This window comes from Pseudomonas shirazensis (genome assembly GCF_050496565.1).
GTDB classification, from domain to species: Bacteria; Pseudomonadota; Gammaproteobacteria; order Pseudomonadales; family Pseudomonadaceae; genus Aquipseudomonas; species Aquipseudomonas shirazensis_A.
Window position 1 is genome coordinate 1 of record NZ_JBNWAE010000003.1, and the last position, 106128, is coordinate 106128.

Genomic DNA, 106128 nt, shown 5'->3' on the forward strand with positions numbered 1-106128 from the left:
GCTTTACCGTACTGGCGACCTGGCGCGGCATCTGGCCGATGGCAACATCGAATACCTGGGCCGTAACGACGACCAGGTCAAAATCCACGGCTTGCGCATCGAACTGGGCGAAATTCAGGCCTGCCTGACGCGGATAGAGGGCGTTAAGGAGGTTGTGGTGATCGCTCATGAGCAGCAGTTGCTCGCTTACTACACGGGCGAGTCGTTCCCGCTGGAGGAGCTGCGCTCGGCATTGCTCGGGCGCCTGCCGTCCTTCATGGTGCCGGCGTTGTTCGTCCACCTGCAGGCACTGCCCCTGAGCCCGAACGGCAAGCTCGACCGCAAGGCTTTGCCATTACCCGATTCCGAGACCCTACACAACCGCGTGTACCAAGCACCTGAAGGTGAAACCGAAACCCTGCTGGCCGCGATCTGGTCCGAGTTGCTGGGCGTGGAGCGAGTAGGGCGGCACGATAACTTCTTCGAGCTCGGCGGCCATTCCCTGGCGGCAATACGGCTGGTCGACAAGATGATCAAGGCGGGCCTGCAGGTGGCTATCAACGATGTCTTCCAGCACCCCAGCGTGGCGTTGCTGGCGGCCACACTCGGCAACCCTGACGCGGCGCACCGCGGTGTGATCCGGGTGCGTGCAGGGGGCAGCCAGAGGCCGCTGTTTCTGGTTCACGAATTTACCGGGCTGGATTTCTACTTCCCAGTGCTGGGCCAGCACCTGCCCGGTGATTTCGCCCTCTATGGGCTGCCCGGCATCCCGGCCGATCAACCGCAGCCACAGACCCTCGAGTGCCTGGCCCGCTATCAGATCGAGCAGATGCGCAGGGTACAGCCTCAGGGGCCTTATCGCCTCGCAGGCTGGTCGTTCGGTGGCGTATTGGCCTTCGAGATGGCTAATCAATTGCTGGGTGTGGACGAGGAGGTCGAATTCCTCGGTTTGATCGATACCTATGTGCCGCGCCTGGCCGACCAGGGCAAGGCGCGCTGGGAGGGGCCACGTGCACTTGAGCGCCAGTTGCTGTTGAACTGCAGCACGTTCTGGCGCACGCAAGGCCCGGCAGGCGCCGATAAGCTGGCACGCTTGCAGCAACTGGAAACCGGTCAGGCCGATTTTGCCACGCTGCTCGTCAGCTGCCGCGAGTACCAGTTGCTCTATGGGCTGTGGGCGAGCATGAGCGACGCGGAACTGCTGCACTACTTCAGCCGTGAACTTGCGCACGGCCATGCGCTGGCGCATTACCGCCCTTCACCGTTGAGCTTGCCGGTGCACCTGCTGCGCGCCGATCAGGGCAGTGACAGCGATTCGACACTGGGCTGGGGCGAGACGCTGCCGTCCCAGGCCCTGGTCATCCTGAGCGTGCCGGGGGACCACCGCAGCATGATGCAGGCACCCCACGTGGCCGCGCTCGGTCAGGCGCTTGGCCAGCTACTGGGTGCTGTGGCTGGCACGAGCAAAACCAAGGCCGCGGCTTATCAGCCATTGGTGGCGATCCAGAACGGTCAGCAGGGGCATGCACCGTTGTTCTGCGTGCCGGGAGCTGGCGACAGCGTCACCAGCTTCATTGGCCTGGCCGAGGCCCTGGGCCCGGACTGGCCGCTGTATGGCCTGCAGGCGCGGGGGCTGGACGGCTGTTCGGTGCCGCACACTTCGGTAGAGGCCGCTGCCGATTGCCATGTGCAGGCCATCGAGGCGCTGTATCCGCAAGGGCCGCTGAACTTGGTCGGCCATTCGTTTGGCGGCTGGGTGGCGCATGCCATGGCTGCCAGGTTCGAGGCCAAGGGCCGGCAGGTGCGTTCGTTGACACTGATCGACAGCGAAGCGCCGGGTGAGGGCGGCACCTGCGGCCGGCCCTACACTCTGGGCGAAGCGCTGCAGCGGCTGATCGATGCGTTGCAGCTGTCCACTGGCAAAGCCCTGGGTATTGACCCCGTCGCCTTTGCCGCGGCCAGCGATGACCAGCAGTTGAGCCAGCTGCACGCGGCCATGGTGCGGGTCGGACTGCTGCCGGCGCGGTCGCAGCCAGGGGCACTGGACGGCACCGTACGGACCTTCGCCACGGCATTGCGCACGGCCTACCGGCCAACGTTGACCTACCACGGGCCGGTCGGCCTGGTACTGGTGGATGACCCAGGCCTGGATGCCTTGGACAATGCTCGCGAGCATGCCGCCATGCAGGCCGGTTGGCAGCAACTGATGCCCAGACTTGCGCTGTGGCGGGGGCCTGGTGACCACTTCAGCATCCTCAAGGTGCCAGATGTATTCAGCCTGGCGGCTTGGTGGCACGACGGGCAGGCGCTGCACCACGGCAAGGTTACTGGTTAAACATGGGCCTTCCCGGCCCCACTGGGGCCGGGTGATGCGAAACCCGAGAAATAGTGAGTGTTCATGGAAAAGTCCAGATTGCGCAAATCCAGCCTCGGCATCGCCGCAGCCCTGGTCGCCGGCATCATGTTGTATGCCGTCCAGGCCCCGGCCAAGCCGCCGCAGTACATTACCGCCACGGTCGAACGTGGCGACATCGAGAACGCCGTGTTGGCCACTGGCACGTTGCAGGGCGTCAAGCAGGTAGATGTAGGTGCCCAGGTGTCGGGCCAGTTGCGCTCGTTGAAGGTCAAGCTGGGTGACAAGGTCAGCGAGGGCCAGTGGCTGGCCGAAATCGACCCGTTGGTGCTGCGCAATACCTTGCGCCAGGCTGAGGTCGACGAGGATAAGTTGCAGGCAGAGCGCCGCTCGAGCCTGGCCCAGCTCAAGCAGTCCAGGCGGGTCTATGAGCGCTATCGTGAACTGCAGACCGACGAGTCGGTGTCGCGCCAAGACTTCGAGAACGCCGAGTCGGAGTACGAAGTGCAGCAGGCCGCCGTGCGTTCGCTCGATGCACAGATCCAGAGTGCCCGGGTCGAAATCGACACGGCCAAGGTCAATCTGGGCTACACCCGTATCAATGCACCGATCAACGGCCATGTGGTGGGCATCGTCACGCAAGAAGGGCAGACCGTGATCGCCAACCAGTTGGCGCCAGTGCTGCTCAAGCTGGCCGACCTCGACACCATGACCGTAAAGGCCCAGGTGTCGGAGGCCGATGTGATCCACATCAGCCCCGGCCAACCGGTGTACTTCACCATCCTCGGTGAAGACAAGCGTTACCACGCCAAGCTGCGCGGCACGGAACCTGCCCCGCAGAACTACGCGCAAAGCACCGACAACAGCGATGGCAGTGCCTCGAAGCCCAATGGCGCGGTGTTCTACAACGCGCTGTTCGAGGTAGCGAACCCCGAGCATCGCCTGCGCATCTCGATGACCGCCCAAGTGCACATCGTGCTCGACACGGCCGAAGGCGTGCTCACTGTACCAGTGGCAGCCCTGGGCGCGCGCAATGGCGACGGCAGCTTCCCGGTGCGAGTGCTCGATGCCAATGGCTTTGCCCACCTGCGCAACGTGCAGGCAGGGATCAACAACAACGTCAAAGTGCAGATCAAGGATGGCTTGGCCGAAGGTGATCGGGTGGTGATCGGCGAACCGGTGACCGGCGAAGCAGGGGCGTGAGCATGAATATGAATGTCGAGCTGAGTGCGCACAGGGCCGTTGCCTGCAGCAACGGCGAGCCGTTGTTGCGTCTGCAGGGTGTCAGCCGCAGTTTTCTCGCCGGCGACCGCGAGTTCCTGGCGCTGAAAGGTATCGACCTGCAGATCCACAGTGGCGAGCTGGTGGCGATCATCGGCGCCTCTGGTTCCGGCAAGTCGACCCTGATGAATATCCTCGGCTGCCTGGACAACGCCAGCAGCGGCAGCTACGAGGTCGGCGGGCAAGAGACGCGCAGGCTGGATGACGATGCCCTGGCGGCGCTGCGCCGCGACCATTTTGGCTTCATCTTCCAGCGCTACCACCTGCTGCCGCACCTGGATGCCCTGCACAACGTCGAGATTCCTGCAGTTTATGCCGGCACCCCACAGGGGCAGCGTCACGACCGGGCACGCGAGCTGCTCACGCGCCTCGGCCTTGCCGGGCATCTGCAGCACCGTCCCAGCCAGTTGTCCGGCGGCCAGCAGCAGCGGGTGAGTATCTGCCGGGCGCTGATGAACGGTGGCCAGGTGATCCTTGCCGATGAGCCGACCGGTGCGCTGGACACCGCCAGTGGCAAAGAGGTGATGAACATCCTGCTGGAACTGCATGCAGCCGGGCACACGGTGATCCTGGTGACTCACGACCCCAAGGTGGCTGCGCATGCCGAACGGGTCATCGAGGTCAGCGATGGGCAGATCGTCAGCGACCGGCGCACGGGCAGCACCGCAGCCATGCCCACCGCGGTAGCCGAGCCGGCAGCGGCCGCGGCGCCTGCACGGCGCCTGGTCGCCAGCCTGGGGATGTTTCGCGAGGCCTTCAAGATGGCCTGGATCGCTTTGATCTCGCACCGCATGCGTACCTTGTTGACCATGCTCGGGATCGTCATCGGCATTACCTCAGTGGTGTCCATCTCGGCCATTGGTGAAGGGGCCAAGGGCTACGTGCTCAAGGACATCCAGGCGATTGGCAGCAACACCATCGATATCTATTCGGGCAGCAACTTCGGCGACAGCAGGGCCAATTCCATCCAAACCCTGGTGCCTGACGACGTCACGGCGCTCAACGCACTTTATTACGTCGACAACGCCACCCCGGTGATTGGCCAGAGCACCTTGGTGCGCTACCGCAACCTGGATGTCGACGTGCAGCTCAATGGCGTCAGCGAACACTATTTCCAGGTGCGCAATATCCCTCTGGCCGCCGGTATCGTGTTCAGTGCCGAGGACGCTCGGCGCCAGGCCCAGGTGGTGGTGATCGATCACAACACCCGCAAGCGCCTGTTCGGCCCCACCGTTGACCCGCTGGGGCAGGTGATTCTGGTGGGTAACCTGCCGTGCACGGTGATCGGCGTCACCGTCGATAACAAAAACCTGTTTGTCGCCAGTAACCAGCTGAATATCTGGGTGCCTTACGAGACGGCTGCTGGCCGCGTGCTGGGCCAACGCCACCTGGACAGTATCAGCGTGCGCATCAAGGACGGTGTGCCGAGCAAGCGGGTCGAGGAGGAGGTGACCAAGCTGATGCTGCAACGCCATGGCACCAAGGACTTTTTCACCAACAACCTCGACAGCATCATGCAGACCGTGCAAAAGACCAGCCGCTCGCTGACCCTGCTGCTGTCGCTGATCGCGGTGATCTCGCTGGTGGTGGGCGGCATCGGGGTGATGAATATCATGCTGGTCTCGGTGACCGAGCGCACCCGCGAGATCGGCATTCGCATGGCGGTGGGGGCACGGCAATCGGACATACGTCAGCAGTTTCTGGTGGAGGCGGTGATGGTCTGCCTGTTTGGCGGGCTGGTAGGCATCGGCTTTTCGTACGGGATTGGCTACCTGTTCGAGTTGTTCGTCAAACAGTGGGAGATGGTGTTCTCACCGGCATCGATCGTGATGGCATTTGCCTGTTCGACGTTGATTGGGGTGGTGTTCGGGTTCGTGCCGGCGCGCAATGCGGCCCGGCTTGACCCGATCGAGGCATTGGCGCGGGATTGAGGTGTAAGCGACATCCCTTTCAAGATGTTCTGAAATTGCACTGGTCTTGAGCTCGCTGGGGCTGCGCAGCGGCCCCGGCAGTCTCAAGCCAGATACAAATTCAGAAAATGCAGAGACCTTGAAAGGGATGGGTGTATGCGAGGGCAAGATCACACTGCCGTATACATCCAGCGCATCAAAGAATGCCGACCGCTGATGCCCAGCTTGATCGCTGCGCGGCGTAAATAGCTTTCGACCGTATTCACCTTCAACCCGAGCCGCTCGGCCTGCTCTGGTGCGGTATGCCCGGCCAGCAGGCCAAGGCACACGTGGCGTTCCCGTTGGGACAGGTTCAGCCCCGTTTGCGCCAGGCGGTCGAGAAAGCGTTGCTCGAGGCTTTCCTGGGTAGCGCGCTCGGGTGCGGGTTGCAGGGCATCGATGTGCTTTTCCAGCATCGGCAGCAGCAGGGGCGAGATGTCGTCCAGGCGGTTGCGTTCAAAGGCCGAGAAACCGTAGGTGGAGTCAGCGCGCAGCACATTGATTTCGTAGCGTGCGTCGCCTTTGCGGCGAATCAGGTGCTGGCGTGAAGGGTCGCTGAAGGCCCTGTCGGGCTGCTCGTACGGGGAAAACACTGTTTCGTTGATCACGGGCGCGTTGGGGTCCGGGTCGGACGGGGCCACGGGCAGCAGGCGTATGTGCGTGGCATCGATGGTCAGGTGGGCCTGGATCAGGTCATGCAGCATGCGCGGGAACTGACGGCTGCCGGTGCTGGCAATGACTTTGCCGATTTGTGGATAGAGCAGGTGCGAATTCATCGTGTCGTCCATGAGGTCCGGTGGTTCGATTTCCCGTCTGGCTGTTGGCCCGCATCCTGGGCTGCATTCGGGAGGTGATGGCTATCCTAGTACAACGATTGAATGACGGTTAGATGAAGTAGCAATAGTGGCATAATAATGGCCTCTATGGCAGGCGACTGCTGTGGCCGGGTATGAGATGCTGTCCCCCATCCTCTTCAAGAAGCCTGCCCCCAGCTCTGTGATCAAGCGGGCAGCACCCCGTCAATCACGTCAAGCGCCTCGTAAACCACCCATCCCCCCTCGCTTGCCTCGCCTTTGTTATCGATCACATAAGCGCCTGCCTTGAAGTAAAAAGGGTACTTGCTCCACTTCGAATTCACCGGCGCGCTGGTGCTGAGCTCGTCGAGCGTCACGGTCAGCTGGCTGCGTTCGTCGACCTGGATGCGGTAGTCGAACACTTGGCTCAGCGGCATCTGCTTCTTGAGCAGCGTGCGGGTGACGCCGAGCGGCACATCGCGGATCTCGATGCGCACATACCCATTCCACCAAATCACCATCAGGAAGGGATTGAGCGCATTGACTGCGTGGATCTGGCCGATGATGACCTTGCCGCTGGAAGGCGCCTGCTCGACCCGCACCCGACCGGCCATGGAGTGCCTGGCGCTGCCCGGTAGCCAGTTGAAAGACACGGCGGTGCCTGGCAGCGTTTGTCGTCCCTCGGTGCGTGGGTTCTTTGAACTGCCGCTGGTGCCAGCCTGGACCGAGCACCAGTAGTTGGTGTGGCCGTTCTGGTCGACCCAGAGCAGGTCGCTGGGCAGTTCGGCTGGGTAAAGATAAACCCTGCCGTTTGCGGTGATGTTGCCGAATGCGTGCATGGTGATCTCCTTGTTTAGGATAGGAACCAGGCCGCGTCGTGGGCATGGGATGGCCTGGGTGCGTCGAGGTGGACACGTCTGGTTGGGCAGAGCGTAATGGCTACCGAGGTCGGCCATAACTTGTGTTATTAGTTGATGATAATACAAGTTTTCTTGACGTCAATAACTCAAGTTATAATTCCCGTCATGGAAACCCGCTGCGTGCGGGCCCCCTGCGTGCCAAAGCTTCTCAATGCTTGAGAACTGGGCGCGGCGAAATACGAGTGGGCGAAAAAAAGCCCAGCTCGATGGCTGGGCTTTGGCAGGGTAAGCGCTTAAAGCTTGATCATGGCGCGCACTACCACACCGATAATGCGACAGCCCTCCATGCACTGCTCTACTGGGTATGCAGGATTGAGGGGCTTCAAGAAGCGGCGGCCGCCATCCTCTACCAGCTTCTTGAAGGTGGCCTCGTTGCTGTCGGAAAGTTTGGCGATGACCAGCTTTCCGGAAATCGCTTCAGCCTCCGGGTCTACCAGAATAAGCATGCCTTCCGTGATGCTGGTGCCAACGGGGGAGGTCATTGAGTCACCTTTGACTTCAAGCCAGAAGGCAGTGCCCTTGGAGTCGTAATCGGACATTTCATACCTGTCCGAGTAGCCAGGCGGGAAGGGTTCTACCGCTTCGGCCCAGGCGCCTGCCGCAACCCAGCTGATCACCGGATATTGGTATGACTCCGGCAGAACGTGCGTCGACTGTACATTGCTCCTTGCTGGAGGAGCTTCTTTCCCCGAGCCCAGCCACTCCGCGGTTACGCCGAGCGCCCTGGCGATCTCCAGCAACTTCTTCGACGTCGCGTTTCGTCCGCTCTCCAAGTGCTGAATAGTGACTTGGCTCACCCCTGATCTTTCTGCGAGCTGCTGCTGGCTCAAGCCAAGGGTTGTGCGGCGTTGATGGATTCGGTCTTTGAGCATTTCGGGACTTTAGTCATGTCGCCAAGGGAAACACGCGTTATGAGCCTTCAAATAACATATGTCAACATTTGCTATAGCTTGTGTTATCAGTGGGGCGGGACTCATTGGGCTACGCCGACATGCCGCACACGGACGATCAGCGATCTTGGTGAGTGCGATTTCCAGGCGGAAAGGCATAGCGACGTGCTGCCAGTGCTATCACAAAAGCGAGCACTGCGAGGATGGCCACAGCGGGCGGCAGCATTGACGGGCCACTCTGCGTTAGGAGTGCTCCGCCAACAGCTCCGCCGGCTGCGATCGCCAGGTTCCACGCAGTGGTCACCATGGCCTGGGCCAGGTCGACGCCATCGCCGGCGGCATCAGCTGAGGCGGTCTGCATCATGGCGCCGGCGCCACCAAAACCCAGTCCCCAGACAACCGCGCCCACATAGACCGCAATGCTCTGCTCGCCAGCGACACTCAGGAGTACAGCGGTCAATGCGAACGAACCGATTGCAGCGAGCACCATCGAGCGCAGCATCTGGTCGACCAGACGTCCGACTACCCATATGCCCACCAGCGAACTGACGCCGAACGCCAGCAGGACAAGATCGACCCGCGATTGCGACGCCGTGGAGAATGGCGCGATGTAGGTGTAGAGAATGTTGTGGGCGGTCATCCAGGCCAGGATGACAAGCAGGATCGGCACGATGCCCTTGGTCCTGATGACGGCAGCGAGAGAAAGCCGGTTGTCGCCGCTTCGGCCTGGAGCGTCGGGGACTTTCACCATGATCCAGCCGATCAACAGGGCAGCGAGTGCCGATAGGATCAGAAACGATCCGCGCCACCCTACCAGGCTCCCGAGGAACGTCCCCAGCGGAACACCCAGCGACAGCGCCAGAGGCACACCAACCATCGCGACCGCCATCGCCGCGCCAGTCTGCTCGGGGCGGACGATGCTGCGCGCATAGCCCGCCAATATTCCCCACGCCAACCCTGCTGCGCAGCCTGCTATGAACCGCGCGGTCAGCACGACGGCGATAGATTCAGCCGTCGCGGTCAACGTGTTGCCGATCACGAAGCAGATGATCGTTGTCAGCAGCACAGGCCTGCGGCGCATGCCTTGGGTCAGGCTCGTGAGTGGGATTGCCGCCAGCAGCGAGCCCAGAGCGTAGACAGCCACAAGTTGCCCGGCCATGGCCTCAGAAATCTGTAGGCCAGCGGCGATGCTGGGCAACAAACCGGCGGGCAGTGTCTCGGTTACGATGCACAGGAAGCCGGCGGCCGCCAGGCCAGCCAGCGCTGCGATGGGTAGTCCGGAGCTCGTGGCAGAAGCCTGATTGGACAGGCTGTGTGAGTGTGAGTGCTGCATGATTTTCCTTGCGATTGGCGTAGTGGCTGCCGTGTGGAGCGCTAGCTGACGGCGTGGATATTTACGTTAATAGCCACTATAGTATTCACAAATCTCAAAGTAAACGGTTTATGTAATGGTCATTAACGTAAATAAGCGATCTCGCGGTCGACCTCGCCAATTTGGGCTTGAGGACGCCATCCAGGTGGGTCAGCATCTGTTCCACGAGCGTGGTTATGAGAACGTCAGCATCGCCTCGCTGACCGAGGCGATCGGCATCACTGCACCGAGCTTCTATACGGCCTTTGGCAGCAAAAGCGCGTTTTTCAACGATGCTTTGCGCCATTATTCCGCGACGGTGGTGCCACTCGATGCTCTGCTGATCCCGGGCACATCACCGCAGATCGCACTGCTGAACATGCTCAAAGCTGCCGCGCACGCTTACGCAGAGCACCCGCAACGCCGAGGTTGTTTCATCCTTGAACATGCGAAGGCCGGAGCGACCGAGGCGGGGACTGCTGCCAAGCAGATCGCAGATGAAAACCGGGCAAGAGTGATGGCGTTTCTCGAAGGATCTGGCATCCCGGCTGCCAGCCAGGTTGCGGATTATGTGTCCGTCACCATGCTTGGCCTTTCAGCCGCAGCGAAGGAGGGGTGGGAGGAAAAAAGGCTGATTGCAATAGTGGAAACCGCAGCGGTAGGGCTTGGGCAATTGATAGCGAGCGCCCAGGCCGCATCCGAGGGGTCATCTTGACGCTTGCTATGCGTCAAAACGCAGTTCTCTGTAGGAGCGGCCTTGTGTCGCGAAAGGGCTGCGAAGCGGCCCCACATTTTCAGCTTCGCCGCCGATACCGCCGGGCCAGCTGCGCTGGCCTTTCGCGACACAAGGCCGCTCCTACAGGGACCGCGCCCTCTCTGGATTTGCTGGCAGGTATCAAACTCAGGAGGATTGCGTGCCGCTTGCAAGGGCGGCCCGACTTCCCGCTGACTCAATGATTTGGTTGTCGCACTAGGGGAGAGCCGCCGAGCCTGTGATAATGGCCGTAACCACAAAGGCCATCTCATGCTGATCATCTCCAACACCGTGCAGCTGCCGGACACTGACATCGAACTGACCTACATCCGCGCGCAGGGCGCGGGTGGGCAGAACGTCAACAAGGTATCCAGCGCCGTGCACCTGCGCTTCGATATCCGCGCCTCGTCGCTGCCCGAGTTTTACAAGGAGCGGCTGCTGGCGCTGCGTGACAGCCGCATCACCGGCGACGGCGTGCTGATCATCAAGGGCCAGCAGTACCGCACTCAGGAGCAGAACCGTACCGACGCTCTGGCGCGGCTCGCCGAGTTGATCATCGCTGCCGGCAAGACCGAAAAGAAGCGCCGCCCCACCAAGCCGACTCTGGGCTCGAAGACCCGCCGCCTCGAAGGTAAAGCCAAGCGCAGCACGATCAAATCGGGCCGGGGCAAGGTGGACTTCTAGAGCTGGTGGCGGGACATAGCTGACGACTCCCAGTGCGCAACGCACATCAATCGTCTGCTTGCTCAATCAGCCAATCGATCAGCGCCCTGAGCCGTCTGGGCATGCGTTCATGAGCCGGGTGAACCAGGTAGTAACCGTAATTGGACACCGCCCTGAACTCACCAAAAGGCAATACCAACTCGCCATCCTGCACGCGCTTGCGCACCAGTTGCTCGCGGCCTATGGCGACGCCGGCATGGTTGATCGCGGCCAGGGTGCTGAGGTCGGAGCGGTCGAAGGTCATGAAGCGCTTTGGCAGTTCGCTGCTGCTGCCGACGGCAGCCAGCCATAGTCGCCATTCTGCATCGAAGGCAATGTTGTCCCACGCGGCCACATCGTGCAGCAGCATGCACTGCGCCAGCCGCTCCGGGTGCCCGATCAAGCCATGGGCCTCGGCGTATTGCGGGCTGCACATCGGCGCAATACGTTCGGGCATCAGGCGCAGGCTTTGCAGGCCGGGATGCACACCGTTGGAGTAGCACAGCACCAGGTCGATGCGGCGGGTGCGGTAGTCGATCGGTTCGTTGCCGACCCGCACATCCAGTTGAATGCCTGGGTAGCGTGCGCTGAAATCAGCCAGCCTCGGCACCAGCCAGCATTGCGCGACGGAGGGCCTTGCGTAGAAGCACAGCTGGCCTCCGATCTGGGTGCCTGCGCGCTCTTGCACGGCTTCGGACAGGGTGTCCATGGTCTGCTGCATGACCTTGAAGATGCGCTCGCCGTCATCGGTCAGGTCGACTTTTCTGGGCAGTCGATGGAACAACTTGAGCGACAGGTCTTGTTCCAGGCGCGCTATGCGGTGGCTGACCGCGCTGGCGGTCAGGCACAGCTCGTCGGCGGCGCGGGCAAAGCTGAGGTAGCGGGCGGCGACCAGAAAAGTGTGCAGGTTGGACAGGTGGGCGCCACTGAGCTTGGGCGCTTTGGTCAGGCCAAGTGCTGCCATGCGGGTATCCCTCTTCCAGTCAACCGCCAGCGATCAACGCTGGGTTGTCGTCTGCAACGCGCGCCCCTTGTCCAGATACGCTGCGTACTCCTCTGCGGGCACCATGCTGCCGCCGGTGCCCCAGATCAAGTGCGTGGCATTGGCCAGCTGCGCCGCAGTCATGCCGATGCGCTGTAAATACTGCGCGTCCTCGAGCACCCGGACAATCCCAGGCGCGCCGGCCAGGGCCGAAGGTTCGAGTTTGACGCCTTCCAGCTCATGGGCGAGGTACATCAGGCGGTAAAGCTCTTCGTCGGTGACGGTATAGTAACCATCGATCAGGCGCTGCATCGCTCGCCCGACGAACCCGGAGGGGCGGCCCACCGCGAGGCCATCAGCGGCGGTGATGTTGTCGATGCCAAAGTCCTGCACGCTGACCTGATCGTGCAGCCCGGTGTATACCCCCAGGAGCATGCACGGCGAGTGGGTGGGTTCGGCAAACAGGCAATGCACGGCATCGCCAAACACCAGCTTCAAACCAAACGCCACGCCGCCGGGGCCGCCACCCACACCGCAGGGCAGGGACACGAACAGCGGATGTTCGGCGTCCACCCGCACCTGCGCCAATTTGAATTGTTGCGCCAGACGCTCGGCGGCCACGGCGTAGCCGAGGAACAGATGCGGCGAATTTTCATCGTCGATGAAGTAGCACGCCGGATCGTCTTGCGCTTGTTGGCGACCGTTTTCTACGGCAACGCTGTAGTCGGATTGGTACTCGACCACGGTCACGCCGCTGGCGCGCAGTTTGTCCTTCTTCCATTGGCGTGCATCCGACGACATATGCACCGTCGCCTGGAAACCCAGCTTGGCGCTCATGATACCGATGGACAAACCCAGGTTGCCGGTGGAGCCTACGGCTATTTTGTGCTGGCCGAAAAACGCCAGTGCTGCGTCGCTGGCCAGCGCTTCGTAGTTGTCGTCAAGCTTGATCAAACCGGCCTGCAGGGCCAGGTCTTCGGCGTGCATGAGCACTTCGTGAATGCCGCCACGGGCCTTGATCGAGCCGGAGATGGGCAAGTCACTGTCTTTTTTCAGCCACAGCGCGCCGCTGTCGGGGAGGGCTGCCTCGCTCAACAGCGCGTGCTGCAACGCCTTCAGCGGCTGGATTGCGGACTCGATGATTCCGCCCGCTGCTGCGGTTTCAGGGAACACCTTGGCGATATAGGGCGCAAAGCGGCGCAGGCGCTCGCTGGCTTCTTTGACGTCGTCCAGGCTCAGGCCGACATCTCCCAGGGCCACCGAAGCCTGGGCGATAGCGGGATTGAACCAGCTGACCGGCTCGAGCGCGACCAGTTGCTTGATCACCGGATGGCTTGCATACCAGGCGTCGAGGGTTTTGCCTTGAATCATGGGAACTGCCTTTGGAGTAGGGGTCATCACACAAACCGTGAAAGAAGCAGAGTAAAGACCAGGGCCGCCACTGAGGCGAGCACGGTGGCGCCGGTGAATTTCTTGAGGGCTTCAGCGAGGGAGATACCCAGGTATTCTTTTACTACCCAGAATGCCGAGTCCGTCACGTGGGTCCAGCCGATGGCGCCGGCGCCGATGGCAATTACCAGGATCTCGGGACTGTACTGAGGATTCTGCCCGAGGATCGGCAGGACCATGCCGGCAGTGCTGATCATGGCGACGGTGGCCGAGCCGACGGCGAAGTGCATCAGGCCGGCGATCAACCACGCCAGGATGATCGGATTGATGTTGGACTGCCCTAGGACGTCCGCCAGGGCTTTACCGATGTCGCTGCCGACCAGCATGTCGTTGAACGCACCGCCGGCACCGATCACCAGCAAGATGCCGGCCAGCGGCGGGAAACAGCGCTGGGTCAGGTCAAGCAGGTCGCCCATGCCCACGCCTCGGCGCAAGCCAAGCGACCAGTAGGCGAAGCAAATCGACAAGGCCAGCGCGATCAGCGGGTTGCCGACAAAGGAAACCCACTCAAACGCGATCGAGCCTTTGCTCAATAATGGCTTGGCCAAGGTTTTACCGACCATCAGCGCCAGCGGCAGCAGCACCGTGATCATCGCAATGGCAAAGCTCGGTGCCTGGTGATCGTCGAGCACGGCTTCGCTGCGGTCGGCCAGAAATTGCGCCTGGCCAGCGGGTGCCTGGCGAGTGCAGGCCAGCTTGACCCACAGCGGCCCGGCAATCACCGCCGTCGGCAAACCGACGATCAGGCCGTACAGAATCACCTTGCCGATGTCCGCATTGAGCATGCCGGTAACGGCGGTGGCCGCAGGGTGTGGCGGCAGGATGCAGTGGACCACCATCAGCGACGTGGCCAGCGGTACGCCCAGGTACAACAGGTTGATCCCGGTCTGCCGGGCAACCACATAGATCAGCGGGATCAGCAGTACAAACCCGACCTCGAAGAACACCGGAATCCCGGCAATAAAGCCCACCAGCATCATCGCCCACGCGGCGTTCTGCTCACCCAACAAGCGCAACAGCGTGGTCGCGATACGTTTGGCTCCACCGGACTCCTCCAGCAGCTTGCCGAGAATACTGCCCAGGCCGATGATGCCAGCGAGGAAACCGAGCGTGCTGCCCATGCCTTTTTCAAAGGCCGAGACGATTGCAGTTGGAGTCATTCCGGTGCCGATACCCACGAGCAAACTGGCAGCGATCAGTGCCAGGAAGGGATGGATACGGCATTTACCGATCAGCACGACGATCAGCAGGATCGATGTGGCGAGGATCAATAGGGAGAAAGTAGGGGACATGGGTGGGCCTGCTCCATCGCAGTTATTGTTAGTTGTTTGCGATGGATTAGATTTCAGGCCGGTGGCAGCGACAAACGATGAATCGTCAGGCGCTAGCTGAACGCACTTCACCTATGTGCAGAATCATTTGACGGACTCGGCCCCTGCCGACAGCAGCCTGTCGGGGGCCAAGTCGAAGTTCACGCGTAGTGATTGGCCTCAATCGCCTGTGCCTTCTTCCAGCTCTCAAGGGCTTTAAGATTCAGCAGGTATTTCTTGATGTTCGGGTATTCACCCTTGCGGTCAAAGCGCTGAATGATCTCGGCCACAAAGTACATCATGAAGTCAGCACCGCTCAATTTGCCGCCCACCAAGTAGTCTTTGTTCTCCAGCTGGTCATTCAGATACGCGAAGATCTTCTTGCCCTCGGCCTGGGCATAGCTCGGCAGAAAAACCAGCTCGGCCGTCTCGCGCTGAATGAACACCTGAAGCAACGGCGGCAGCATGGCGGAGCTTTCAGAAAAGTGCAGCCATTGCAGGTACTCGACGTACTCATCGCTGTCTCTCGCGGGTGCCAGGTGCGGGGCGTAACGTTCGATCAGTATCTCGGTAATCGCACCTGATTCCGCAACCACCTTGCCGTTGAGCTCGATCACCGGCGACTTGCCCAGTGGATGGATGGCCTTCAGCGACTCGGGGGCGAAATGGGTCGCTCGATCTCGGGTATAAAACTCCGTTTTGTAAGGCACGCCCATCTCTTCCAGCAGCCAGAGCGTTCGAATGGAGCGCGATTCGTTCAAGTGATGCAGGGTGATCATGGTGTTGTTCCTTCAGTTGGGGAAGGTCAGCGGGGATGCCGATGTAGACCAGGGCGAGGATTCAGAGTGCGGTCTGGACACATCCGCTGAGACTGATGCAAGCCCCTTTTGGCCACGAGCACGCCGCCTGGCGTGGGTTGCAAGATCACCGAACTTTTCCCCCCGCCCAGGAATCCAACCGCAATGGCTGGATGTGGGCGCGCTTTGCTGACCCTGCCGCCACCGTGGGTCGCAACCATCTGCAGACCCCAGCGCACCTTCGCAGAGGACTCCGCAGTGCCGACCAGTGGAATTAGAGTAGACAATCGATTCACTGCTGAAGTCATGGGCCATCCGAAGGACATTTTCTTCGCCGCCGTCGAAAGCACGCGCATGCCCATGATCGTCACGGACCCCAACCAGCCGGACAATCCCATCATCTTCGCCAACCAGGCCTTCCAGGAGATGACCGGCTATGGCGAAGATGAGCTGATTGGCCACAACTGTCGGTTTCTGCAGGGTAAGGACACCGACCCAGAGGTAATCGCTGCGATTCGCCAGGCTGTCGCGCAGCGCTATGACTTCTCCACCGAGGTACTGAATTACCGTAAAGACGGCAGTTCGTTCTGGAACGCGCTGTTCATCTCGCCGATCTACAACGACAGCGGTGAGCTCAAATACTTCTTTGCTTCGCAGTTGGACGTCAGCCGGCGTCGAGATGTGGAAGATGCCTTGCGCCAGTCTCAGAAGATGGAAGCACTGGGGCAGCTGACCGGCGGCATCGCGCACGATTTCAACAATCTGCTGCAGGTCATCGGTGGTTATGTCTCGTTGGCCAGGTCGGCTGCCGAGAAGGAGCAGCCTGACCTGGCCAGGATCGTCAGGGGCCTGACTCATGCCACCCAAGCGGTGGAAAAGGCCAATACCTTGACCAAGCAATTGCTGGCGTTCTCACGCAAGCAGTCGCTGCAGGGCCGGGTGATCAATATCAATCAGATCGTCACTGACGCGCAGGTGTTGATCAACCAGACGTTGGGCGATGGTGTCTCTGTATCGCTCAGCCTGGATGACGAATTGCACAACTGCCGTATCGATCCGGCTCAGGCGCAGATCGCCTTGCTCAACGTCATCATCAATGCGCGCGACGCCATGGCTGGAGATGAGCGCCAGGCACTCAATATTGAAACCAAGAACGTCATCGTGACCGAAGATGCGCGAGCGTCCTATGAAGGGCTGCATGCGGGGCATTATGTCTGCGTCTCGGTGACCGACAATGGTGAGGGCATGCCCGAGGCCGTGCGCGGTCGAGCGATGGACCCGTTCTTTACCACCAAGGACGAGGGCAAGGGCACCGGCCTTGGGCTGTCGATGGTGTATGGCTTTGCCAAACAGTCCGGTGGCGCAGTCAAGATCTACTCGGAAGAGGGCGTAGGGACTACCGTGCGCTTTTACTTCCCGGCCGATGCCAGCGAGCTGCACCCCTTGGAGCGCGCGAGCTTGCTCAAGTCCAAAACCGGTGATGAGCGCATCCTGATCGTGGAAGACCGCGCCGATGTCGCCGAGCTGGCTCAGGTGATCCTCGAAGAGCAGGGCTATGAAACGCATGTGGCCAATGACGCCAAGGATGCGTTGATGATTCTCGAGAAGGGGCTGCACTTCGACCTGCTGTTCACTGACCTGATCATGCCGGGCGGCATCAATGGCGTGACTCTGGCGCGCAAGGTGCAGTTGCAGCATCCGTCGATGAAGGTGCTGCTGACCACTGGCTATGCGGAGAGCTCGATCGAGCGAACCGACATCGGTGGGTCTGAATTCGAGGTGATTTCCAAGCCTTACTTGCCGCAGGAACTTGGCCGCAAGGTGAGGATGGTGCTGGATGCACCGGGCGGCGTGTAACCGTGTCCCGGCAGCGCTGACTTACACGGATGCGCTGTATTTGACGGCTGCCGCTGCCCGCGATGGCACGTTGAGGGTTCGTAGCAATCCGGATACATGGATGCGCACGGTAAACGGGGAAATATCCAGGGCCTTGGCGATTTCCTTGTTGGTCTTGCCCTGAGCGATCAGCCGCAACACTTCCTGCTGGCGCGTCGTCAGGGTGTTGGTGTCCAGAGGTAATAACCCTGAGGGTGCGAACTTGACCAGCACCTCGCCTTCGCGGATGGCGAGCAGTGCCTGGCCGATCTCCTCGGGCGCGATGTTCTTGCCGATGAAGCCATCGGCTCCCATCGCCATCACCTGTTCGATCAACAGCGGGTCATCGACCATCGATACCACGATCAAGGTGGTACGCCGCAGCTGCTTGCGCAGGTCACCCAACTGGCTGATGCAGGTCAGGCCGGGAAAGCGCAGATCGAGGATCAGGGTGTCGACCTCTGAGCCGCTTTCGAGCATGTTCAGCACCGTGTCGAGATCGCCGGCCTGTTCTACCTGAGCCTCGGGCAGCAGGCGTTGCACCGTGCGCAGCATCCCCTCGCGAAACATGGGGTGATCGTCGGCAATGATGATACGGCATGTCATGGAATGCCCCTCCCTGGGGTCAGGTCTTGCGCTTGCGTGGTACTTTAACACTCTGCTCAGGGCCTGCCTGCCCGGCGTGCCAGCAAGACGATGACCGTACAAGGACGTTGCCCGTGAAGTTCATGAAAGACGCTGAACTGGATCAAGCCAACCTGCGTATTGTGGTAGCCCTTTGCGCCATGGTGTATATCGGTGTGCTGGGCTTCTTGCCAGGGCAGTCGGTAGCGCACTACGTGCCGGTGATGCTCTACATCGTGGTGTTCCTGCTGGCCTCGATCGTGCTTCGTCAGGTCATCGTCCGCTGGCCCGGGCATTACCCGGCGCGGCGGGTTTTCGGGATGATTCACGACTACACCGGCACCTCGTTCGGCCTGGTGATCGGCGGCGAGGCGGCGTTGCCGCTGTATGCGGTGATGGTCTGGGTCAACCTGGGCAACGGCATGCGCTATGGTTCGCGCTATCTGGCGATTGCCACAGTCCTTGGCTTGCTGGCGCTGCTGGTGGTGTACGGGCTGAATCCGTTGTGGCAGGCGCAGCCGTTCATGATGCTGATGCTGATGATCACCAGTACGGTGATCCCGGTCTACGCCCACCTGCTGCTGGAACGCACGCGCAAGGCATCCGAAGAGGCCATCGCCGCCAACCTGGAAAAGTCGCGCTTCCTGGCCCAGGCCAGCCATGATCTGCGCCAACCGATTCACTCCATCGGCCTGTTCACCGCCTGCCTGCGTCAGGCACGCCTGGGCGATGAGGAGCGGCGGCTGGTGGACAACATCGACCGGTCGCTGCTTAACGTCTCGCAATTGTTCCGTTCCATTCTCGATCTTTACACCTTGGACAACGGCCGCTTGCTGCCCAAGTACCAGGAAGTTCACCTGGGCGAGTTGCTCGCCGAGTTGCTCCGCCAGAATGCCGAAGCCGCCCGTTGGGCCGGGGTCGAATTGCGCCTGCGGCCATGCAAACACTGGGTGCGGGTCGACCCGGCACTGTTGGCGACCATGGTGCAGAACGTGCTCTCCAACTGCTTCAAGTACGGCCGCCAGCGGCCGGTACTGGTCGGCGTGCGCCGGCGCGGCGGCGGGCTGGTGGTGGAGATCCACGACCAGGGGCAGGGGATTGCCGAGGAGCATCTGTCTCGGGTGTTCGAGGAGTTCTACCGCGTTCGCCAGCTGCGCGACAAAGACGTTGAAGGGGTCGGCCTGGGCTTGTCTATCGTCAAGCGCCTGGGGCTGTTGATGGGCATGGACGTGACGCTGCGCTCGCGGCTGGGTCGTGGTACTTCGGTCAGCCTCAGCGGCTTGCCGCTGGCGACCGCCCCTGAGCAACACGTAGTGCGCGACGATCCACGTCAGGCGGGGCTGTTGACCGGTTTGAAAGTTTGCCTGGTGGAAGATGACCACAACGTGCTGCTCGCCACCCAGGCATTGCTGGAGCGCTGGGGCTGCAAGGTGCAGGCGGAATCGAGTGGGCATGATCTGGTCAGCAATTGCGACATCATCGTCGCCGACTATGACCTGGGCAACCACGCCACCGGTATCGAATGCATCGATCACCTGCGCGCGCAGCGCGGCGTGGCGGTGCCAGCGCTGATTCTGACGGGGCATGATGTGGAGCGGATCCAGGCAGCCCTGCAAGATCGGCAGATCGCCATTTTGTCCAAGCCAGTGCGCCCCGCTGAACTACGGGGCGCTCTGCGTGAGCTCAGTCAGGGGCCGCTTACTGGTTGAACGGGGTCAAGCCATTACCGCGGGCGCCCTTGGGTTGGCAGTAGGCGGCAGGTTTCATCATGCCGAAGCTGGCCACGGCAAACATTCCGCCGCTGGCACCGCTGGGTACGGAGCAGTTGTAGTCACCGGAGGCAGTGCTGGCGATGTAGTAGGTGGTCATGGAGTCACTACGTACATTGGAAACGCGCTTGACCGGCTCACCCAGGTTGGTTTCCGAGAGCGTTTTGAGATGGTCTTCGGTGGGTTTCATATGGCTGCAACCGGCAACGCCGATCATCAGGGCGCCGAGCAGGGCGAGGCGGGTGACTGGAGCGTGCAGTTTCATGGCGCTTCTTCCTTGGGAATGTTTTGGTTTTTTTAACGCGCAACGATCCCTTGCACGGCGAATTCGCCGTGCTGGCGGGGAGCATTGGGGTTGCTGGCGAATATAGCGCCAGGTGGGTGCGGGGTCGATTAGCACAAGTGTGCTAGTGGCACTTTAAGGCTGCGGTAAAAGGAGCGGGTTTATCCCGCTGAATCAACGACGCCAGACGTCCCCGTGATCACTGACGACCCATGGTTTTTGCTCGGCAACGATCTGCACGCCGCCAACCCAACGCGCTGCTGGCGCGCAGTCGAGCCAATTCACGGTGCCTCGTAATACGCGCTCACCCAGGTCGGTGATTCGAACCAGACGTTGCTGCCACTCACCGCCCGGCTGTTCCTGCACCAGTGGCTGCGGCGCATCGATGAGCGGACGCAGCAGCGTAGCGAACATCAAATCCCCCAGAAACGGCAGAGGTTCATAGTCCTTGCTCAGGTAAGCGAACACTTTTCCGGCAGGCAACTCGCCGTGATCTGCCAGTATCCGCAGGGTCAGACGCTGGGTCAGACTCAAGCCGTCCGAGGCACCCGGGAGTTCCTGGAGTTGCCTGGCCAGCGCGGGCCCGAGCAGCGGCAATGCCGGATGCACCTGGCCTGCCATCCGCGCCCAGTTGCCAGGGTCGGCTGAGGTGTAGGCCGCCCATGCCTCCCGTGCCAGCGCCAAGGCATCTGCAGCCAGTGCTCGCCGTTGTGGCCAGAGCCATGCGAGCACATCCGGCGCCAGTTGGCCCAGTCCAATGAAACGCTCAACGCCCGGCACGCGATTGATCTCGATCAGTTCCAGCCTGCGCGGCACTGCGGGCAAACTTGCCAGGACTCGAACCAGAAACAACTGGTCATAGGCGTCGCCCTCGCACCACAGCACCAGCTCACTATCCGGGCCAAGTTGCGCGAGGGCCTGGCGTTGTGCGGCTTGGCGCTGCTGGGCATCACGTGCTGATAATCCGAATGTCTGCTCTATGAACGCTGCACGCACTTGCCAGTAGTCATCGTCAGGCAGAGCCGGTACAGGGCCCATGACCATCGGATCATCGAACATATGAAACGCGCCCGAGAAACCCGCGACGTGCAGGCTGTGCTCGATATCGTTGCCGCAGCGCCAGTGCTGAACGGTGGCCTCGTTGCTCGCAGCAAAGTCCGGATGACGGGCGGCGAAGGCGACCCTGTCGGCATGTGCGATCAGCTTTGGCCAACTGGGAAAACCTGCTTCCCGCGCTACCAGCCACTGCGTGTCGGCAAGCTTGTAGTCAGGGCCCGGCAGACCGATCGTGCGCAACTGTATGCGGGCCTGCTCGGCCTGGTTGTTCTTGAGTGCTTTGAGTAACTGCTTGGCGCGTTTGCGCAGCGAGGGCAGGTCAACAAGACCATGATGGCGGGAAGCATTAATGGCGGGCATGCCAACTCCTTACAGGGCTCGGTCCGCCGACAAGCCGGGAGCTGGAATGGGCAATGTACAACGCATGCCTGGGAAACCCCTTCGCGCGGACCGCAGGCGCAGCACACGCCCAGGCGTCGACTTTAACGGCCTGGCGTTATAGAGGTAAAGCCTGATCGCGTGTTGGCACACATAAAAAAGCCCGGCGAACCGGGCTTTATCAAGCAACACGCTATTACTGAGCAGTCTTCAGCTTGATCACATCACCGGAAACGTGTGGTCGCGTTCAGTAAGCGCGGACTTTGCAATTGGTCTGCGCGCTTGTAACAATCCCGGCCCTTTGGCGGTCATGCAGCCGCCGTACAAGTCCTGCCCATTTTGACAAGGAGCTTCAACCGTGGAATCACGCAGTCTGGCTGCAGAGATCTTCTTCAGCATGCCGTCCCATCTGTGGGTCTTGCCAGTAGCGGGCGTGGTCGGCTTTTTCGGCATGCGCCTGGCCGCGCAATCGCCCGAGCGGGAGTCACTGTTCAAAGGCGTGACGTATCTGATCCTGCTGGCATTGGCATTGTTGCCCAACGCCTACTACCTGCTGAGCCCGCCGACGCCGGACATGCCTGAACTGCTGGCGCAGGGCGGGCTGTTGCCCAATTACAAAGGCCTGGTTTACCTGGACGCGTTCTACGCATTCGCCGGCTGGGCATTGAGCTGGGTCGTGCGGCAGAAGTTCGACGCCTGAGGCTGCTCAGGTCACTGCAGGGTCGTCGGCTTGAACGTGTCCTGCAACTGGGCGAACGTCTGCTCGATGCCGGTAATCAGCTTGTCCAGATGGTCGGCTTCGGTGTCGTTACCGACTGCGCGCTGACGATCGCGTTGCTGACAAAGGGTGAGGAGGTTTTTTTGCAGTGCTAGGGCTGACTGGTCGTAATTTTCCATCTCGATTCTCTGGCTCATGGCGTCCCTGCCGTTGTAGGAATGAGCCGACCGTATCAGCTCATTCTGGGAGCCGGAACTGCGTTTTCGTACAGTAATTGCACGGCTGTAGGCCTAATCCTACAAGCCGATCAGAGCCGTCCTACGATGACTGTGTGCCGATATTTCGAAACGTTTGTGTTCAATGCGCTTGCAGGCCAAGCGGTGCAGTGTTTCCAACGTTTTTGTCTGCATTCTGAAATAATTTCTTACTGCACCTGTATCCGACTAGCTGCACGGCTCCCGTGAAACGACATGTTGCAATTGACCCTGCTCGGCGGCCTCCTGCTCAAGCCATTGGGTGACTAACGCGGCTGCCGAACCAGTGGCCGCATGTTGGCCAGTGAGTATGTAGAAGCCTGCTTGAGTGGGTAGCTCATGGCCCGCCAAGGCCAGTACCAGCGTACCAGCCTGGAGGGCGTTGGCTACCAGCAGCGCTGGCACCAAGGCGATGCCCATGTCTTGCTCGGCAGCCTCGATCGCCAGGATGGTTTGCGAGAACGCCGGGCCGGTAAACCGGGTGCCTGGCTGGCCGTAGTGATCGAACCAGCGTTTCCAGTTGTTGTGGCTGTCGGAAACCAGCGGCGCACTGGCCAGATCAGCCGGTACCTGCCAGTCACCGGCGTTACGCAGTGACGGCGCGCACACGGGCAGGGCCTGGCCCGCCAGCAGGTGACGGGCGTGACAGCCCGCGAAAGGGGCCGTGCCCCAGCGCACGGCCATGTCCACCGCGCCTTTGCCGGTCAGCGGCCGGGTGCTGTCAGAGGCATCGATCATCAGCGCGATCTGCGGATGTGCGGCCGCCAGTCGGCCCAGTCGCGGGATCAACCAGCGGCTGGCAAAGGCTGGCGTGGTGCTGAGCACTACCTGGTCGGGCTCGCCCGGGGCGCTTTGAGCGAGCAGCTCGCTGGTGGCGTCTTCGATGATGTGCAACGCCTGTTGCACCCGTTGCAGGTACTCGCGGCCCTGGGGCGTCGTGCACAGGCCGCGTGGCAGGCGTTCGAACAGGGCCATGCCGAGCTTCTCTTCCAGCGTGCGCACTTGCTGGGCGACTGCGCCCTGGGTGACGCTCAGCGCCTCGCCGGCAGCGCGAAAGCTGCCCAGCCGGGCAGCGGCCTCAAAGGCAAGCAGATGATTGATCACGCTGGGCGCGGTGCGTCGCTTGGCGGTGCTCATGGGTGCGGCTTCCTGCGGCGCGGGGTTGGCTGATCGGCTGATTCTGGCGTCAAGGTGGCCTGCGAGCAACAAGTTCGCCGGCAGTTGCGCTAGCATGGCGGGCTTTAACGAAATTGGGGGACAGTTTGATGAGCACGCCGACCTTGCGTCAGGCCACCTTGCAGGATGTGGAGCGCTGCTACCAGATCGAAACCAGCGCCTACGAGGGCGATGAGGCGGCCACGCTGGAGAAAATAGCCACGCGCATCGAGCAGTATCCAGAGGGCTTTCTGATTCTGGAACTGGATGGCGAGATTGCTGGTTTCATCAACAGCGGTTGCGCCGAGCAGGTGGTGATGTCCGATGAGGCCTTCAAGGAGCTGGTCGGGCATGATCCGCGTGCTGCCAATGTGGTGATCATGTCGGTGGTGGTCGACCCGGCGTTGCAGGGGCGCGGCTTTGCCGGGCTGCTGATGGCGCACTTCGTCGAGCAGATGCGCGCACGGGGCAAGGCGACTATCCATCTGATGTGCAAGCAACACCACGTCGCTCTGTACGAAAAGTTCGGCTATCGCTATGTACAGCCATCACCCTCCGACCACGGTGGCATGAGCTGGCACGAGATGGTCATGGATTTGTAAGTCGGTTTCATGATGTGGGGTACGCCAACGTCGGCCCTACGTGCACTCAGCCAGGGAGAGGCAAGTGAAGTACATCGTTATCCAAGCGCATCGATCCGGATACCCGCGGCCGATCCGCGTCGCCAAAGGCGATCTGCTCGAGATCGGCCAGCGTTACGAGGGTAGCGAGAGCTGGCTGGACTGGTACCTGTGCACCTGCACCGGGCAGGAGCCTGGCTGGATCCCTGCGCAGCTTATCGAGCGGGTTGGCGTAGCCCAGGGCAGGGCGCTGGAGCATTACTTCGCGCATGAGCTGGATGTTGATCCGGGGCAGCAGGTGCTTGCCCTGCAGCCCATGAACGGCTGGCTGTGGTGCCGCCGTGTTGGCAATGGTGAGTTGGGCTGGTTGCCTCTCGAGAAGCTGCAACTGCTGGAGTGACGCATTGAAAGGGTGCCCGCGGCCAGCTGCCGCCTCATCTGATCTGCTTTTTTTCCGCGAACCTGCATCTGTAACCGTATCAGCCGAAGGCGGAAAATACCTCACAAGCCCAGTCGACTGACCGTTGCATGCCAAGCTACTTGTGCCGCGATGGTCCGCCCTAGGCCAGCTACGCCAATTCGTGTTCACACTGTAGAGGTTCCAATGGGCAAGCTTGCGCTGTTCCTCGGTGGTTTTCTGCTGCTGACAATCTGTATCGGCCTTTTGGGTACCATTCCGCCGCCTTGACCGGCGATACCCCGCTGCCGGCCCGCCGCTTCACCAGGCGGGCCAGAGCTGCCGCGCTCAGCCCCCTGTGTATCAACCCATAGCCGAGTGGCCTACAAGCCGACTCGGCGTTGTCGTATGTGCGATAAGTCGTTCTTTGCCTTGGGAAAACTGTCCACAGAAAACGTGGGTAGGTCTGTGGATAAATCGCTGCAGGTTAGGTGGTTAGTGGCCTGCGTTAGATTGAGCAGAATTTGAGCAGCGATTATCGGCCTGGATTCAGACGGTCTGCTGTAGGGCCTGTTCGGCGAGCTCGACGCGATTGCGGCCATGTGCCTTGGCGCGATACAGCGCCTTGTCGGCGCATACCAGCAGTGCGTCCAGCGCAGGCGATGGGCCGCGCTCGGCACAACCTGCCAAACCGATGCTGACGGTCATCTGCAGGCGCGGGTCGGCGTGGGTCAGGTGTAGGTCCTGCACTGCACGGCGCAGGCGTTCGGCAGTGAACTGGGCATGCTCGGGCGCAAGCCCGGGCAAGATCACGACAAACTCCTCGCCACCCAACCGGGCAAACAGCTCGCCATCGCGCAGCTGCTCTTGCAGGGCATGGGCGAAGGTGCGCAGCACCTGGTCGCCGACACCGTGGCCATGGCGGTCATTGATGCTCTTGAAGTGATCGATATCGAGCATCATCAAGGTCAGCGGCATGGCCTGATCAAGCTGCTGGCGGCTGTCGAGCAGGGCATTGGCCAAACGCGTGAAGGCGCTGCGGGTGAGGGCCCCGGTCAGATGATCGATGGTTGCCTGATGCTCAAGCCGCGCCAGCAGGCTCCGGTTGGCATTGCTCACGCAGGCCACTACCAGAGGGCCTAGTACCAGCATGGCGATGCCCAGCCGTGCCGACATCAGTGTGGTCACCCCCGGCACGCTTTGCGGCACGCTGAAGTGCATGAGGTTTTGCGCCACGGCGACGATCAAGCTGCTGCCCGCCATCAGCGCCAGTAGCGACACAAGGAAGGGTGAGTAAGTCCAGGCACACCAGAGCAAGGCGGCGATCGGGAACGCAATCGCGCCAGGGCCGCCAAACACGATACTCAATGCCAATGAACCCACCAGCACGAGTAGCGGTGCCAGGCGAATCGGCTTGCCGCCGCCATGTACCAACACGCCCCGCGAGGGCGCGGTAAGCAGGGCCGGCACGATCAATATGCAGGTGGAAAACTGTTCGCTGAACCAGGCCAGCCAGGTCGCGCGCATCGATTCCTGAAACCACGGTGCCGACATCAGGCAGGCCATGCTTGCCGCCACCATGGCACCAGCGGCGCACGCGGCAAACACGCAAAGCACGCCCTGAGGGCTGCGCATGCGTCGGTGCTGGCGTGGCAAGCGCACCAGCAGCAGCCAAACCGTGACGATCACGCTCAGATTGCACAGGTTGAACCACAGCGCCGGTTGCCAATTACTCCCGCAGGCCAGGTCGGCAGCCACCATCGCCAGCCACACCAGGGTGAAGCCAAGCGCAGTAGCCTGGCGGGGGTAGCGCAGCAGGACGCCTGCCAGCACTGCGTTGACCGGCCAGAACAGCGATAACGACTCGATCGGGCGGGCGAGAATGCCGCCCAGGGTAAGGGCCAGGGTCAGGCTGAACAGGACAACGTAAGGCAAGAGCTGCGAGCGTGCTGGAAACACCATGGGTTCTACCGGCTGGCATAGACGGATCCAGGACAACGACTGCAGGCACCTGGGACATTAGTGTCAGTGTGTTTCGCCAGCCCGCCTGCTGTCAAATTGCCTCACTAGAGCCCAAAGAACCACGGCACCATCACCACAGTAACCAGCATCACCAGCAGGGTGAACGGCACACCGACTTTGACGAAGTCGGCAAAGCGGTATTGGCCAGGCCCCAGGACCAAGGTGTTGACCGGCGAAGACACCGGCGTCATGAACGCCGCCGAGGCTGCCAGTGCAACAGTCATGGCGAACGGGTATGGCGACATGCCCAGTTGATGGGCGGTGCTGATCGCCACCGGCGCCATGAGCACGGCAGTGGCGGTGTTGGAGATGAACAGGCCGATGAGCGCAGTCACGGCAAACAGGCAGGCAAGGATGGCGCTGGGCCCGGCATTGCCGAGCAGGCTGACCAGGCCGCCGACCGCCAGGTCGATGCCGCCGGTTTGCTGCAGGGCCAAGGCAAACGGCAACATGCCGACGATCAGCACCAGGCTCTGCCAGTGGATCGCTCGGTAGGCGCTGTTCATGTCGATGCAGCGCCCGGCGCCCATCAGCAGGCAGCCGATCAGCGCGGCGATAACGTTGGGGACCAACCCGCTGACCATCAAACCAACCATCACCGCCAGGCTGATCAAGGCGTATGGCGCGCGGGTACGTGCCGGCGCCACCTGATCTATCTCGGCAGGCAGGCTCAGCACCAGAAAATCCTTGGGTTGGCTTTGCAGCTGGCGCACGGCTTTCCAGGGACCAACCACCAGCAAGGTATCGCCTTGGCGCAGTTTTTCTTCCACCAGTTGCTCGTCGATGGCGGCCTGTTCGCGGCGCAGACCGACTACGTTGAGGTCGTAGCGGCTGCGGAAGGTCAGCTCGAGAATACTTTTACCGATCAGTTGCGAGCCGGGTGGCAGCGACACTTCGGCCATGCCCAGTTCCTGCGACTGATCGATGAAGTAGGCGGCCTTGAAGTGCAGCGGCTCAAGGCGCATCGATTGGCACAGGCTGCGCAGATCATCGCGGTTGGCGAACAGATCGAGCAGCAGCACATCGCCCTGTTGCAAAACGCTGTTGGAGTCGGCGCTGATCACCCGGGTGGTGAACTTGTGCTGGCGCTCGATACCGATCACGTTGGCGCCGTGACGGGTGCGTAATTCCAGTTCACCCAGGGTATGCCCCACCAGCGGTGAGTCAGGGCGAATGCGCAAGCGCCGTTCGCGGCCATTGAGCTTGTAGTCGAGCACCAGATCGAGCAGGGTGCGCCGACTTTCGGTGCGGCCATCCTTGCGTACTTCGCCGTTGAGCCAGCGTCGGGTCAGCAGCATGTAGCCGATGCCCAGCACCAGCACTACCAGACCGAACGGGGTAAAACTGAAAAAGCCGAAGCCCTGCTCGCCATGACGCACCAGCTCGCTGTGCACAACCACGTTGGGCGGCGTGGCAACCAGGCTGAGCATGCCGCTGATCAAACCGGCAAAGCTCAACGGCATCATCAGTCGGCTGGGTGCCAGGCCCAGGCGTGCGGCAATGCTCAGCACCACCGGAATAAAGATCGCGACAACGCCAGTCGAGCTCATCACCGAACCCAGTCCGGCTACTGAAACCATCAGCAAGACCAGCAAACGCGCTTCGCTGTTGCCTGCACGGGCGCTCATCCATTCTCCGATGCGGTAGGCAATGCCGGTGCGCACCAGGCCTTCGCCGATGACGAACAGCGCCGCGATAAGCACCACGTTAGGGTCGCTGAAGCCGGCCAGGGCTTGCTCTACAGTGAGGATGCCGGACAACGGCAGAAAGACGATGACCAGCAACGCAACCACGTCCATGCGCGGGCGGTTGAGGATGAATAACAGGATAACCACGGCCAGCAGGCCGAGCACCGTGAGTAGCTCAGGGTTCATGACGAGGAAGTGATCCTTCACGCAGGGGGCACACAAGACAGTAGCAGTCAGTGTGGCAGTTTGGCGTGATGGGGGTGTTGATGTAATGCAGGTTTTTGACGCGCTGTGCTGGCGCAGGGCGGGGTCAGGCCAGGCTTTGTCAGGGTGGGGCGGCTTTCGACTGCCAGGGCTGGGTTGCAGCCCTGGCTTCACTCACATTGTGATCAGTGGCGATGGCGGCGCTTGTGCTTCTTCTTGCTGCCGCCGTTGTCGCCCAGGTGGTTACCCACGGCGCCACCTGCTGCACCGCCCAGGCCAGCGCCGACGGTCGAGCCGGTCGAGCCGCCGAGGGCGCCGCCGACCAGCGAACCACCTGCCGAACCCAGGCCGCCACCCAGCGCAGCCTCGGTGCGATTGCCTTTGCGCGCACCGACGGCGCTGCCGGCAGCGCCGCCCAGGCCTGCGCCGATAGCCGCGCCGGTGCGGCCGCCCATCTGTTGACCGACCACATTACCCAGCACGCCGCCGAGGCCGCCGCCGATGGCTGCAGTGCCGTCACCGGCAAAAGCGCTTTGGCTCAGCAACAGACCCAAGGCGAGAGAAGGCAGAGTCAGACGCATAATGGTGAACCTCGAAACAAGTGGCTAAGTCAGGTCATTGATCCGTAAGGGATTACGGGGTACTCACTAGGACCGGGTTCGATCGATTTGGTTTCTTCGACAATGAATTTTTTGTCACTCGATGGAATGCTCGGGCTTGATGGCTGCTGATCTGTCCCGTTCGGTCATGGCCGGTTTGCCCGGGGCGCCCTAGACTGGTTGGCAGGCCGCAGTGAGACGGCCACCCGCTGCCTGGTTAACCAACATGATCGCCCATACCCCTACGCTGTTCGCCGCCGTCGCGCTGGTCGCCACCATCATGGCGTTCTGTCTGTTGCTGGTGGGTCAATACAACCGCCGTGACAACCTGCTGCTGACTGGCTGCGGCCTGCTCGCGCACGCCCTCGCATACGTCTGCTACACGCTGTATGCCCAGGTTCCGCTGTGGGTCAGCTATGCCTTGGGCAACAGCCTGCTGTCACTGGCGTTGGCGTTCTACACGGCAAGCTTGTTTCGGGTGCGTGAACTGAAAGTCCCGTGGCGGGTTATTTTCATCATTCCGTTGTGCATGTTAGGCGGGCTGATGCTTCTGCTGGAGACGCTCGAGCCGCGCATGCTGCTGGCCACCGTAGTGCTCATGGCTCAATGCGGGCTGTTGCTGCATTGGGCGCGGCGTCATGCCGAACGTCCCGGTCGGGCGCATCTGCTGTTGGTGATCGGCGCTTCTATAAGCCTGGTGGGCCTGGGCATGCGGGTTATCGCGGTGCTGGCTGGGGAGGCAGCCGAGATGCGCTACGACATCAGCAACCTCAAGCAGACCGTGTCGGTGGCGATCGGCACGGTAACAGTGATGATGTATTCGCTCGGCCTGGTGCTGATGGCCAAAGAGCGCAGCGAGTCGCGCTTGCAGCACATGGCGCTGCACGATGTGCTGACCGGCACTTACAACCGGCGGGCCATCCTCCAGCGTTTCGACCAGGAGCTGGAGCGCGCCCGTGATGAGGGCAGTCACCTGGCGGTGGCGATGATCGATATCGACCATTTCAAACGGATCAACGATCTGTATGGCCACCTGGCTGGGGATGAGGTGCTTTGCCACTGCGTTCGCCAGCTACAACGACGCCTGCGGGCGGCTGACAGCCTGGGGCGTTATGGCGGGGAGGAGTTCCTGCTGCTGTTGCCACATACGGACCGCGAGGGCGCGATGGCGGCGCTGCAGAGTTTGCGTCAGGCTATCGCACAAAACCCGGCGCAGTTCGATGACGACACCATCGAACTGCGCTTCAGCGTTGGCTTGTGGTGCGCAGTGCCCGGGCCTGATGAAAGTGCTGCAGCGCTGCTCGGGCGAGCGGATGCGGCGCTGTATCAAGCCAAGGCGGATGGGCGTAATACCGTGCACATGGCAGCAGTGTCTGGCCCCTGTTAGATCACTTGGAGTGAATGGCCAGTACGACGCCGTTGGTGATCTGCACCAGCACGAAGCGATTGCCCATTTTCACCCAATGGCTTTCTTTTTCCGGCGCTGGCAGACCGTTGGCTTTCCAGTCAACCACGGCGGCATCATCGCGCTTGTATTGATCCGGGGCCTTGTCGCCGACCTTCAGTTCGCGGTCGTGGGTTTCCGGCGCCTTGACGCTCTCGACATTGCTTTCGGCTGCGGTGGCAGCCAATGGCAGGCAAGGCAGAGTGGCAGTGAGCAGCAGGGCGGACAGCAGTGGGCGCATTTTCATGCACAGTCTCCAAATGCAATAGGTGTGTTAATGCGACAACAGCTGAGTGTCGAGAATTCACTTGTGCAGGCACGCAAATGCTAGAGTCGCGTTCTTTTTTGCCCTCGAGGATGAAACATGCGTGCAATTGTGCCGATGGCCGCAGCTTTGATGCTGCTGGGGTGTGCCTCGTCGACCATGGATGCCGCGCGCGGCACTGCGCCGACTGCGCAGCTGAAGTCGCAAAAGGCTGCGGAACTGGTTGCTCAATGCATCCAGTTCAGTTGGCAGGATGAGGCAGCCTTTGGGGTCGATGCCAGTGGTTACCTGCAGCCGCGCAAGAGTGGCGGCTTGACGGTATATACCCGTGAGGCAGAGTCGTTTGCCGACATCTACCCGCAAGACGGTGGCACGCGCGTCGACTATTACGCGCAAAAAGCCGACACCACTGCACTGCGCCGCCGGGCTGCTGCGGCGACCTGCCTTTAATCGACCGGCTCAGGACAGAAAACCACCGTCGACATTGAGCAGGGTGCCGGTGGTGTAGCTCGAAGCGTCACTGGCCAGGTACAGCACTGCGCCGGCCATCTCGCTGGGCGCCGCCACACGCTTGAGCGGGATCTGCTGCAGGGCCACATTGAGGATGGCGTCATTCTTGACCAGCGCCGAGGCGAACTTGGTATCGGTCAGGCCTGGCAGCAAGGCGTTGCAGCGGATGCCGAACTGCGCGCACTCCTTGGCGAACACCTTGGTCATGTTGATCACCGCGGCCTTGGTCACCGAGTAGATGCCCTGGAACAATCCGGGGGACACGCCGTTGATCGAGGCGACGTTGATGATGCTGCCACCGCCGTGCTCGCGCATCAGCTTGCCGGCCTCTACCGACATGAAGAAGTAACCGCGGATGTTGACGTCGACGGTCTTCTGAAAGGCGCCCGGGTCGGTGTCCAGCACGTTGCAGAACTGCGGGTTGGTGGCCGCGTTGTTGACCAGGATGTCGAGCCTGCCGAACTGCTCGCGAATGCCGGCAAACACCTGTTGGATCTGGTCCAGTTCACCGATATGGCAGGCCACTGCAGTTGCTTTGCCGCCGGCTGCGATGATTGCGTCGGCGACCTGCTGACAGCCGTCGAGCTTGCGGCTGGAGACAATCACATGCGCGCCTTGCTCCGCCAGCAAGTGGGCGATGGCTTCACCGATGCCGCGGCTGGCGCCGGAGACGAAGGCGATCTTGCCGTCGAGGTCGAACAGTTGCGTCTTGGCCATGCTGTATCCCTTGTTGTGTGTGGTCAAAGTGCGGACTTGCCGATCACTTGCAGCGCCATCTGCTCAAGCAGACGGTTCATGTGAATGAACTGCGCGAAGCGTTTGTCCTGCGTCTGGCCGTGGTGGAAGCGGTAATAGATTTGCTGGACGATCCCTGCGAGGCGGAACAGTCCATAGCAATAATAGAAGTCGAAGTTGTCAATGCGGATGCCGGCGCGCTCGGCGTAGTAGGCCACGAACTGCGCTCGGCTGAGCATGCCCGGCGCGTTGCTTGGCTGGCGCCGCATCAGTTGCATTGGGGCGGGGTCGTCGGCCTCGATCCAGTAAGCCAGGCTGTTGCCCAGATCCATCAACGGGTCGCCGAGGGTGGTCATCTCCCAGTCCAGAACGCCGATGATCCGCATCGGGTTGGCTGCGTCGAGGATGACGTTGTCGAAGCGGTAGTCGTTGTGCACGATGGCTGAGCGCGGGTGGTCGGCAGGCATCTTGGCCCGCAGCCAGTCGATGACCTGCTGCCAGCGTGGCGCATCTGGGGTGGCGGCCTTCTCATAGCGGCTGATCCAGCCCTCGATCTGGCGCTGCACGTAACCCTCGGGTTTACCCAGGTCATCCAGGCCGCAGGCGCGGTAGTCCACTTGATGCAATTCCACCAAACGGTCGATGAAGCTTTTGCACAGGGCTTCGGTGCGTTGGGCATCGAGGCCCAGCCCCGGCGGGATGTCCGAGCGCAGGATGACCCCTTCGACCCGGTCCATCAGGTAAAACTCGCCGCCTATCAGGTTTTCGTCGGTGCAGTGCAGGTACGCCTTGGGGCAATACGGAAAACCACTGTTGAGCTGATTGAGGATACGAAACTCACGGGCCATGTCGTGCGCTGACTTGGCCTTGGCACCAAAGGGCGGGCGCCGCAACACGAACTCACGCTGCGGGTAGCTGACCAGATAGGTCAGGTTGGAAGCGCCCCCCGGAAACTGACTGATCAGCGGCATGCCTTCAAGGCCAGGCAAATGAGCTTTGAGATAGGGATCGATGACGCTGGCATCGAGTTCTTCGCCGGGGCGTACCTGGGTGGACTGGTCAGTCAACGTCATGCGTGTTCCTTATTCTCGGTGTCGAGGATTATTGGCTAATCTAATCGGCCTGCAGAAACGGAACAAGCGTACCAGTCGCCATATAGGCAGGCGTGTTGGCGCTTGATCAGTAGCCTTGATGCGCGTTACCTGCACTGTGCGCTGAGCACCGGATCAGGCAAAAAAAAACCGAAGCCGGTGCCGGCTTCGGTTTCTTTCATGCAGTCGTGTTTGCCACTCAGGCAGGGAACAGCTCGCTGAGTTTCATCGACAGCATCATGTCGCCTTCAACGCGCAGCTTGCCGCCCATGAACGCTTGCATGCCATCGGTTTCGCCGCTGACGATGCCTTTGAGGGTTTCGCTGTCCAGCACCAGGGTGCAGTTGGCGTCTGGGTTTTCACCTTCCTGGATGTCGCAGGTGCCGTCTTTGACGACCAGCGCGTATTGCTTGTCTTCGTCGGTGATGTTGAAGCCGAACACCAGGTCCAGGCCTTCAGCAGCAGCGGGATTGAACTTGGCTTTCATCGCTTCGACGGCTTTAGCTACATCGCTCATGGTGTATTCCTTGTTAAGTGAAATTCGCGTCCGCAGGGACACAACAGGCCGGGCTCACCTATAGGTGATGAGCTCCGGCGCCTTCAACAGCTGCACATGGGCCTGGCAGTTGAAGGAAGCCAATGCCACGTCATTGCCGCGAAACTTCAGCTGGCTGAACGACGTGTTGATAATCTGCCAGTTCAGCGCAAACGCCTGGCTGGGGGTAATGCCGGTAATCAGGTGGAGCAGGGCGGCGATGCTGCCGCCCGAGGTGAACACAGCCACATTGTCGCCGCTGTCGGCGGCGTCCAACACCCGCTGCAGGGCACTGCGCAGGCGGCCGGTAAAAGCCTCCCAGCTCTCCAGCCCATCGGCCGGATGCTGGCCGTCGTGCCAGCGCTGGACCATCAAGGCAAACAGGCGCTGAAACTCGCTGCGGTTTTGCGCAGCGTTGCTGAGCACATGCAGCGCCTGCGGCTCATCTGGCAGCAGCGCCGGCAACAGTGTGCGAATTACCCCATCGGCGTCGAATTCATTAAATCCAGCATCGGTCTCCAGCGCCGGCACCGCACAGCCCAGGGTGCTCATGGCTTCGAGCGCGAGCAGGGCGGTGTCCTGTTGCCGGCGCAGGTCGCCGGCGATGCAGCGCTCCAGGCGCAAGCCGAGGTTGGCCAGATGGCTGCCCAGGGCCTGGCTCTGACGCACGCCGATTGGCGACAGTACGTCGTAGTCGGCGGCACCAAACGAGGCTTGGCCATGTCGGATCAGGTAGAGGTTGCCCACATCGATATCCGGCCGAGTGAAGTTGCTGGGAGGTTAGGATGCGCCAGAGTGGCTGTCAACGAAAAAACATACAAGCGTTTGAAAAGCTTGTTTGAAAGATGTTGCCAGCGTTTTCGCCTGCTGGCAGTGCCCCGTACGCCCCGGTATGCTGGCAGCAGTTTCGCACCGTGCAGGTGCTGATTTATCAAGGAGTCAACGTGGAGTTTCTTGCAGAATACGCAAGCTTTCTCGCCAAAACCGCCACCCTGGTGATTGCTTTACTGGTGGTGCTTTCGGCTATTGCCGGCCTGCGCGGCAAAGGCCGCGGCAAGCCCGGCGGGCAGTTGCAGGTCACCCGTCTCAATGACTTCTACAAGGCGCTGCGTGAGCGGCTTGAGGCGGGCCTGTTCGACAAGGCTCAGCTCAAGGCGCTGCGCAAGCAGCAGGCCAAGGCCGACAAGCAGCAAAAGAAAGCCAAGGGCGAGGACAAGGCGCGGGTCTTCGTGCTTGATTTCGATGGCGACATCAAAGCCTCTGCTACCGAAAGTCTGCGTAACGAAATTACCGCGCTGCTGACTCTTGCAACCCCGCGTGATGAAGTGGTTCTGCGACTCGAGAGCGGCGGCGGCCTGGTGCATAGCTATGGCCTGGCCTCGTCGCAACTGGCACGCATTCGTCAGGCTGGGATCCCGCTCACCGTCTGCATCGACAAGGTTGCTGCCAGCGGCGGTTACATGATGGCCTGCATCGGCGACAAGATCGTCAGTGCGCCGTTTGCCATCCTTGGCTCGATCGGCGTCGTCGCTCAGTTGCCGAACGTCAATCGCTTGCTGAAAAAGCACGACATCGATTTTGAAGTACTGACCGCTGGTGAGTACAAGCGCACGCTGACCGTGTTCGGCGAGAACACCGAGAAGGGCCGCGAGAAGTTCCAGGAAGACCTCGACGTCACCCATCAGCTGTTCAAGGATTTTGTTGGTCGTTACCGGCCGCAGTTGCATATGGACGAAGTGGCCACCGGTGAGGTCTGGCTGGGTGTTGCGGCGCTGAACATGCAGCTGGTCGATGAGCTGCGCACCAGTGACGAATACCTCAGCGACCGCGCCCGTGAAGCCAACCTGTACCACTTGCGATTCGCAGAACGCAAAAGCCTGCAGGAGCGTATTGGTGTGGCTGCCAGCGGCGCGGTTGAGAACACCTTGGTGGGGCTGTGGAGCAAGCTCGGCCGCTTACGCTAACACCTTGAACCCCTTGAAGATTTTTTCTGACATGGGGGTTGCAAGGCCAAGCGAATGCAGACATAATGGCGTCCATTGAAGCGCAGCAAGCTTGAAAAAGCGCTGAAGTTTCAAGGAGATAGCAGGGCGCAAGCCGCTAGATCCAACCTTTGAGGCCGAGTAGCAAAGTGGTTATGCTCCGGATTGCAAATCCGTCTACGCCGGTTCGATTCCGACCTCGGCCTCCATATTTGAAAGCCCCGCAGATTAACGTCTGCGGGGTTTTTCTTTGTGGGTCGGAAACGTTTGGAGTGAAGCAGCTGAAGCCCGATGCTTTGGTGGTAATTGCCGAGGGGCAGAAATGACCGATGAGGTACCTGGGTAGCCGAGCAGGTGCGGAGTGACTTGGCAACAGCCTCCGACCTCAGCGTCAACCGTGTGGCTAGAGGCTACGCCGCGCTCAGCAGTTTTTTGACCTCGGCGATGATCGAGTCGATGTTGAATGGCTTCGGTAATACCGCATCAAATAAATCCGGCCTCTGCACACCAATATGCGCCTGGGCGCCACTGATCAGGATAATAGGCACCTGATTCATCGATGGCAGGGCTCGCACGGCTTTGGCAAACTCCAGGCCGTCCATGGCAGGCATCATGAAGTCGGTGATGATCAAGGCTGGCTTGACCCTGTCCAGAGCATCAAGTCCTTTTCGACCATTGCTGGCCGTTACCACGGTAAACCCCTCATCCTCCAGCGCGAAGCTGAGAATGTCAGCAATTAAATATTCGTCGTCGACGACCAAGATGGTAGTCACTTTATGTCAATCCACTCAAAAACCTAAGAGATAGAACCAGAAAATCACGCAGTTGGGACTGGTGGTTCATGTCTTGAAGCCTTTTTGAGTAAAACATCCTGGGCATGGATGACGACCTCGAATCGCGAGGGGTCATAAGCGCTGTCTCGAACTTTAAGAACGGAAAGCGTTCTCTTTAGTTCAAAGTCATTCTCGGCGAAGCGCATCAGCATCAGGTTGTCGACGATGCTCGACAGGTCGGAGTTTGGCGCGCTGACCTCGGAGCCCAGCAGGTCACGCATTTCCCACGATGCCAGTACCGTGACGCCTCTGGAGCGCAGTTCATTCATCAGCGCACTGAGGAAGTCAGTAATCCTTGCCGGATTGGTTGCAACCCGGGTCATGCCGCTCAGGCTGTCGACGAACACGCGCTTGATGCCCTTTTCTTCGACGAGACTCAGTAAACGTGCGCCAAGTCCGTCCAATAGGCCTTCAGTCGTGGGCTGCCAGGCAATGGTCAGGGCGCCGCTGTCTTCCATGCCTTTGATGTCGATGCCCAGTGAGTCGCCCTTGAGCCGCAGCCGTTGCGGGCTTTCGTAGAAGCCAAAATGCAGCCCTGGGCTGTCCACCGTTGACTCGGCCAGAAACTTCAGACCCAGTGTCGTTTTACCGATGCCGGAAGGGCCCATGACCAACGATACGCTGGAGCTGTAAAGCCCGCCCCCCAATATCGTGTCGAGCGAGTCAATCCCGCTGCCAATGCGCGTCATATCGGCGCTGTCGGGTGCGGACGGATGGCTGTACAGACTTTCCAGGCGAGGATAAACCACGAGCCCGTCGTCGGTAATCTCGCACTCATGAAGACCTGCCAGCGCGGCACTGCCGCGGGTTTTGCGCAGTTGAATGCGCCGTACCGAGCGGGTGCCGAACAGCTCTTCGCCTATTTCAATGACGCCATCGACCATGGTGTGCTCAGGGCTGCCGTCGTCCAGCCGTGAGCTGGTGAGAAACAGCACCGTGCAGCCAGCAAATGCGGCGTGGCCCTGCAGCTCTGAAATGAATTTTTTGGTGTCGATGTGTGAGTCGGCTTTGGAGCGCGCATTGAGCAGGCCGTCGACGACCAGCACGGTGGCTTTGCGACGGCTGATCTCGCGACGCAGCAGCTTGACTACCTCGTCCAGGCCTTCGTTTTCAAGCGTGTCGAACGCACTGACAAACTGAATCTCTTCACCAATCTTGGTGGAGTCGAAAAAGCTCAGTGTGGAAAGAAACTGAAAAAGACGGTCATGTGACTCGGCCAACAGCGTGGCAACCAGAACGCGGCCGCCATTGTTCGCATGATGGAATCCAAGTTGGTTGGCCAGGATCGTTTTACCCGAACCTGGGCGCCCTTGGATAATGTACGAGGCGCCTGCGACCAGCCCGCCCTTGAGCAGAGCGTCCAGTCCTTCTATTCCACTTTGGAGGCGTTTGAGCTTTTCCACGATGCGACCCTGATCTGAAAAACAGGCTGTTAAGCCGACTAAGGGGGTGATGCTAACTCCAATTTGGTTCAGGGGCTATTGCCGCCTGATGCAGACTTGGTGAAGGACTCGGCAGATCATGGCAAGCCACCTGGCTCATCACTGCTTCCTTTTGGACTTTGCCTGGGTTTTGTATCGGATCCAGCGAAACCCAGCAGGTACCCTTCGGAAGCTGGGGTTCTGTAGGGATCCCGGCCATCTACGGAAAGGTTCTGTGAGGACAAGGCTTTACGAACTCCCGGATGAAGCTTGGGGTCGGCCTCCGCACTATTCATTGAGACGCTCTGGTGGTCGAGCCAGTGACATCAGCTACCTCCAGCCTGTGCGTGCGGAGTCAGCATTCCCTCAAGGCCACGTAGTCGTCCGCGTAAACGCTGTAAATGGCTTTTTCCATACGGCGATTGCGACAACTCTTTTCGTACAGAGCTTAAGTAATGACGGATGTGGGGTGACGCCGCAGTTGGTGCAGGCTGGCAAGTCCATGATCGGTACTGCCCTGCAGTCTTACCTGACATTTCTGTCAGTAGCGCGGATTCGTGGTGCGGTGTGCAATGTTGCGTACTCCCCCTCACTCGGTATGGAATTACGCGGTGTTGGCCAATATGAGTCATTCAAAAATGAGGTAGCACACTATGAGTACTGAAAACAGCATCGCTGCCGCTGCAGCACGCATGGCGGCAACTGACTCTCGCTCGAATACTGCAGGCCTTGATGCCCCTGCATTTAGCAGCAAGAACCCGTTGTTGGCTGATACGGCAGATGATGATCCGAATCAGTTACCGAAACACCTGCGCGGCACCGATTTGACGATTGATGTGCCAGTTTTCGAGCAGGGCCCAGATGGCAGAAGGGGGGTAATCGATCTCTACTGGAACGGCGCCCTGGTGGATACATCGTCTATGTTCACGACGCCGATTACCGATTTTCCTGTGGAGCTGACGTTGCCAGCATCCGAGACGACTATGCAGGGGCGTTTTTCCTTGTCATATGAACTCAATCTCGTCGGCAACGTCACGTCATCGCTGCCGTTGGAGGTGAATATCGATACGGCAACTCCCAATGATAACCAGCCCGGTACACTGGTTACTTTGCCGCGTGAAGTGGAGGCTGATGGGATCACCAGAGAGTACCTGGATGCAAATGGTGGCAAGGTAGTGGTTAGTGTCCGAGGTGATTATGCAAATGCCAAGATCAATGATGTAGTGACGCTGTTTTTTGGGCCCTCGGATGCCTTGGCGAAAGAAGTCGGGATTTTCACCCGTACAGAATTGTCTGTGCCGGTTACGTTTGATTTGCTGGAAAGTCATATTACCTTTGAGGGCAAAGGTGCGTTGTACTACACGCTCACCGACCGTAAAGGAAACGTAGGGCCAAACTCAACTTACAAGACCGTCCTGGTGATATTGACGCCCGCGCCCTCGCATCGCTAGCCTCTGTCCCGAGAGATTTAATGCGGTAATGCTGCGTCGAAAAAAGCCTCGGGATTTTCATTGCAACCTTGAAACCTGTGAGTATGCGAATATTGCTAGCATTCCGCAGTGCACATCCAAAGCGCCTTAGCCGCTTGAGCGCATGAGCCCAGCCCCGCGCTGGGTTTTACGACTGGACGCTAACTGGCGTGTGGTTCGGACATTGCAATTCTCTTGACGCGTTCGTTATGCCCGTTGTGGTCTAGATCAGCTTTGCGTGGGTGCTCAGTTCGTTGACGTACTTCTTCCAATCAGGTGCAAAGCGCATTCATTTGCTCGCCTTGCTGATGAGGAAGTGGTGATCTACTCCCCTTGTGCAGATCTAGCCGTTCGCCTTTCTAGCAAGCTCTACCGCCGCACTAATCGCCGCTCGCGCCTGCGGGCTGTACTTCCAGCAAGTTGACCCCAGCGCTGCCGAGGCCTGCGCCAGAATGTCGTCAACGTTCGCATCGCCCAACATCTGCAGCGATTCAATGCCCATCTGCTCAAGCCTGCTGATAACCGTCGGGCCTACGCCCTTGAGCGCCAGCAGGGCTGCGCGTTCGTCCGCTGAAAACGGCATGGTTCATCCTCTTTCCGTGAGTTTCGCCAAGCTTCACTCATATTCGAGGTCACCACAACCGAGGCAAGGGCGCGAAGTTTTACGCTCGGTAATCTTGCTGATATCTGCGCAAATTTGGCAGGGATCTCGCTTTATCTGGCTTTAAAGTCCTGCTTGCGTACTTTGCGGTGTATAGTGGCGGGCGAGTCCTCTCTCTGAGTGGCTCATCAGTGAGGTATCAGCATGTCCCAGTCTGCGACCCATCACGCTCAACTGCGCTTGAATGAGCAAATTGAGCAGTTCTTGTCCAAGGGCGGCGAGATCAAGGAAGTGCCAAGAGGCGTCAGCGGTTTCAACCCTGCCGCGCCGAAGGTGCACTGGACCAAGGCTCAGGCTGCCAAGACGCCGTGAGTCTGCAGTGACAGGTGTCCTTCGGCGCGGGCGCGTATGCGCTGCGCTGGCTGGACGCCGAGTTGCGCGCTTGCCGAATCGCAGGCAAAGAAAACCCGCCAACGGTGGGCGGGTCTAAAGATCGTACGGAGCCTGTGTAGTATCTGGCCGGGCTTGTCAGTAAAACGTGAAGACGATGTAGCAAGATCATTCAGGTGATCTGCAGGCGAAAAAAAAGCCCGCCGTTAGGCAGGCAAGGATTCTTGAAGGGAGCTCAGGCAGGGTGCAATGCCCTGGTTAAGTCGGGATTAACAGTTCAGCCGTTGACCTGCACCGATGATCGCTTTATACAGGCGAGCTATTCAAGGAGCCTGGTATGAGCGACGAACACGACCTCCACGAACCCGAACACGATCATCTGCTTGATCACGAATTCCTCTATGAAGACTTTGCACCCGAGGCCGATGCCCAAGGTTTGCTGGATGAGGTCGAGGATGACGAAAGCACGCTCGATGAGAGCACCCTCGATGACAGCGACGACGAATATGACCATCCTGCCTGGCACGATGACGTAGACGACTGACTCACACCAGCACGCAGCTCAAGCCGATCGCAAGCACTCAGCGCCGATCCAGCGAGAATCTCCCAGCGCCCGTCACGGCGAGCAGCAGCAGGCCACCGACAATGCTCATGTTCTTGAAGAACTGGGTCATGTTGGCGCTGCGCGCAGGCTCGACCATGTCCCAGAACGGGTGGCCGATCAGTGCGGTGCCGACCACGAATAGCGCGAACAGCATCGCCAATGGTCGCGTGTAGAAGCCAAGAATCAGCACGATTGCGACGAAGAACTCCATGATCACTGCGATGACAGCTGCAAGTGTTGGTGCAGGTGCACCTATCGACGTGAAGTAGCTGACCGTGCCTTCAAAGCCGGTTAGCTTGCTCCAGCCCGAGAGCACGAACAGGATCATCAGCAGGATGCGTGCGAGCAGGATGATTGCATCGCGTTGACCGGCGAACAGGGTATAGCGCATGGTGGGGTACCAGTGAAGTTGGATGATTTCACTGTAGCAGGAGTTGCGAGCAATTCTTGCGCGCAAACAAAAGGCGCCCCGTAGGGCGCCTTTTACGCAATAGTGGTGCGAGTGGCGGGACTCGAACCCGCAAGGCTCACGCCGGCAGATTTTAAGTCTGCTGTGTATACCAATTCCACCACACTCGCACGCTTGAAAGGGTCTGTGCGACCGGCACGTCGTGAAACAAGTGCTCTGCAATCAAGCGCGCTTTATAACCCATCGTTATAGATGCGTCAACAAAACACCCCTCCATGCAGGAATTTCTCGGTGATCCCTGAAGTCTGAACTGTAGGCAATTGACACGATAGTGTCATTAAGCCACTGTTCGCGACTTTTCAGGCGACCACGCTACTCACTGGGAGCGATAAGTCGGCTACTCGTCAAGGGCTTCGCTTAGGCTGTAAAGGGCGAGTAGACTCAACGTTATGTTTATGCCTCACCCTGTGGTGCCTGTGGAGTTTTCATGGTTTCAACCGACCACCCGGACCAATCCGAAATGACCGCCAACCGCTACGAGCAGCTCGTTCAGTCGGTGGTTGATTACGCTATCTACATGCTTGATCCCTCTGGCCGCGTAGTGTCGTGGAACGCAGGCGCAGAACGTATCAAGGGCTATAAGGCCGCAGAGATCATCGGTCAGCATTTTTCCGTGTTTTTCACGCCTGAAGACTGCGCCCAGAATCGCCCTGAACAGATCCTGCGCAAGGCCTTGGACAATGGCGTCGCCCAGGATGAAGGCTGGCGCGTGCGTCAGGATGGTACGCAATTCTGGGCCTTGGCTGCGTTGGACGTGGTGCGTGATGAGCAGGGTCAGATCATCGGCCTGGCCAAGGTCACGCGCGATATCACCGACCGGCGCGAGTCTGCGCTGCAGCTCGACGCGGTACGCGCGCAGTTGTTCCAGGCGCAAAAGCTCGAAGCGCTCGGCCAGTTGACCGGCGGGCTGGCGCATGACTTCAACAACCTGCTGACGATCATCCTCAGCTCGGCGCGGATGGCCAGCAATAGCCAGGACCCGCAGCGGGTCCAGCGCCTGCTCGAACACATCATCGATGCAGGGCAGCGGGGCACTCAGCTGACTCAGCAACTGCTCAGTTTTGCCCGCCATCGCCAGTTGAGTTCGGCAAGAATTGCTCCGCTCGCGCTGATTGACTCGACCCGTGGCTTGATCGAGCACGCGCTACCCAGCAGCATCGAATTCGAGCAGCAACTGGCGGCAGAGCTGCCGCTGATCGAGGCTGACCCTGGCCAATTGCAGATGGTGCTGCTCAATCTGCTGTTCAATGCGCGCGATGCGATCGAAGGTGAGGGGCGGATTCGCCTCGAGGTCGATTGCGTGCAGTTGGCAGGTGAGGTCGAGGGCCTGTACGGGCCGTTCGTGCGGTTCAATGTGCAAGACTCCGGCGCGGGTATCGAGGCGCATGTGCTGCCGCGTATCTTTGAGCCGTTTTTCACCACCAAGCCGTTTGGCAAGGGCACCGGGCTGGGTCTTAGCCAGGTGTATGGCTTTGCCAAGCAGAGCAATGGTGCCATCTGTGTGTCCAGCAAGGTCGGGGAGGGCACCAGTATGTGCCTGTACCTGCCGGCGGTGCTGAGCCCCCCTTAACGCGAACCCGACAGGTAGCGGCCATGGTTGAAGTACTCAAGCGAGTCGAGTCAGGTATCGAAGGGCTGGATGCTTTACTGCGGGGCGGCCTGGTCGCGGGCGCGTCCTATGTCGTCCAAGGCCCGCCTGGGGCGGGCAAGACCATCCTCGCCAACCAGTTGGCGTTCGGCCATGTGCGCAATGGCGGGCGGGTGCTGGTGGCCACTCTGCTTAGCGAATCTCATGAGCGGTTGTTCCAGTACCTGTCGACGCTGGAATTCTTCGACCCGGCGCTGATCGGCGATCAGATCCAGTTTGTCAGCGCGTTCGACACCCTCGAACAGGAGGGCCTGGATGCCGTGGTGCGGCTGATACGTCAGGAGATTGGCCGGCAGCAGGCCAGCCTGCTGATCGTAGATGGCCTGCTCAATGCCCGCATACGTGCCGAAACCACGCTCGACACCAAGAAATTCATCTCCGAGCTACAAGGGCATGCCGCCTTCGCGGGCTGCACCGTGCTGCTGTTGACCAGTTCGCGCCTGCAGGAAGGCAGCCCCGAACACACCATGGTCGATGGCGTCATCGAGCTGGGCGAGACGTTGGTTGGCAGCCGTGCCGTGCGCACTATTCAGCTGCGCAAGACCCGCGGCAGCGCTGCGTTGTCTGGCTTGCACGAGTGCCAGATCGATAGCGCCGGGCTGACGGTGTTTCCGCGTCTGGAGGCGCTCTACAGCCATCCCAGCCACCCTGGCTCGGAGACAATGGAAGCTATCAGCACCGGCTCGCAAGCGCTGGACGACATGCTCGGCGGTGGCGTCAGTGTCGGCTCCACCACCTTGGTAATGGGGCCGTCGGGGATCGGCAAAACTTCCCTGGGCCTGGCATTCGTAGCGGCTGCGTCACCTGCACAGCCGGCGGTGCATTTTGGCTTCTACGAATCGCCCACCCGATTGCGCCAGAAGGCCAGTGCCTTTGGTTACGACTTCGCTGCGCTGGAGCGCTCGGGGGCATTGCTGTTGAGCTGGCAGCCAACCACTGAAGGCCTGCTCGATCAGGTCGGCGCGCGCTTGCTGAAACAGGTAGATAGCCTCGGCGCCAAGCGCGTGGTGATCGACAGCCTCGGCGCACTCAGCCGGCTGGCATTCGATCCGGCGCGCATCAATGGCTTCTTCCGCGCCCTGATCGGCGAGCTGCGTGCCCGCGATGTGACGATGTTGATGACGTGGGAAGTGCGTGATCTGTTTGGTGCCGAAGTCAGTGCGCCGTCACCCGACATGTCGAGCATCGTCGATAACCTGATCCTGACCCGCTTTGTCGAGCTCGATTGCCGACTGCGGCGCATGCTGTCACTGCTCAAGGTACGCGACAGCGACTACGACCCTGCGCTCCATGAGCTGTGCATGGGGCCGGATGGGGTGGTGGTGCGCAAGGCGTTCGAAGGTGCCAGCGCAATGCTTAGCGGCACGCCTACTCAGTCGGAGGGCGGCTGAAAGTCCAGCGATGAAGACCATTTTGATCGTCGATGACGAATACCTGATCGCCGAGATCCTGGGTTATGCCCTGGAGGACGAGGGTTTCCTGGTGGAAAAGGCCAACAATGGCGAGAAGGCGCTGGATCTGCTGCGCAAGAAGCCTGTTGATCTGGTGATTACCGATTACATGATGCCGAAGAAGAATGGCCAGGAATTGGCCAAGGCAATTCGAAAGGATCCTGCACTGTCGCATTTGCCGCTGATCTTGATGAGCGGCGCGCAAGCCGCGCAAGCGGACGACGATTTGTTCGGTGCGGTATTTCAGAAACCCTTTCATCCCGATGAATTGATTGCCAAAGTGCGGGAGCTGCTGGCCGGCTAAGGGCTTGGCAAGATCCCGCATCGGCGGGCCGATCGGTCAAGCGCATCCGTGCGGCTTCAAGCGATGCAGGTTTCAGTGTTGCTCGTCGTGGGGCTTTTCCGGTGCAGGGCTGCCTGCCTGGATGCGTTTGAAAATCTCCTCGCGATGAACCTGAACATCTTTAGGCGCATCGATGCCGATCCTCACTTGCATCCCTTTGACGCCCAGAATGGTCACTTTGATATTATCGTCGATGACGATGCTTTCGCCGACCTTGCGGGTGAGTATCAGCATGTAGTTCTCCTTGGGTAATAACGAAAACCGTGCGGTCAGTTACCGCTGCGGCGGGAGCGTGTCCCTCTTCCTTCTCATTAAAGACGCTTTCGGAGGATAGTAATTCCCCCGGCAATAAAATCTGTTTCATGTCTCTAGCTGCAGGTGCCGGTTTTACGGGTTGAAGTGCCCCGGCGCAGGTGCTCGGGGGCAAGGATAGGGGGCTTACGCGCAGATGGGAAATTTCTCTGCTTGATAGCACATATAGACCCGCTCAATCGGCCTCCTGCAGTGCCCGCAAAAAGTGCATCAACGTGACTTCTTCAGGCTCCAGGCCTTGGCGAATACGGGCCCGCGGCAGCGCGCCAAGGCGGCCCAGCTGGAAGTGCTCAAGTACTGCCGGGTGGATGTAGCAGCGTCGGCACACTGCCGGCGTGTTGCCCAGTCGTGCGGCAACCTGACGCACAATGGCCGTGACCTGGCGCTTGGCTTCGGTTTCCGGCTCCCAGGCCAATGGCCGTAACAGGTGCAAGGCCAGGCTGCTGCCGGCCCAGGTGCGATAGTCCTTGGCGGTAAAGTCAGCGCCGGTCAGCTGCTGCAGAAACAGGTTGATATCGCTGGAGCCGATGCTGTGCCGCTCGCCGTTGTCATCCAGGTACTGGAATAACGTCTGCCCGGGCAGCTCCATGCAGCGTTTGACCAGGCCGGCCAGCCGCCGATCGCGCAACGTAACGTTGTGCTCCACGCCGCGCTTGCCTCTGAACTGGAAGCGAATGGTACTGCCCTTGACCTCGACATGATCGGAGTTGAGGGTGGTCAATCCATAGGAGTTGTTGTCGCGCATGTACTGGCGATTGCCGACGCGGATCAGGGTCGAGTCGAGCAGGCTGACCACCAGCGCCATGACCTTTTCCCGGCCCAGCCCTGGCCGGCGCAGGTGGGCGTCGAGCTGCTTGCGCAGTTTGGGCAGCACCTGCGCGAAGGCGAGCATGCGCCCGTACTTGTGCTGATCGCGCACTTCGCGCCATTTCTCGTGATAGCGATATTGTTTGCGTCCGCGGGCGTCGCGGCCGGTGGCTTGCAGGTGGCCCTGCGGGTCGGCGCAGATCCACACGTCGGTGTAGGCCGGTGGGATGACCAGCGCGGCGATGCGCGCAAGCGTCGCCTCATCGCGCACCCGTTCGCCGTCCGCGTCCAGGTAAATAAAGCGATCACGCCATCGGCGTCGGCTCAGGCCGGGTTGGCTGTCGTCGACATAGTGCAGGGAACGGGGCAGCGGGCAATCGAGCATGGGGCGGCATCCAGCGACCAGGTGTCTGCTCAATGGACAACGCCGTTGGCGTGGATGCTCAGAGTAAAACAGCGACCGATTTGATTTGCGCCCATAGCGCTTGGCCCGGGTGCACGCCGAGCTGCTCGGCGGAATAGCGAGTGATGCGCGCCAATAAGGCAGTGCCAGCAGCATCCAGGCTGACCAGCAGATGGGCCGGGTTATCGGCGGCGCGCAGCTCACGCACGCGCACGGGCAAGCGGTTGAGAATGCTCGACTGGCTGTCTGCCGCCAAGGCCAGGCTGACATCGCGGGCCTGGATCTTCAGCCGGTGCGTGCTGCCAACCTGCAACGATGGGTGAGCGATACGCAGTGGTTGGCTGTCATTGCCCGGCAAGCGCAGGTCGAACAGTTGATAGTGCGGATCATGGCCAACCACCAGCCCTTCCAGTACCACGCCGGCATCGTCGCTCTGGGCCAACGGCAGGTCCAGCCGCGCCAGTGTCTCGCTGATGGGGCCGCTTGCGAGCACCTTGCCCTGCTCCAGCAACACCAGGTAGTCGGCTAGCCGCGCCACTTCATCCTGGGCATGGCTGACGTAGACCATTGGAATCTGCAGCTCTTCATGCAAACGCTCCAGATACGGCAGGATCTCGCGTTTGCGTGGTCCATCCAGCGCTGCCAATGGCTCGTCCAGCAACAGCAGGCGCGGGCTGCTGAGCAGGGCGCGAGCGATACCGACCCGCTGCGCTTCGCCGCCAGACAAGGTGGCTGGACGGCGCTCGAGCAAATGGCCGATGCCCAGTAGCGCACACGCCTGTTCAAGGCTGACCTTGCGCTGTGCCGCCGGCACCCGGCGCCAGCCGAACTCCAGGTTGGCGCGCACTGACAGGTGGGGGAACAGGCTGGCTTCCTGGAATACATAGCCGATCGGCCGTCGATGTGGGGGGAGGAAAAACCCGCTGGTAGTGTCTTCCCACACTGCACCGTTGACCTCGATATAGGCGCTCGCTGCACGCTCCAGACCCGCCAGGCATCGCAGGCACGATGTTTTGCCCGACCCGGAATGGCCGAACAAGGCGCTGATCCCTGAACCTGGCAGTTGCAGGTCGACATCCAGGGTGAAATCGTCGCGCGCCAGGGTCAGTCGCGCCAGTATTGAAGCACTCATCTCAACTCCAGCCGGACTTGCCACGGCGCCCCGCATACAGCAGGAGCAACACCAGGAACGAGAACACCAGCATGGCTGCGGCCAGCCAGTGTGCTTGTGCGTAGGCCATAGACTCGACATGGTCGAAGATCTGCACCGACACCACGCGGGTCTTGTCAGGGATATTGCCGCCGATCATCAACACCACACCGAACTCGCCCACGGTGTGGGCAAAGCCAAGGATGCTGGCAGTGACGAACCCCGGCCGAGCCAGCGGCAGCACGACATGAATGAACGTGTCCCAAGGGCTTGCACGCAGCGTGGCGGCCACTTCCAAAGGCCTTGAGCCAATCGCGCTGAAAGCGTTTTGCAGGGGTTGCACCACAAACGGCATGGAGTACACCACCGAGCCAATCACCAGGCCGGTGAAGCTGAATACCACGCTGCCCAGGCCGAGCGCCTGAGTGGCCTGGCCCAGCCAGCCGTGCGGGCCGAGGGCGATCAGCAGATAAAAGCCGATCACCGTCGGTGGCAGCACCAAAGGCAGCGCGACCACTGCGCCGATCGGGGCGCGCAACCACGAACGGGTGCGCGCCAGCCACCAGGCAATTGGTGTACCGATAACGAGCAGAATCAGCGTAGTCAGGCTGGCCAGTTTGAAGGTCAGCCAGATCGCTCCGAAGTCTGCAGCATCAAGCGGCATCAGATCTCATAACCGTAGGATTTGATCACGGCAGTGGCCTTGGGGCTTTTGAGATAATCGATAAACGCCTTGGCAGCCGGGTTGTCCTTGCCTTTGTTGAGGATCACCGCATCCTGGCGAATCGGCTCATGCAGGTTGGACGGGACGATCCAGGCCGAGCCATTCTCGACTTTGCCATCCTTGTAGATCTGCGACAGCGCGACAAAGCCCAGCTCAGCGTTGCCGGTCGACACGAACTGGAACGCCTGGGTGATGTTCTGGCCTTCGACGAGCTTGCCCTTGGTGGCTTCAGTCAGTTTCAGCTTGGCCAGCACCTGCGTCGCTGCCAGGCCGTAGGGAGCGGTCTTGGGGTTGGCGATCGACAGGTGCTGGTAGCCATCTTTTTTCAGCACTTCGCCTTGTGCGTCGACGTAGCCTGGCTTTGCAGACCAGAGTGCCAAGGTGCCGATGGCGTAGGTGAAGCGCGAGCCGGCAACAGTCTGCTTTTCCTGCTCAAGCTTGGCCGGAGTGCTGTCATCGGCCGCCAGGAATACTTCGAAAGGCGCGCCGTTGTTGATCTGTGCATAGAACTGGCCCGTCGCGCCGAAGGAGGCCACTAGCTTGTGCCCGGTGTCCTTCTCGAAGTCTTTGGCAATCGCCTGGATCGGCGCGGTGAAGTTGGCTGCGACGGCAACCTGAACTTCATCGGCCCAGGCGTTGGTGCAGGCGAGCAGGGTGGCCGCCGTTGCGGCCAGGTAGGACAAGCGCGTGCGCATCAAGCAACTCTCCGGGAGCAGGTTTTCGTTATATACGAGACTATATAGCGAGAGTCGGCTCTACGGGAAGGGCCATAGTGGCCATCCCTTTCAAGGTCTTCGGAATTAATTCTCGGCTTGAGTCTGCTGGGGCTGCTTTGCAGCCCTTTCGCGACACAAGGCCGCTCCTACAGAGACCGCGCATCTTTGCCTTGCGCTATCTACTGTAGGAGCGGCCTTGTGTCGCGAAAGGGCCGCAAAGCGGCCCCGGGATCTCAAACCAGAGGAAAATTCAGAAAAATACAGAGACCTTGAAAGGAATGGCCATAAAGGCGGAATCAAATCAGCGCCCTAACTGCTCCAGCGCGCGCTCGGCAATGTCTCTGGTCAGCTCTGCCGCAGGCAGGTGTCGACCAAGGCGCAACCCCTGGCCGGCCCACAGATTGCTGAAGTCACTGCTGCCCGCGCTGTCGCTGATCGCTCGCAGCGGCATCAGCGCGCCGCCTGCCAGCGGGAATGCAGGTGCCAGATCGCTCATCGGGCCAAGCTCGCGCATGATGCGGTTGTTGATGCCGCGCGCGGGGCGCCCGGTGAACAGGTTGGTCAGCGCTGTGTCACTGGCGGGGGCGGTATCCAGCGCCTGCCGGTGGGCCGCAGATACCTTCGCCTCCGGGCAGAACAGGTAGGCAGTGCCGATCTGCACCGCCGATGCGCCAAGAGCCAGCGCGGCAACCAGGCCGCGATGATCGGCAATGCCACCGGCAGCGACCACCGGTAGCTGCACCGCGTCAACAATTTGCGGGATCAAGGCGAAGGTGCCGATCTGGCTGGTGATGTCATCGCTGAGGAACATGCCGCGATGGCCGCCGGCTTCGTAACCCATGGCGATGATCGCATCGCAGTCGTGCTGTTCCAGCCAAAGCGCTTCCTGCACCGTGGTTGCGCTCGACAGCACTTTGGCGCCGGTGGCCTTGACCCGCTGCAGCAGGCTGGCAGCGGGCAGGCCGAAGTGAAAGCTGACCACCTGCGGCCGCAGTTCTTCAACCAGTTGGCAGCTGTGCTCATCGAATGGCGCGCGGTTGGATGCCGGCGTCGGCGCGGCGAAATCAGCGCCCAGCTCCTGATAATACGGCTGCAGGGCCTGCTTCCAGCGCAGTGTGCGGGCTGCGTCCGCGGGCGGCGGTTGATGGCAGAAGAAGTTCAGGTTCAAAGGCCGAGCGCAGGCTGCGCGGAATGCTGCCACCTCACTGCGCACCTGGTCGAGGCTGAGCATGGCGCAGGGCAGGGCGGCCAGGCCGCCAGCAGAGCCTACAGCGATGGCCATGGGTGCGCCGGTGGCGCCGGCCATCGGTGCTTGCAGAATTGGCACATCGATGCCGAGCAGATCCAGGATACGGCGGTCTGGCCAGTTGCTCATGTGCACTCCTGTCAACGTCTGTTGCAACTCGGCGGCCCAGCCCGGGCCAGGTTTACAGGGCCTTGCTGACCTTGATGTCGCTGATCTTGGCGACGTCATCGCCATGGATCTGTTGCAGCGCCAGGCGCGCCTGCTCTTCGGAGTTGTCCGGCATCACGGCGAAGTCGAAGCGTTGCTCGCCATCGAGCTTGTATTTGATCACGTACTTGATGTTCTGGGTCATGGCGGGCTTATCTCAGTTGCGACGACGAGCGACGCACGATTTTGATCTTGTGCGTGAAGGTTGGCTTGCGCGTGACCGAAATCGGCCGCGGCGTGGTCGTGTCGAGGGTGATGTTCCAGAAGCCGGTGCTGGGTACGACGATCTTCGCCGGGAACTGGTCGAACGCGCCGCCATGATAGGTATGACGCCCGCCATTCTTGAAGCTGCGGAAGTTGGCGTCGTTCATCAGGCGAATGTTGCAGCGCTGGGAGCACTCGATCACGACAATGTCGTCCTCGTTGAGGTGCTCGCGCTGGTGTACGAATTTCATGTGATGCTCCGCAAAGTTTGTTCGTGCAATTGCGCAAGATATCACGATGTAGCGGTACACTCCCGCCCCTGATGGCTAGGGTAGGGATAAATCCGCCAAAGCAGGGAGCAAACCCACCCGGTTGTTGTCATACACATTCTTTAAAGCAGGCAGAGGTATTCCAATGAAGTGGGCGGTGGCGGCGATGACCTTGACTCTGGGCGGCTGCGTTAGTGTCGCTGAGCTTGAGCAATCGCGAGAAACCATGGATGTGATGTCTGGCAAGGCGCCTCAGGTATACGCCGACTGCGTCAAGGCCGAGTTGGCGAGTAGCCGCGACGAGCTGGTGCAGGAACAGCGCGGCGACGGCCTGCGCCTGATCGTACCGCAGAAGCTCACCGCGGGCACGGGCCCAGCGGCATTGCTGGACATCGACAAGCGTGGCAGCGGCAGCAGCATCAAGCTGCGTGAGCGGCTGAGCAACTTCCCGCTGCGCCTGGGTGATGTGCGCGCAGCCACGACCAAATGCATCTCCGGATCTTGATCCAGCTCAGTTAAACGGCCATTTAGCGGGCCAATTGCCATGTTCTTGTCCAGTAAGCGTTGTTGCCTGCCGGAGGATAAGCCTACTATTTTTGTGCTTATACCTTTTAAGCCTAAGCTTATAACAAGGAAATGGAGCGTTCCGTGATGAATCCGTTGAGTCGTTTTGCGATCAGCACTGCGCTGATCCTGGCCTGGCCCGCGGCGCATGCCGCCGAAGGTCAGAAAATCTTTACCCAGGGTGGGGCCAACCCCGCTGCAATGGCCTGCCTGGGCTGTCATGGCCCCGATGCCAAGGGCATCGCCGCGGCAGGGTTTCCGCGGCTGGCCGGCTTATCCGCCGGTTACCTGAACAAGCAGCTGCAGGACTTTCGCAGTGGCAGCCGCAAGCAGCCGGTGATGGAGCCGCTGGCCAAGGCCTTGAGCGCGCAGGAAGCCAAAGCCGTCAGTGAGTACCTGGCCAGCCTGCCGAGTGACCCAGCCCCTGATCTGCGTCGCCAGCAGATTGCCACCGACCCGGTGTCGCGCCTGGCCCTGTACGGCGACTGGGGCCGGCAAATCCCGGGTTGTGTGCAGTGCCACGGGCCAGGCGGCAGCGGCGTCGGTGAGCACTTCCCGCCACTGGCAGGGCAGCCCGCCGCGTATCTGGTGGCGCAGCTCAATGCCTGGCGCGATGGCAGCCGTAGCAATGACCCCAATCAGTTGATGGTCGGCGTGGCCAAGGCCATGACCAATGCCGAGATCACGGCAGTTGCCGAGTTCTTCGCCCATCCACTGGCCCAGGAGGTCAAGCCATGAAGCCGATCATTGCCACCCTGTTGTTGGCCATGGGCAGTGCTCAGGCTGCCACGCCGATTGCCATGGAAGATCAATCCCAGCTCAAGGTGCCCGGTACGCAGGCTGCCGTGCAGTTCGCGCCGCCCGCTGAAACCCAGATTCCGGACAACGCCTTTGGCCAGATGGTCCGCGAGGGCCATGCCTTGTTTGTCGATACCCGCCGTCTGATGCCCGAGGCCGTGGGCAACGGCATGAACTGCAGCAATTGCCACCTTGATCAGGGCCGTATGGCGTTTTCTGCGCCGCTGTGGGGCGCTTATCCGATGTATCCGGCCTATCGCAAGAAAAACGACAAGGTCAACACCTTTGCCGAGCGCATTCAGGGCTGCTTCCAGTTCAGTATGAACGGCAAGCCGCCTGCGGCGGACAGCCCGCAGATGACCGCACTGAGCGTTTATTCTTACTGGCTGTCGACCAATGCGCCGACCGCGGTCGAGACACCTGGGCGTGGTTATCCCGAAGTGCCTCAGCCCAAGGGTGGGTATGATTTCAAGCGCGGCCAGCAGGTGTATCGCGAGCAATGTGCGATCTGCCACGGTGATCAGGGCGAAGGCCAGCAGGTGGCAGGCGAATACGTGATGCCACCGCTGTGGGGCAAGGACTCCTACAACTGGGGCGCTGGCATGCACCGGATCAATACGGCGGCATCGTTCATCAAGTACAACATGCCACTCGGCAAGCCCGGCAGCCTCAGCGATCAGCAGGCATGGGATGTCGCTGCATGGATCAATCGCCACGAACGGCCGCAGGACCCGCGCCTGGTTGAAGGCTCGGTTGAGAAAACCAGGTTGAAGTTTCATGCCAATGACGGCGTCAACTTGTATGGACAAAAGGTGGATGGCGTGGTGATCGGGCAGGGGACAACCCGGTAACGCTTGCGGTAGGCACTTCTGATACGCGTCTTTTTACCTATGCAATGGCGTGAAAAGGACGCGCATCGGAGCGGGCTCAGGGCGACCAGAGCCCGCGGTCTACGGACCAAACCCGCCGGCAACAGGCTGAATATTTGCGATCCGTTGGAACTAACTACACTGGGGTATCTCTATCATGGCAGCGGTCGCTTCAGGCTGGGCATTGTAAGGTGCGCGCCGCCTGATTAGACTGCGCCGAATTTCGTACGCTAAGCCCTTGTTAAGGACGTATATGATCAAGAAATGCTTGTTCCCGGCAGCCGGCTACGGCACCCGCTTCCTGCCAGCTACCAAAGCCATGCCCAAGGAAATGCTGCCAGTGGTAAACAAGCCACTGATCCAGTATGGCGTCGAGGAGGCACTGGATGCCGGCCTGAGCGAGATCTCCATCGTGACCGGGCGTGGCAAGCGTGCGCTTGAAGACCACTTCGACATCAGCTACGAGCTGGAAAACCAGATCAAAGGCACCGACAAGGAAAAGTACCTGGTCGGTATTCGCCGTCTGCTCGACGAGTGCTCGTTCTCGTACACCCGTCAGACCGAAATGAAAGGCCTGGGCCATGCCATCCTGACCGGCCAACCGTTGATCGGCGACGAGCCGTTTGCGGTCGTGCTGGCGGACGACCTGTGTGTCAACCTCGACGGCGACGGCGTCCTGCAGCAGATGGTCAAGCTGTACAACCAGTTCCGCTGCTCGATCGTTGCCATTCAGGAAGTCGACCCGCAGGAAACCAACAAGTACGGCGTTATCTCTGGCGAGATGATCCGCGACGACATCTACCGGGTAAACAGCATGGTCGAGAAACCAGCCCCGGAAGACGCCCCGTCGAACCTGGCCATCATTGGCCGCTACATCCTGACCCCGGACATCTTCCAGAAGATCCGTGAAACCGAGCCAGGCAAAGGCGGCGAGATTCAGATCACCGACGCGCTGATGAAGCAGGCGCAGGAAGGCTGTGTGATCGCCTACAAGTTCAAGGGCAAGCGCTTTGACTGCGGCGGCGCCGAAGGCTACATCGAGGCGACCAACTTCTGCTTCGAGAACTTCTACAAGGCTGGCAAGGCTTACTAAGCCTGCAGGCTTGCAGCCCGTACTAAAAACAGCCACCCTCTTGGGTGGCTTTTTTGTGGAGTCTGGATTGTGACTTACGATTTTGATCTGTTCGTGATTGGTGCCGGTTCCGGCGGTGTGCGTGCCGCGCGATTCGCGGCGGGTTTTGGCGCCAAGGTCGCTGTGGCCGAGAGCCGCTACCTGGGCGGTACCTGCGTCAATGTCGGCTGCGTGCCGAAAAAGCTGATGGTGTATGCCGCCCACGTCGCTGACGAAATGGAGCAGGCTGCCGGCTTCGGCTGGACGCTGGAAGAGGGGCACTTCGACTGGGGCACGCTGATTGCCAACAAGAATCGCGAAATCGAGCGGCTCAATGGCATTTATCGCAACTTGCTGGTCAACAGCGGTGTAACCCTGCTCGAAGGCCATGCGCGGCTGACGGGCGCCAATGAAGTCGAAATCAACGGTCAGCGCTATTCGGCCAAGCATGTTCTCATTGCTACCGGTGGCTGGCCGCAGGTGCCGGACATCCCGGGCAAAGAGCTCGCGATCACGTCCAACGAGGCGTTCTTCCTCAAGCAGTTGCCCAAGCGAATTCTGGTGGTCGGCGGCGGCTATATCGCGGTCGAGTTCGCCGGTATTTTCCAAGGGCTTGGCAGCGCCACCAGCCTGCTTTATCGCGGCGACCTGTTCCTGCGCGGCTTCGACGGCTCGGTGCGCACTCACCTCAAGGATGAACTGGAGAAGCGTGGCGTCGACCTGCAGTTCAACAGCGACATTCAACGGATTGACCAGCAGGCAGACGGCAGCCTCAAGGCCACCCTCAAGGATGGCCGCGAGCTGCTCACCGACTGCGTATTTTACGCCACAGGCCGCCGGCCGATGCTGGACAACCTAGGGCTTGAGCACACGGGTGTGGAGCTCGATGAGCGTGGCTTCGTGCGCGTCGATGAGCAATACCAGACCACTGAGCCTTCCATCCTGGCGATTGGCGATGTGATCGGTCGGGTTCAACTGACGCCTGTGGCGCTGGCTGAAGGCATGGCTGTAGCGCGACGCTTGTTCAAACCGGAACAGTATCGCCCGGTGGATTACCAGAACATCCCCACTGCCGTGTTCAGCCAGCCACCGATCGGTACGGTTGGGCTGACCGAAGAACAGGCCATTGAAGCTGGCCACAAGGTGCAGGTTTTCGAAAGCCGCTTCCGTGCCATGAAGCTGACCCTCACTGACATTCAGGAGAAGACCCTGATGAAATTGGTGGTGGACGCCGAAACCGACAAGGTACTGGGTTGCCACATGGTCGGGCCGGATGCAGGGGAGATCATTCAGGGCCTGGGTATTGCGCTCAAGGCAGGCGCGACCAAAGCGCATTTCGATGAGACTATTGGCGTGCATCCTACAGCCGCCGAAGAGTTCGTGACGATGCGCACAGCAACGCGCTAAGGCGGCCAGTGGGTTAAGGGCCGACACTGGGGTAGAGACTTTCCTACAGTGGCTGGCGCCTTAACGCCCGTGGCAGCTACCCGATCCGACATCAAGTCATGGACACCTTGCAGATACTGAGCCGGCACCCCAGCGGTGGTGCCGGCCAGGCACAGCCCTGGGCGCTTATCTGAACCAGCAAAGGTGAACATGAATATGGTATCGAAAGCTTCGCTTGCAGCTTGCTGTGCATTGCTTGGGGCCGTCACTTCTGCTCATGCCGCAGATGGCATGATCAACTTCTCGGGAGAAGTACTCGCGGCAACCTGTGTGATCAATGGCGGCAATAACGACCTGGCGGTGAGCTTGCATCCGGTCAACGCCTCGGCCTTGTCGCGGGCCGGCCAGGTTGCCGGTAACAGGCCGTTCCAGTTGCGTCTGAGTGACTGTGCCCCAGGCATCAGTCGTGTCTCCACCTACTTCGAGCCTGGTCCGACCATCAGCCCTGAAGGACGCCTGATCACCGATGCCGGTGGTGCCGACAATGTCCAGCTGCAGCTGCTCAACAATGCCCGCGTTCCAATAAACCTGGCCGGCGCCAACGGTAGCCAGAACTCGCAAATCGTTCCTATCGCCAGCGGCGGTGCGATTTTGCAGTACTCGGTCAACTATTACGCCACGGGTGCGGCCACTCCCGGCCCGGTCAGCTCGCGCGTTCAGTACTCGCTGAACTACCTCTGAATGCTGTCAGGCGGCTCCATCCGGAGCTGCCTTCCAACCCTCTGCGAGTACTCCCTCATGCCATCGTTTGTTCACGCTCGCGTGTGCGGGCTGCTGCTGTGCGCTTTGTTACTGCCCGTCCAGGCCAGCGCCAGTGTGGTAATTGCCACCACTCGGGTGATTTACCCGGCACAGCAATCCGAAGTCACTGTAAGGCTCAGCAATGAAGGTAGTAAGCCTTCGTTGGTCCAGGCCTGGATCGACGACGGCCGTGCGCAAGCGCCACTGGAAGAGCTGGACGTACCGTTCAGCCTGTCGCCACCCTTGTTTCGCATAGACCCCAAGAAGGGCCAGAGCCTGCGCATTGGCAAGCTTGGCCCAGCGCTGCCGGCAGACCGGGAGAGCATGTACTGGCTGAATGTCCTGGATGTTCCACCCAAGGTCGAGGGTAACGTCCTGCAGGTGTCGCTGCGCAGCCGGATCAAGCTGCTGTATCGGCCTGCAGGGTTGAGCGGCAGTGCGGCGCAGGCCCACGGCAAACTGACCTGGAAGGTGGTGCGTGAGGCTCAGGATTGGGTCCTCGAGGCCCATAATCCAACACCCTATTTTGTTAATTTGAGCAGCCTTGGTACGCAACAGGATGGCCGTGAGCTGGAGGGCGAGCCCAGTCACGTACCGCCATTGGCGAGCGCCAGATTTGTCATGCCAGGTCTGCAGCCTGTGCCAGGCACGGCGGTCGTGGTCAGCTATGCAGCCATCGATGACTATGGCGCCTTGCGCGAGGGCACCGGGCTGGCGCATCCATGAAACGCTGGATCCCTTCTTGCGCATTGGCTGCGCTGGCCAGCGGCCTGGCCACCCAGGTGACCCACGCGGTCGAATTCGAAGCCGGGTTTTTGCGGCCCGGCACCAGCCTGGACCTGCAGCGGTACCAGAGCGAGCAAGCAGTACCGGAAACCGAAGTGACCCTCGACATCACCCTCAACCAGCGGTGGATGGGGCGTCATTCGGTCGCGTTGCGGCGCCAGGGCCCCAACCTGCAAGCCAGCGCTTGTTACGGTACGTCACTGTTACAGGCTCTCGGCGTGGACATGGGGCAACTGCCAGCAGCGGTTGCCGAATCGCTGGCAGACGCGCACGCCTGCCTGCACCTGGCGGCATTGCAGTTGGCCGCCAGCGAAGAGCTGAACTTTGCCGAACTCAGCTTGCACCTCGAGATCGCTCAGCAAGCCTTGCTCAGGCAACCGGACGGCTATCTGCCACCCAGCAGTTGGGACTCCGGTGTCACGGCAGGCTTTGTCGACTACCGCATGAACCTGTTCCAGCAGCGTGATCTGCAGCAGCACAGCAGCAGCCGGCAGGGCTATCTCGGCGTGCGTGCGGGCGTCAACACCGGTGCCTGGTACTGGCGCCATGAAGGTAGCTGGCAAGCGGCCAGCGATGGCGGCTCGCGCTATCAGCCTTCAGCGAACTGGGTACGGCGGGATATCCCGAGCTGGTCGGCGCAGTTCACGGCAGGTGATGGTTACAGTGTCGGCGATGTGTTCGAGACAACGGCGTACCGCGGGCTGCAAGTCAGCAGTGATGAACGCATGTTCCCGCAATCGCTCCGCGGCTTTGCCCCGGTGGTACGCGGTGTGGCCAATAGCACTGCACTGCTCAGCATTCGCCAGCGCGGGGTATTGCTGCATGAATCGACGGTGCCGCCAGGGCCGTTCGAGATCGATGACCTGTATGCCAGCGGGGTCAATCAGGACCTGCAGGTGACCCTGCGCGAAGCCGATGGCAGTGTGCGCAGTTTCATCATGCCCTATCAAGCTGCGCCATTGGCATTACGCCCTGGCGCGCATCGCTTCGAACTCAACGGTGGCGTCTGGCGAGACGGTCAAGGCGACACGGGGCCCGCCTTTGTCCAGGGCAGTTGGCAGCAGGGGCTGGATAATCAACTGAGTGTCCACGGCGGCGGCTGGCTGAGTGATGATTATCTGGCCAGTGCCCTGGGGGCTGCGATCAATAGTCAGTTCGGCGCGTTCGGCCTGACCGCGTACCTGTCACGTTCCACGCCTCGGCCGGGGCAGGCACTGCAGGGTCAGGCGCTGCGACTGAGCTGGCGCCATCGGCTCGAATACAGCGCCACCGATCTGGGCCTGAGCCTGACCCAGACCGACAGCCCGGGCTACCAAACCTTCAATGACTTTGCCTTTGCTCGCGCCGATGGCCGCAGCGATCAGGCCCGCTGGCGTGCCAGCGCAAGCCTCAATCAAGACCTCGGGCCTGGCGGCGGTCGTCTCAACTTGAGCGCCATCAGCAGCCAGCGCTGGCGAGGGCAGGCTGGCACTACCAGTTACAGCCTGGGTTATCACAATGCCTATCGCACCCTCGGCTACGGCCTGAACCTGAACCGCGAACAGCGTGTCAATGGCCTCGCGCTCAACAGCCTGACGTTGACGGTCAGCGCCCCGTTGGGCGTGCGCCGAAGCGGCGCGGTCAGCAGCGGCCTGAATCTGGACAGCGAGGGCAAGTCCAGCGCCAGTCTGCGCTGGAGCGCCACTGCCGGTGAACATGATCAATGGGGCTACGGCCTGGCTGCGGTGCGCCAAGGTGGCGCTGACAGCGCCACCGGGTTTGACGCCGACCTGCTGCGCCGCAGCGCTGCGGGCGAACTCAGTGGCTCGCTGGCCAGCCGTCCCGGTCAGCGTCAGGCCGCACTGGGCATGCGTGGTGCGCTGGTGGCCCATGCGCGAGGCGTGACTGCAGCGCCGCCGCTGGGCGAGAGCTTTGCCATTGTCCACGCGCCCGGCGCCGAGTCGGCGCGCATCGCCCAGCATCCCTATATACGTCTTGACAGCCGCGGTTATGCCGTGACGCCGACGCTGACCCCCTACAGCGTCAACAGCGTCGAGCTCGACCCGCGCGGGATGACCGATCAGGTCGAACTGCAATTGACTGCGCAGGCGCTGGTGCCACGCGCTGGGGCTGTGGGGTATCTGCAATTCGCCACCCGCAGCGGTCGCCAGTGGACGCTCGAAGCCCGCCGCGAACACGGCCAGGCGTTGCCTTTTGGCGCGCAGGTAACCGATGTGCATGGCACTGAACTGGGCCTGGTTGGCCAGGGCAGCCGCCTGCACCTGCGCAGTGACGACCAGCAGGCAGCGCTGGATGTGATCTGGGGTAGCGCTGCCGGGCAACGCTGCCGTATCGCCCAGCGCACTGCGGCGCCTGCCCAGGCGCTGGTAGCTGCCTGCCTTGCCCATCCTGAGGATCAAGCATGAAACCTTCGTTCGGCCTGTTTATGTTGAGTCTGCTCATCACCCCATTGGCCGCGGCCGAATGCCGGCTGGACGCGGGCCAGCAGCCGGCGCGCCTGGCGCTGGCATTACCGGCGCAGTTGCAGTTGCCGGCAACGGCCGGCATTGGCCAGGTGCTGTTCAGCAAGCAGGTGCATGGCGCGCCACTGCTGCTGAGCTGCAGCCAACCGGCGCCGTTGCGCGAGGGATGGCTGCACGCGCCAGGCCCAGGCGCCGGGCAGCCGGGGCTGTTGCCGAGCAGCGTCGCCGGTATCAGTGTCAGGCTGCGGCCGCTACCCGGCGAGCGCAGTGCGCTGACCTGGCCGATGAGCGAGCGGCTGTTGCCGGCAGGTGAGCATCGCTTCGGCGGCGGTTATGAGCTGGCGTTGATCAAGACCGGCCCGATCAGTGCAGGTGATCTGCGGCTGCCGGCGGTTGCGGCCGAGGCCTATGCGGGCGCGCAGCTGCTTCAGCGCCTGAGCCTGAGCCCAGCGCTGATCAGCGTGGGCGTGCAGCAGCCGACCTGCCATCTGGACAGCTCCAGTCGGCATACTCAGGTCAGCCTGGGCGTGCAGTCCTGGAGCCGGTTCCGCGGCCTCGGCAGCCAGTCGGCGGCTGTCGACTTCGAGTTGCGCTTGCGCTGCCAGCCGGGTGAAGACGGCCGTCCGGTGCAGGTCATTGCCCAGTTCGAAGATGCCAGCGGGGGAGGCGCCAGTGATCATCTGCAACTGACCGGCGAATCCAGCGCTGCCGGCCTGGGCGTGCGTCTTATGCGCAGTGATGGCGGCTTGCTGCAGTTGGGCGGCGCGCGCCACAGCGTGGCCAGGGTGCGACCTGGTGACGACGTTGTGCGCATAGGCTTGCGTGCGGCGTATGTGCAGATTGCCCGGCAGGTTCGGCCCGGCGTGGCCAGGGCGCGGGCGACTGTGTTGCTGTCCTATGAATGAAAGGATCTATCGAGCTGAGCCGCTTATAGCCAAAACCAATCAGCAGCATGAGCTTTGCCAATGAGCCATCGCCGGTTCAGGTGGTTAGTATTCTCCCCGTCAACCACTTCTTAATCCCATGACGGAGCTTCTCTCATGCCTATCATCAACAGCCAGGTCAAACCGTTCAACGCTACTGCCTTCCACAATGGCGAATTCGTTCAGGTCAGCGAAGCCGACCTGAAAGGCAAGTGGGCTGTCGTGTTCTTCTACCCAGCCGACTTCACCTTCGTTTGCCCAACCGAACTGGGTGACCTGGCCGACAACTACGCCGAGTTCCAGAAGCTGGGCGTGGAAATCTACGGTGTGTCGACCGACACCCACTTCACCCACAAAGCCTGGCACGACACTTCGGAAACCATCGGCAAGATCAAGTACCCGCTGATCGGTGACCCAACCCACGTCATCTCGCGCAACTTCGACGTGCTGATCGAAGAAGCAGGCATGGCTGATCGCGGTACCTTCGTGATCAACCCGGAAGGCCAGATCAAGATCGTTGAAATCAACGACGGTGGTGTAGGCCGTGACGCCAGCGAGCTGCTGCGCAAGGTCAAAGCTGCCCAGTACGTTGCCGCTCACCCAGGCGAAGTCTGCCCGGCCAAGTGGAAAGAAGGCGAAGCCACCCTGGCCCCATCGCTGGACCTGGTTGGCAAGATCTAAGATCGTGCGCCAGTCGCGGGCGGTGAACAGCCGCCACAGCTGAAGTCATCACCGCCCCGCCAAACGCCCGGGCACTTTTGCCTGGGCGTTTTTGTTTACCCTGATTGCTCAAGGAATCGCCCGTATGTTGGACGCCACGCTTAAATCGCAACTGAAAACCTACCTGGAGCGGGTCACCCAGCCGATCGAGATCGTAGCCTCCCTCGACGACGGTGCGAAGTCCCGCGAAATGCACGACCTGCTGGTGGAAATTGCCGGCCTGTCGGACCTGATTACCTTGAACAAGGACGGCAGCGACGCGCGCCGGCCCTCTTTCTCGCTGAACCGCCCGGGTGCTGATATCAGCCTGCGCTTTGCCGGCATCCCCATGGGCCACGAATTCACCTCACTGGTGCTGGCGCTGCTGCAAGTCGGCGGCCATCCGTCCAAGGCCAGTGCCGAAGTGATCGAGCAGATCCAGGCACTGCAAGGCGACTTCACCTTTGAAACCTACTTCTCGCTGTCGTGCCAGAACTGCCCGGACGTGGTCCAGGCGTTGAACCTGATGGCGGTGCTCAACCCCAATGTGAAACACGTCGCCATCGACGGTGCGTTGTTCCAGGACGAGGTTGAAGCACGCAAGGTCATGGCCGTGCCGAGCATCTACCTCAACGGCGAAGTGTTTGGCCAGGGCCGCATGGGCCTGGAAGAGATTCTGGGCAAGATCGACACCAGCTCTGGCACACGCCAGGCCGAGAAGATCAACGCCAAGGACGCTTTCGATGTGCTGGTGGTGGGCGGTGGCCCAGCCGGCGCCGCAGCTGCAATCTACGCTGCGCGCAAAGGCATCCGCACCGGCGTTGCCGCCGAGCGTTTCGGCGGCCAGGTGCTCGACACCATGGCGATCGAGAACTTCATCTCGGTGCAGGAAACCGAAGGGCCAAAACTGGCCTCGGCGCTGGAAGAACACGTCAAGCAGTACGACGTCGACATCATGAACCTGCAACGCGGTGAGGCATTGATCCCGGCTGCTGCTGGCGGCCTGCACGAAGTGCGGCTGGCCAGCGGTGCTTCGCTCAAGGCCAAGACCGTGATCCTGGCAATCGGTGCACGCTGGCGCGAGATGAACGTGCCTGGCGAGCAGCAGTACCGCGCCCGCGGCGTCGCCTACTGCCCGCACTGCGATGGCCCGCTGTTCAAGGGCAAGCGCGTGGCGGTGATCGGGGGTGGCAACTCGGGTGTGGAAGCGGCCATCGACCTCGCTGGTATCGTCGCTCAGGTGACATTGATCGAGTTCGACAGCCAACTGCGTGCCGATGCGGTGTTGCAGCGCAAACTGCACAGCCTGGCCAACGTCAAGGTGATTACCAGTGCGCTGACCACCGAAGTGTTGGGGGATGGCGAAAAGGTCAACGGCCTGCGCTACAAGGACCGCAACAGCGATGAGCTGCATGACATCGCGCTGGAAGGGATCTTTGTACAGATCGGCCTGCTGCCCAACACCGACTGGCTCAAAGGCACGGTCGAGCTGTCGCCGCGTGGCGAGATCATCGTCGACGCCAAGGGCCAGACCAACATCCCCGGCGTGTTCGCTGCCGGAGACGTCACCACGGTGCCGTACAAGCAGATCGTGATTGCGGTGGGCGAGGGTGCCAAGGCCTCGCTGTCCGCCTTCGATCACCTGATCCGCAGCTCCGCACCGGCCTGACGTAGACGCACGGTCCTGCTGGGCTGGCTGGGTTCAGCCTTCCAGCAGGGCCAGGCGTTCTTCCAGTGCTGCAATTCGTGCCTCCAGCGCGCTGATACGTTCTTCAGCGATGCTGGGGGCCGAACTGCGTTCAGGGCCGCCTTGCTGGCGCGCGGCAAGAATAGCCTCGATCTCTGCCGGATCACCCAGCGCGTGGGTATAGCGGTCTTCTCGCTGCCCAGCCTGGCGCGGCAGGTGTACCGCCAGCTCACGTGAAATCAAGCGCTCGAGCTGATGCTGGACCTGTTGGTCATCCTCGAACTCATGCAAGCGGTTGCTGCGGGTCAACAACTCGTTGATCGTCTGCGGCCCGCGCAAAAACATCAAACCCATCAGCACCAGCTGCGCAGGCACCAGTTCCAGCGCCTTGTCTACGCGTTGCTCCCAGCGGTCAGCACGGCTGCCCATCTGCAGTTTGGTGAAACCACGCCCTTCGAGCGCACGCAGTGCCTGGCCGACCTGGCCCTGAGAGAGGTTCATCACCGGTTCGCGGCTGGTCTTCTGGTTACAGGCGACTACCAGCGCGTTGAGGGTGAGGGGGTAGGTTTCAGGGCTGGTGGCCTGCTTTTCGATCAGCGAGCCGAGGATGCGGATCTCGGTGCTGTTGAAGCGGCCTTCACTGGCGTTGTGTTGTTCTGACATGGCCCTGTCTCGTTGCGAGGAAAGGCCACTAGCCTAGGTAAAGCGGCGCCGTTAAGCAATTGCCAGCGGCACCGCCTTATCACTCAGGCAGCGCGTCGCTCCTGGGCCTCACAGGCGGCGGCGGTGAAGATCACGTCGGTCGAAGAGTTCAGGGCGGTTTCTGCCGAGTCCTGGAGCACGCCAATGATGAAGCCGACGGCGACCACCTGCATGGCGATTTCACTGGGGATGCCAAACAGGCTGCAGGCCAGCGGGATCAGCAACAGCGAACCGCCGGCCACGCCCGAAGCGCCGCAAGCACATACGGCAGCCACCACGCTGAGGAGCACGGCAGTGGGCAGGTCGACGGCGATGCCCAGGGTATGCACGGCTGCCAGGGTCAGCACGGTGATGGTAATCGCCGCGCCGGCCATGTTGATGGTTGCGCCCAGCGGGATCGAGACCGAGTAAGTGTCTTCATGCAGGCCGAGTTTTTCCGACAGTGCCAGGTTGACCGGGATGTTGGCGGCCGAGCTGCGGGTGAAGAACGCCGTGATGCCGCTTTCGCGCAGGCACATCAGCACCAGCGGGTAGGGGTTGCGGCGGATCTTCCAGAACACGATCAGCGGGTTCATCACCAGCGCGACAAACAGCATGCAGCCGATCAACACCGCCAGCAGGTGCAGGTAGCCAAGCAGGGCGCTCAGCCCCGACTGTGCCAGGGTCGCTGCTACCAGGCCGAAGATCCCCAGCGGCGCAAAACGAATGACAACACGCACGATATAGGTCACCGCATTGGACAGGTCGTCGACTACGGTGCGGGTAGCCTCGCTGGCATGGCGCAGGGCGATCCCCAGACCGATGGCCCAGGTCAGCACACCGATGAAGTTGGCATTGAGCAGCGCCGCTACCGGGTTGTCGACAGCGCTGAGCAGCAGGTTCTGCAGCACTTCGGTGATACCGCCCGGAGCGCTCAACGACGCCTCGCTGGCGCTGAGCAGCAGGGTCGAGGGGAACAGCATGCTGGCGATCACGGCGACCACGGCTGCGCCAAAGGTGCCCAGCAGGTACAGCCACAGGATCGGCCGGATATGGGTCTCCTGGCCGTGCTTGTGGTTGGCGATCGAGGCCATCACCAGCACGAACACCAGTACCGGCGCTACCGCTTTTAGGGCGCTGACGAAAACCTTGCCAAGAAATGCCAGGTCGAGCGCCACGGCAGGCGCGAGCAAGGCCAGGGCGATGCCGGCGATCAGGCCGATGACGATCTGGGTAACCAGGCTGGTGCGGGTGAACAGGCGAAGAACAGGCAGCATGTGCAGCGAATCTCAGGGATTTGGACGGGCGCGACTGTACCATAGACCAGCGCTCCCGGCCGCTGCCTACCAGTGGAACAACTCTTTGCGCGCACCCTCGGTAATCGCGACGATGCCCGGATGCTTGACCTTGCGCTCCACCGATATCGCATAGAACGACTCGTTGACCGCCTCGGTATGGCCGATCAGCTCCACCGCATACTGGCGGCATACCTCATCGGCAATCACGCTGGGCGCGACAAAGATGCCGCTGCCGGACTGACCGAAGGCCTGCATCAAAGCACTGTCGTCGAACTCACCGACGATCCGCGGTTGCACCTGCTGCTCGGACAGCCAGCGCAACAACCGGCTGCGGACTACGGTTTCCTGACCCGGGATCAGCAGCGGCGCATCATTCAGGCAGGCCGGAAACGCTCCTGAGTACTCTGCCGCCAGAGCTGGAGTGGCAAAAAAGCTCAAACCGCATTCGCCGAGCTTCTGGCTGTAACCCTTGATATCCAGATGGCTGGGCATGGGGCTGTCGGAAATGACCAGGTCCAGACGCTGGATGGCCAGATCGGCCAGCAGCCGCTCGAGTTTGTCTTCCCGGCAATTGATGCGCAGAGCGCCGTCCAGCTCCATGGTCGGGGCCAGCAATCGATAAACGATGGACTTGGGCACCACATCGGCAACGCCGACGCGGAACAGGATCTGCTCCTGCGGCCCGGCGCGCAGCATGGTCTCGAGCTCACTGCCAATCTGGAACATCTGTTCGGCGTAGACCAGCGTCTGCCTGCCGCTCTCGGTCAGCTCAAGCTGACGCCCGACACGCTGGAACAATTCCAGGCCATGGGTCTGCTCGAACAGGCTGATCTGCCCGCTGATGGTCTGCGGCGTCAGATTCAGCTGCTCACTGGCGCGGGCAATACTGCCGGTGCGCGCGACTACCCAAAAATAATGCAGTTGCCGGTAATTGAGCATGGGCGCTTCCGGATTCGTAAAAAACGAAGTATAGCCGCTAAAAAAACGAATTTTCCGGATGTTTCCGCTTCATTAGAATGCCTTTCATCTGGCGCCACGTGCGCTGCCCAGACATGACAAGTGAGGATCCCATGCTACAACTCAAATCCATCGGTACTCCGTTGGTGCTTGCGCTGGCTCTGATGAGTCTGGCCGGTTGCGAGCAGGCCGAAAAGTCTGCCCAGCAGGTAATCGATCAGGCCGCGCAATCGGCCAAGCAGGCTATCGACAAGACCAACGATGCAGCACAACAGGCGCTGAACGATGTCATTGGTGGGGAGCGGGAGAAATCTGCCAAGCCCGCGGATGGCCAAGACAACGCTCCAGGCAAGACCCAAGACATCTGACCCACAGCTGCGAACACAGCCCTAACATAGCCAGAAACAGGATTGATCCATGGAATATTTGCTGGAACTCGCCGCAAGCCCGACCGCCTGGGTAGCCTTGGCCACTCTGGTAGCAATGGAGATCGTGCTCGGTATCGACAACCTGATCTTCATCTCGATCCTGACCAACAAGCTGCCTGTCGAGTACCGCTCCAAGGCGCGCCGGATTGGTATCAGCATGGCGTTGATCATGCGCCTGGCGTTGCTCAGTACCGTGGCCTGGATCGTCCAGTTGACCGATCCGGTAATCGAGATCTTCGGCAATGCCTTCTCCTGGAAGGACATGATCCTGATCGCCGGTGGCCTGTTCCTGCTGTGGAAGGCAACCAAAGAGATTCACGAGAGCGTCGATCCGCACGGTGCCAAGCATGAGGCCACTGTCTCATCGACCGTCACCCTCGGCTTTGCCGCCGCGATCTTCCAGATTCTGCTGCTGGACATCGTGTTCTCGGTCGACAGCATCATTACCGCCGTGGGCATGACCGAGCACTTGCCGATCATGATCATCGCAGTGGTGGCAGCCGTTATCGTGATGATGGTGGCCGCCGATCCGCTGGCCAACTTCATCAACGACAACCCGACCGTGGTGATGCTTGCATTGGGCTTCCTGATCATGATCGGCATGACCTTGATCGCTGAAGGCTTCGGTGCCCACGTGCCAAAAGGTTATGTGTATGCAGCGATGGCTTTCTCGACCGCGATCGAGATGCTCAACATCTTTGCTCGCCGAGCGCGCCTCAAGCGTGAGGCTGCACAGGAGTAAGTTGCGCGGGGCGCCTGGCGCCCCATTCGCAATGGCAGTTTCATCAAAGGACCGCGTATGCCTTCAAGCTGCGCGGTTTTTTGTTTTACGCTGACGCGATGTCAGTGCGCTGCAGCAGGCTGGCGAGCGCGTTGCACGGGCAAGGGCTTGGCCTTGGCCTGAACCGGCAGTGGATGATGCGAATGCCTGCGGACAATGCGCAGAACACCCCATAACATGGCAGCGGCCACACTCAGCCACATACCTACCAACAACAGAATTCCCATAGTCAGGCTCATGTGTGCCTCCTTCTCTCGGGCTTGCCCCAGGCTTACCTTCCAGACACTTACTTAGTCTAGCGTTACCCTCATGACGTTCAATTGAGCTTAGGTCGAACCCTTGGTCCGATTTGTTACTAACCTGCGTCGGGCTATTCCTGCGCGCGCGTCCGCCCTATGATCAGAGACAATCGCCGGGTGCCAGCCCGGCTTCAGACAAGTGAGTGTCCATGTTGCAAGCTCCCCTCAAGTCGTTGCTCAATCCTTCACAGCGCCTGCTCGCTGCATGCCTGCTGGCGGCCAGTCTGGTTGGCTGCGCCGGCGCGCCTCCTGCGGATGTAAAAGGCTTGCCGCAGCGGGTCGAGATCAGCAGCGTGCCGTTCTTCCGCGGCAACGCCAATCACAGTGGCGCCATGGCCCTGGCGGTCATGCTCTCGCAGCAAGGCATTCGGATCACCCCTGGCCTGCTCGACAAGCCGCTGAAGCTGCCTGAAGCAGCCGAAGCGCTGGAAACATCGATCCCGCCTGTGGCGCGTGATTACGGCATGCTGGTGTATCCGCTGGACAAGCGTCTGGATGCATTGCTCGCCCAAGTGGCGGCGGGCAACCCGGTGCTGCTGCGTTATCAAGAGGGTGCGGCATGGTGGAGTGAGCCGCGCTATGCGGTACTGGTCGGCTATGACAGCTACAAGCAGCGGGTGCTGCTGCGTGCAGGCATGCAGCGGCGGCAGATGATGTCGTTCGATGCGTTTGCCAAGGCGTGGGAAGAGCAGGGCAGTTGGGCGGTATTAATTCAGCCGCCGCAGCAACTGCCAGCTCAGGTCGATCGCCAGCGCTGGTTGCAAGGCGCCGACGAACTGGCCAGGGCGGGTCAGGAAATGGCGGCCAGGCAAGCGGTCAGCAGCCTCGGCCAGCCCTGAACGCAAACGGCCGGCGCTGATGGCCGGCCGTCTTCATCTACTGTGGATCAGAAGCCCAGGCGATCGCGCAGGCTGTAATACCACGCACCCATGGCGCTGAACGGTACCCGCAGCAGTTGGCCACCCGGGAATGGGTAGTGCGGCAGGCCGGCGAATGCGTCAAAGCGTTCGGCCTGGCCGCGCAGCGCTTCGGCCAGGACCTTGCCCGCCAAGTGGGTGTAGGTCACGCCGTGGCCGGAGCAGCCTTGCGAGTAGTAGATGTTGTCGCCGATGCGGCCGACCTGGGGCAGACGCGACAGGGTCAGCAGGAAGTTGCCGGTCCAGGCGTAGTCGATCTTGACGTCCTTGAGCTGCGGGAATGCCTTGAGCATCTTCGGCCGAATGATCGCCTCGATGTTGGCCGGGTCGCGGGCGCCGTAGACTACGCCACCGCCGAAGATCAGGCGCTTGTCGCCGGTCAGGCGGTAGTAGTCGAGCAGGTAGTTGCAGTCCTCGACGCAGTAGTCCTGCGGCAGCAGGGTACGTGCCAGCTCATCGCCCAGCGGCTCGGTGGTGATTACCTGAGTACCGCATGGCATGGACTTGGAGGCCAGCTCCGGCACCAGGTTACCCAGGTAAGCGTTGCCGGCAACGATGATGTACTTGGCGCGGATCTTACCCTGCGGGGTGTGCACGACCGGGTTGGCGCCGCGCTCGATGCGTATGGCAGGGGTCTGTTCATAGATCACGCCCCCCAGCGACTCGACCGCAGCCGCTTCGCCCAATGCTAGGTTGAGCGGGTGAATATGGCCGCCGCTCATGTCGAGCATGCCGCCTATATAGCTGTCGCACGCGACCACTTCACGGATGCGCTTCTGGTCCATCAGCTCCAGCTGGGTGTGGCCGTAACGTTCCCACAGGCGTTTCTGCGATTCCAGGTGGGCCATCTGCTTGGGCGTGATAGCTGCGAATACGCCGCCGTCCTTGAGGTCGCACTGGATGTTGTACTTGGCGACGCGCTCACGGATGATGCGCCCGCCTTCGAAGGCCATCGCGCCCAGCAATTGTGCTTCGCGCGGGCCAACGGTGCGTTCGATCACGTCGATGTCACGGCTGTAGCTGTTGACGATCTGGCCACCGTTGCGGCCGGATGCCCCAAAGCCAACCTTGGCCGCTTCGACGACGGTGACCTTGAAGCCGTTCTCCAGCAGGAACAGTGCGCTGGACAGGCCGGTATAGCCCGCACCGATTACGCAGATGTCGGTTTCCACCTCACCCTGCAGCGCCGGACGTGGCGGCACCGGGTTGGCCGAGGCGGCGTAGTAGGACTGTGGGTAGGGGGTATTAGCCATGCTCGAGAAACCTCGTGTTTTATATTTTTAACGAATGTACCGATGCTATCAATAATAATAAACACCCGCTAGTCGTATGGTGAAAATCCTTTACGCAGCGGTGGTGCGTGACTATCAGTAAATATTTTTAGGATTCAGTGGCTTAGCGCGGAAAAAACAGTTGACAGGGTTTTTGGATTCCGTAGAATGCGCCCCACGACAGGCACATAGCTCAGTTGGTTAGAGCACCACCTTGACATGGTGGGGGTCGTTGGTTCGAGTCCAATTGTGCCTACCAAATCGAAAAGGGGTGATCCGCAAGGGTCACCCTTTTTTCATTTGCGCTGCTGGTGGTTGCTGATCCTGGTGGTCCACCCCAGTCTCAGGACCAGGCAGTGCAAAGGTTTTGATTTTCTTCAAAAAAAAGCTTTACAGAGGTGCGCTTCACTCGTAATATGCGCCCCACGACAGGCACATAGCTCAGTTGGTTAGAGCACCACCTTGACATGGTGGGGGTCGTTGGTTCGAGTCCAATTGTGCCTACCAAACTTGAAGAGGGCGATCCGAAAGGATCGCCTTTTTTGCATTTGTTTCGCGCCTGAAACACCCTGCGGCAGCCTGCCCATCGGCGCTAGCCAGCCATCATGGTAGAATCCGCGCCTTCGATTCTGGAGTTAGACCCGTGCGTAAACTTGCGGTGGTAACAGCGATGCTGGCCTTGGCGGGCTGCAACAATGAAGTGGATGGCGTGCACAAGCAGGTGGCCGAACACCTGAGCAATCCCAAGACCGCCAAATTCGCCAACGTGCGCTTCGATACCGATGGCTCGATCTGCGGTCAATTCCGCGGCAAGGACGCTGACGGCAAATTCGAGGCTTACCGCAGCTACGTTGCAATCAAGCGGGATGGCCAGTACCAGATCATCGTCGACGAAACCGGAGACGACCTGCGCATCCGCGAGATCTGTGGTGGTGCCGAGCTGCAGCGTCGCGCCGAAGCCCTGGCCGATCAACCGGCGCCAGAGGGCTGGGATGTCGAGGTGGTGCAGGGGCCGAACATGGGGGCTCTGAGCGACATGACTGCGCGCCTTATAGAGAAGGGGATTCCCTCTTCGGTCGAGTACCGTGACGGCAAGCCGGTGGTGCTGCTGGGTCCATTCCCGACCAAGGAAGAGGCGCAGGCGCGCAAGGCCGATGTGATGGCGCGTCAAGGCACTGACTCTGTGGTGATCCAGCATGGTGCCCAGCGCTGATAAGTGACTGATGAGGCAGGCGGGCTGTGCCTGAACGCGATCGTTGGCTATGCTTGGCTAAGCGGGCGCTGAACAGGGAGAGGTCGCATGTCTACATTGGAACGGGCCATCGCTGTAGCCGCCAAAGCCCACGAGGGGCAGTACGACAAGGGTGGGGCAGCCTACATTCTTCATCCGCTGCGGGTGATGATGCGGGTGTCCACACCTGAACAGCGCATTGTCGCTGTACTCCACGATGTACTCGAAGACACGCCCCTGACGGTATCGGACCTCGCTCTTGAGGGCTTTCCGCTGAAAATCCTTGCCGCCTTGCTCTCGCTCAGTCGACGTCCAGGCGAGAGCTATGAGGCGTTTGTGATTCGGGCAGGCGCTGACCCTCTGGCACGAGAGGTCAAGCTGGCTGATCTGGCCGATAACAGCGACCTCAGTCGCATCGCCTGCCCAGGTCCCGCTGACCTTGCCCGGCTCAGCCGCTATCAGCATGCCAGTGCCTACCTGCAAACCCTGACTTGAACGCCTGCCTCGCCTGCGCTGTCTACTGTATCTAGCGCATTGGCCAGATCGGCCGGTAATATCCCCGGCCTTGAAAATGGGTTATTCAAGAGGTAGCAATGGATCGAGAAAGCCCTGCGGTGCCCGTCGATACGATGGCCAGGCCCGCCCGGCTGCAGGTCTTTCCGACGGATGCTTCGGAGCGGCTGCAATTGGCCTTGGACGCTGGTGCCATAATCGGCACCTGGCTGTGGGACATTCGCAACGACTGCGTAACGGCTGACGAGCGCTTCGCCCGCTCATTCGGGCTGTCTGCAGAACGCTGCACCAGTGGTATTCCGATCTCCGAGGCGTTCGCCTCGATCCACGAGCAAGACCGTGAGCGAGTTGGCCGTGACATCGAGCAGGCCATGGCTCGCGGTGGGCGTTTTCGCTGTGAATATCGTGTTCGCCAGGACGACGGCTGCTATCGCTGGGTAGAGGCCAATGGCCGCGCCGAGCTCGATGAGCAGGGTATGGCCGTGCGCTTTCCTGGTGTGCTGATGGACATCGAGTCGCGACGTGTTGCCGAAGCTGAGCGCGATCGCGTAAACGCCTTGTTGCGCACGTTCACGGCGGCAGTGCCTGGCGTGGTATACGCCAAGGACCGCCAGGGGCGGATGCTGGTCGCCAACCATGGCACTACGCAGTTGATCGGCAAGCCGCTCGAGGTTTACCTGGGCAAGACCGACCTGGAATTTCTTGAAGATGAAGCGCAGGCGCGCCAGGTCATGGCGAACGACCAGCGCATCATGGATAGCGGCCTGGCTGAGCAAATTGAAGAGCGGGTCGACATGCCGGATGGCTCGGTGGCAGTCTGGCTATCGGTGAAGGCGCCGCTGCTGAGCGAAACCGGTGAAGTGATCGGTCTGATCGGCTCGTCGATGGATGTCACCGCGCGAAAGAACGCCGAATCCGCCTTGCTCGAGCTTAACCGCACGTTGGAAGCGCGCATCAGCGTTGCCGTTGCCGAGCGCGAAGCGGCTCAGGCTGCGCTGCGTCAGGCGCAGAAGATGGAGGCGGTGGGCCAATTGACCGGGGGCATCGCTCACGATTTCAACAACCTGCTGGCCGGCATCAGCGGTAGCCTCGACTTGATCAGGTTGCGGTTGAATCAGGGGCGCACGGTCGATCTGGAGCGTTATCTGGGCGTTGCTCACGGTGCCGCTCAGCGCGCCGCAGCCCTGACCCATCGCCTGCTAGCGTTCTCCCGTCGGCAGACGCTGGTGCCGGTCGAGACGGATGTGCATGCCTTGATTGGCGGCATGGAGGAGTTGATCCGGCGCACGGTCGGGCCGGCAATCAGCCTCAAGGTGGATTTGTCTGCGCAGGCCAGCGCTTGTCTGGTCGACCCGGCGCAGGTGGAAAACGCCTTGCTCAATCTGTGTATCAATTCGCGCGATGCCATGCCGGGTGGCGGCAGGATTCTGATCAGCACTTGCGACCAGCTGCTGACGACTGGACCCGAGCTTGATCCGGAGTTGAGCCCGGGCAACTACCTGAGCATCTGTGTGGCGGACAGTGGTACCGGCATGAGCGCCGAGGTGCTGGGCAAGGCCTTCGAGCCGTTCTTCACGACCAAGCCGGTGGGCGCCGGGACCGGGCTTGGGTTGTCGATGATCTATGGCTTTGCCAAGCAATCCGGTGGTCAGGTGAGGATCGAGTCAGAGCCGGGCAAAGGTACACGGGTGCTGCTGCAGTTGCCGGGCCACAGCGCTGCGCTGGACGCTCCGCAGGCGCAACCTGGCGAGTGTGCCAAGCCCACGGCCGCAGCCGGCGAAACGGTTTTGGTGGTCGATGACGAGTCCTCCGTGCGCATGTTTGTCAGCGAAACCCTGGGCAGTTACGGCTATGTGGTGATCGAGGCGGCGGACAGCCTGGCAGGGTTGCAACTGCTGCGTTCGGACATCCGCATTGATCTGCTGGTGACCGACATCGGTTTACCTGGTGGACTTGATGGGCGGCAGATGGCGGAGGCGGGCAGGCAATCAAGGCCCGACCTGCCGGTGTTGTTGATGACGGGCTATGCCCAGCCAGAAGTGCTCGATCGCCAGCCACTGGAGTCGAGCATGGCGATACTGACCAAGCCATTTGCCCTTGAGTCACTGACCTCGCAGGTCAATGCCTTGCTCAGGCCGCAAGCGGACGACGCAACTGCCAAGGCTTGAGTGCCTGCTCAGTCTTCCTTGGGGACAGTCCAGAAGATCTGCACGCCGCCATCATCGCGGTAGGCGAGGGTGACGTTGTCGTTTTCAGCAATCTCTTCGAGTAGCGTTGCCCAGTCGTCTGGCAGCTCGTGCTCCAGCCGAAAGATCAACGCAGACTTGCTGCGCTGGGCGGTGGTGCTATTGATGATTTTCTGGATGCGCTCGCCCAGTTGTTGGTATGGGCTGGGGGTGGCTTGAGAGGCAGCGGCCATCGGGGGTGTTCCTTGTTGTGCTGTATGTGCGTACAGTATTTCACTGCAGGCAATTTCGCAACAACCTCGTGAGCCTTGGCCCAGTGGCTGTCGCGGGCCGGGCGGCCCGCGACAGCATGAGCAAAGCGTTGCTCGGCTCAGGCAATCAACAGATCAATATTCCCAGAAGATCCGCTGCAGCTCTTTGCTGTCCTGGGTCTTGGTCATTGCAACCATCGCCAGAATCCGCGCTTTTTGCGGGTTCAGGTCATGGGCAACTACCCAGTCGTTCTTGTCATCCGGCTGCTCGGCGTTGCGCAGTACGAAACCGCCCTGGTTGACGTGGGAAGAGCGAATGATCTGTACACCGTTTTTACGCAGCTCTTGCAGAGCCGGTACCACACGTGACGATACCGAACCGTTGCCGGTGCCGGCATGAATCAGCGCCTTGGCGCCGTTTTGCGCCAATGCCTTGTAGGCGGTGTCGGTGACGTTGCCGTAGCCGTAGGCGATGTCTACCGCAGGCAGGCTGCTGATTTGCTTGATGTCGAACTCGGAGTTGGAGGTGTGACGCTTGGCTGGCAGGCGGAACCAGTACGACTTGCCTTCCACGACCATGCCCATCGGGCCCCAGGCGCTCTTGAACGCTTCGGTCTTGATATTGATCGACTTGCTGACGTCACGGCCGGATTGAATCTCGTCGTTCATGGTCACCAGTACGCCTTTGCCGCGCGATTGCTTGTCGCTGGCGACGGCTACGGCGTTGTACAGGTTGAGCATGCCGTCAGCTGACATCGCGGTGCCGGGGCGCATCGAACCGACCACTACGATTGGCTTGTCGGTCTTTTCCACCAGGTTGAGGAAGTAGGCGGTTTCTTCCAGTGTGTCGGTGCCGTGGGTAATGACGATGCCGTCGACGTCGTTGCTGTCAGCCAGCTCGGCGACGCGTTTGCCCAGCTTGAGCAGGTCGTCGTTGCTGATGCTTTCGGAAGCGATCTGCATGACTTGCTCGCCGCGCACATTGGCCAGTTGGGCCAGCTCCGGCACGCCGGCGATCAATTTATCGATGCCTACCTTGGCGGCCTGGTAGGTAGCGCTGTTGGCGGCGCTGGCGCCAGCGCCAGCAATGGTGCCACCGGTGGCGAGAATGACCACGTTGGCGAGCTTTTGTTGCTGCTCGGCTTCTTTGGCAGAAACTGCAGTCGGCAGGATCAGCAGCAGGGCGAGGGCGCCCGGGGCAAATGTCTTCAGTGCGGTTTTCATCGTTATTGTTCTCTCGATCTTCCTGGTGAGATTTATATGTCGCACAGCTGAGCAGGCAGGTTTCATACCAACGCAGCGGTGTGTCCGGGTTGAGCCGCTGCAGGCGGAAGTTCGCGCATATGCGGAGACAAATCCGGCGGTGGGATATATTCGGCTTACCGAACGGATACAGGTAAAGTTGTTCGGTTTTCCGTGGCCAATCCGAGTAACCTGCCGCTCGCCCCGGTTTGCCAAGACAGCGTCTCAGGCAATTGACAAAATCAGGGCTTGTTTCCATAGTGGCTTAACGCAAACGTTTGCGATCCGATAAAAAACACAAGATTCGGAGTCATCTCATGAAACTGCCGTTCCCCGGTCGTCTGCTCTCCCTCGCTATCGTCTCCTCGCTGGCGCTCGCACTGCCCCTGGCAGGTCAGGCTGAAGAAAAACCCAAAGTCGCTCTGGTCATGAAGTCGTTGGCCAATGAGTTTTTCCGCACCATGGAAGACGGCGCCAAAGCCTACCAAAAAGACCATTCCAACGAATTCGAGCTGGTTGCCAACGGCATCAAGGACGAGTCCGACACCAGCAACCAGATCCGCATCGTCGAGCAGATGATCGCAACCGGCGCCAATGCGCTGGTGATCGCGCCGGCTGACTCCAAGGCGCTGGTGCCGGTGATCAAGAAGGCCATGGACGCCGGCATCACCGTCATCAACATCGATAACCGTCTCGACCCAGAAGTGCTCAAGAGCAAAAACCTCAGCGTGCCCTTCGTTGGCCCTGACAACCGCAAAGGCGCCAGGCTGGTCGGCGACTACCTGGCCCAGCAGAAGCTCAAGCCGGGTGATCAGGTCGGCATTATCGAAGGCGTGTCGACCACTACCAACGCCCAACAGCGCACGGCTGGTTTCCAGGACGCCATGCAGGCGGCACAGATCAAGGTCGTTTCGGTGCAGTCTGGTAACTGGGAAATCGACAAGGGCAACGCGGTGGCGGCGGCCATGCTCAACGAGTACCCAGAGATCAAAGCGCTGCTGGCGGGCAATGACAGCATGGCGCTTGGAGCGGTCTCTGCTGTGCGTGCCGCAGGCAAGAAGGATCAGGTTCAAGTAGTCGGCTATGACAACATCAACGCCATCAAGCCGATGCTCAAAGATGGCCGCGTGCTCGCCACCCTTGATCAGGATGCCAAGAAGCAAGCTGTGTATGGCATCCAGGCTGCGTTGCAGATGATCAAGGGCGAAAAAACCGCTGTCGATGCCGACAATGTCATCCAAACCCCGGTTGAATTGATCACCAAACCGTGATCCAGGCAGGAGACCCGGCCATGTCTGCATCGGCCACGCAAACGGTGCTCGCGGTCAGCGGGCTGGGTAAGAGCTACGCCCAGCCCGTGCTGGCTGACGTCGACCTGGCGCTCTACGCCGGCGAAGTGCTGGCGCTGACCGGTGAGAACGGCGCCGGCAAAAGCACGCTATCGAAGTTGATCAGCGGCCTGGAAATTCCCACCGTTGGGCATATGAGCTATCTCGGCCACCCTTATAGCCCTGCCAGCCGCAGTGCAGCAGAGGGGCTTGGGGTGCGCATGGTGATGCAGGAGTTGAACCTGCTGCCCACCCTGACGGTTGCCGAAAACCTGTTTCTCGACAACCTGCCAAGCCGTCTTGGCTGGATCAACCACAAGCGCCTGCGCCAGTTGGCGGTCGCTGCCATGGCGCAGGTGGGCCTGGACGCGATTGACCCGGATACCCTGGTCGGTGAGTTGGGTATCGGTCATCAGCAGATGGTCGAGATCGCCCGCAACCTGATTGGCGATTGCCGGGTGCTGATCTTCGACGAGCCTACGGCCATGCTCACTGCTCGCGAGGTGGAGCTGCTGTTTGTTCAGATCGAGCGCCTGCGTCAGCGCGGCGTGGCTATCGTGTACATATCCCATCGCCTTGAAGAACTGCAGCGTGTGGCCCAGCGCATCGCGGTGCTGCGCGATGGCAAACTGGTGTGCGCCGAGCCGATCCAGCGCTACAGCAGCGCCGAGCTGGTCAATTTGATGGTCGGTCGCGATGTTGGCGAGCATATCGACCTGGGCAGGCGCCAGATCGGTGCGCCGCTACTCAAGGTCGACAAGCTTAGCCGTGCCGACAAGGTGCGCGAGGTTTCATTCGAGGTGAGGGCAGGGGAGATCTTTGGGATCTCCGGCCTGATCGGCGCCGGCCGTACCGAGCTGCTGCGGCTGATCTATGGCGCCGACCGCGCCGACAGCGGCAGCGTTGCCCTAGGTCAGCCGCCGCAGCACGTCACTGTCGACTCGCCCAAGGCGGCTGTGCGTGCTGGTATCGCATTGATTACCGAGGATCGCAAGGGTGAGGGGCTGCTGTTGACGCAGTCGATCAGTGCCAATATCGCCCTGGGCAACCTGGGTGCAGTGTCCCGTGCCGGTATCATCGATGGCGCCGCCGAAACAGCTTTGGCCGAGCGCCAGATCAACGCCATGCGTATTCGCAGCGCAAGCCCGGCGCAGACCGTCAGCGAGCTGTCCGGCGGCAATCAGCAAAAGGTGGTGATTGGCCGCTGGCTGGAGCGCGACTGCCAGGTGCTTCTGTTCGACGAGCCAACCCGCGGTATCGACGTCGGCGCGAAGTTCGACATCTATGGTTTGCTGGCCGAGTTGGCGCGCCAGGGCAAGGCGCTGGTGGTTGTTTCAAGTGACCTGCGCGAACTGATGCTGATCTGCGATCGCATCGGTGTGCTCTCGGCGGGGCGCCTGATCGACACCTTCGAGCGCGATGCGTGGAGCCAGGATCAACTGCTTGCCGCGGCGTTTGCCGGTTATCAAAAACGTGATGCTCTGCTGCATGAAGCAGCTCCCAGGATGGACCCATGAACAGCTCTCCCGTCGACACTCCCGCTCGCCGCAGCGGCACCTATCTGGGCCTTGGTACTTACCTGGGGCTGGCCGGCGCATTGCTGGCAATGATTGTGCTGTTCTCGTTTATGAGCAGCCATTTCTGGTCGTACGCAACCTTCAGTACCCTGGCCAACCAGATCCCCGATCTGATGGTGCTGGCAGTCGGCATGACGCTGGTGTTGATCATCGGTGGCATCGACCTGTCGGTGGGCTCTGTACTGGCCTTGGCAGCCTCGGCAGTCAGCGTGGCCATTCTGGGGTGGGGCTGGAGCGTGTTGCCCGCTGCGCTGCTGGGCATGGCCGTCGCCGCCCTGGCTGGCAGCGTCACTGGCTGCATTACCGTGGCCTGGCGCATTCCATCCTTTATCGTCTCGCTCGGTGTGCTGGAAATGGCCCGTGGCCTGGCCTATCAGTTCACTGATTCGCGCACGGCCTATATCGGCGATGCCTACGCCTGGTTTTCCAATCCGGTCGCGTTTGGCATCTCGCCATCCTTCATCATCGCCTTGCTGGTCATCGTCGTTGCCCACCTTGTACTGACACGCACGGTGTTCGGCCGTTACCTGATCGGTATTGGTACCAATGAAGAAGCCGTCCGCCTGGCCGGGATCGACCCGCGCCCGTACAAGATCATGGTGTTCACCCTGATGGGGCTGCTCGCCGGCCTTGCCGCGCTGTTCCAGATTTCTCGCCTGGAGGCCGCCGACCCTAACGCCGGTGCTGGTCTTGAGTTGCAGGTGATCGCCGCCGTGGTAATCGGCGGTACCAGCCTGATGGGCGGGCGCGGCTCGGTGATCAGTACCTTCTTCGGGGTGCTGATCATTTCGGTGCTGGCCGCGGGACTGGCTCAGATCGGCGCTTCCGAACCGACCAAACGCATCATCACTGGGGCGGTCATTGTGATTGCCGTGGTGCTCGACACTTATCGCAGCCGGCGCGCGAGCCGGCGGAACTGAAACCATGGCAACCATCAAAGATGTCGCGGCAATGGCGGGGATTTCCTATACCACCGTTTCCCATGTACTGAACAAGACCCGTCCGGTAAGCGAGCAGGTGCGCCTGAAGGTCGAAGCCGCCATCGCCGAGCTCGATTACGTGCCCAGTGCTGTAGCCCGCTCGCTCAAGGCGCGCAGTACCGCCACTATAGGCCTGTTGGTGCCCAGCAGCGTCAACCCGTACTTTGCCGAGCTTGCCCGAGGCATCGAGGATGGCTGCGAGCGTAATGGCTACTGCGTGATCCTGTGCAACTCCGACGACAACCCGCAAAAGCAGCGTAGCTATCTGCGCGTACTGCTGGAAAAGCGCATTGATGGCCTGGTAGTAGCGTCAGTCGGTGAAGACAGTGACCTGTTGCAGAGCCTGGCCTGCGTGCGCACGCCGATGGTCATCGTCGACCGTGCGCTGGAGGGCGTGGATGCCGACCTGGTGCGGATCGACCACGAACAAGGCGCTTACCTCGCCACCCGTCACCTGCTCGAGCTCGGCCACCGCGACATCGCCTGCATTGGCGGGCCAGCCGAGACCGGGGTCAGCCAGTTGCGCGTAGCCGGTTTTCACCGGGCGATGGCTGAGGCGCAGGCTGAGGTCAGCGCAGCACGTGTGTTGCACTGCGATTTCACCAGCCCAGGCGGCCACGCTGCTGCGGCGCAGTTGCTCGACGGCCGGCGGCCTACGGCGATTTTCGCCGGCAACGACATGATCGGCTTTGGCGTGTTGCGCGCGGCCGCCGAGCGCAATATTAGCGTGCCGGGCGAGCTGTCGGTGATCGGTTTCGATGACATCGAGCTCAGCCGCTACGTATACCCGCCGCTGACCACCGTCGGCCAGTCGATTCGCGAGCTGGGTGAGAGTGCTGCCGAGCTGCTGCTTTCACGCATCGCCAGGCCGCGGCACGACGCCCCGGCCGAGCAGCGCATCATCGCCCCGCGCATCATCATGCGCGAATCCACCGGGCCGCGCCCGGACCTGTTCAATGATTACCGCTAAGGACGTCCCATGCATGCCAAGGTAGTAGTGGTCGGCAGCCTCAACATGGACCTGGTGGCCCGCGCCGAGCGTTTGCCGCGGGCAGGCGAGACGCTGACCGGCGAGGGTTTTTTCACGGTGCCCGGCGGCAAGGGCGCCAACCAGACGGTAGCCGTGGCGCGCCTTGGTGCCAGCGTGGCCATGATCGGCAATGCCGGTGATGACGCCTATGGCCAGCAGCTGCTGCAGGCGCTGCAGGTCGAAGGCGTTGATTGCCAGGCAGTCAATACGTGCGCGGGTGTGTCCAGTGGGGTGGCGCTGATCGTGGTGGATGCTGCCAGCCAGAATGCAATCGTGGTGATCCCCGGTGCCAACGGTTTGCTCAGCGCCGAGTCTGTGCAGCGTGCCGACAGCTTGTTGCAGGCCGCTGATATCGTTATCTGCCAACTGGAAGTGCCCCAGACAACGGTTGCCTGGACCTTGGCCCGCGCCCGTGAGCTGGGTAAGACGGTGATTCTCAATCCTGCCCCCGCTACCGGCCCGTTGCCGGCAGACTGGTTTCCCAGCATCGACTACCTCGCGCCCAACGAAAGCGAGGCCCAGGCCTTGACTGGCATTGCGGTGAGCGACCAGGACAGCGCCCGCCGCGCTGCCGAGCAGTTGCTCGCGTTCGGGGTCGGCAAGGTGATCGTGACCCTCGGTAGCGAGGGCGCTTTGCTGGTGAGCGCGCAAGGCTGCCAGCACTATCCGGCAATGGCGGTCAAAGCGCTCGACACCACTGCGGCCGGTGACACCTTTATCGGTGGCTTTGCCGCTGGCTTGGCGCGTGGGCTGAGTGAGGCTGAGGCGATCACCCTCGGTCAGCGCGCGGCTGCCATATCGGTCACTCGTGCGGGTGCGCAGCCCTCGATTCCGTACCTGGCGGAGCTGCAGCCATGAAAAAGACCGCACTGCTCAATATTGCTTTGTCGCACACGATTGCCAGCCTGGGTCATGGTGACATCGTGGTGATCGGTGATGCCGGCTTGCCCGTGCCGGCTGGTGTCGAATTGATCGACCTGGCCATTACCTCCGGCCTGCCGGACTTTGCCAGCGTGCTGGAGGTGGTCCTGAGCGAGATGCAGGTCGAGCGACATATCGTAGCGGCGGAGCTGTTCGAGATCGCGCCACCGGCGTTGGCTGCAATCCAACAGCTCAGCACGCAGGGCCTGCTTGGCGCTTGTGAACAAGTGCCGCACAGTGACTTCACGCTGCTGAGCCGTCAGGCCAAGGTCATCGTTCGCACCGGTGAGTGCAAGCCGTTCAGCAATATCGCACTGGTCGCTGGCGTCACGTTTTGACGAGTTCGCTGAGGTCCATTTGAGTGTGAAAACCATCGGCGCAGGAGTGCCTTATGTTGAAAAAAATGCTGCAGGGAGCCGTTCTGATGGCCGCTGTTACCACTTCGACGCTGCACGCCGCCCCGCGTGAACTGATCATCGACACCGACCCTGGTGCCGATGATCTAGTGGCGCTGTTTTTGGCGATGGCATCGCCCGCGGAGCTGAATATTCGCGCGATCACCACGGTTGCCGGCAATGTGCGCCTGGAAAAAACTTCTCGCAATGCGCGGTTGGCCCGTGAGTGGGCGGGCCGCGAAGACATCCCGGTCTACGCCGGTGCTGGTCGACCTTTGGTGCGCGCGCCTATATACGCTGCTGAAGTTCACGGCGAGGAGGGCATTACCGGCGTACAGGTGCACGAGCCAAAACAAGGCTTGGCCGCGGGCAATGCGGTACAGTATCTGGTCGATACCCTTAGCGCAGCCAAGCCGCACAGCATCACCATAGCCATGCTTGGGCCGCAGACCAACCTGGCCCTGGCGCTGATCCAGCAGCCAGAGATCGCCCAAGGCATCAAGGAAGTCGTGGTCATGGGCGGTGCCCACTTCAATGGCGGCAACATCACGCCCGTCGCTGAATTCAATCTGTACGCGGACCCGCATGCCGCTGAGGTCGTGTTGGCCAGTGGCGTCAAGCTCACCTACCTGCCTCTGGATGTCACCCACAAGCTGCTGACCAGCGATACTCGGCTCAAGCAGTTGAGCGCGGTCAACAACCGCGCCAGTAAGCAGGTCGTGGAAATCCTCAACGCCTACATTCAGCATGACATGCAGCTCTACGGCATGCCCGGCGGGCCGGTGCATGATGCGAGCGTCATTGCTTATCTGCTCAAGCCAGAGATGTTCAGCGGGCGGCAGATCCACATGAGTGTCGACAGTCGCGAAGGCCCGACCTTCGGTCAGACCGTCGCCGACTGGTATGGCGTACTAAAGCAGCCCGCCAACGTCATGTGGGTAGAGGAGGGCGATGCCCAGGGCTTGTTCGATCTGCTCAGCGAGCGGCTGGCTCGATTGCCATAGCTGTAGACTGCGGCGCGTAACGCTCCAGCACTTGTTCGATAAAGCTGCGGGAGCCTTCGTTGCCGAGTTCGTGTACCAGCAGGTCCACGGCGATCAGCATTAGCTCCTCGGCCGTGCCTGGTGCGTACGAGCGATGGCCCGCGGGTAAGTGGACCTGGATGTCGGCATCGATGCTGAGGCTGCGCATTGGAAATTTCTCGTTGGTTCGGACTATAGATCGAACACCGGGCCCTGGCGTTCGTAGGGAGGCATGTTGCACTCCACTTATTGCAGTAAATCATGCCTTTGCGTCAAGAGCCCTGCGACTTAGGCATAACAGCCCGTGCGCGACAAACTATTTCTTCGGTGCAAAACCCGGTGACGATTGCTGTTTCCCCTTGCAGGCATGAGTCAGGCACACTTGGGCGTTTTGCAACGAATATTGCGCACTACTGTCGCATACAGCAGTTCCCATGATGATTAGGAGGATTCATGTTCCGTACCCGTGCTTCTCTGGCAACCGTGCTGGTAGCTGTTGCGCTGGCAGGTTGCAGCACTGGCAGCGCGCCGGGCGGTGACAGCAGCGCACCGGCAGCCTCGGCTGGCAACGATGGCCGCTGTAACGCCAGCGGCGCTGACTTCACCGTAGGCAAGCCGGGCACGCCCGAGCTGCTCGAGCAGGCGCGCAAAGCCAGCGGCTCGCAAATGGCCCGCATCCTCAAGCCCCACGATATGGTCACCCTGGAGTACCGCTCCGAGCGGCTAAACCTCAATGTTGACGAGCAGGGCAACGTCGTGCGCGTCAACTGCGGCTGATTTACTGTTGATTCGGTCGCTGTCGCCAACGGTGGCAGTGACCAAGCTGTAAAATTCAGGCATAAAAAAACCCGCCACGAGGGCGGGTTTTTTTACAGCATCCGAATTACTCCGGACGAACCTGTGCAGCCTGCATACCCTTCTGGCCTTTTTCGGCAACGAAGGAAACAGTCTGGCCTTCTTTCAGGCTCTTGAAGCCGTCGGATTCGATGGCTTTGAAGTGTACGAACAGGTCGTCGCCGCCGCCTTGAGGAGTGATGAAGCCGAAGCCTTTTTCATCGTTGAACCACTTGACGGTGCCGGTTTGGCGATTGGACATGGGGTGAATCTCCAGAAACGTAATTTTTTATCGGTGCAGATGTAGCCGAAGCTGCGTGCGCCAGGTACATCATAGTCTAATTCTGCGCGTGTCGCGCCTTTTAACTGCGAAGAAAACTGATACAGCGCAAATAAAGGCTCGGAAGCCCGCTGTTACGCGGTCAACCTTTCGTCGTGCATGCCTGTTTTACCACAGTTTGAGCCTTTTGCATCAATTTCGCGTCAACACCGTCCTTGCTGTCGAGGTCTTCGATCTCAGCTTTGCTGAAATTCTTCTCGATTGCCTGGGCGCCACACTTGCAGTGGGTGTCGGCATCCTTGGCGCTGACGCCTTGCTGGGTGGCCACCTGCACGCATTGCTGCATGTAGGCGTCTTTCTTGCCGGCTGGCCAGTCGGCTTGGGCCGCCATGGGCAGCAGCAGTGCCCCCGCAGCGGTCAGGGCCAGAAGAGACTGAAGTCGCATAACCAGACACTCCCTTGATATAGGTCTGATGAAAATCGGATGCATCAGCAAATCTGATAGGCATTTTTACCTACAGTTCATCGTATTTGTGCATTTTCCAAATATTCGTGCCTGGCCGCTAACCTGCGTGCTAGCATGCTCGGCTTGCAGTTGCCCAGAGGCAGCCCGCAGTTATCTTTCTATTTCCAGTCACTCTGGTTCGCCCCTGACAAGCCGAAAGGCTTCTGCCACTGTGAGGCAGGCTTCCTCTATTAAGGAAGGCAGGTCGGATCTTGTACTGGCTCATCCCAACCCACGTGACCTTTGGTAGGGGTCACCACTAGGAGAGGAGGCGCCATGCCCACCATTACTCTTCCCGATGGCAGTCAACGTTCGTTCGATCACGCTGTATCAGTAGCAGAAGTCGCCGCCTCGATCGGCGCTGGCCTGGCCAAGGCTACCCTGGCCGGTAAAGTCGACGGCAAGCTGGTCGATGCCTGCGACCTGATCGAACACGACGCCACCCTGCAGATCATCACCCCTAAAGATGAAGAGGGGCTGGAAATCATCCGTCACTCGTGCGCCCACCTGATTGGCCACGCAGTCAAGCAGCTGTACCCGACCGCCAAGATGGTAATCGGCCCGGTCATCGATGACGGCTTCTATTACGATATCGCCTACGAGCGCCCCTTCACCCCTGATGACCTCGCCGCCATCGAAAAGCGCATGCAGCAGCTGATCGAGAAGGACTACGACGTCATCAAGAAGGTCACCCCGCGCGCCGAAGTCATCGACGTGTTCCAGGCCCGTGGCGAAGACTACAAGCTGCGCCTGGTCGAAGACATGCCGGATGAACAGGCCATGGGTTTGTACCATCACGAAGAATACGTCGACATGTGCCGCGGTCCGCACGTGCCCAACACGCGCTTCCTCAAATCGTTCAAGCTGACCAAGCTGTCCGGTGCCTACTGGCGCGGCGACGCTAAAAACGAGCAGCTGCAGCGCGTGTACGGCACCGCTTGGGCCGACAAGAAGCAGCTGGCTGCCTACATTCAGCGCATCGAAGAAGCCGAGAAGCGCGATCACCGCAAGATCGGCAAGCAGCTCGACCTGTTCCACCTGCAGGAAGAAGCGCCGGGCATGGTCTTCTGGCATCCGAATGGCTGGACCGTGTATCAGGTGCTCGAGCAGTACATGCGCACTGTGCAGCGTCAGAACGGTTACCTTGAGATCAAGACCCCGCAAGTGGTCGATCGAATCCTCTGGGAGCGTTCCGGCCACTGGTCCAACTACGCCGAGAACATGTTCACCACCTCGTCGGAAAGCCGTGATTACGCGGTCAAGCCGATGAACTGCCCGTGCCACGTGCAGGTGTTCAATCAGGGGCTGAAGTCGTACCGCGACCTGCCACTGCGTTTGGCCGAATTCGGCGCATGCCACCGTAACGAGCCATCTGGTGCGTTGCACGGCATCATGCGTGTGCGTGGTTTCGTCCAGGACGATGCGCACATCTTCTGCACCGAAGATCAGGTCAAGAAAGAAGCGGCCGACTTCATCAAGTTGACACTCGACGTTTATAAAGACTTCGGTTTCGTCGACGTCGCCATGAAGCTGTCGACCCGTCCGGCCAAGCGCGTCGGTTCGGACGAGCTGTGGGATCGCGCCGAAGGCGCCCTGGCTGATGCACTCAATGAATCCGGCCTGGAGTGGGAATACCAGCCAGGCGAGGGCGCCTTCTATGGCCCGAAAATCGAATTCACCCTGCGTGACTGCCTCGGCCGTAACTGGCAGTGTGGTACCCTGCAGTACGATCCGAACCTGCCTGAGCGTCTGGACGCCAGCTACATTGCCGAAGATAACGCGCGCAAGCGCCCGGTAATGCTGCACCGCGCCATCCTCGGTTCGTTCGAACGCTTCATCGGTATGCTGATTGAGCACTACGCTGGCGTATTCCCGGCTTGGCTGGCGCCAACCCAGGCAGTGATCATGAACATCACTGACAAGCAGGCCGATTTTGCCCTTCAGGTTGAAAAAAATCTGACCGATAGCGGTTTTCGTGCCAAGTCTGACTTGAGAAATGAGAAGATCGGCTTTAAAATCCGCGAGCATACTTTGCTCAAGGTCCCGTACCTTTTGGTTATAGGGGACCGTGAAGTCGAAACGCAAACCGTCGCTGTGCGTACTCGCGAAGGCGCAGACCTGGGCTCCATGCCCGTCGCCCAATTCGCCGAGTTCCTTGCGCATGCGGTTTCCCGGCGTGGTCGCCAAGAATCGGAGTAATGATTATTAAGCGTGATATGAGAAACGATAAACGAGCTGCACCGAAGGCCCCGATCAACGAGAATATCTCTGCACGCGAGGTTCGGTTAATTGGTGCTGACGGTGAACAGTTGGGCATCGTCTCGATCGAAGAAGCGCTTCGTATCGCTGAAGAAGCGAAGCTGGATCTGGTAGAGATTTCTGCTGACGCCGTACCTCCTGTCTGTAAAGTCATGGACTACGGCAAAAGCCTGTTCGAGAAGAAGAAGCAACAGGCTGCAGCCAAGAAAAACCAGAAGATCATCCAGATCAAAGAAATCAAGTTTCGTCCAGGGACGGAGGAAGGGGATTACCAGGTAAAACTACGCAACCTGGTACGTTTCCTAAGTGATGGGGACAAGACCAAGATCTCTCTGAGATTCCGTGGTCGTGAGATGGCCCACCAGGAGCTGGGTATGGAACTGTTGAAGCGGATCGAAGCTGATCTCGCCGAATACGGGACCGTTGAACAGCATCCGAAGATGGAAGGACGCCAACTTTTGATGGTCATCGCCCCCAAGAAAAAGAAATAACCACCAGGGCACGGCAGGCCTTGCGGTTATGTTTATCCACCCCAATGCGGAGTTACGAACATGCCAAAAATGAAAACCAAGAGCGGTGCAGCGAAGCGTTTCCTGAAAACGGCGACCGGCTTCAAGCACAAGCACGCTTTCAAGAGCCACATCCTGACCAAAATGTCGACCAAGCGTAAGCGTCAACTGCGTGGTAGCAGCATGCTGCACCCGTCTGACGTGGCAAAAGTCGCGCGCATGCTGCGCGTTCGTTAATTCTGGTCTAGATAGAGGAAGTTACTCATGGCTCGTGTAAAGCGCGGCGTAATTGCTCGTAAGCGTCACAAAAAAATTCTGAAACTGGCTAAAGGTTACTACGGTGCACGCTCGCGCGTATTCCGTGTTGCCAAGCAGGCTGTCATCAAGGCTGGTCAATACGCCTACCGTGACCGTCGCCAGAAAAAACGTCAGTTCCGCGCTCTGTGGATCGCTCGTATCAACGCTGGTGCTCGCGTCAACGGTCTGTCTTACAGCCGCCTGATCGCTGGCCTGAAAAAAGCGTCGATCGAAATCGACCGTAAAGTTCTGGCTGACCTGGCAGTGAACGAAAAAGCGGCGTTTGCTGCGATTGTCGAGAAAGCTAAAGCCGTTCTGGCTTAAGTACCCACGACAATCATCCGGCGGCGCATGCGCCGTCGGGTGTTGAACGTCATCGATAGGGGAAGAGCCTTCAAAGCTCTTCCCCTATTTTTGTATCTGGAGTCTGTACATGGAAAACCTGGACGCGCTGGTCTCCCAAGCCCTGGAAGCTGTGGAGCGCGCTGAAGACATCAATGCCCTGGAACAGATCCGGGTTCAATTTCTCGGCAAGAAAGGCGAGCTGACCCAGGTGATGAAGACCCTGGGCAACCTGCCAGCCGAAGAGCGCCCCAAGGTTGGAGCGCTGATCAACGACGCCAAGGAACGCGTCACCGAAGTGCTCAATGCGCGCAAGGCTGGCTTTGAAGAGGCCGAGCTCAGCGCTCGCCTGGCTGCCGAATGCATTGACGTGACCCTGCCGGGCCGTGGCCAGACCACTGGCGGCCTGCACCCGATCACCCGTACCCTCGAACGCATCGAACAGTTCTTCACCCACATTGGCTACGGCATCGCCGAAGGCCCTGAGGTCGAAGACGACTATCACAACTTCGAAGCGCTCAACATCCCTGGCCACCACCCGGCCCGGGCGATGCACGACACCTTCTACTTCAATGCCAACATGCTGCTGCGCACCCACACCTCGCCGGTGCAGGTACGTACCATGGAATCGACCCAGCCGCCGATTCGGATTGTCTGCCCTGGCCGCGTCTATCGCTGCGACTCGGATATCACCCACTCGCCGATGTTCCACCAGGTCGAAGGCTTGTTGATCGATCGCGACATCAACTTCGCCGACCTCAAGGGCACCATCGAAGAATTCCTGCGGGTGTTCTTCGAGAAGCAGCTGGATGTACGTTTCCGTCCGTCGTTCTTCCCCTTCACCGAACCGTCCGCTGAAGTCGATATTCAGTGTGTGATGTGTTCCGGCAAAGGCTGCCGCGTGTGCAAGCAGACCGGCTGGCTGGAAGTGATGGGCTGCGGCATGGTCCACCCGAACGTGCTGCGCATGTCTGGCATCGACCCGGAAGAATTCCAGGGCTTCGCCTTTGGCATGGGCGCCGAGCGTCTGGCCATGCTGCGTTATGGCGTCAACGATTTGCGTCTGTTCTTCGACAACGACCTGCGGTTCCTGGCGCAATTCCGCTAGGCCACACCTCGACCATATTCAGGAGAACAGCATGAAATTCAGTGAACAGTGGCTGCGTGGTTGGGTTAACCCGCAAGTCTCCCGCGACGAGCTGGTTGCTCGTCTGTCCATGGCCGGCCTCGAAGTCGACAGCGTCACCCCGGCGGCTGGTCAGTTCAGCGGTATCATCGTTGGTGAAGTGCTCAGCACCGAGCAGCATCCGGATGCCGACAAACTGCGCGTGTGCCAGGTCAGCAATGGCCAGGAGACTTTCCAGGTCGTCTGCGGCGCGCCCAACGTGCGCCCGGGTCTGAAAATTCCCTTCGCCATGATCGGTGCCGAGCTGCCAGGCGACTTCAAGATCAAAAAGGCCAAGCTGCGTGGCGTTGAATCCAACGGCATGCTGTGCTCGGCTGCCGAACTGCAGATCAGCGAAGAAAACGACGGCCTGCTTGAGCTGGCCGCCGATGCGCCGGTTGGTCAGGACATCCGTGAATACCTCAACCTCGACGACGCCAGCATCGAAATCGGCCTGACCCCGAACCGCGGTGACTGCCTCTCGGTGGCCGGTATGGCGCGCGATGTCAGCGCCCTGTACGACGTGCCGGTTACCCGCATCGACGTGCCCGCCGTTGCCGCCAGCCACGATGAAGTGCGTTCGGTTGAAGTCTCGGCCCCGGCCGCGTGCCCGCGTTACCTCGGCCGCGTGATCCGTAATGTCGACCTGTCCAAGCCAAGCCCGCTGTGGCTGGTTGAACGCCTGCGCCGCAGCGACGTGCGCAGCATCGACGCTGCAGTCGACATCACCAACTACGTGATGCTCGAGCTCGGCCAGCCGATGCATGCCTTCGACCTCGCCGAAATCAACGGCGGCATCCGCGTGCGGATGGCCGAGGAAGGCGAGAAGCTGGTCCTGCTCGACGGTCAGGAAGTCGCCCTGCGTAGCGACACCCTGGTCATTGCCGACCACACACGCGCCCTGGCCATTGCTGGCGTCATGGGTGGCGAGCACAGCGGCGTGAACACCGAGAAGACCCGCGATCTGTTCCTTGAGAGCGCCTTCTTCGAGCCGATTTCCGTCGCTGGCAAGGCCCGTTCCTACGGCCTGCACACCGATGCCTCGCACCGCTACGAGCGCGGCGTCGACTCGCAACTGGCCCGCGAAGCCATGGAGCGCGCTACCGCGCTGCTGCTGGAAATCGTCGGCGGCGAAGCCGGCCCGATTATCGAAGCAGTCAGCGAGCAGCACTTGCCGAAAGTTGCGCCGATCACCCTGCGCGCCGAACGCATCAGCCAGATGCTCGGCATGGACATGGACCCAGCCCAGGTCGAGCAACTGCTCAACGCCCTCGAGCTGACCACCAGCGCCGATGGGGCAGGGCAGTGGACGGTACAAGTGCCAAGCCACCGCTTCGACATCAGCCTTGAAGTCGACCTGATCGAAGAGCTGGCCCGCCTGTATGGCTACAACCACCTGCCAGTGCGCTACCCGCAAGCCCGTCTCGCCCCTAAAGGCGCGCCGGAGGCCCGCGGTGAGCTGCCAACCTTGCGCCGCCTGCTGGTAGCTCGCGGTTACCAGGAAGCCATCACCTACAGCTTCATCGACCCTAAACTGTTCGAGCTGTTCAGCCCTGGTGTCGAGCCGTTGCTGCTGGCCAACCCGATCTCCAACGACATGGCCGCCATGCGTGCCTCGTTGTGGCCTGGCCTGGTCAAAGCACTGCAGCACAACCTCAACCGCCAGCAAGACCGCGTGCGCCTGTTCGAGAGCGGCCAACGCTTTGTTGGCCAACTCGGCGACCTCAAGCAGCAGCCAATGCTCGCCGGCGTCGTCACCGGTACCCGCCTGCCAGAAGGCTGGGCCAACCCACGCGATGGCGTCGACTTCTTCGACGTCAAAGCCGACGTTGAAGCCGTGCTGGGTTACTCCGGCGCACTCGGTGAGTTCAAGTTCGTCGCGGGCAAGCACCCAGCCCTGCACCCTGGCCAGACTGCGCGTATCGAGCGCGACGGCAAGGAAGTCGGCTACCTCGGCGCGCTGCACCCAGAGCTGGCCAAGACCCTCGACCTGGACCGCCCGGTGTTCGTCTTCGAGCTGATCCTGGAAGAAGTTGTCGAAGGCTGCCTGCCGAAATTCAGCGAACTGTCCAAGTTCCCTGAAACCCGCCGCGACCTGGCCCTGATTGCCGGCCGCGATGTGGCCGCCAGCGACGTCCTTGAAGCAATTCGTGACAATGCCGGCGAATGGCTCACAGACCTCAGGCTGTTTGACGTCTACCAGGGTAAAGGCATTGATCCTGATAGAAAAAGCCTTGCGGTCGGCTTGACCTGGCAGCATCCATCGCGCACTCTTAATGACGATGAGGTGAACGCCACCCTGCAATTGATCCTCACCTCGCTCGAACAAAGGTTGAACACCACGTTAAGGAAATAACGGCATGGGTGCTCTGACGAAAGCTGAGATGGCCGAGAGGCTGTACGAGGAGCTTGGGCTTAACAAGCGAGAGGCGAAGGAACTCGTCGAGTTGTTTTTCGAAGAGATCCGCCACGCGCTTGAAGATAACGAGCAGGTCAAGTTGTCCGGATTCGGCAACTTTGACCTTCGCGACAAACGCCAACGGCCGGGCCGCAACCCCAAAACAGGGGAAGAAATCCCGATCACCGCACGCCGCGTCGTCACCTTTCGTCCAGGGCAGAAACTGAAAGCCCGGGTTGAGGCCTATGCTGGAACCAAGCCATAACGACGAGCTGCCCCCTATCCCGGGCAAACGCTACTTCACCATTGGTGAAGTCAGCGAGCTCTGTGCGGTAAAACCGCACGTGCTGCGCTATTGGGAGCAGGAGTTTCCCCAGCTCAACCCCGTCAAACGCCGCGGTAACCGCCGGTATTATCAGCGCCAAGACGTGCTGATGATCCGCCAGATCCGCGCGTTACTGTACGACCAAGGCTTCACCATCGGCGGTGCGCGCTTGCGCATGTCCAGTGATGAGGCCAAGGACGACACGACGCAGTACAAGCAGATGATTCGGCAGATGATCGTCGAGTTGGAAGATGTGCTAGTGGTGTTGAAGAAATAACCTGATCCGACGAGTGGAAAGTTTTTCGAAAAAAAGCTTTCATTAATCAAAAGGTTAGGGTAGATTTTGTACCGTTCTCAGCAATATCGAGAGCAGTTCGGGGCGTAGCGCAGCCCGGTAGCGCACTTGCATGGGGTGCAAGGGGTCGAGTGTTCGAATCACTCCGTCCCGACCAATAATCCCAATGACTTAGCCACCTCAGGGTGGCTTTTTCATTTCTGCGTGTGGGGACTTTTTCGGGGGATCATCCGATTTTCCTCTTCAAGATCGTCAGTACCGGCCCACGCGAGTCGGTAGTTGATACCATGTTCGCAGCCTCAATCAGCTTGCCCAGCTCAGCGCCGGAGTAATGACTGGTGATGCTGCCGTTCTTGTGCCCAAGCAGTGATTTCCGATCCTCTTCAGTTACACCCGCGGCGCGCAGTCGGCGCCCGAACGTATGCTTGAGGTCGTGGATCCTGATCGAGGCATACCCAGGGTGAGCGGGGCGAAGGTTTTCCTCCTGCCAGAGTTTCGCCGCTCTCACCCGTGCCTTCTTCCAGGCTGAGTCGTTCATCCGGTGCATAGCAGTGCCGTTGTATGGGAAAACCCATTCCTTGCTGGCGCCTCGCTGCCGCTCAATGATCGACTTGGCCACACTGTTCAAAACCACCAGGCGCTCGTCGCCATTCTTTACGCCCGACCGGGCGTGTCTCCCGCCGAAGTCAGCGGGGATCAGGAAAACACTGGTCCCGAGTTCCGGCACCGATATCTCCCAATCCCACCTCAGCTTGCACACCTCCTGTTCACGGCAGCCAGTGTTCACCTTGAACAAGGCCATCGTCTGCAGGTGACCGGGCAGCTCGCCGAAAAGTATCGACTGCTCCTCCCATGACATCGGGTAGGGCTTGCGGCTCGACTTCTTCTCCTCGAGCTTTTTAAGCATGGGAACGCTGTCCAGCCACGGGCGTCGATCATCATCCCGCCACTTCCTCGCGCAGAGGGTCAGCACCCTGACTGCACGCTCGATCGCGATGTTGATCGTCCGGTTGCTTACCGCCTTCTCAACCGTGCCGTCGTCCCGCACCTTGGCCGTCTGCCGATCCCTGATGAAGGGCTCCAAGGCCTGGTCATCAATGTGGGTCAGGGGCAGATGGCCAAGGTATGGGTGCAACTGTTTCATGCAGAGGGCAGTCAGGTGAATGGACGGCTGATCCCTTACCTCCAGCAAAAATCTGGTAGCTGCCTCTTCCCAGGTGCGCACCTGCCGAACACCATAGACTTTCTGCTGTCGCAGCTTCTCAAGCTTGTGGATCAGGTATTGCTCTGCTTCTTCCCGGTCACCAGTTCCAGTGCTTTCTCGAATTCGCTCGCCTTTGTAGACTTTGTCGATTTGCCAGACACCGCCCTTCTCGTAGAGGCCGGTGATCGTTTTTCGCGCCATATATATTCTCCTCGGCGCTCGCTGCAGGGCCGATTGTTGTCTTGTTCGAAGGCTTTTTCAATCGCCTTTGCCTCAATGTAGGCGTCAGCCCATTCATCGAGCTCTTGGCGGTCAAAGGCCACGCCCTGCTTTCCGATGGGGAATTCTCGGACGCATGGCCTTACTGTCTTGTTGAACTCGTCCCGGCACATGCCGAGGTAGCCAGGTGCATCGCCGAACCGGATGAACCGCGGCTGAATGCTTGATGGCTTAGATGTTGTAGCATTCGCCATATAGGTCTCCACGCCGGCGGGTGGCAGATTGGTGCTCAGTCCAAGTCGCGGCTGATGCTTGGCTTAATAGGGTGGTGAAATGCCCAAGGGCATCCGCCGCGGCGAAGTCGCGTCCGGCGGTGTTGATGGATAATCGCTGCAGGACGCTCATGGCCAACCTCCCGCCAGCGCCGCCAGCTCAGCCACCAATGCATCAGCCCGACCATAGAACCTGCCGGCATCCTCGTTCACGAAGCGCTCGAGCACAGTGGCCACGGCCTGCTGATTGGCCAGGCCGCGCAGATCTGCCTCGGTTAGCGGCACATCGGTTGACGGGGCGTGCGTGAAAGCATCCTGGCTGATCAGCAGCGTGCGCACAGGGCGGATGCCTTTCACCTTGCTCACCCAATTTGTATCGGGCACGCACCAGGGCAGCATGTGCAAGCACCAGGCAGTAGCAGCGTTGTCCTTCTGGGTGCTGCTCCAGTAGTCGTGCGCGCAGCCAAACGACTGGGCTGCCCCCCTTTCAGGGGTGAGGCCACTGCGGCCCCAGTCAGGCAACTGGAGCAGGTTGCAGCGCAGAACCTGTAGCTCCTCGACCGACGGGATGTGCCAGCCCCAGGTGCCACGGATATTCATGTCCAGGACCTTGCGGGCGATGGCGCTGCCCTCGGCTGCCATTGCCCTGGTGTTGGCCATACCGTCGAAGCGTGAAGTCGCTCCACGAATGCGCGGTCGCGGGCCTTCCTCCTGCCACCAGTGGGCGGCGACCTCGAAGTCACGACCTGCATCGATGACTGCATGCTCGGCGCCGTCGAAGAAGATCCGGCCAGCGAAGAATCCGCCGGCCAGTGGCTGGCCAACAGCGGGGAGGGCGGCAGGATTGATTGTTCGGCGCTTGATCATGGTTGCCCCCGGAAATGGTCGGCTAGCACCTGACGCCCGTCCAGGCCGCAAGCGGCAGACAAGGCGGCGACTTGGCCGAAGGTGGTTGAGCGCTGCTGCAGGGCATCCCACAGCAGCAAGAGCATGCTGGCGCGGGTCATAGCTGCTGGTCCTGCGCCGCCTGCTGCTGCAGTACCTCCAGGCGCAGGGCGGTGTCGATCTCTTGATCCAGTTCCGCTGCGGAGAGCCAGTTGTCACCGCGCACCACCAGCAGGTCTTCGTCAGGATCTTCGATGCGTTCGCGGTCGCGCAACCACCGATACCGGCGCGCATCAGCCACCATCTTGACGTGGTCGTCGATCTCGAATGCCTTGCAGAATGCCGGCTCACCCTTCTCGGCCATGTAGCGCATAGCGTCGTTGATGTCGCTGTATTGCAGGTCGCCTTCCACCACGACGTGGCGCAGAGCAACAGACAGGAAGTCCAGTACCTGAACATCGGACCACGGGGCGTAGAGGTATGCTGGGTTTGGTGAGCGCAGCTTGTCCGCGGTGCGATCAAGGTCCTCTTGTAGATCACCCGCGTTGGCTCCTGGAATGTCTGCGCTCGCGGCTGGCGCCATCTGGACAGCCCCTTCCGCCACGCGCCGCTGATGGATCTCCTCGCGGTCAACGATTACGCCCTTCGGCGCATCGATGCCGAGTCGCACTTGGCTGCCGTTTACGTGCGTGACGGCCACGCGGATGTTGCCGCCGATGATGATGGACTGGCCGATGTTGCGGCTGAGCATGAGCATTGTGAACCTCCTTATTTCGGGCAAGCCGGTGGCCTGCCGAGTAACTTGGCTTTCGAGTGAATTTGAGTTGCACGCGCAATTACTCTGACTCCTCAATTTTGAGGAGTCGATCACACAGTTCTTTTTAGTGCTTCCTACGAAGTTCCAGGCATTCGATCAGTTGTTCAAATCTGCTTTCGTAGATGTGAACCTGAACTTCGAGTTGATTCGAGGGGTTGGTAACGTTTTTGCCGTATGCTAACCCGGAGTCAGTAAGGGCCCAGAACTCCTTGACTCCTTTGGTTTTACTGGGGCGTTGCTTACGCTCGACCAATCCCGCCTCCTGCATCTGCAAGTAGACCTGGCGAGAGTTGGTGGTAAGTTCGGACTTTTTGATCAGCGTAGAGAGCGCAGCAGTTGTGTGGCTGCTTACATCGCCATCCGGAGCATCAGTTGAATAGACAGGAAGCAAATCAGATTGCCCGATTTTTGCTGCAAGTCGCTGATACATTGCCAGTGTCGCAGAAGGCGCCAGGTTCATGGTGCGAGTTATTGACTCGATCAGAACCGCGCCGTCATTGGCCGAGGGAAGTGCTGGCGCATTGGCAATCGTGTAAGTTCCGGTGCGGCGGATCGTGGGCAACACCTCATCAAATACCCAGGATTCGAACTCCTGAGCAGCCGGCATAGTACTGTTGACGATAAGGCGAAGAGTGTCACCCTCGGAAAGCACGCGAGCTTCTTGGGTGCGGCCTAGGTTGTCGAGGATGGGGTAGCGTTTCGCGACCCCACGGCAGTGACGACCCATGGCGTCACTGGGGTTTGCATAACCCAGCAGATCGCACACGTCCTTACCCACAAACCATGGGGTGCCATTGTCTTCGGTTACAACACGGACATTGGACTTGCGGAAGTTGAAAATTGAAACGTTCACTAGGATGCCTCGCTTAGTGCGGGGGTCTTCACAGACCCCCGGTTCGGCCGGGCTTGGTCACCTGTGAGGTCACTTTAACCGAAGTGACAGCGCAGAAGGCAAGCCAGTGGAAAATCTTTTTGTGTTACGCCAACGCAACCTGCTGCTCTACCCGCCGTGCCGCGACACGAATCTCGACCCGGCGCTCGCCGCCGTTGCCGCCGCGGCGAACGCGAAGTGCAGCGTCATCGCCGATCACTGAATGAAGCGCCAGCACCAGCGCGAGAGTTGTGGCGATCGGACTTATCAGCCCTTTCTGCATGGCCACCGCCACAAGTTGCGCACGCCGTGTAACGCCGAGTTTCGTGGTCGCACTGAGTACCCGCTTTTTGATCGAATCAGGCTGAACGCCCAGCTCGCGCGCCAGCTCCTTGCTTGTCTTTCCCTGAGCAACCCCAAGCACGCATTGCAGCTCACGTTCAGCCAGACCGCGGCCGAGGAAGCCCTGCCAAGATCCGGCGGTGATGGTGGTTGCAGCTGCGGTCATGGTTGCGCTCCTTGCTCTGTTGATGTCGCAACATTACTACTGGCATTATTATGTGTAAATACCTTTGGCAATATTATTTTCATGAGCACAAAAAAACCGCCTTCATGGCGGCTTTGTGGGAGGGGTGTCAGGTGCAGCTTCCTCCCCGCCAGAGAACTTTCCCAACTATTGGAAGGTTGGCCACCTCTGACTCTGGGATGACCTCATCAGGAAAAAGGTTTCTGTCTGGGTTCTCGCTTCTGATTAACCATGATCCGGAAATCTGCTGGATCAGCCTCTTAGCTGTGATCGACCCATCCCTACGCTTGATCATGTAGATCTGGCGGTCTTCGGGCGATGTCTTGGTGGAGTCGAAAAGGACCACGTCCATGGCGCAGATGTGCGGAGCCATATCGTTGCCATCAGCGTAGATGACGAACAGGTCGTCAGGGTGCACTCCCATCCGGCGAAGCCATCCCCGTCTGAAGACCATCCCTTCCGTCAATCCAACGTGATCGTCGTTAACGCCTTTCACGAAGCGTTCTTGGGCCTTGTATTGAGGAACCAATACATACTCCTCAAAAGGGACCGTGCCTTTAGCTCGGTGAGCGGCGACTCTGTTAGAGATAAATGCACGGTTTGCTTCTACTGAAGCAGAGGTGAGCAGTTCGATTTCATGCGCTAAGCGAGGGCTGAACTCCGAGATCTGCACCTCAAGTATTTTGGCAAAGCCGGCCGCAATCGGTGCGTTTAGGGGGTTGACAGCATTCAGATAGTGGCTCACCGAGCTCTGATTTATGCCGAGCTGTTCTGCAAGCTTTTCCTGGGTGAGGCCGAGCTCTCGCTTTTTGAGGTTAAAAATCCTCTTGAGACGTAGACATTCGGCTTTTCGGTCATCGGGTAGGTTTCGTTTGCTCATGATCGCAGAATATTCCCTACGGTAATATCTTGACAAATGCCAAAAGTATTTACTTTGAAAAATGCCATTGGTACTATCAACTTAAATTTCGCCCTGGAGAACGCCGTGAGCACCCTTCACCTTAGAGAATTCGCCAAGGAGCGCGGCCAGCCCGAGGCTGCGATTTTGTTAGGCCTCACCCAGGGTGCGCTCAGCAAGGCTATCCGCGTGGGACGTCTGATATTTGTTACTGAGCAATCAGACGGCAGCTTCACTGCCGAAGAACGCCGTCCATTCCCTGCTCGCTCGGAGGCCAAGGCGCGGGCGATCTCTGGCCCCACCATGACTCAAATGATACCTCCTGCTACCACACAGCACAGCTCCACCGTGGTGGCTGTTAATTCATCCAGTACCGCCCAGGCCTCGCCATGAAGCCGGCCCCATCCCTATTTTTGCTGAGCGGCTGAGCTTTTCGACCGCCCACAAAAAAGCCCAGCACTTGGCTGAGCTTTTCTAATCGCCACTCGCGCCAACGAGTGGTTTGTATCTAATCGTCTTGAAGGAGACGAAACAATGTCGCACCCGAAAAATACCACCGCGCCATCACTGGCGCAACCCACCCTCACCACCGAACTAAGCTTTTTTGAGACGCCAATCGATAACACCGCCTTGCACATGCTCAAGGTGCAGGCCGGCATCAATACGCAAGACGCGCTTGATGCAGCGCGAACGCTGACTTCAGGTTTGGCGCAAATTTGCGAGCACGTCCACGAATCCGTTAACAACGGCGACCTTGTTTTGTGCGACTCGCTCAAGGCGCTGCAGTTCCTGAGCGAAACGGCTTCAGCGCTCATTTGGAGCGTGCAGCGCGGGATCAAAACTCAAGGCGGGGTGACTTCCCATGAGTAGTGCTCCCAGCTTTCTCGACCTGCTGGTTCGAGTGGATCAAGAGTATCCATCGGAATTTACGCCAGGCGCTCACCTCTCTGATGATCAATCGCAGCAGCTTGAGCGCATCAGCACTGCTGCGTCTCAGAGTGTCATCACGCTCACTTCGGGTATCGCTGCGATTGGAGAGATGCTGGCCTGGGTGGGCACCTCAGAGGAAGTCAGTGGGGACGCATTGGCTAGCCTCGGCTGGCTGTTGAATCACCTGGGTGAAACTTCCTGCCGGCTGCATGACGAGGCTCGAAACGCTGAGTACAAGCTGCGTGTCCTGCCTCGATACGCGCCACAGAAGCCTGCTGCTGCAAAACGTGGCGCGGGAGGTGCGGTATGAGCCTGGTCACTATCCATAACACCCAGGTATCTATCGTTCAGTACCGCAGCCAGCGCGTAGTCACGCTGGCGATGATTGATCAGGTGCACGAGCGGCCCGAGGGTACTGCGCGCCGGAACTTCAACGAGCATCGAGAGCGGTTTGACCTGGGACGCCACTTCTTCGAAGTGACTGCGGACGAAATTCGTACGCAGTCGATCGAGCAGGCATTCGCACCAAGGACTTCGAAAGGCGTCCTGGTGACAGAGCGTGGCTACCTCATGCTGGTGAAGGCCTTCACCGACGACTTGGCATGGGAGGTCCAGGAGCAGCTGGTGGAGCGTTACTTCCGGCCCGCTCATTTGTCAACGGCCTCGCTACCCACCGACTACATCACGGCCTTGGAGCACCTATTGGCCTCGAAGCGTTCCGAGCAACTGGCGCTTGAGCAGCGTGACCACGCTGTCGCCACGAAGGCCGAGATCGGCACCCGTCGCGAAGCAACGGCCATGGCCACTGCGTCAGCTGCTGTCCGCAAGTTCATGCACCTCGAGAGCGAACTGGGTCGTGGTTGCCAGCACGCCACCGTGACTGCGGTGGAGAAGGCCGCCCACCGGCTCTTCGGCAGCCAGGGTTTTCGCCCGCTCAAGAACTGGTGCGATAGCCACGGGGTGTCTGCCCCGAAAGTCCAAGACCGTCGGTTCGGATGGGTTCGTTCCTGGCCCGCTGCCGCCTGGGCAGCTGTCTACCAAATTGACCTGGCCGATCTGTTCGGCACTGCTGGAGAACACCAATGACCCTAATCAAACTCAAGGTCGCAGAGAAGCTCGCCAAGATCGCACGGAAGCCTGACCACTCGCCGAAGGCCATGTTGATTCTGACTCAGCGAATGGTGCGCATCAGCCTGGCCAGGCTGACTGGAATCCAAACCGAACGCCGAGTATTTAGGCGAGAAGCGGCAGCGCTGCTGGGTTATCCGCACACCCAGCGGCAGTACGACCAGCTCTTGGAGAAATCCCGCACTCACCGCGCCGATGATATCCGCGACATTAAGCAGGGCCTGATCGGGATGGGTTACCACCTGATCAAGGATACCGACAACAGCTACGACGCCATTGGATTCGACAGCTTGTGCGACCTGCTAAGCATCAACCCGGTACACCGCCCGGCCATTCCTAGCGACGAGCGGGGGCTGGCAGGTCTGATCTACGTCGCCAGGCTTGAAAACAGCGCCAGCCCGCAGTCTGACGACTGGGGTAAGGGCGGGCCGCTGTTCGAGGCCTGCTTCATGGCCATGATGCATTGGATCAAGACGGCGCCTGAATGCGACCTCCCGGATCTGTTCGGCCCCAACTCGCCGTTTGCTGGTGCTGAAATCGTTCCAGTCAAGGCAGGGGTAACACTCCAATGACCCCGACCCCAAACCCCGTCCAGGCGCTCCAGCAGCGCGCTGGCGCATCGATCATCAGTGGACCCTGGCCAACCTACAGCCAGTTCAAGGGCTTTCCAGAGCGCGAGCGCTGGACGATCTACGAACTGGCCAAGGCTGGTCGGCGAGCGATGGAGGAGAAGGGCTTCGAGATGAGCGAGCCCTACGACGCCTTCGTGCGTCGCATCACACAGGAGTTGCAGCTGTGAGCACCATCCTGATGACTGCCTGCTGGCCGCTCACGATGAGCGCGGCCCAGAAGTCGGTCCTGATCTCCCTGGCCGACAATGCCAACGACGATGGTGTCTGCTGGCCGTCGATTGCCAGGATTTGCGAGCGCACTTGCCTGAAGGAGCGGGCTGTGCGCAATGCGATTCGTTGGTTGGAAAGTGTCAGTTTGCTGGTGGCAAAAGAGCGGGCTGGGAGGTCGACCTACTACGTCGTAACCCCGGCATCTTATGCCCCCGGCATTAAATGCCCCCCGGCACCAAATGCCGGACACCCCGGCACGACGTGCCCCACCCCCCGGCACCAGATGCCGGACACCCCGGCACCAGATGCCCCCAGAACCGTAATAGAACCCAAAGGTGAACCATCAAGGAACCGTAAAAGGGGAAATGACGGTTTCACGGTTGAGCAAATGCTTGAACAGGCACCTGTCGATCTGACAGAGCAAACCGCCCGAGACTACTTCCAGTTCCGGAAGAAGAAAGGGCCGCTGAATACCACTATCTGGAACACCGTGCTGAACGAACTGGACAAGTGCCGGAGTGCAGGTATCGACTCAGACAAAGCGTTGGCGGAAGCCATGACTGCAGGTTGGCAAGGATTCAAGACGGAATGGCTTGTGAATAGGCTCAAGCCCAATACCCCAAGCGGCTCAGCCGGCACAACTCACAGCGCAGTACTGCAAGTGCCTGCCCACCGCCAGGAGATGTACCCTGATGACTTCATCTAAATTCAGCCCTGCACCGCATGTGATCGGCGCCGGTACTGTCGAATGCCCGGTGCCCGGCCATGGGCAGTACAAGGAAACGCGGGTTGAGCAGTTTGACGGCGGGTGGGTGACAACTGACTGCCCAAGTTGCCGCTGGCAGGCGCTTAACCTGCAGTGTGAGACCGCTGTTAGGGACAAGGCCTTTGCTGCCCAACAAGCCGAGGAGTTGAACCGTGACCTGTTCGCCACCGGCATCACGCCGCGCTTCAGGGGCTGCTCGTTCGGTAACTTCGCCACCAATGACGACCCAGCCAAGGCGCGCGCGCTGTCGATCTGCCGTCGCTACGCCGAGGAATTCGAAGAGCATTACCGAGCTGGCCGCGCGCTGATGCTGCTGGGCGAGGTCGGCAACGGCAAGACGCATTTGGCCTGCGCAATCCTGCAGCACGTTGTGCGTGTCGATGGCTCAACCGGGCTGATCGTCACTGCCGAGGCGATCATGCAGGCGGTCACCGACAGTTTTCGCAGCAATGCTGGGCCGTCGAAGTCAGACCTGCTGGCCGAGCTGGCAGCCGTTGACCTGCTGGTGATCGACGAAGTGGGTATGCACACGCCCCGGGCTGGGAAGGACTTCATGCCCAGCCTGCTCCACGAAGTGATCGACCGGCGCTATCAGCTTGTGCGCCCTACGATCCTTGTCAGCAACCAGGACCGCGAACAGCTGCCAGCCTACATCGGGCCGCGGGCAATGGACCGCCTGCGCGAGAACGGTGGCCTGCTGGCGCCATTCACCTGGGCCTCTGCCCGAGTTGGGGGTGGCGTATGAACCACGACTACCAAGCGCCTGACGCCGAAAGCCGACTCCACAGCTCAGAGGCAGAGTTCGCCCTGATCGGCGCGATGATTCATCAGCCGGCACTGATCGACGATGCCAAGGTCGAGATCAGCGATTTCTATCTGGCGGATTGTGCCGAGCTGTTTGAACTGCTCCTAGCCATGCGCCAGAAAGGCCGAGAAATCGACGTGGTAACGCTTTCGGATGCCCGGCCGGCACTGGCCGACGGTCGAGGCACGCTCGCCGTTGCAGCGCATATCGCGCACAACACGCCCAGCGCCGCGAATTTCACCGAGTACGCTCGGATTGTGAAGCAGCGCTCCGTTGCCCGCCGTGTCATCGCGGCTGCGCACATCATGACCGAACGCCTCAAAGACGGTGATTCGCTGGACGAGGTGCTGGCGCAGGGGCAACAGGCCTGGGTCTCGCTCGAGGCAGAAGGCCTGGATGCCCGCCGCCGGTACCGGTTCGTGCGCGACATCCTGCCGGAGGCGATCGATGGCGTTGACCGTCGATTCAACCGCCAGGTGGTGCTGGGCTTCGACACCGGCCTGCCATCACTCGACAAGTTCATCCCGGCGCTGTGCCCAGGGCACATGGTGGTCATTGCTGGCGCGCCTGGCAGCGGCAAGACAACCCTCGGCCTGGGCATTGCCGAGCGTGTTGCCCTCACTGCCAAGTCCACCTCGTTGGTGTTCAGCATGGAGATGAGCGATGTCGAGCTGACCAACCGGTCTCTCGCTTCCATCGGCAGCGTGCAACTCAAGCACATCACCGAAGGGCACTCCATGACCGACAACGACTGGCCAGGCCTGACAGCCGCAGTCAGTCGCCTCAATGAGGCGCCGCTGATCTTCTGCGATGACGGCTCCCTGACCATGCGCGACATTCGCCAGATCTGCAGGACGGTGAAGCGCGAGCACGGCCTTGGGTCCGTGACCGTCGATTACATCGGCCTGATCAACGGCGAGAACAAGTCTTCCAGCCGGTACGAGCAGGTCACCGACATCAGCAAGTCGCTCAAACGCCTGGCCAAAGAGCTCGGCGTTCCGGTGCTGGTACTGGCGCAGTTGAACCGCGGCCCTACCCAGCGAGCCAACAAACGGCCCACCAAGAGCGACCTGCGCGACTCTGGCCAGATCGAGGCCGATGCCGACGTCGTGCTGCTGGTGCATCGCGACGGGGAGTCAGAGGAGGGCAAAGCAGGGGTCACCGAGCTGATTGTCGACAAGAACCGCCACGGGGAGACCGGCTTCTGCCGTGTCCAGCACCAGGGCGCCTACCACCGATTCGCCGAACTGGTCGGTTACCAGCCAAGCAACGAAGACATTGAAATGGGCCGGCCGTACGCCAAGCGTCATCGCCCACAAGGGAGCGCATCATGAAACTTTCTGACCTGTGGCCACGCGCTGGCGCTGGCAAACCTGCAGTTGTCTCTGTGACCGTCAGCAAGCGCGCTGGCGCCGACCAGCCTGCAGCCACTGGCAATCCCCCTGCGCCCAGCGAAGGACCACGCGGGCCGATCGTGATGCCAGCCACCCTGGCTGAATCCGAGGCGCTGGAGGAGACCTTGTGCCGCGACGCTATCCGGCTGGAGTGCCAGATCGGCCAGGCCAAAGCGAAGGCGAAGGCGGAAGGGTCTTACGCCGACCCGAGCTGGTACCACCGCGCAAAGGCGGCGCTCAAGCACATCAACCGCGATCGCCAGCGGCTCATGGTGCACATGCGGGCGCTGCGGGCCGAAGCGCGCCGCGACTGCCCAGCTTGGCAAGCGCGCGACAAGGCGGTCCTGCGCGAGCTCAGCGCCCGGGTGCCGAAGGAGGTGTTCGACGATTGCGTGCGGGTTGTGGATGACGAGTTGGAGATGATCCGATGAGCAACGTTACTGCGGCACTGCCGCGCAAGAGCATGAGCGACTTGGAGCGCCGCTTCCTGAAAATTGCCGGCGCAGAACTGGCCGAGGTGAAAGTGGGTGGCCCAACTGCACTTGCCTACCTGTTGGACATGGTCGCCAGTTGGCACGGCAACCGTGCCCAGATCGGCTTCCACGACTTCGGCCAGCGCTGGCTGATCGAAGGCAACGCCAAGAACAAACCTGCCGATCGGTTGCTGCGCGACCTGTTCGGCTTGAGTGATCCAGATCCGAGGAAAGCAGCGTGAAGAAACGAACCTATGTCGACAAAGCTCTGGGCGATACCGAGTATCTGCTCGAGCAGTGGGGCTGGTGGCGGATGTGCGAGATGGGCGTGCCACGTTACGTCTCGCCGCTCTACGCACTCATGCGCGACAACATCCCCAGCGAGGGAGGTGTCCGGCAGCACGTGATCACGGACGACCTGGCGCTGGTTGTCGACGGCGCCGTGGCCAGGCTGACGAAGCGCAATCAGCAGATGGGCGACTTCGTTTGGGCGTACTACGGATCGAAGCATCCTGCTATGCGCGTCGGGAGGGAGGCGGGCATGTCGGAGCGCAAAGCGCGGGAGATCATCAAGGCCGGCGTGGCTTGGATCGATTGCGCACTGGAGGAAATTCGAGAAGCTGCGTAAAAAACTGTATGCGGGCGGATAAACCCCTGTTTTCATAGCAGCGTGTCCAGCTTGCAACGGCACGACAGCATCGAGAAACCCCGGCCAATTGACCGGGGTTTTTTGCTATTTGCCCTTTAAGACTTCTTCATTGAAGTAGGCCATAGCGTCATGCACGCGCTCGTTGAACTCGATCTGAACCAAGTCATCGTTCCTGAATTTAAATCGATAGAACGTCAGGCCTCCCTGGAAGCGGATTTTGGTGTCCCGAGGGATCGACGCAAGCCAGTCGGCCATTTCACCTGCAGTTGTGCTGCTTCCATCGTCTTTCATGGTGTTTCCTTGATAGTGGAGCAAGGCATTTTGCCATTATTTTATGCGGATGACCTGCCCAGGCATCTGGGCTAAGTCGGCAGTGCCGTCGATCAAAGCCGTGCGATCCCTGATCGGCTACGCGATGAGAGTCTGGGGTATGTGATCCTGCGATCCAGACCACCGTGTCGGGAATGCACCGGCCTTCTGCATCCATTCCGAGGCTCTCCACTGCATCGGGCTTCTTCCCTCCTTTCATTTGTGGAACTATCTCTCTTTTATCTGAGGGAACAGTCGTGATTGATCAAAATACGCAAAGGCAAATATCGGATTTGATCCGCCATATCACAGATCAAGTCGATCGCCATTTCGGTGATCCTGCAGTAGTAGAGCCATTTGTTCGGTCGTTTGATCGCGGCGACGAGAGGTTGGAGCACTCGCGACTCGTAGGAAGGGGTGTGGAGATTGGTCTTCGCGCGGATCTCGCTCCCTTGGTTGTGAGCGTTGAGGTTGACGAGAACGGTTATCTCTTCAAGATTGAGCGTCAGTAGTTTGTGTCCGCGCTCGATCGGTAGCATGCACTGCAACTCATACAGCCTCGGCACATGCCGGGGCTTTTTCGTTTCTGGAGCATCACCTATGGCCGAACCAAGTACCGGCGCCCTGGCAGTGACCGGCGTACTTGCCAGCGTCAGCCTCGGTGCTGCATTTCCCCAGCTGGACCTCGCCGCTTTGGTCGGCGCGTTCGGCGGGGCTTTCTTCTACGTCGTGTTCGCCAAGGACATGAGCACCTGGCGGCGGATCGGCTACCTGCTCACCGGTTGGATCGGCGGCTACTTCGGTGCTGCTGAACTGATGGGCAGGGCCTGGACCCAGACCGCTGGCTTCAGCGCCTTCGTATGCGGCGTGCTCTGCGTCGTCACATTCTCTGGCCTGCTGGAGTGGATGCAGACCGGCCGCATGCCGACATGGCTGCAGTGGGTCTTCCGCCTGCGAGCCAGGAAGGAGGGTTGAATGGTTGCTGTCATCCAGGCCGCGCTGTGCGCCGTCATCTTCGTGATGATCGGGCTGCGCTACCGGCCATACCCAGATGCTCGGTACAAGCTGAGCGTATCGCTGATGGCGTGGGCAGCCTGCGCTGTCACTGGAATGCAGTGCGTCAGCCTGATCGGCCGCATGGTGCTGCATGATGATTTCGCGGATGCGTCCTGGTTCAACACTGCGTTCTACCTGCTGGCAGCCATTCTGGTGTGCCGGGCAAAGGGGAACGTGGCCAAGATCCTGCGCGTGGACTGATCCGCGCCACAAAATCAATGAGTGCCATTTCGTGGCGCGAGGTGACCGTATGGCCCGCATAACAGCAACTATCACATGCCGGCATCGCTGGTGGTTGAAGTACTACCTGGCTGGCGTCCTGGTCATGTCGCACATCACGGGTCGCAAACCGAACTTGGCTCGCGTCACCCGCTGGATCGAGCGCGGCATCGTGGTCGAGGTTCGCTGATGGCCAACACCTCGCCATGGCGTCACCTCTACAACACCAAGCGTTGGTATCAGCTGCGCTGGCACCAGCTGCAGGCTGAGCCCCTGTGTC

At 60.5% G+C, this 106128-nt stretch carries 121 protein-coding genes, 5 tRNA genes and 1 pseudogene (1 of these 127 only partly in view); 72 read left to right on the forward strand and 55 right to left on the reverse strand.

Annotated features, from left to right (window positions below; all coding sequences use genetic code 11):
- From ACQZ2L_RS05740 to ACQZ2L_RS05750, 3 genes are all read left to right on the forward strand, one after another.
- Positions 1-2314 (forward strand): alpha/beta fold hydrolase (locus ACQZ2L_RS05740; RefSeq protein WP_430325169.1); only part of this gene is annotated, 2314 nt, incomplete at its 5' end.
- 63 nt (positions 2315-2377) lie between these two features.
- Positions 2378-3535: a macrolide transporter subunit MacA gene (macA, locus tag ACQZ2L_RS05745; RefSeq protein ID WP_430325170.1), complete on the forward strand. Its 1158-nt coding sequence runs from the start codon at positions 2378-2380 to the stop codon at positions 3533-3535.
- A gap of 2 nt (positions 3536-3537) precedes the next feature.
- The gene (locus ACQZ2L_RS05750; RefSeq protein WP_430325171.1) at positions 3538-5544 is read left to right on the forward strand and encodes a MacB family efflux pump subunit; all 2007 of its coding nucleotides are present in this window, start codon (positions 3538-3540) and stop codon (positions 5542-5544) included.
- 149 nt (positions 5545-5693) lie between these two features.
- Here the strand turns inward: ACQZ2L_RS05750 and ACQZ2L_RS05755 are convergent, their stop codons facing one another.
- The 4 genes from ACQZ2L_RS05755 to ACQZ2L_RS05770 all read right to left on the reverse strand — a co-directional run bounded on the left by ACQZ2L_RS05755 (position 5694) and on the right by ACQZ2L_RS05770 (position 9499).
- The gene (locus ACQZ2L_RS05755; RefSeq protein ID WP_430325172.1) at positions 5694-6338 is read right to left on the reverse strand and encodes a helix-turn-helix transcriptional regulator; all 645 of its coding nucleotides are present in this window, start codon (positions 6336-6338) and stop codon (positions 5694-5696) included.
- 224 nt (positions 6339-6562) lie between these two features.
- A complete protein-coding gene (locus tag ACQZ2L_RS05760; protein WP_430325173.1) occupies positions 6563-7195 on the reverse strand; it encodes a polysaccharide lyase family 7 protein in 633 nt (210 codons plus the stop codon).
- Between the two features lie 314 nt (positions 7196-7509).
- The gene (locus tag ACQZ2L_RS05765; protein WP_430325174.1) at positions 7510-8148 is read right to left on the reverse strand and encodes a LexA family protein; all 639 of its coding nucleotides are present in this window, start codon (positions 8146-8148) and stop codon (positions 7510-7512) included.
- A 136-nt stretch (positions 8149-8284) separates the two neighbouring features.
- Positions 8285-9499, reverse strand: coding sequence for an MFS transporter (locus tag ACQZ2L_RS05770; RefSeq protein ID WP_430325175.1), 1215 nt, complete (start codon positions 9497-9499; stop codon positions 8285-8287).
- 184 nt (positions 9500-9683) lie between these two features.
- Between ACQZ2L_RS05770 and ACQZ2L_RS05775 the strand changes: the two genes are divergently transcribed.
- Positions 9684-10232, forward strand: coding sequence for a TetR/AcrR family transcriptional regulator (locus ACQZ2L_RS05775; protein ID WP_430325176.1), 549 nt, complete (start codon positions 9684-9686; stop codon positions 10230-10232).
- 309 nt (positions 10233-10541) lie between these two features.
- Complete coding sequence (gene arfB, locus ACQZ2L_RS05780) at positions 10542-10955, forward strand: alternative ribosome rescue aminoacyl-tRNA hydrolase ArfB (RefSeq protein WP_430325177.1); 414 nt, start codon at positions 10542-10544, stop codon at positions 10953-10955.
- 46 nt (positions 10956-11001) lie between these two features.
- Here the strand turns inward: arfB and dsdC are convergent, their stop codons facing one another.
- The 4 genes from dsdC to ACQZ2L_RS05800 all read right to left on the reverse strand — a co-directional run bounded on the left by dsdC (position 11002) and on the right by ACQZ2L_RS05800 (position 15493).
- On the reverse strand, positions 11002-11937 hold the full coding sequence (gene dsdC, locus ACQZ2L_RS05785) for a DNA-binding transcriptional regulator DsdC (RefSeq protein WP_430325178.1): 936 nt from the start codon (positions 11935-11937) through the stop codon (positions 11002-11004).
- 33 nt (positions 11938-11970) lie between these two features.
- Complete coding sequence (locus ACQZ2L_RS05790; protein WP_430325179.1) at positions 11971-13326, reverse strand: D-serine ammonia-lyase; 1356 nt, start codon at positions 13324-13326, stop codon at positions 11971-11973.
- 26 nt (positions 13327-13352) lie between these two features.
- On the reverse strand, positions 13353-14696 hold the full coding sequence (locus tag ACQZ2L_RS05795; RefSeq protein WP_430325180.1) for a gluconate:H+ symporter: 1344 nt from the start codon (positions 14694-14696) through the stop codon (positions 13353-13355).
- A 179-nt stretch (positions 14697-14875) separates the two neighbouring features.
- Positions 14876-15493 carry a glutathione S-transferase family protein gene (locus tag ACQZ2L_RS05800; protein WP_430325181.1) on the reverse strand — a complete coding sequence of 206 codons (618 nt, stop codon included), beginning with the start codon at positions 15491-15493 and terminating at the stop codon, positions 14876-14878.
- Positions 15494-15769: 276 nt separating this feature from the next.
- Here ACQZ2L_RS05800 and ACQZ2L_RS05805 point away from each other — a divergent pair, with 276 nt between their 5' ends.
- Positions 15770-17368, forward strand: a complete 1599-nt coding sequence (locus tag ACQZ2L_RS05805) for a histidine kinase famiy protein (protein ID WP_430325182.1) — start codon at positions 15770-15772, stop codon at positions 17366-17368.
- Positions 17369-17389: 21 nt separating this feature from the next.
- Here ACQZ2L_RS05805 and ACQZ2L_RS05810 read toward each other — a convergent pair whose 3' ends face one another.
- Positions 17390-17992, reverse strand: a complete 603-nt coding sequence (locus ACQZ2L_RS05810; RefSeq protein WP_430325183.1) for a LuxR C-terminal-related transcriptional regulator — start codon at positions 17990-17992, stop codon at positions 17390-17392.
- 122 nt (positions 17993-18114) lie between these two features.
- On the opposite strand from ACQZ2L_RS05810, the gene ACQZ2L_RS05815 reads away from it, so the two are divergent.
- The gene (locus ACQZ2L_RS05815) at positions 18115-19719 is read left to right on the forward strand and encodes an ATP-binding response regulator (protein ID WP_430325465.1); all 1605 of its coding nucleotides are present in this window, start codon (positions 18115-18117) and stop codon (positions 19717-19719) included.
- Here the strand turns inward: ACQZ2L_RS05815 and ACQZ2L_RS05820 are convergent.
- Together ACQZ2L_RS05820 and ACQZ2L_RS05825 are read right to left on the reverse strand one after the other, a co-directional pair.
- A complete protein-coding gene (locus ACQZ2L_RS05820; RefSeq protein WP_314871742.1) occupies positions 19709-20044 on the reverse strand; it encodes a hypothetical protein in 336 nt (111 codons plus the stop codon). The genes ACQZ2L_RS05815 and ACQZ2L_RS05820 overlap by 11 nt on opposite strands.
- A 192-nt stretch (positions 20045-20236) precedes the next feature.
- Positions 20237-21478 carry a DUF1835 domain-containing protein gene (locus ACQZ2L_RS05825; protein WP_430325184.1) on the reverse strand — a complete coding sequence of 414 codons (1242 nt, stop codon included), beginning with the start codon at positions 21476-21478 and terminating at the stop codon, positions 20237-20239.
- Between the two features lie 376 nt (positions 21479-21854).
- Between ACQZ2L_RS05825 and ACQZ2L_RS05830 the strand changes: the two genes are divergently transcribed.
- Positions 21855-22196 (forward strand): hypothetical protein, encoded by a 342-nt coding sequence (locus ACQZ2L_RS05830; RefSeq protein WP_430325185.1) that lies wholly within the window; start codon positions 21855-21857, stop codon positions 22194-22196.
- An 11-nt stretch (positions 22197-22207) separates the two neighbouring features.
- Here ACQZ2L_RS05830 and ACQZ2L_RS05835 read toward each other — a convergent pair whose 3' ends face one another.
- Entirely contained in the window at positions 22208-22411 is a 204-nt protein-coding gene (locus ACQZ2L_RS05835; RefSeq protein WP_430325186.1) for a hypothetical protein, read from the reverse strand.
- Between the two features lie 246 nt (positions 22412-22657).
- Complete coding sequence (locus tag ACQZ2L_RS05840; RefSeq protein WP_430325187.1) at positions 22658-23605, reverse strand: LysR substrate-binding domain-containing protein; 948 nt, start codon at positions 23603-23605, stop codon at positions 22658-22660.
- A gap of 128 nt (positions 23606-23733) precedes the next feature.
- Here ACQZ2L_RS05840 and ACQZ2L_RS05845 point away from each other — a divergent pair, with 128 nt between their 5' ends.
- A complete protein-coding gene (locus tag ACQZ2L_RS05845; protein WP_430325188.1) occupies positions 23734-24225 on the forward strand; it encodes a GNAT family N-acetyltransferase in 492 nt (163 codons plus the stop codon).
- A gap of 64 nt (positions 24226-24289) precedes the next feature.
- A complete protein-coding gene (locus tag ACQZ2L_RS05850; RefSeq protein WP_430325189.1) occupies positions 24290-24643 on the forward strand; it encodes an SH3 domain-containing protein in 354 nt (117 codons plus the stop codon).
- Between the two features lie 546 nt (positions 24644-25189).
- On the opposite strand, the gene ACQZ2L_RS05855 is transcribed toward ACQZ2L_RS05850, so the two are convergent.
- The 3 genes from ACQZ2L_RS05855 to ACQZ2L_RS05865 all read right to left on the reverse strand — a co-directional run bounded on the left by ACQZ2L_RS05855 (position 25190) and on the right by ACQZ2L_RS05865 (position 29135).
- Entirely contained in the window at positions 25190-26602 is a 1413-nt protein-coding gene (locus tag ACQZ2L_RS05855) for a diguanylate cyclase (RefSeq protein ID WP_430325190.1), read from the reverse strand.
- A 104-nt stretch (positions 26603-26706) separates the two neighbouring features.
- Positions 26707-28536 (reverse strand): SLC13 family permease, encoded by a 1830-nt coding sequence (locus tag ACQZ2L_RS05860; RefSeq protein ID WP_430325191.1) that lies wholly within the window; start codon positions 28534-28536, stop codon positions 26707-26709.
- Positions 28537-28739: 203 nt separating this feature from the next.
- The gene (locus ACQZ2L_RS05865) at positions 28740-29135 is read right to left on the reverse strand and encodes a bacteriocin (RefSeq protein ID WP_430325192.1); all 396 of its coding nucleotides are present in this window, start codon (positions 29133-29135) and stop codon (positions 28740-28742) included.
- A gap of 244 nt (positions 29136-29379) precedes the next feature.
- Between ACQZ2L_RS05865 and ACQZ2L_RS05870 the strand changes: the two genes are divergently transcribed.
- Positions 29380-30540 (forward strand): GGDEF domain-containing protein, encoded by a 1161-nt coding sequence (locus ACQZ2L_RS05870; RefSeq protein ID WP_430325193.1) that lies wholly within the window; start codon positions 29380-29382, stop codon positions 30538-30540.
- Position 30541: 1 nt separating this feature from the next.
- Here ACQZ2L_RS05870 and ACQZ2L_RS05875 read toward each other — a convergent pair whose 3' ends face one another.
- Positions 30542-30844, reverse strand: coding sequence for an RcnB family protein (locus ACQZ2L_RS05875; protein WP_430325194.1), 303 nt, complete (start codon positions 30842-30844; stop codon positions 30542-30544).
- 117 nt (positions 30845-30961) lie between these two features.
- On the opposite strand from ACQZ2L_RS05875, the gene ACQZ2L_RS05880 reads away from it, so the two are divergent.
- Positions 30962-31312: a hypothetical protein gene (locus ACQZ2L_RS05880; RefSeq protein WP_430325195.1), complete on the forward strand. Its 351-nt coding sequence runs from the start codon at positions 30962-30964 to the stop codon at positions 31310-31312.
- 9 nt (positions 31313-31321) lie between these two features.
- On the opposite strand, the gene ACQZ2L_RS05885 is transcribed toward ACQZ2L_RS05880, so the two are convergent.
- The 4 genes from ACQZ2L_RS05885 to ACQZ2L_RS05900 all read right to left on the reverse strand — a co-directional run bounded on the left by ACQZ2L_RS05885 (position 31322) and on the right by ACQZ2L_RS05900 (position 34480).
- Entirely contained in the window at positions 31322-32089 is a 768-nt protein-coding gene (locus ACQZ2L_RS05885) for an SDR family oxidoreductase (RefSeq protein ID WP_430325196.1), read from the reverse strand.
- A 23-nt stretch (positions 32090-32112) separates the two neighbouring features.
- Positions 32113-33180, reverse strand: a complete 1068-nt coding sequence (locus ACQZ2L_RS05890; protein ID WP_430325197.1) for a phosphotransferase family protein — start codon at positions 33178-33180, stop codon at positions 32113-32115.
- A 217-nt stretch (positions 33181-33397) separates the two neighbouring features.
- Entirely contained in the window at positions 33398-33715 is a 318-nt protein-coding gene (locus ACQZ2L_RS05895) for an SCP2 sterol-binding domain-containing protein (RefSeq protein ID WP_101320731.1), read from the reverse strand.
- A 54-nt stretch (positions 33716-33769) separates the two neighbouring features.
- Positions 33770-34480 (reverse strand): histidine phosphatase family protein, encoded by a 711-nt coding sequence (locus ACQZ2L_RS05900; protein ID WP_430325198.1) that lies wholly within the window; start codon positions 34478-34480, stop codon positions 33770-33772.
- Between the two features lie 197 nt (positions 34481-34677).
- Here ACQZ2L_RS05900 and sohB point away from each other — a divergent pair, with 197 nt between their 5' ends.
- Both sohB and ACQZ2L_RS05910 read left to right on the forward strand, forming a co-directional pair.
- Positions 34678-35697, forward strand: coding sequence for a protease SohB (gene sohB, locus ACQZ2L_RS05905; RefSeq protein WP_430325199.1), 1020 nt, complete (start codon positions 34678-34680; stop codon positions 35695-35697).
- A 153-nt stretch (positions 35698-35850) separates the two neighbouring features.
- A tRNA-Cys gene (locus tag ACQZ2L_RS05910) sits at positions 35851-35924 on the forward strand.
- A 201-nt stretch (positions 35925-36125) separates the two neighbouring features.
- On the opposite strand, the gene ACQZ2L_RS05915 is transcribed toward ACQZ2L_RS05910, so the two are convergent.
- Both ACQZ2L_RS05915 and ACQZ2L_RS05920 read right to left on the reverse strand, forming a co-directional pair.
- Positions 36126-36488: a response regulator gene (locus tag ACQZ2L_RS05915; protein ID WP_430325200.1), complete on the reverse strand. Its 363-nt coding sequence runs from the start codon at positions 36486-36488 to the stop codon at positions 36126-36128.
- A gap of 44 nt (positions 36489-36532) precedes the next feature.
- On the reverse strand, positions 36533-37951 hold the full coding sequence (locus tag ACQZ2L_RS05920; protein WP_430325201.1) for an ATPase domain-containing protein: 1419 nt from the start codon (positions 37949-37951) through the stop codon (positions 36533-36535).
- A 671-nt stretch (positions 37952-38622) separates the two neighbouring features.
- Between ACQZ2L_RS05920 and ACQZ2L_RS05925 the strand changes: the two genes are divergently transcribed.
- Positions 38623-39420: a hypothetical protein gene (locus ACQZ2L_RS05925; protein WP_430325202.1), complete on the forward strand. Its 798-nt coding sequence runs from the start codon at positions 38623-38625 to the stop codon at positions 39418-39420.
- Positions 39421-39781: 361 nt separating this feature from the next.
- Here the strand turns inward: ACQZ2L_RS05925 and ACQZ2L_RS05930 are convergent, their stop codons facing one another.
- A complete protein-coding gene (locus ACQZ2L_RS05930) occupies positions 39782-40021 on the reverse strand; it encodes a helix-hairpin-helix domain-containing protein (protein WP_430325203.1) in 240 nt (79 codons plus the stop codon).
- 222 nt (positions 40022-40243) lie between these two features.
- Between ACQZ2L_RS05930 and ACQZ2L_RS05935 the strand changes: the two genes are divergently transcribed.
- Positions 40244-40411: a hypothetical protein gene (locus ACQZ2L_RS05935; RefSeq protein WP_178080775.1), complete on the forward strand. Its 168-nt coding sequence runs from the start codon at positions 40244-40246 to the stop codon at positions 40409-40411.
- A gap of 355 nt (positions 40412-40766) precedes the next feature.
- Positions 40767-40973: a hypothetical protein gene (locus tag ACQZ2L_RS05940; RefSeq protein WP_150568829.1), complete on the forward strand. Its 207-nt coding sequence runs from the start codon at positions 40767-40769 to the stop codon at positions 40971-40973.
- A gap of 37 nt (positions 40974-41010) precedes the next feature.
- Here ACQZ2L_RS05940 and ACQZ2L_RS05945 read toward each other — a convergent pair whose 3' ends face one another.
- Positions 41011-41424, reverse strand: coding sequence for a DoxX family protein (locus tag ACQZ2L_RS05945; RefSeq protein WP_430325204.1), 414 nt, complete (start codon positions 41422-41424; stop codon positions 41011-41013).
- Between the two features lie 103 nt (positions 41425-41527).
- Positions 41528-41612 (reverse strand) — tRNA-Leu (locus tag ACQZ2L_RS05950).
- Positions 41613-41929: 317 nt separating this feature from the next.
- On the opposite strand from ACQZ2L_RS05950, the gene ACQZ2L_RS05955 reads away from it, so the two are divergent.
- The 3 genes from ACQZ2L_RS05955 to ACQZ2L_RS05965 are packed head-to-tail and all read left to right on the forward strand — an operon-like array spanning position 41930 to position 44905.
- A complete protein-coding gene (locus tag ACQZ2L_RS05955; RefSeq protein WP_430325205.1) occupies positions 41930-43072 on the forward strand; it encodes a two-component system sensor histidine kinase NtrB in 1143 nt (380 codons plus the stop codon).
- A gap of 23 nt (positions 43073-43095) precedes the next feature.
- Entirely contained in the window at positions 43096-44541 is a 1446-nt protein-coding gene (locus ACQZ2L_RS05960) for an ATPase domain-containing protein (RefSeq protein WP_430325206.1), read from the forward strand.
- A 10-nt stretch (positions 44542-44551) separates the two neighbouring features.
- The gene (locus tag ACQZ2L_RS05965) at positions 44552-44905 is read left to right on the forward strand and encodes a response regulator (RefSeq protein ID WP_430325207.1); all 354 of its coding nucleotides are present in this window, start codon (positions 44552-44554) and stop codon (positions 44903-44905) included.
- Between the two features lie 72 nt (positions 44906-44977).
- Here the strand turns inward: ACQZ2L_RS05965 and csrA are convergent, their stop codons facing one another.
- The 8 genes from csrA to ACQZ2L_RS06005 all read right to left on the reverse strand — a co-directional run bounded on the left by csrA (position 44978) and on the right by ACQZ2L_RS06005 (position 50964).
- Positions 44978-45178 (reverse strand): carbon storage regulator CsrA, encoded by a 201-nt coding sequence (gene csrA / locus ACQZ2L_RS05970; protein ID WP_101320695.1) that lies wholly within the window; start codon positions 45176-45178, stop codon positions 44978-44980.
- A 253-nt stretch (positions 45179-45431) separates the two neighbouring features.
- The gene (locus tag ACQZ2L_RS05975; protein WP_430325208.1) at positions 45432-46448 is read right to left on the reverse strand and encodes a DNA topoisomerase IB; all 1017 of its coding nucleotides are present in this window, start codon (positions 46446-46448) and stop codon (positions 45432-45434) included.
- Between the two features lie 58 nt (positions 46449-46506).
- The gene (gene modC, locus ACQZ2L_RS05980) at positions 46507-47598 is read right to left on the reverse strand and encodes a molybdenum ABC transporter ATP-binding protein (RefSeq protein WP_430325209.1); all 1092 of its coding nucleotides are present in this window, start codon (positions 47596-47598) and stop codon (positions 46507-46509) included.
- 1 nt (position 47599) lies between these two features.
- On the reverse strand, positions 47600-48280 hold the full coding sequence (modB, locus tag ACQZ2L_RS05985; RefSeq protein WP_430325210.1) for a molybdate ABC transporter permease subunit: 681 nt from the start codon (positions 48278-48280) through the stop codon (positions 47600-47602).
- The gene (modA, locus tag ACQZ2L_RS05990) at positions 48280-49035 is read right to left on the reverse strand and encodes a molybdate ABC transporter substrate-binding protein (RefSeq protein ID WP_430325211.1); all 756 of its coding nucleotides are present in this window, start codon (positions 49033-49035) and stop codon (positions 48280-48282) included. The genes modB and modA overlap by 1 nt, the downstream gene beginning before the upstream one ends.
- Before the next feature lie 322 nt (positions 49036-49357).
- Positions 49358-50431 carry an NAD(P)H-dependent flavin oxidoreductase gene (locus ACQZ2L_RS05995; protein WP_430325212.1) on the reverse strand — a complete coding sequence of 358 codons (1074 nt, stop codon included), beginning with the start codon at positions 50429-50431 and terminating at the stop codon, positions 49358-49360.
- Between the two features lie 52 nt (positions 50432-50483).
- Positions 50484-50654: a hypothetical protein gene (locus ACQZ2L_RS06000; protein ID WP_178080774.1), complete on the reverse strand. Its 171-nt coding sequence runs from the start codon at positions 50652-50654 to the stop codon at positions 50484-50486.
- Between the two features lie 7 nt (positions 50655-50661).
- Positions 50662-50964 (reverse strand): DUF1883 domain-containing protein, encoded by a 303-nt coding sequence (locus ACQZ2L_RS06005; RefSeq protein ID WP_101320683.1) that lies wholly within the window; start codon positions 50962-50964, stop codon positions 50662-50664.
- A gap of 163 nt (positions 50965-51127) precedes the next feature.
- Between ACQZ2L_RS06005 and ACQZ2L_RS06010 the strand changes: the two genes are divergently transcribed.
- The 11 genes from ACQZ2L_RS06010 to ahpF all read left to right on the forward strand — a co-directional run bounded on the left by ACQZ2L_RS06010 (position 51128) and on the right by ahpF (position 63050).
- Positions 51128-51487, forward strand: a complete 360-nt coding sequence (locus ACQZ2L_RS06010; protein ID WP_430325213.1) for a hypothetical protein — start codon at positions 51128-51130, stop codon at positions 51485-51487.
- Positions 51488-51633: 146 nt separating this feature from the next.
- Positions 51634-52284 carry a c-type cytochrome gene (locus tag ACQZ2L_RS06015; protein ID WP_430325214.1) on the forward strand — a complete coding sequence of 217 codons (651 nt, stop codon included), beginning with the start codon at positions 51634-51636 and terminating at the stop codon, positions 52282-52284.
- Positions 52281-53195 carry a c-type cytochrome gene (locus ACQZ2L_RS06020; protein WP_430325215.1) on the forward strand — a complete coding sequence of 305 codons (915 nt, stop codon included), beginning with the start codon at positions 52281-52283 and terminating at the stop codon, positions 53193-53195. Before ACQZ2L_RS06015 ends, ACQZ2L_RS06020 begins: the two co-directional genes overlap by 4 nt.
- Before the next feature lie 271 nt (positions 53196-53466).
- The gene (gene galU / locus ACQZ2L_RS06025) at positions 53467-54306 is read left to right on the forward strand and encodes a UTP--glucose-1-phosphate uridylyltransferase GalU (protein ID WP_101320675.1); all 840 of its coding nucleotides are present in this window, start codon (positions 53467-53469) and stop codon (positions 54304-54306) included.
- A 69-nt stretch (positions 54307-54375) separates the two neighbouring features.
- Complete coding sequence (gene gorA / locus ACQZ2L_RS06030) at positions 54376-55731, forward strand: glutathione-disulfide reductase (RefSeq protein WP_430325216.1); 1356 nt, start codon at positions 54376-54378, stop codon at positions 55729-55731.
- Positions 55732-56001: 270 nt separating this feature from the next.
- Positions 56002-56451 carry a fimbrial protein gene (locus ACQZ2L_RS06035; RefSeq protein WP_430325217.1) on the forward strand — a complete coding sequence of 150 codons (450 nt, stop codon included), beginning with the start codon at positions 56002-56004 and terminating at the stop codon, positions 56449-56451.
- Positions 56452-56508: 57 nt separating this feature from the next.
- A complete protein-coding gene (locus ACQZ2L_RS06040; RefSeq protein ID WP_430325218.1) occupies positions 56509-57237 on the forward strand; it encodes a fimbrial biogenesis chaperone in 729 nt (242 codons plus the stop codon).
- Entirely contained in the window at positions 57234-59702 is a 2469-nt protein-coding gene (locus tag ACQZ2L_RS06045; RefSeq protein WP_430325219.1) for a fimbria/pilus outer membrane usher protein, read from the forward strand. Before ACQZ2L_RS06040 ends, ACQZ2L_RS06045 begins: the two co-directional genes overlap by 4 nt.
- A complete protein-coding gene (locus ACQZ2L_RS06050) occupies positions 59699-60664 on the forward strand; it encodes a fimbrial protein (RefSeq protein ID WP_430325220.1) in 966 nt (321 codons plus the stop codon). Before ACQZ2L_RS06045 ends, ACQZ2L_RS06050 begins: the two co-directional genes overlap by 4 nt.
- 135 nt (positions 60665-60799) lie before the next feature.
- Positions 60800-61363, forward strand: coding sequence for an alkyl hydroperoxide reductase subunit C (gene ahpC / locus ACQZ2L_RS06055; RefSeq protein WP_101320669.1), 564 nt, complete (start codon positions 60800-60802; stop codon positions 61361-61363).
- 124 nt (positions 61364-61487) lie between these two features.
- Positions 61488-63050, forward strand: coding sequence for an alkyl hydroperoxide reductase subunit F (gene ahpF, locus ACQZ2L_RS06060; protein ID WP_430325221.1), 1563 nt, complete (start codon positions 61488-61490; stop codon positions 63048-63050).
- Positions 63051-63083: 33 nt separating this feature from the next.
- On the opposite strand, the gene ACQZ2L_RS06065 is transcribed toward ahpF, so the two are convergent.
- The 3 genes from ACQZ2L_RS06065 to nhaR all read right to left on the reverse strand — a co-directional run bounded on the left by ACQZ2L_RS06065 (position 63084) and on the right by nhaR (position 65986).
- Positions 63084-63731 carry a YceH family protein gene (locus ACQZ2L_RS06065; RefSeq protein ID WP_430325222.1) on the reverse strand — a complete coding sequence of 216 codons (648 nt, stop codon included), beginning with the start codon at positions 63729-63731 and terminating at the stop codon, positions 63084-63086.
- 83 nt (positions 63732-63814) lie between these two features.
- Positions 63815-65026 (reverse strand): serine/threonine transporter SstT, encoded by a 1212-nt coding sequence (gene sstT, locus ACQZ2L_RS06070; protein WP_430325223.1) that lies wholly within the window; start codon positions 65024-65026, stop codon positions 63815-63817.
- Between the two features lie 66 nt (positions 65027-65092).
- Positions 65093-65986, reverse strand: a complete 894-nt coding sequence (gene nhaR, locus ACQZ2L_RS06075; RefSeq protein WP_430325224.1) for a transcriptional activator NhaR — start codon at positions 65984-65986, stop codon at positions 65093-65095.
- 131 nt (positions 65987-66117) lie between these two features.
- Here nhaR and ACQZ2L_RS06080 point away from each other — a divergent pair, with 131 nt between their 5' ends.
- Together ACQZ2L_RS06080 and ACQZ2L_RS06085 are read left to right on the forward strand one after the other, a co-directional pair.
- Positions 66118-66372, forward strand: coding sequence for a hypothetical protein (locus tag ACQZ2L_RS06080; protein WP_430325225.1), 255 nt, complete (start codon positions 66118-66120; stop codon positions 66370-66372).
- A gap of 49 nt (positions 66373-66421) precedes the next feature.
- Positions 66422-67174: a TerC family protein gene (locus tag ACQZ2L_RS06085; protein WP_430325226.1), complete on the forward strand. Its 753-nt coding sequence runs from the start codon at positions 66422-66424 to the stop codon at positions 67172-67174.
- Between the two features lie 101 nt (positions 67175-67275).
- Here ACQZ2L_RS06085 and ACQZ2L_RS06090 read toward each other — a convergent pair whose 3' ends face one another.
- The gene (locus ACQZ2L_RS06090) at positions 67276-67452 is read right to left on the reverse strand and encodes a hypothetical protein (RefSeq protein ID WP_178080773.1); all 177 of its coding nucleotides are present in this window, start codon (positions 67450-67452) and stop codon (positions 67276-67278) included.
- A gap of 209 nt (positions 67453-67661) precedes the next feature.
- On the opposite strand from ACQZ2L_RS06090, the gene ACQZ2L_RS06095 reads away from it, so the two are divergent.
- Positions 67662-68351, forward strand: coding sequence for a peptidase C39 family protein (locus tag ACQZ2L_RS06095; protein WP_430325227.1), 690 nt, complete (start codon positions 67662-67664; stop codon positions 68349-68351).
- Between the two features lie 47 nt (positions 68352-68398).
- On the opposite strand, the gene ACQZ2L_RS06100 is transcribed toward ACQZ2L_RS06095, so the two are convergent.
- Positions 68399-69682 carry an NAD(P)/FAD-dependent oxidoreductase gene (locus ACQZ2L_RS06100; RefSeq protein ID WP_430325228.1) on the reverse strand — a complete coding sequence of 428 codons (1284 nt, stop codon included), beginning with the start codon at positions 69680-69682 and terminating at the stop codon, positions 68399-68401.
- Between the two features lie 200 nt (positions 69683-69882).
- On the opposite strand from ACQZ2L_RS06100, the gene ACQZ2L_RS06105 reads away from it, so the two are divergent.
- The 5 genes from ACQZ2L_RS06105 to ACQZ2L_RS06125 all read left to right on the forward strand — a co-directional run bounded on the left by ACQZ2L_RS06105 (position 69883) and on the right by ACQZ2L_RS06125 (position 73612).
- Positions 69883-69959, forward strand: a tRNA-Val gene (locus ACQZ2L_RS06105).
- A 171-nt stretch (positions 69960-70130) separates the two neighbouring features.
- Positions 70131-70207: transfer RNA gene (locus ACQZ2L_RS06110), tRNA-Val, on the forward strand.
- Between the two features lie 136 nt (positions 70208-70343).
- Positions 70344-70913, forward strand: a complete 570-nt coding sequence (locus ACQZ2L_RS06115) for an SPOR domain-containing protein (protein WP_103437806.1) — start codon at positions 70344-70346, stop codon at positions 70911-70913.
- A gap of 87 nt (positions 70914-71000) precedes the next feature.
- A complete protein-coding gene (locus tag ACQZ2L_RS06120; protein WP_314871871.1) occupies positions 71001-71426 on the forward strand; it encodes a GTP pyrophosphokinase in 426 nt (141 codons plus the stop codon).
- Positions 71427-71560: 134 nt separating this feature from the next.
- Positions 71561-73612 (forward strand): PAS domain-containing protein, encoded by a 2052-nt coding sequence (locus ACQZ2L_RS06125; protein ID WP_430325466.1) that lies wholly within the window; start codon positions 71561-71563, stop codon positions 73610-73612.
- Between the two features lie 8 nt (positions 73613-73620).
- On the opposite strand, the gene ACQZ2L_RS06130 is transcribed toward ACQZ2L_RS06125, so the two are convergent.
- On the reverse strand, positions 73621-73863 hold the full coding sequence (locus tag ACQZ2L_RS06130) for a DUF1654 domain-containing protein (protein ID WP_314871877.1): 243 nt from the start codon (positions 73861-73863) through the stop codon (positions 73621-73623).
- 153 nt (positions 73864-74016) lie between these two features.
- Positions 74017-75105, reverse strand: a complete 1089-nt coding sequence (locus ACQZ2L_RS06135) for an asparaginase (RefSeq protein ID WP_101320642.1) — start codon at positions 75103-75105, stop codon at positions 74017-74019.
- A 335-nt stretch (positions 75106-75440) separates the two neighbouring features.
- Here ACQZ2L_RS06135 and ACQZ2L_RS06140 point away from each other — a divergent pair, with 335 nt between their 5' ends.
- From ACQZ2L_RS06140 to ACQZ2L_RS06170, 7 genes are read left to right on the forward strand one after another with little or no spacing between them, the layout of a single operon-like run.
- A complete protein-coding gene (locus ACQZ2L_RS06140) occupies positions 75441-76394 on the forward strand; it encodes a sugar ABC transporter substrate-binding protein (protein ID WP_430325229.1) in 954 nt (317 codons plus the stop codon).
- Positions 76395-76414: 20 nt separating this feature from the next.
- Complete coding sequence (locus tag ACQZ2L_RS06145; protein ID WP_430325230.1) at positions 76415-77968, forward strand: sugar ABC transporter ATP-binding protein; 1554 nt, start codon at positions 76415-76417, stop codon at positions 77966-77968.
- Positions 77965-78948, forward strand: coding sequence for an ABC transporter permease (locus tag ACQZ2L_RS06150; RefSeq protein ID WP_430325231.1), 984 nt, complete (start codon positions 77965-77967; stop codon positions 78946-78948). The genes ACQZ2L_RS06145 and ACQZ2L_RS06150 overlap by 4 nt, the downstream gene beginning before the upstream one ends.
- Before the next feature lie 4 nt (positions 78949-78952).
- Positions 78953-79978: a LacI family DNA-binding transcriptional regulator gene (locus ACQZ2L_RS06155; RefSeq protein ID WP_101320634.1), complete on the forward strand. Its 1026-nt coding sequence runs from the start codon at positions 78953-78955 to the stop codon at positions 79976-79978.
- Between the two features lie 9 nt (positions 79979-79987).
- Positions 79988-80896 carry a ribokinase gene (rbsK, locus tag ACQZ2L_RS06160; RefSeq protein WP_430325232.1) on the forward strand — a complete coding sequence of 303 codons (909 nt, stop codon included), beginning with the start codon at positions 79988-79990 and terminating at the stop codon, positions 80894-80896.
- Positions 80893-81297: a D-ribose pyranase gene (rbsD, locus tag ACQZ2L_RS06165; RefSeq protein ID WP_430325233.1), complete on the forward strand. Its 405-nt coding sequence runs from the start codon at positions 80893-80895 to the stop codon at positions 81295-81297. Before rbsK ends, rbsD begins: the two co-directional genes overlap by 4 nt.
- A gap of 53 nt (positions 81298-81350) precedes the next feature.
- Positions 81351-82358, forward strand: coding sequence for a nucleoside hydrolase (locus ACQZ2L_RS06170; RefSeq protein ID WP_430325234.1), 1008 nt, complete (start codon positions 81351-81353; stop codon positions 82356-82358).
- Here the strand turns inward: ACQZ2L_RS06170 and ACQZ2L_RS06175 are convergent.
- On the reverse strand, positions 82330-82545 hold the full coding sequence (locus ACQZ2L_RS06175; protein ID WP_430325235.1) for a hypothetical protein: 216 nt from the start codon (positions 82543-82545) through the stop codon (positions 82330-82332). The genes ACQZ2L_RS06170 and ACQZ2L_RS06175 overlap by 29 nt on opposite strands.
- 284 nt (positions 82546-82829) lie before the next feature.
- Between ACQZ2L_RS06175 and ACQZ2L_RS06180 the strand changes: the two genes are divergently transcribed.
- Positions 82830-83153 (forward strand): I78 family peptidase inhibitor, encoded by a 324-nt coding sequence (locus ACQZ2L_RS06180; RefSeq protein ID WP_101320624.1) that lies wholly within the window; start codon positions 82830-82832, stop codon positions 83151-83153.
- Positions 83154-83259: 106 nt separating this feature from the next.
- Here the strand turns inward: ACQZ2L_RS06180 and ACQZ2L_RS06185 are convergent, their stop codons facing one another.
- Both ACQZ2L_RS06185 and ACQZ2L_RS06190 read right to left on the reverse strand, forming a co-directional pair.
- Positions 83260-83472, reverse strand: a complete 213-nt coding sequence (locus tag ACQZ2L_RS06185; protein ID WP_003179963.1) for a cold-shock protein — start codon at positions 83470-83472, stop codon at positions 83260-83262.
- A gap of 160 nt (positions 83473-83632) precedes the next feature.
- Positions 83633-83935: a hypothetical protein gene (locus ACQZ2L_RS06190; protein WP_101320622.1), complete on the reverse strand. Its 303-nt coding sequence runs from the start codon at positions 83933-83935 to the stop codon at positions 83633-83635.
- Positions 83936-84271: 336 nt separating this feature from the next.
- On the opposite strand from ACQZ2L_RS06190, the gene thrS reads away from it, so the two are divergent.
- The 9 genes from thrS to ACQZ2L_RS06235 all read left to right on the forward strand — a co-directional run bounded on the left by thrS (position 84272) and on the right by ACQZ2L_RS06235 (position 91742).
- Entirely contained in the window at positions 84272-86194 is a 1923-nt protein-coding gene (gene thrS, locus ACQZ2L_RS06195) for a threonine--tRNA ligase (RefSeq protein ID WP_430325236.1), read from the forward strand.
- Complete coding sequence (infC, locus tag ACQZ2L_RS06200) at positions 86194-86745, forward strand: translation initiation factor IF-3 (protein ID WP_178080772.1); 552 nt, start codon at positions 86194-86196, stop codon at positions 86743-86745. The genes thrS and infC overlap by 1 nt, the downstream gene beginning before the upstream one ends.
- A 60-nt stretch (positions 86746-86805) precedes the next feature.
- Positions 86806-87000 (forward strand): 50S ribosomal protein L35, encoded by a 195-nt coding sequence (gene rpmI / locus ACQZ2L_RS06205; RefSeq protein ID WP_028696462.1) that lies wholly within the window; start codon positions 86806-86808, stop codon positions 86998-87000.
- Between the two features lie 27 nt (positions 87001-87027).
- Positions 87028-87384, forward strand: coding sequence for a 50S ribosomal protein L20 (gene rplT, locus ACQZ2L_RS06210; protein WP_043860801.1), 357 nt, complete (start codon positions 87028-87030; stop codon positions 87382-87384).
- Between the two features lie 109 nt (positions 87385-87493).
- Positions 87494-88510 (forward strand): phenylalanine--tRNA ligase subunit alpha, encoded by a 1017-nt coding sequence (pheS, locus tag ACQZ2L_RS06215; RefSeq protein WP_101320618.1) that lies wholly within the window; start codon positions 87494-87496, stop codon positions 88508-88510.
- Between the two features lie 31 nt (positions 88511-88541).
- Entirely contained in the window at positions 88542-90923 is a 2382-nt protein-coding gene (gene pheT / locus ACQZ2L_RS06220; RefSeq protein WP_430325237.1) for a phenylalanine--tRNA ligase subunit beta, read from the forward strand.
- Between the two features lie 4 nt (positions 90924-90927).
- Positions 90928-91230 (forward strand): integration host factor subunit alpha, encoded by a 303-nt coding sequence (gene ihfA, locus ACQZ2L_RS06225; RefSeq protein WP_009394049.1) that lies wholly within the window; start codon positions 90928-90930, stop codon positions 91228-91230.
- Entirely contained in the window at positions 91211-91567 is a 357-nt protein-coding gene (locus ACQZ2L_RS06230; protein WP_101320614.1) for a MerR family transcriptional regulator, read from the forward strand. The genes ihfA and ACQZ2L_RS06230 overlap by 20 nt, the downstream gene beginning before the upstream one ends.
- A gap of 98 nt (positions 91568-91665) precedes the next feature.
- A tRNA-Pro gene (locus ACQZ2L_RS06235) sits at positions 91666-91742 on the forward strand.
- A 69-nt stretch (positions 91743-91811) separates the two neighbouring features.
- Here the strand turns inward: ACQZ2L_RS06235 and ACQZ2L_RS06240 are convergent.
- The 9 genes and pseudogenes from ACQZ2L_RS06240 to ACQZ2L_RS06280 form a co-directional block, all read right to left on the reverse strand.
- The gene (locus ACQZ2L_RS06240; protein WP_430325467.1) at positions 91812-92975 is read right to left on the reverse strand and encodes a tyrosine-type recombinase/integrase; all 1164 of its coding nucleotides are present in this window, start codon (positions 92973-92975) and stop codon (positions 91812-91814) included.
- On the reverse strand, positions 92861-93262 hold the full coding sequence (locus tag ACQZ2L_RS06245) for a hypothetical protein (RefSeq protein ID WP_430325238.1): 402 nt from the start codon (positions 93260-93262) through the stop codon (positions 92861-92863). The genes ACQZ2L_RS06240 and ACQZ2L_RS06245 overlap by 115 nt, the downstream gene beginning before the upstream one ends.
- Positions 93240-93413 carry a hypothetical protein gene (locus ACQZ2L_RS06250; protein ID WP_430325477.1) on the reverse strand — a complete coding sequence of 58 codons (174 nt, stop codon included), beginning with the start codon at positions 93411-93413 and terminating at the stop codon, positions 93240-93242. Before ACQZ2L_RS06250 ends, ACQZ2L_RS06245 begins: the two co-directional genes overlap by 23 nt.
- On the reverse strand, positions 93410-94147 hold the full coding sequence (locus ACQZ2L_RS06255) for a hypothetical protein (protein WP_430325239.1): 738 nt from the start codon (positions 94145-94147) through the stop codon (positions 93410-93412). The genes ACQZ2L_RS06250 and ACQZ2L_RS06255 overlap by 4 nt, the downstream gene beginning before the upstream one ends.
- A complete protein-coding gene (locus ACQZ2L_RS06260; protein ID WP_430325240.1) occupies positions 94144-94287 on the reverse strand; it encodes a hypothetical protein in 144 nt (47 codons plus the stop codon). The genes ACQZ2L_RS06255 and ACQZ2L_RS06260 overlap by 4 nt, the downstream gene beginning before the upstream one ends.
- A 452-nt stretch (positions 94288-94739) precedes the next feature.
- Positions 94740-94922: pseudogene (locus ACQZ2L_RS06265) on the reverse strand (carbon storage regulator); the annotation flags it as partial.
- A 124-nt stretch (positions 94923-95046) separates the two neighbouring features.
- On the reverse strand, positions 95047-95835 hold the full coding sequence (locus tag ACQZ2L_RS06270) for a BRO-N domain-containing protein (RefSeq protein WP_430325241.1): 789 nt from the start codon (positions 95833-95835) through the stop codon (positions 95047-95049).
- Positions 95836-95959: 124 nt separating this feature from the next.
- On the reverse strand, positions 95960-96361 hold the full coding sequence (locus ACQZ2L_RS06275; RefSeq protein ID WP_430325242.1) for a response regulator transcription factor: 402 nt from the start codon (positions 96359-96361) through the stop codon (positions 95960-95962).
- Positions 96362-96488: 127 nt separating this feature from the next.
- On the reverse strand, positions 96489-97259 hold the full coding sequence (locus ACQZ2L_RS06280) for a LexA family transcriptional regulator (RefSeq protein WP_430325243.1): 771 nt from the start codon (positions 97257-97259) through the stop codon (positions 96489-96491).
- A gap of 36 nt (positions 97260-97295) precedes the next feature.
- Between ACQZ2L_RS06280 and ACQZ2L_RS06285 the strand changes: the two genes are divergently transcribed.
- The 12 genes from ACQZ2L_RS06285 (at position 97296) to ACQZ2L_RS06340 (ending at position 104243) form a co-directional block, all read left to right on the forward strand.
- Complete coding sequence (locus tag ACQZ2L_RS06285) at positions 97296-97670, forward strand: Cro/CI family transcriptional regulator (protein WP_430325244.1); 375 nt, start codon at positions 97296-97298, stop codon at positions 97668-97670.
- A gap of 141 nt (positions 97671-97811) precedes the next feature.
- Positions 97812-98147, forward strand: a complete 336-nt coding sequence (locus ACQZ2L_RS06290; protein WP_430325245.1) for a hypothetical protein — start codon at positions 97812-97814, stop codon at positions 98145-98147.
- A complete protein-coding gene (locus tag ACQZ2L_RS06295; RefSeq protein WP_430325246.1) occupies positions 98140-98517 on the forward strand; it encodes a hypothetical protein in 378 nt (125 codons plus the stop codon). The genes ACQZ2L_RS06290 and ACQZ2L_RS06295 overlap by 8 nt, the downstream gene beginning before the upstream one ends.
- Entirely contained in the window at positions 98514-99293 is a 780-nt protein-coding gene (locus ACQZ2L_RS06300; protein WP_430325247.1) for an ORF6N domain-containing protein, read from the forward strand. The genes ACQZ2L_RS06295 and ACQZ2L_RS06300 overlap by 4 nt, the downstream gene beginning before the upstream one ends.
- Complete coding sequence (locus ACQZ2L_RS06305) at positions 99290-99907, forward strand: hypothetical protein (protein WP_430325248.1); 618 nt, start codon at positions 99290-99292, stop codon at positions 99905-99907. The genes ACQZ2L_RS06300 and ACQZ2L_RS06305 overlap by 4 nt, the downstream gene beginning before the upstream one ends.
- Positions 99904-100134 (forward strand): hypothetical protein, encoded by a 231-nt coding sequence (locus tag ACQZ2L_RS06310; RefSeq protein ID WP_430325249.1) that lies wholly within the window; start codon positions 99904-99906, stop codon positions 100132-100134. The genes ACQZ2L_RS06305 and ACQZ2L_RS06310 overlap by 4 nt, the downstream gene beginning before the upstream one ends.
- A complete protein-coding gene (locus ACQZ2L_RS06315) occupies positions 100131-100883 on the forward strand; it encodes a helix-turn-helix domain-containing protein (protein ID WP_430325250.1) in 753 nt (250 codons plus the stop codon). The genes ACQZ2L_RS06310 and ACQZ2L_RS06315 overlap by 4 nt, the downstream gene beginning before the upstream one ends.
- Entirely contained in the window at positions 100870-101688 is an 819-nt protein-coding gene (locus tag ACQZ2L_RS06320) for an ATP-binding protein (protein ID WP_430325251.1), read from the forward strand. The genes ACQZ2L_RS06315 and ACQZ2L_RS06320 overlap by 14 nt, the downstream gene beginning before the upstream one ends.
- Positions 101685-103082, forward strand: coding sequence for a replicative DNA helicase (locus tag ACQZ2L_RS06325; protein ID WP_430325252.1), 1398 nt, complete (start codon positions 101685-101687; stop codon positions 103080-103082). The genes ACQZ2L_RS06320 and ACQZ2L_RS06325 overlap by 4 nt, the downstream gene beginning before the upstream one ends.
- Entirely contained in the window at positions 103079-103573 is a 495-nt protein-coding gene (locus ACQZ2L_RS06330; RefSeq protein ID WP_430325253.1) for a hypothetical protein, read from the forward strand. Before ACQZ2L_RS06325 ends, ACQZ2L_RS06330 begins: the two co-directional genes overlap by 4 nt.
- Positions 103570-103857, forward strand: coding sequence for a hypothetical protein (locus ACQZ2L_RS06335; RefSeq protein WP_103436407.1), 288 nt, complete (start codon positions 103570-103572; stop codon positions 103855-103857). The genes ACQZ2L_RS06330 and ACQZ2L_RS06335 overlap by 4 nt, the downstream gene beginning before the upstream one ends.
- Entirely contained in the window at positions 103854-104243 is a 390-nt protein-coding gene (locus ACQZ2L_RS06340; RefSeq protein ID WP_430325254.1) for an antiterminator Q family protein, read from the forward strand. The genes ACQZ2L_RS06335 and ACQZ2L_RS06340 overlap by 4 nt, the downstream gene beginning before the upstream one ends.
- Positions 104244-104348: 105 nt before the next feature.
- Here ACQZ2L_RS06340 and ACQZ2L_RS06345 read toward each other — a convergent pair whose 3' ends face one another.
- Complete coding sequence (locus tag ACQZ2L_RS06345) at positions 104349-104555, reverse strand: hypothetical protein (RefSeq protein ID WP_430325255.1); 207 nt, start codon at positions 104553-104555, stop codon at positions 104349-104351.
- A 257-nt stretch (positions 104556-104812) separates the two neighbouring features.
- Positions 104813-105112, reverse strand: coding sequence for a hypothetical protein (locus ACQZ2L_RS06350; RefSeq protein ID WP_430325256.1), 300 nt, complete (start codon positions 105110-105112; stop codon positions 104813-104815).
- Between the two features lie 61 nt (positions 105113-105173).
- Here ACQZ2L_RS06350 and ACQZ2L_RS06355 point away from each other — a divergent pair, with 61 nt between their 5' ends.
- The 4 genes in view from ACQZ2L_RS06355 to ACQZ2L_RS06370 are tightly spaced (at most 49 nt apart) and all read left to right on the forward strand, a layout consistent with a single transcriptional unit that may run on beyond the window.
- Entirely contained in the window at positions 105174-105548 is a 375-nt protein-coding gene (locus ACQZ2L_RS06355) for a putative holin (protein ID WP_273911416.1), read from the forward strand.
- Positions 105549-105830: a phage holin family protein gene (locus ACQZ2L_RS06360; RefSeq protein ID WP_430325257.1), complete on the forward strand. Its 282-nt coding sequence runs from the start codon at positions 105549-105551 to the stop codon at positions 105828-105830.
- A gap of 49 nt (positions 105831-105879) precedes the next feature.
- Entirely contained in the window at positions 105880-106038 is a 159-nt protein-coding gene (locus ACQZ2L_RS06365) for a hypothetical protein (RefSeq protein ID WP_430325258.1), read from the forward strand.
- Positions 106038-106128, forward strand: partial view of an HNH endonuclease gene (locus ACQZ2L_RS06370; RefSeq protein ID WP_430325259.1) — the 5' portion only. The gene runs 236 nt beyond the window's last position; only the first 91 of its 327 coding nucleotides appear in the window; it begins with the start codon at positions 106038-106040; its stop codon lies off the right edge, out of view. The genes ACQZ2L_RS06365 and ACQZ2L_RS06370 overlap by 1 nt, the downstream gene beginning before the upstream one ends.

What these genes read in the sequence shown, in the direction of transcription:
- macA (WP_430325170.1), top strand. Translation starts at nt 2,378, where the DNA reads ATGGAAAAGTCCAGATTGCGCAAATCCAGCCTCGGCATCGCCGCAGCC.
- ACQZ2L_RS05750 (WP_430325171.1), top strand. Translation starts at nt 3,538, where the DNA reads ATGAATATGAATGTCGAGCTGAGTGCGCACAGGGCCGTTGCCTGCAGC.
- ACQZ2L_RS05755 (WP_430325172.1), bottom strand. Translation starts at nt 6,338, where the DNA reads ATGAATTCGCACCTGCTCTATCCACAAATCGGCAAAGTCATTGCCAGC.
- ACQZ2L_RS05760 (WP_430325173.1), bottom strand. Translation starts at nt 7,195, where the DNA reads ATGCACGCATTCGGCAACATCACCGCAAACGGCAGGGTTTATCTTTAC.
- ACQZ2L_RS05765 (WP_430325174.1), bottom strand. Translation starts at nt 8,148, where the DNA reads ATGCTCAAAGACCGAATCCATCAACGCCGCACAACCCTTGGCTTGAGC.
- ACQZ2L_RS05770 (WP_430325175.1), bottom strand. Translation starts at nt 9,499, where the DNA reads ATGCAGCACTCACACTCACACAGCCTGTCCAATCAGGCTTCTGCCACG.
- arfB (WP_430325177.1), top strand. Translation starts at nt 10,542, where the DNA reads ATGCTGATCATCTCCAACACCGTGCAGCTGCCGGACACTGACATCGAA.
- dsdC (WP_430325178.1), bottom strand. Translation starts at nt 11,937, where the DNA reads ATGGCAGCACTTGGCCTGACCAAAGCGCCCAAGCTCAGTGGCGCCCAC.
- ACQZ2L_RS05790 (WP_430325179.1), bottom strand. Translation starts at nt 13,326, where the DNA reads ATGATTCAAGGCAAAACCCTCGACGCCTGGTATGCAAGCCATCCGGTG.
- ACQZ2L_RS05795 (WP_430325180.1), bottom strand. Translation starts at nt 14,696, where the DNA reads ATGTCCCCTACTTTCTCCCTATTGATCCTCGCCACATCGATCCTGCTG.
- ACQZ2L_RS05800 (WP_430325181.1), bottom strand. Translation starts at nt 15,493, where the DNA reads ATGATCACCCTGCATCACTTGAACGAATCGCGCTCCATTCGAACGCTC.
- ACQZ2L_RS05810 (WP_430325183.1), bottom strand. Translation starts at nt 17,992, where the DNA reads ATGACATGCCGTATCATCATTGCCGACGATCACCCCATGTTTCGCGAG.
- ACQZ2L_RS05815 (WP_430325465.1), top strand. Translation starts at nt 18,115, where the DNA reads ATGAAAGACGCTGAACTGGATCAAGCCAACCTGCGTATTGTGGTAGCC.
- ACQZ2L_RS05820 (WP_314871742.1), bottom strand. Translation starts at nt 20,044, where the DNA reads ATGAAACTGCACGCTCCAGTCACCCGCCTCGCCCTGCTCGGCGCCCTG.
- ACQZ2L_RS05825 (WP_430325184.1), bottom strand. Translation starts at nt 21,478, where the DNA reads ATGCCCGCCATTAATGCTTCCCGCCATCATGGTCTTGTTGACCTGCCC.
- ACQZ2L_RS05835 (WP_430325186.1), bottom strand. Translation starts at nt 22,411, where the DNA reads ATGAGCCAGAGAATCGAGATGGAAAATTACGACCAGTCAGCCCTAGCA.
- ACQZ2L_RS05840 (WP_430325187.1), bottom strand. Translation starts at nt 23,605, where the DNA reads ATGAGCACCGCCAAGCGACGCACCGCGCCCAGCGTGATCAATCATCTG.
- ACQZ2L_RS05845 (WP_430325188.1), top strand. Translation starts at nt 23,734, where the DNA reads ATGAGCACGCCGACCTTGCGTCAGGCCACCTTGCAGGATGTGGAGCGC.
- ACQZ2L_RS05855 (WP_430325190.1), bottom strand. Translation starts at nt 26,602, where the DNA reads ATGGTGTTTCCAGCACGCTCGCAGCTCTTGCCTTACGTTGTCCTGTTC.
- ACQZ2L_RS05860 (WP_430325191.1), bottom strand. Translation starts at nt 28,536, where the DNA reads ATGAACCCTGAGCTACTCACGGTGCTCGGCCTGCTGGCCGTGGTTATC.
- ACQZ2L_RS05865 (WP_430325192.1), bottom strand. Translation starts at nt 29,135, where the DNA reads ATGCGTCTGACTCTGCCTTCTCTCGCCTTGGGTCTGTTGCTGAGCCAA.
- ACQZ2L_RS05870 (WP_430325193.1), top strand. Translation starts at nt 29,380, where the DNA reads ATGATCGCCCATACCCCTACGCTGTTCGCCGCCGTCGCGCTGGTCGCC.
- ACQZ2L_RS05875 (WP_430325194.1), bottom strand. Translation starts at nt 30,844, where the DNA reads ATGAAAATGCGCCCACTGCTGTCCGCCCTGCTGCTCACTGCCACTCTG.
- ACQZ2L_RS05880 (WP_430325195.1), top strand. Translation starts at nt 30,962, where the DNA reads ATGCGTGCAATTGTGCCGATGGCCGCAGCTTTGATGCTGCTGGGGTGT.
- ACQZ2L_RS05885 (WP_430325196.1), bottom strand. Translation starts at nt 32,089, where the DNA reads ATGGCCAAGACGCAACTGTTCGACCTCGACGGCAAGATCGCCTTCGTC.
- ACQZ2L_RS05890 (WP_430325197.1), bottom strand. Translation starts at nt 33,180, where the DNA reads ATGACGTTGACTGACCAGTCCACCCAGGTACGCCCCGGCGAAGAACTC.
- ACQZ2L_RS05895 (WP_101320731.1), bottom strand. Translation starts at nt 33,715, where the DNA reads ATGAGCGATGTAGCTAAAGCCGTCGAAGCGATGAAAGCCAAGTTCAAT.
- ACQZ2L_RS05925 (WP_430325202.1), top strand. Translation starts at nt 38,623, where the DNA reads ATGAGTACTGAAAACAGCATCGCTGCCGCTGCAGCACGCATGGCGGCA.
- ACQZ2L_RS05930 (WP_430325203.1), bottom strand. Translation starts at nt 40,021, where the DNA reads ATGCCGTTTTCAGCGGACGAACGCGCAGCCCTGCTGGCGCTCAAGGGC.
- ACQZ2L_RS05935 (WP_178080775.1), top strand. Translation starts at nt 40,244, where the DNA reads ATGTCCCAGTCTGCGACCCATCACGCTCAACTGCGCTTGAATGAGCAA.
- ACQZ2L_RS05940 (WP_150568829.1), top strand. Translation starts at nt 40,767, where the DNA reads ATGAGCGACGAACACGACCTCCACGAACCCGAACACGATCATCTGCTT.
- ACQZ2L_RS05945 (WP_430325204.1), bottom strand. Translation starts at nt 41,424, where the DNA reads ATGCGCTATACCCTGTTCGCCGGTCAACGCGATGCAATCATCCTGCTC.
- ACQZ2L_RS05955 (WP_430325205.1), top strand. Translation starts at nt 41,930, where the DNA reads ATGGTTTCAACCGACCACCCGGACCAATCCGAAATGACCGCCAACCGC.
- ACQZ2L_RS05960 (WP_430325206.1), top strand. Translation starts at nt 43,096, where the DNA reads ATGGTTGAAGTACTCAAGCGAGTCGAGTCAGGTATCGAAGGGCTGGAT.
- ACQZ2L_RS05965 (WP_430325207.1), top strand. Translation starts at nt 44,552, where the DNA reads ATGAAGACCATTTTGATCGTCGATGACGAATACCTGATCGCCGAGATC.
- csrA (WP_101320695.1), bottom strand. Translation starts at nt 45,178, where the DNA reads ATGCTGATACTCACCCGCAAGGTCGGCGAAAGCATCGTCATCGACGAT.
- ACQZ2L_RS05975 (WP_430325208.1), bottom strand. Translation starts at nt 46,448, where the DNA reads ATGCTCGATTGCCCGCTGCCCCGTTCCCTGCACTATGTCGACGACAGC.
- modC (WP_430325209.1), bottom strand. Translation starts at nt 47,598, where the DNA reads ATGAGTGCTTCAATACTGGCGCGACTGACCCTGGCGCGCGACGATTTC.
- modB (WP_430325210.1), bottom strand. Translation starts at nt 48,280, where the DNA reads ATGCCGCTTGATGCTGCAGACTTCGGAGCGATCTGGCTGACCTTCAAA.
- modA (WP_430325211.1), bottom strand. Translation starts at nt 49,035, where the DNA reads ATGCGCACGCGCTTGTCCTACCTGGCCGCAACGGCGGCCACCCTGCTC.
- ACQZ2L_RS05995 (WP_430325212.1), bottom strand. Translation starts at nt 50,431, where the DNA reads ATGAGCAACTGGCCAGACCGCCGTATCCTGGATCTGCTCGGCATCGAT.
- ACQZ2L_RS06000 (WP_178080774.1), bottom strand. Translation starts at nt 50,654, where the DNA reads ATGACCCAGAACATCAAGTACGTGATCAAATACAAGCTCGATGGCGAG.
- ACQZ2L_RS06005 (WP_101320683.1), bottom strand. Translation starts at nt 50,964, where the DNA reads ATGAAATTCGTACACCAGCGCGAGCACCTCAACGAGGACGACATTGTC.
- ACQZ2L_RS06010 (WP_430325213.1), top strand. Translation starts at nt 51,128, where the DNA reads ATGAAGTGGGCGGTGGCGGCGATGACCTTGACTCTGGGCGGCTGCGTT.
- ACQZ2L_RS06015 (WP_430325214.1), top strand. Translation starts at nt 51,634, where the DNA reads ATGAATCCGTTGAGTCGTTTTGCGATCAGCACTGCGCTGATCCTGGCC.
- ACQZ2L_RS06020 (WP_430325215.1), top strand. Translation starts at nt 52,281, where the DNA reads ATGAAGCCGATCATTGCCACCCTGTTGTTGGCCATGGGCAGTGCTCAG.
- galU (WP_101320675.1), top strand. Translation starts at nt 53,467, where the DNA reads ATGATCAAGAAATGCTTGTTCCCGGCAGCCGGCTACGGCACCCGCTTC.
- ACQZ2L_RS06035 (WP_430325217.1), top strand. Translation starts at nt 56,002, where the DNA reads ATGATCAACTTCTCGGGAGAAGTACTCGCGGCAACCTGTGTGATCAAT.
- ACQZ2L_RS06040 (WP_430325218.1), top strand. Translation starts at nt 56,509, where the DNA reads ATGCCATCGTTTGTTCACGCTCGCGTGTGCGGGCTGCTGCTGTGCGCT.
- ACQZ2L_RS06045 (WP_430325219.1), top strand. Translation starts at nt 57,234, where the DNA reads ATGAAACGCTGGATCCCTTCTTGCGCATTGGCTGCGCTGGCCAGCGGC.
- ACQZ2L_RS06050 (WP_430325220.1), top strand. Translation starts at nt 59,699, where the DNA reads ATGAAACCTTCGTTCGGCCTGTTTATGTTGAGTCTGCTCATCACCCCA.
- ahpC (WP_101320669.1), top strand. Translation starts at nt 60,800, where the DNA reads ATGCCTATCATCAACAGCCAGGTCAAACCGTTCAACGCTACTGCCTTC.
- ahpF (WP_430325221.1), top strand. Translation starts at nt 61,488, where the DNA reads ATGTTGGACGCCACGCTTAAATCGCAACTGAAAACCTACCTGGAGCGG.
- ACQZ2L_RS06065 (WP_430325222.1), bottom strand. Translation starts at nt 63,731, where the DNA reads ATGTCAGAACAACACAACGCCAGTGAAGGCCGCTTCAACAGCACCGAG.
- sstT (WP_430325223.1), bottom strand. Translation starts at nt 65,026, where the DNA reads ATGCTGCCTGTTCTTCGCCTGTTCACCCGCACCAGCCTGGTTACCCAG.
- nhaR (WP_430325224.1), bottom strand. Translation starts at nt 65,986, where the DNA reads ATGCTCAATTACCGGCAACTGCATTATTTTTGGGTAGTCGCGCGCACC.
- ACQZ2L_RS06080 (WP_430325225.1), top strand. Translation starts at nt 66,118, where the DNA reads ATGCTACAACTCAAATCCATCGGTACTCCGTTGGTGCTTGCGCTGGCT.
- ACQZ2L_RS06085 (WP_430325226.1), top strand. Translation starts at nt 66,422, where the DNA reads ATGGAATATTTGCTGGAACTCGCCGCAAGCCCGACCGCCTGGGTAGCC.
- ACQZ2L_RS06090 (WP_178080773.1), bottom strand. Translation starts at nt 67,452, where the DNA reads ATGAGCCTGACTATGGGAATTCTGTTGTTGGTAGGTATGTGGCTGAGT.
- ACQZ2L_RS06095 (WP_430325227.1), top strand. Translation starts at nt 67,662, where the DNA reads ATGTTGCAAGCTCCCCTCAAGTCGTTGCTCAATCCTTCACAGCGCCTG.
- ACQZ2L_RS06100 (WP_430325228.1), bottom strand. Translation starts at nt 69,682, where the DNA reads ATGGCTAATACCCCCTACCCACAGTCCTACTACGCCGCCTCGGCCAAC.
- ACQZ2L_RS06120 (WP_314871871.1), top strand. Translation starts at nt 71,001, where the DNA reads ATGTCTACATTGGAACGGGCCATCGCTGTAGCCGCCAAAGCCCACGAG.
- ACQZ2L_RS06125 (WP_430325466.1), top strand. Translation starts at nt 71,561, where the DNA reads ATGGCCAGGCCCGCCCGGCTGCAGGTCTTTCCGACGGATGCTTCGGAG.
- ACQZ2L_RS06130 (WP_314871877.1), bottom strand. Translation starts at nt 73,863, where the DNA reads ATGGCCGCTGCCTCTCAAGCCACCCCCAGCCCATACCAACAACTGGGC.
- ACQZ2L_RS06135 (WP_101320642.1), bottom strand. Translation starts at nt 75,105, where the DNA reads ATGAAAACCGCACTGAAGACATTTGCCCCGGGCGCCCTCGCCCTGCTG.
- ACQZ2L_RS06140 (WP_430325229.1), top strand. Translation starts at nt 75,441, where the DNA reads ATGAAACTGCCGTTCCCCGGTCGTCTGCTCTCCCTCGCTATCGTCTCC.
- ACQZ2L_RS06145 (WP_430325230.1), top strand. Translation starts at nt 76,415, where the DNA reads ATGTCTGCATCGGCCACGCAAACGGTGCTCGCGGTCAGCGGGCTGGGT.
- ACQZ2L_RS06150 (WP_430325231.1), top strand. Translation starts at nt 77,965, where the DNA reads ATGAACAGCTCTCCCGTCGACACTCCCGCTCGCCGCAGCGGCACCTAT.
- ACQZ2L_RS06155 (WP_101320634.1), top strand. Translation starts at nt 78,953, where the DNA reads ATGGCAACCATCAAAGATGTCGCGGCAATGGCGGGGATTTCCTATACC.
- rbsK (WP_430325232.1), top strand. Translation starts at nt 79,988, where the DNA reads ATGCATGCCAAGGTAGTAGTGGTCGGCAGCCTCAACATGGACCTGGTG.
- rbsD (WP_430325233.1), top strand. Translation starts at nt 80,893, where the DNA reads ATGAAAAAGACCGCACTGCTCAATATTGCTTTGTCGCACACGATTGCC.
- ACQZ2L_RS06170 (WP_430325234.1), top strand. Translation starts at nt 81,351, where the DNA reads ATGTTGAAAAAAATGCTGCAGGGAGCCGTTCTGATGGCCGCTGTTACC.
- ACQZ2L_RS06175 (WP_430325235.1), bottom strand. Translation starts at nt 82,545, where the DNA reads ATGCGCAGCCTCAGCATCGATGCCGACATCCAGGTCCACTTACCCGCG.
- ACQZ2L_RS06180 (WP_101320624.1), top strand. Translation starts at nt 82,830, where the DNA reads ATGTTCCGTACCCGTGCTTCTCTGGCAACCGTGCTGGTAGCTGTTGCG.
- ACQZ2L_RS06185 (WP_003179963.1), bottom strand. Translation starts at nt 83,472, where the DNA reads ATGTCCAATCGCCAAACCGGCACCGTCAAGTGGTTCAACGATGAAAAA.
- ACQZ2L_RS06190 (WP_101320622.1), bottom strand. Translation starts at nt 83,935, where the DNA reads ATGCGACTTCAGTCTCTTCTGGCCCTGACCGCTGCGGGGGCACTGCTG.
- thrS (WP_430325236.1), top strand. Translation starts at nt 84,272, where the DNA reads ATGCCCACCATTACTCTTCCCGATGGCAGTCAACGTTCGTTCGATCAC.
- infC (WP_178080772.1), top strand. Translation starts at nt 86,194, where the DNA reads ATGATTATTAAGCGTGATATGAGAAACGATAAACGAGCTGCACCGAAG.
- rpmI (WP_028696462.1), top strand. Translation starts at nt 86,806, where the DNA reads ATGCCAAAAATGAAAACCAAGAGCGGTGCAGCGAAGCGTTTCCTGAAA.
- rplT (WP_043860801.1), top strand. Translation starts at nt 87,028, where the DNA reads ATGGCTCGTGTAAAGCGCGGCGTAATTGCTCGTAAGCGTCACAAAAAA.
- pheS (WP_101320618.1), top strand. Translation starts at nt 87,494, where the DNA reads ATGGAAAACCTGGACGCGCTGGTCTCCCAAGCCCTGGAAGCTGTGGAG.
- pheT (WP_430325237.1), top strand. Translation starts at nt 88,542, where the DNA reads ATGAAATTCAGTGAACAGTGGCTGCGTGGTTGGGTTAACCCGCAAGTC.
- ihfA (WP_009394049.1), top strand. Translation starts at nt 90,928, where the DNA reads ATGGGTGCTCTGACGAAAGCTGAGATGGCCGAGAGGCTGTACGAGGAG.
- ACQZ2L_RS06230 (WP_101320614.1), top strand. Translation starts at nt 91,211, where the DNA reads ATGCTGGAACCAAGCCATAACGACGAGCTGCCCCCTATCCCGGGCAAA.
- ACQZ2L_RS06245 (WP_430325238.1), bottom strand. Translation starts at nt 93,262, where the DNA reads ATGGCGAATGCTACAACATCTAAGCCATCAAGCATTCAGCCGCGGTTC.
- ACQZ2L_RS06250 (WP_430325477.1), bottom strand. Translation starts at nt 93,413, where the DNA reads ATGAGCGTCCTGCAGCGATTATCCATCAACACCGCCGGACGCGACTTC.
- ACQZ2L_RS06255 (WP_430325239.1), bottom strand. Translation starts at nt 94,147, where the DNA reads ATGATCAAGCGCCGAACAATCAATCCTGCCGCCCTCCCCGCTGTTGGC.
- ACQZ2L_RS06260 (WP_430325240.1), bottom strand. Translation starts at nt 94,287, where the DNA reads ATGACCCGCGCCAGCATGCTCTTGCTGCTGTGGGATGCCCTGCAGCAG.
- ACQZ2L_RS06275 (WP_430325242.1), bottom strand. Translation starts at nt 96,361, where the DNA reads ATGACCGCAGCTGCAACCACCATCACCGCCGGATCTTGGCAGGGCTTC.
- ACQZ2L_RS06280 (WP_430325243.1), bottom strand. Translation starts at nt 97,259, where the DNA reads ATGAGCAAACGAAACCTACCCGATGACCGAAAAGCCGAATGTCTACGT.
- ACQZ2L_RS06285 (WP_430325244.1), top strand. Translation starts at nt 97,296, where the DNA reads ATGCCAAAAGTATTTACTTTGAAAAATGCCATTGGTACTATCAACTTA.
- ACQZ2L_RS06290 (WP_430325245.1), top strand. Translation starts at nt 97,812, where the DNA reads ATGTCGCACCCGAAAAATACCACCGCGCCATCACTGGCGCAACCCACC.
- ACQZ2L_RS06295 (WP_430325246.1), top strand. Translation starts at nt 98,140, where the DNA reads ATGAGTAGTGCTCCCAGCTTTCTCGACCTGCTGGTTCGAGTGGATCAA.
- ACQZ2L_RS06300 (WP_430325247.1), top strand. Translation starts at nt 98,514, where the DNA reads ATGAGCCTGGTCACTATCCATAACACCCAGGTATCTATCGTTCAGTAC.
- ACQZ2L_RS06305 (WP_430325248.1), top strand. Translation starts at nt 99,290, where the DNA reads ATGACCCTAATCAAACTCAAGGTCGCAGAGAAGCTCGCCAAGATCGCA.
- ACQZ2L_RS06310 (WP_430325249.1), top strand. Translation starts at nt 99,904, where the DNA reads ATGACCCCGACCCCAAACCCCGTCCAGGCGCTCCAGCAGCGCGCTGGC.
- ACQZ2L_RS06320 (WP_430325251.1), top strand. Translation starts at nt 100,870, where the DNA reads ATGACTTCATCTAAATTCAGCCCTGCACCGCATGTGATCGGCGCCGGT.
- ACQZ2L_RS06325 (WP_430325252.1), top strand. Translation starts at nt 101,685, where the DNA reads ATGAACCACGACTACCAAGCGCCTGACGCCGAAAGCCGACTCCACAGC.
- ACQZ2L_RS06330 (WP_430325253.1), top strand. Translation starts at nt 103,079, where the DNA reads ATGAAACTTTCTGACCTGTGGCCACGCGCTGGCGCTGGCAAACCTGCA.
- ACQZ2L_RS06335 (WP_103436407.1), top strand. Translation starts at nt 103,570, where the DNA reads ATGAGCAACGTTACTGCGGCACTGCCGCGCAAGAGCATGAGCGACTTG.
- ACQZ2L_RS06345 (WP_430325255.1), bottom strand. Translation starts at nt 104,555, where the DNA reads ATGAAAGACGATGGAAGCAGCACAACTGCAGGTGAAATGGCCGACTGG.
- ACQZ2L_RS06350 (WP_430325256.1), bottom strand. Translation starts at nt 105,112, where the DNA reads ATGCTACCGATCGAGCGCGGACACAAACTACTGACGCTCAATCTTGAA.
- ACQZ2L_RS06355 (WP_273911416.1), top strand. Translation starts at nt 105,174, where the DNA reads ATGGCCGAACCAAGTACCGGCGCCCTGGCAGTGACCGGCGTACTTGCC.
- ACQZ2L_RS06360 (WP_430325257.1), top strand. Translation starts at nt 105,549, where the DNA reads ATGGTTGCTGTCATCCAGGCCGCGCTGTGCGCCGTCATCTTCGTGATG.
- ACQZ2L_RS06365 (WP_430325258.1), top strand. Translation starts at nt 105,880, where the DNA reads ATGGCCCGCATAACAGCAACTATCACATGCCGGCATCGCTGGTGGTTG.